The 115,343-nt window shown below is 56.3% G+C and carries 99 protein-coding genes and 3 tRNA genes (2 of these 102 cut by a window edge); 39 read left to right on the top strand and 63 right to left on the bottom strand.

Annotated elements, in window-relative coordinates; translation table 11 throughout:
- The 6 genes in view from hisA to K8R57_01590 are tightly spaced (at most 50 nt apart) and all read right to left on the bottom strand, a layout consistent with a single transcriptional unit that may run on beyond the window.
- Nucleotides 1–331, bottom strand: the 5' portion of a protein-coding gene (gene hisA / locus K8R57_01615; protein ID MCE9586995.1) for a 1-(5-phosphoribosyl)-5-[(5-phosphoribosylamino)methylideneamino]imidazole-4-carboxamide isomerase. It extends 383 nt beyond the left edge of the window; only the first 331 of its 714 coding nucleotides appear in the window; it begins with the start codon at nt 329–331; the stop codon falls past the left edge of the window.
- A 50-nt stretch (nt 332–381) separates the two neighbouring features.
- Nucleotides 382–1,008, bottom strand: coding sequence for an imidazole glycerol phosphate synthase subunit HisH (hisH, locus tag K8R57_01610; GenBank protein MCE9586994.1), 627 nt, complete (start codon nt 1,006–1,008; stop codon nt 382–384).
- Nucleotides 1,005–1,601, bottom strand: a complete 597-nt coding sequence (hisB, locus tag K8R57_01605) for an imidazoleglycerol-phosphate dehydratase HisB (protein MCE9586993.1) — start codon at nt 1,599–1,601, stop codon at nt 1,005–1,007. Before hisB ends, hisH begins: the two co-directional genes overlap by 4 nt.
- A gap of 26 nt (nt 1,602–1,627) precedes the next feature.
- The gene (locus tag K8R57_01600; GenBank protein ID MCE9586992.1) at nt 1,628–2,767 is read right to left on the bottom strand and encodes a hypothetical protein; all 1,140 of its coding nucleotides are present in this window, start codon (nt 2,765–2,767) and stop codon (nt 1,628–1,630) included.
- A gap of 27 nt (nt 2,768–2,794) precedes the next feature.
- Nucleotides 2,795–3,583: a M14 family metallocarboxypeptidase gene (locus K8R57_01595; GenBank protein MCE9586991.1), complete on the bottom strand. Its 789-nt coding sequence runs from the start codon at nt 3,581–3,583 to the stop codon at nt 2,795–2,797.
- A 5-nt stretch (nt 3,584–3,588) separates the two neighbouring features.
- Nucleotides 3,589–4,446, bottom strand: coding sequence for a carbon-nitrogen hydrolase (locus K8R57_01590; GenBank protein MCE9586990.1), 858 nt, complete (start codon nt 4,444–4,446; stop codon nt 3,589–3,591).
- A gap of 138 nt (nt 4,447–4,584) precedes the next feature.
- On the opposite strand from K8R57_01590, the gene K8R57_01585 reads away from it, so the two are divergent.
- A complete protein-coding gene (locus tag K8R57_01585; GenBank protein MCE9586989.1) occupies nt 4,585–5,172 on the top strand; it encodes a peptidylprolyl isomerase in 588 nt (195 codons plus the stop codon).
- 155 nt (nt 5,173–5,327) lie between these two features.
- On the opposite strand, the gene K8R57_01580 is transcribed toward K8R57_01585, so the two are convergent.
- Nucleotides 5,328–6,245 carry an MBL fold metallo-hydrolase gene (locus K8R57_01580; protein ID MCE9586988.1) on the bottom strand — a complete coding sequence of 306 codons (918 nt, stop codon included), beginning with the start codon at nt 6,243–6,245 and terminating at the stop codon, nt 5,328–5,330.
- A 121-nt stretch (nt 6,246–6,366) separates the two neighbouring features.
- On the opposite strand from K8R57_01580, the gene K8R57_01575 reads away from it, so the two are divergent.
- Nucleotides 6,367–6,933, top strand: coding sequence for a 5-formyltetrahydrofolate cyclo-ligase (locus tag K8R57_01575; GenBank protein MCE9586987.1), 567 nt, complete (start codon nt 6,367–6,369; stop codon nt 6,931–6,933).
- Nucleotides 6,934–6,946: 13 nt separating this feature from the next.
- A complete protein-coding gene (locus K8R57_01570) occupies nt 6,947–8,254 on the top strand; it encodes an AI-2E family transporter (protein MCE9586986.1) in 1,308 nt (435 codons plus the stop codon).
- Here the strand turns inward: K8R57_01570 and K8R57_01565 are convergent, their stop codons facing one another.
- Nucleotides 8,255–8,893 (bottom strand): rhomboid family intramembrane serine protease, encoded by a 639-nt coding sequence (locus tag K8R57_01565; GenBank protein MCE9586985.1) that lies wholly within the window; start codon nt 8,891–8,893, stop codon nt 8,255–8,257.
- Between the two features lie 19 nt (nt 8,894–8,912).
- A complete protein-coding gene (locus K8R57_01560) occupies nt 8,913–9,791 on the bottom strand; it encodes a diacylglycerol kinase family lipid kinase (GenBank protein ID MCE9586984.1) in 879 nt (292 codons plus the stop codon).
- Between the two features lie 54 nt (nt 9,792–9,845).
- On the opposite strand from K8R57_01560, the gene K8R57_01555 reads away from it, so the two are divergent.
- The 3 genes from K8R57_01555 to K8R57_01545 are packed head-to-tail and all read left to right on the top strand — an operon-like array spanning nt 9,846 to nt 13,189.
- The gene (locus K8R57_01555) at nt 9,846–11,309 is read left to right on the top strand and encodes an AsmA-like C-terminal region-containing protein (protein ID MCE9586983.1); all 1,464 of its coding nucleotides are present in this window, start codon (nt 9,846–9,848) and stop codon (nt 11,307–11,309) included.
- A 9-nt stretch (nt 11,310–11,318) separates the two neighbouring features.
- A complete protein-coding gene (locus tag K8R57_01550; protein ID MCE9586982.1) occupies nt 11,319–11,915 on the top strand; it encodes an RsmD family RNA methyltransferase in 597 nt (198 codons plus the stop codon).
- The gene (locus K8R57_01545) at nt 11,912–13,189 is read left to right on the top strand and encodes a hypothetical protein (protein ID MCE9586981.1); all 1,278 of its coding nucleotides are present in this window, start codon (nt 11,912–11,914) and stop codon (nt 13,187–13,189) included. Before K8R57_01550 ends, K8R57_01545 begins: the two co-directional genes overlap by 4 nt.
- A 15-nt stretch (nt 13,190–13,204) precedes the next feature.
- Here the strand turns inward: K8R57_01545 and K8R57_01540 are convergent, their stop codons facing one another.
- Together K8R57_01540 and K8R57_01535 are read right to left on the bottom strand one after the other, a co-directional pair.
- The gene (locus K8R57_01540; GenBank protein MCE9586980.1) at nt 13,205–15,601 is read right to left on the bottom strand and encodes a glycosyltransferase; all 2,397 of its coding nucleotides are present in this window, start codon (nt 15,599–15,601) and stop codon (nt 13,205–13,207) included.
- Nucleotides 15,602–15,622: 21 nt separating this feature from the next.
- Nucleotides 15,623–16,387: a polysaccharide deacetylase family protein gene (locus K8R57_01535; GenBank protein ID MCE9586979.1), complete on the bottom strand. Its 765-nt coding sequence runs from the start codon at nt 16,385–16,387 to the stop codon at nt 15,623–15,625.
- Nucleotides 16,388–16,488: 101 nt separating this feature from the next.
- Here K8R57_01535 and ftsH point away from each other — a divergent pair, with 101 nt between their 5' ends.
- The 8 genes from ftsH (at nt 16,489) to K8R57_01495 (ending at nt 23,754) form a co-directional block, all read left to right on the top strand.
- Nucleotides 16,489–18,552: an ATP-dependent zinc metalloprotease FtsH gene (gene ftsH / locus K8R57_01530; GenBank protein ID MCE9586978.1), complete on the top strand. Its 2,064-nt coding sequence runs from the start codon at nt 16,489–16,491 to the stop codon at nt 18,550–18,552.
- Nucleotides 18,553–18,584: 32 nt separating this feature from the next.
- The gene (locus tag K8R57_01525; GenBank protein ID MCE9586977.1) at nt 18,585–19,184 is read left to right on the top strand and encodes a HupE/UreJ family protein; all 600 of its coding nucleotides are present in this window, start codon (nt 18,585–18,587) and stop codon (nt 19,182–19,184) included.
- 87 nt (nt 19,185–19,271) lie between these two features.
- Nucleotides 19,272–19,760, top strand: coding sequence for a hypothetical protein (locus K8R57_01520; protein ID MCE9586976.1), 489 nt, complete (start codon nt 19,272–19,274; stop codon nt 19,758–19,760).
- Complete coding sequence (locus tag K8R57_01515; GenBank protein ID MCE9586975.1) at nt 19,757–20,515, top strand: metal ABC transporter ATP-binding protein; 759 nt, start codon at nt 19,757–19,759, stop codon at nt 20,513–20,515. Before K8R57_01520 ends, K8R57_01515 begins: the two co-directional genes overlap by 4 nt.
- Before the next feature lie 2 nt (nt 20,516–20,517).
- Nucleotides 20,518–21,480 (top strand): metal ABC transporter permease, encoded by a 963-nt coding sequence (locus K8R57_01510; GenBank protein ID MCE9586974.1) that lies wholly within the window; start codon nt 20,518–20,520, stop codon nt 21,478–21,480.
- Complete coding sequence (gene murI, locus K8R57_01505; GenBank protein MCE9586973.1) at nt 21,477–22,292, top strand: glutamate racemase; 816 nt, start codon at nt 21,477–21,479, stop codon at nt 22,290–22,292. The genes K8R57_01510 and murI overlap by 4 nt, the downstream gene beginning before the upstream one ends.
- 13 nt (nt 22,293–22,305) lie before the next feature.
- A complete protein-coding gene (nth, locus tag K8R57_01500; protein ID MCE9586972.1) occupies nt 22,306–22,959 on the top strand; it encodes an endonuclease III in 654 nt (217 codons plus the stop codon).
- Nucleotides 22,960–23,004: 45 nt separating this feature from the next.
- Nucleotides 23,005–23,754 carry a hypothetical protein gene (locus K8R57_01495; GenBank protein ID MCE9586971.1) on the top strand — a complete coding sequence of 250 codons (750 nt, stop codon included), beginning with the start codon at nt 23,005–23,007 and terminating at the stop codon, nt 23,752–23,754.
- Between the two features lie 15 nt (nt 23,755–23,769).
- Here the strand turns inward: K8R57_01495 and K8R57_01490 are convergent, their stop codons facing one another.
- Genes K8R57_01490 through K8R57_01480 form a run of 3 tightly spaced genes read right to left on the bottom strand, consistent with a single transcriptional unit; the run spans nt 23,770 to nt 26,530 of the window.
- Nucleotides 23,770–23,976, bottom strand: a complete 207-nt coding sequence (locus K8R57_01490) for a hypothetical protein (protein ID MCE9586970.1) — start codon at nt 23,974–23,976, stop codon at nt 23,770–23,772.
- Complete coding sequence (locus K8R57_01485; protein MCE9586969.1) at nt 23,976–24,308, bottom strand: alkylphosphonate utilization protein; 333 nt, start codon at nt 24,306–24,308, stop codon at nt 23,976–23,978. Before K8R57_01485 ends, K8R57_01490 begins: the two co-directional genes overlap by 1 nt.
- Entirely contained in the window at nt 24,308–26,530 is a 2,223-nt protein-coding gene (locus tag K8R57_01480; GenBank protein ID MCE9586968.1) for an NADP-dependent isocitrate dehydrogenase, read from the bottom strand. The genes K8R57_01485 and K8R57_01480 overlap by 1 nt, the downstream gene beginning before the upstream one ends.
- A gap of 120 nt (nt 26,531–26,650) precedes the next feature.
- Between K8R57_01480 and leuC the strand changes: the two genes are divergently transcribed.
- The 3 genes from leuC to K8R57_01465 all read left to right on the top strand — a co-directional run bounded on the left by leuC (nt 26,651) and on the right by K8R57_01465 (nt 29,877).
- A complete protein-coding gene (leuC, locus tag K8R57_01475; protein MCE9586967.1) occupies nt 26,651–28,060 on the top strand; it encodes a 3-isopropylmalate dehydratase large subunit in 1,410 nt (469 codons plus the stop codon).
- 211 nt (nt 28,061–28,271) lie between these two features.
- The gene (gene leuD / locus K8R57_01470; protein ID MCE9586966.1) at nt 28,272–28,883 is read left to right on the top strand and encodes a 3-isopropylmalate dehydratase small subunit; all 612 of its coding nucleotides are present in this window, start codon (nt 28,272–28,274) and stop codon (nt 28,881–28,883) included.
- 7 nt (nt 28,884–28,890) lie between these two features.
- Nucleotides 28,891–29,877, top strand: coding sequence for a metallophosphoesterase (locus tag K8R57_01465; GenBank protein MCE9586965.1), 987 nt, complete (start codon nt 28,891–28,893; stop codon nt 29,875–29,877).
- Nucleotides 29,878–29,949: 72 nt separating this feature from the next.
- On the opposite strand, the gene K8R57_01460 is transcribed toward K8R57_01465, so the two are convergent.
- From K8R57_01460 to K8R57_01440, 5 genes are all read right to left on the bottom strand, one after another.
- Nucleotides 29,950–30,225, bottom strand: a complete 276-nt coding sequence (locus K8R57_01460) for a DUF86 domain-containing protein (protein ID MCE9586964.1) — start codon at nt 30,223–30,225, stop codon at nt 29,950–29,952.
- Nucleotides 30,215–30,514 (bottom strand): nucleotidyltransferase domain-containing protein, encoded by a 300-nt coding sequence (locus K8R57_01455; GenBank protein ID MCE9586963.1) that lies wholly within the window; start codon nt 30,512–30,514, stop codon nt 30,215–30,217. Before K8R57_01455 ends, K8R57_01460 begins: the two co-directional genes overlap by 11 nt.
- A 233-nt stretch (nt 30,515–30,747) precedes the next feature.
- Nucleotides 30,748–31,506 carry a succinate dehydrogenase/fumarate reductase iron-sulfur subunit gene (locus K8R57_01450; GenBank protein ID MCE9586962.1) on the bottom strand — a complete coding sequence of 253 codons (759 nt, stop codon included), beginning with the start codon at nt 31,504–31,506 and terminating at the stop codon, nt 30,748–30,750.
- Nucleotides 31,507–31,541: 35 nt separating this feature from the next.
- Nucleotides 31,542–33,455 (bottom strand): fumarate reductase/succinate dehydrogenase flavoprotein subunit, encoded by a 1,914-nt coding sequence (locus K8R57_01445; GenBank protein MCE9586961.1) that lies wholly within the window; start codon nt 33,453–33,455, stop codon nt 31,542–31,544.
- Nucleotides 33,456–33,488: 33 nt separating this feature from the next.
- Complete coding sequence (locus K8R57_01440; GenBank protein ID MCE9586960.1) at nt 33,489–34,235, bottom strand: succinate dehydrogenase cytochrome b subunit; 747 nt, start codon at nt 34,233–34,235, stop codon at nt 33,489–33,491.
- Nucleotides 34,236–34,382: 147 nt separating this feature from the next.
- Between K8R57_01440 and K8R57_01435 the strand changes: the two genes are divergently transcribed.
- The 6 genes from K8R57_01435 to nuoD all read left to right on the top strand — a co-directional run bounded on the left by K8R57_01435 (nt 34,383) and on the right by nuoD (nt 39,184).
- Nucleotides 34,383–34,979: a sigma-70 family RNA polymerase sigma factor gene (locus K8R57_01435; protein MCE9586959.1), complete on the top strand. Its 597-nt coding sequence runs from the start codon at nt 34,383–34,385 to the stop codon at nt 34,977–34,979.
- Between the two features lie 30 nt (nt 34,980–35,009).
- On the top strand, nt 35,010–35,480 hold the full coding sequence (locus K8R57_01430) for a hypothetical protein (GenBank protein MCE9586958.1): 471 nt from the start codon (nt 35,010–35,012) through the stop codon (nt 35,478–35,480).
- A complete protein-coding gene (locus K8R57_01425) occupies nt 35,458–36,567 on the top strand; it encodes a S1C family serine protease (protein MCE9586957.1) in 1,110 nt (369 codons plus the stop codon). Before K8R57_01430 ends, K8R57_01425 begins: the two co-directional genes overlap by 23 nt.
- Before the next feature lie 111 nt (nt 36,568–36,678).
- Nucleotides 36,679–36,751: transfer RNA gene (locus K8R57_01420), tRNA-Ile, on the top strand.
- Nucleotides 36,752–36,792: 41 nt separating this feature from the next.
- Nucleotides 36,793–37,851, top strand: a complete 1,059-nt coding sequence (locus tag K8R57_01415; GenBank protein ID MCE9586956.1) for an alpha/beta hydrolase — start codon at nt 36,793–36,795, stop codon at nt 37,849–37,851.
- A 70-nt stretch (nt 37,852–37,921) separates the two neighbouring features.
- Nucleotides 37,922–39,184, top strand: coding sequence for an NADH dehydrogenase (quinone) subunit D (gene nuoD / locus K8R57_01410; GenBank protein ID MCE9586955.1), 1,263 nt, complete (start codon nt 37,922–37,924; stop codon nt 39,182–39,184).
- A gap of 207 nt (nt 39,185–39,391) precedes the next feature.
- Here nuoD and K8R57_01405 read toward each other — a convergent pair whose 3' ends face one another.
- The 12 genes from K8R57_01405 to K8R57_01350 all read right to left on the bottom strand — a co-directional run bounded on the left by K8R57_01405 (nt 39,392) and on the right by K8R57_01350 (nt 50,263).
- Nucleotides 39,392–39,985, bottom strand: a complete 594-nt coding sequence (locus K8R57_01405; GenBank protein MCE9586954.1) for an inorganic diphosphatase — start codon at nt 39,983–39,985, stop codon at nt 39,392–39,394.
- Between the two features lie 80 nt (nt 39,986–40,065).
- On the bottom strand, nt 40,066–40,839 hold the full coding sequence (locus K8R57_01400; protein ID MCE9586953.1) for a potassium channel family protein: 774 nt from the start codon (nt 40,837–40,839) through the stop codon (nt 40,066–40,068).
- Between the two features lie 2 nt (nt 40,840–40,841).
- The gene (locus tag K8R57_01395) at nt 40,842–41,633 is read right to left on the bottom strand and encodes a TPM domain-containing protein (protein ID MCE9586952.1); all 792 of its coding nucleotides are present in this window, start codon (nt 41,631–41,633) and stop codon (nt 40,842–40,844) included.
- 10 nt (nt 41,634–41,643) lie between these two features.
- Entirely contained in the window at nt 41,644–42,261 is a 618-nt protein-coding gene (locus K8R57_01390) for a LemA family protein (GenBank protein ID MCE9586951.1), read from the bottom strand.
- Between the two features lie 89 nt (nt 42,262–42,350).
- Nucleotides 42,351–43,904: a 2-isopropylmalate synthase gene (locus K8R57_01385; GenBank protein MCE9586950.1), complete on the bottom strand. Its 1,554-nt coding sequence runs from the start codon at nt 43,902–43,904 to the stop codon at nt 42,351–42,353.
- Between the two features lie 160 nt (nt 43,905–44,064).
- The gene (locus K8R57_01380) at nt 44,065–45,654 is read right to left on the bottom strand and encodes an MlaD family protein (protein MCE9586949.1); all 1,590 of its coding nucleotides are present in this window, start codon (nt 45,652–45,654) and stop codon (nt 44,065–44,067) included.
- Nucleotides 45,655–45,672: 18 nt separating this feature from the next.
- Complete coding sequence (locus tag K8R57_01375; GenBank protein MCE9586948.1) at nt 45,673–46,167, bottom strand: paraquat-inducible protein A; 495 nt, start codon at nt 46,165–46,167, stop codon at nt 45,673–45,675.
- The gene (locus K8R57_01370) at nt 46,164–46,679 is read right to left on the bottom strand and encodes a paraquat-inducible protein A (GenBank protein MCE9586947.1); all 516 of its coding nucleotides are present in this window, start codon (nt 46,677–46,679) and stop codon (nt 46,164–46,166) included. The genes K8R57_01375 and K8R57_01370 overlap by 4 nt, the downstream gene beginning before the upstream one ends.
- A 134-nt stretch (nt 46,680–46,813) precedes the next feature.
- On the bottom strand, nt 46,814–47,266 hold the full coding sequence (locus K8R57_01365) for an RpiB/LacA/LacB family sugar-phosphate isomerase (protein MCE9586946.1): 453 nt from the start codon (nt 47,264–47,266) through the stop codon (nt 46,814–46,816).
- Nucleotides 47,267–47,316: 50 nt separating this feature from the next.
- Complete coding sequence (locus tag K8R57_01360) at nt 47,317–48,912, bottom strand: FUSC family protein (protein MCE9586945.1); 1,596 nt, start codon at nt 48,910–48,912, stop codon at nt 47,317–47,319.
- A gap of 5 nt (nt 48,913–48,917) precedes the next feature.
- The gene (locus K8R57_01355; protein ID MCE9586944.1) at nt 48,918–49,997 is read right to left on the bottom strand and encodes an HlyD family efflux transporter periplasmic adaptor subunit; all 1,080 of its coding nucleotides are present in this window, start codon (nt 49,995–49,997) and stop codon (nt 48,918–48,920) included.
- A gap of 5 nt (nt 49,998–50,002) precedes the next feature.
- Nucleotides 50,003–50,263: a hypothetical protein gene (locus K8R57_01350; protein ID MCE9586943.1), complete on the bottom strand. Its 261-nt coding sequence runs from the start codon at nt 50,261–50,263 to the stop codon at nt 50,003–50,005.
- Nucleotides 50,264–50,415: 152 nt separating this feature from the next.
- Here K8R57_01350 and K8R57_01345 point away from each other — a divergent pair, with 152 nt between their 5' ends.
- The 5 genes from K8R57_01345 to K8R57_01325 all read left to right on the top strand — a co-directional run bounded on the left by K8R57_01345 (nt 50,416) and on the right by K8R57_01325 (nt 57,321).
- Complete coding sequence (locus tag K8R57_01345) at nt 50,416–51,849, top strand: TolC family protein (GenBank protein ID MCE9586942.1); 1,434 nt, start codon at nt 50,416–50,418, stop codon at nt 51,847–51,849.
- Between the two features lie 75 nt (nt 51,850–51,924).
- Nucleotides 51,925–53,628: a single-stranded-DNA-specific exonuclease RecJ gene (gene recJ / locus K8R57_01340; protein MCE9586941.1), complete on the top strand. Its 1,704-nt coding sequence runs from the start codon at nt 51,925–51,927 to the stop codon at nt 53,626–53,628.
- Nucleotides 53,629–53,742: 114 nt separating this feature from the next.
- A complete protein-coding gene (recG, locus tag K8R57_01335; GenBank protein ID MCE9586940.1) occupies nt 53,743–55,908 on the top strand; it encodes an ATP-dependent DNA helicase RecG in 2,166 nt (721 codons plus the stop codon).
- Nucleotides 55,909–56,019: 111 nt separating this feature from the next.
- Nucleotides 56,020–56,094 (top strand) — tRNA-Cys (locus K8R57_01330).
- A 174-nt stretch (nt 56,095–56,268) separates the two neighbouring features.
- Complete coding sequence (locus K8R57_01325; protein MCE9586939.1) at nt 56,269–57,321, top strand: tyrosine-type recombinase/integrase; 1,053 nt, start codon at nt 56,269–56,271, stop codon at nt 57,319–57,321.
- Nucleotides 57,322–57,328: 7 nt separating this feature from the next.
- Here the strand turns inward: K8R57_01325 and K8R57_01320 are convergent, their stop codons facing one another.
- Nucleotides 57,329–57,661 carry a hypothetical protein gene (locus K8R57_01320; GenBank protein MCE9586938.1) on the bottom strand — a complete coding sequence of 111 codons (333 nt, stop codon included), beginning with the start codon at nt 57,659–57,661 and terminating at the stop codon, nt 57,329–57,331.
- Nucleotides 57,662–57,820: 159 nt separating this feature from the next.
- Between K8R57_01320 and K8R57_01315 the strand changes: the two genes are divergently transcribed.
- Both K8R57_01315 and K8R57_01310 read left to right on the top strand, forming a co-directional pair.
- Nucleotides 57,821–58,075 carry a helix-turn-helix domain-containing protein gene (locus K8R57_01315; protein MCE9586937.1) on the top strand — a complete coding sequence of 85 codons (255 nt, stop codon included), beginning with the start codon at nt 57,821–57,823 and terminating at the stop codon, nt 58,073–58,075.
- Nucleotides 58,072–59,418: a type II toxin-antitoxin system HipA family toxin gene (locus K8R57_01310; protein ID MCE9586936.1), complete on the top strand. Its 1,347-nt coding sequence runs from the start codon at nt 58,072–58,074 to the stop codon at nt 59,416–59,418. The genes K8R57_01315 and K8R57_01310 overlap by 4 nt, the downstream gene beginning before the upstream one ends.
- A 61-nt stretch (nt 59,419–59,479) precedes the next feature.
- Here the strand turns inward: K8R57_01310 and K8R57_01305 are convergent, their stop codons facing one another.
- Together K8R57_01305 and K8R57_01300 are read right to left on the bottom strand one after the other, a co-directional pair.
- The gene (locus tag K8R57_01305) at nt 59,480–60,709 is read right to left on the bottom strand and encodes a type II toxin-antitoxin system HipA family toxin (GenBank protein ID MCE9586935.1); all 1,230 of its coding nucleotides are present in this window, start codon (nt 60,707–60,709) and stop codon (nt 59,480–59,482) included.
- Entirely contained in the window at nt 60,710–61,015 is a 306-nt protein-coding gene (locus K8R57_01300; GenBank protein ID MCE9586934.1) for a helix-turn-helix transcriptional regulator, read from the bottom strand. It lies immediately after the preceding gene.
- Nucleotides 61,016–61,276: 261 nt separating this feature from the next.
- Between K8R57_01300 and K8R57_01295 the strand changes: the two genes are divergently transcribed.
- A complete protein-coding gene (locus tag K8R57_01295) occupies nt 61,277–61,429 on the top strand; it encodes an entericidin A/B family lipoprotein (GenBank protein MCE9586933.1) in 153 nt (50 codons plus the stop codon).
- 160 nt (nt 61,430–61,589) lie between these two features.
- Nucleotides 61,590–62,609: a deoxyhypusine synthase family protein gene (locus K8R57_01290; protein ID MCE9586932.1), complete on the top strand. Its 1,020-nt coding sequence runs from the start codon at nt 61,590–61,592 to the stop codon at nt 62,607–62,609.
- 29 nt (nt 62,610–62,638) lie between these two features.
- Here K8R57_01290 and K8R57_01285 read toward each other — a convergent pair whose 3' ends face one another.
- The 4 genes from K8R57_01285 to K8R57_01270 form a co-directional block, all read right to left on the bottom strand.
- Nucleotides 62,639–64,198: an IMP dehydrogenase gene (locus K8R57_01285; protein ID MCE9586931.1), complete on the bottom strand. Its 1,560-nt coding sequence runs from the start codon at nt 64,196–64,198 to the stop codon at nt 62,639–62,641.
- A gap of 77 nt (nt 64,199–64,275) precedes the next feature.
- Nucleotides 64,276–65,382, bottom strand: coding sequence for a 3-isopropylmalate dehydrogenase (gene leuB, locus K8R57_01280; protein MCE9586930.1), 1,107 nt, complete (start codon nt 65,380–65,382; stop codon nt 64,276–64,278).
- A 118-nt stretch (nt 65,383–65,500) separates the two neighbouring features.
- Nucleotides 65,501–66,178: a phosphoribosylanthranilate isomerase gene (locus K8R57_01275; GenBank protein ID MCE9586929.1), complete on the bottom strand. Its 678-nt coding sequence runs from the start codon at nt 66,176–66,178 to the stop codon at nt 65,501–65,503.
- A gap of 65 nt (nt 66,179–66,243) precedes the next feature.
- On the bottom strand, nt 66,244–66,669 hold the full coding sequence (locus K8R57_01270; GenBank protein ID MCE9586928.1) for a phage holin family protein: 426 nt from the start codon (nt 66,667–66,669) through the stop codon (nt 66,244–66,246).
- 94 nt (nt 66,670–66,763) lie between these two features.
- Between K8R57_01270 and K8R57_01265 the strand changes: the two genes are divergently transcribed.
- The gene (locus K8R57_01265; protein MCE9586927.1) at nt 66,764–67,120 is read left to right on the top strand and encodes a hypothetical protein; all 357 of its coding nucleotides are present in this window, start codon (nt 66,764–66,766) and stop codon (nt 67,118–67,120) included.
- Between the two features lie 160 nt (nt 67,121–67,280).
- Here the strand turns inward: K8R57_01265 and K8R57_01260 are convergent, their stop codons facing one another.
- Entirely contained in the window at nt 67,281–68,204 is a 924-nt protein-coding gene (locus K8R57_01260) for a metalloregulator ArsR/SmtB family transcription factor (protein MCE9586926.1), read from the bottom strand.
- Nucleotides 68,205–68,297: 93 nt separating this feature from the next.
- Here K8R57_01260 and metK point away from each other — a divergent pair, with 93 nt between their 5' ends.
- Both metK and ahcY read left to right on the top strand, forming a co-directional pair.
- On the top strand, nt 68,298–69,512 hold the full coding sequence (metK, locus tag K8R57_01255; GenBank protein ID MCE9586925.1) for a methionine adenosyltransferase: 1,215 nt from the start codon (nt 68,298–68,300) through the stop codon (nt 69,510–69,512).
- Nucleotides 69,513–69,557: 45 nt separating this feature from the next.
- Entirely contained in the window at nt 69,558–70,970 is a 1,413-nt protein-coding gene (gene ahcY / locus K8R57_01250; protein MCE9586924.1) for an adenosylhomocysteinase, read from the top strand.
- Between the two features lie 605 nt (nt 70,971–71,575).
- Here ahcY and K8R57_01245 read toward each other — a convergent pair.
- From K8R57_01245 to typA, 4 genes are all read right to left on the bottom strand, one after another.
- Nucleotides 71,576–71,953 (bottom strand): type II toxin-antitoxin system VapC family toxin, encoded by a 378-nt coding sequence (locus K8R57_01245; GenBank protein ID MCE9586923.1) that lies wholly within the window; start codon nt 71,951–71,953, stop codon nt 71,576–71,578.
- Entirely contained in the window at nt 71,950–72,201 is a 252-nt protein-coding gene (locus K8R57_01240; GenBank protein ID MCE9586922.1) for a hypothetical protein, read from the bottom strand. The genes K8R57_01245 and K8R57_01240 overlap by 4 nt, the downstream gene beginning before the upstream one ends.
- 381 nt (nt 72,202–72,582) lie before the next feature.
- Nucleotides 72,583–73,314, bottom strand: coding sequence for a YebC/PmpR family DNA-binding transcriptional regulator (locus tag K8R57_01235; protein ID MCE9586921.1), 732 nt, complete (start codon nt 73,312–73,314; stop codon nt 72,583–72,585).
- A 202-nt stretch (nt 73,315–73,516) separates the two neighbouring features.
- Complete coding sequence (gene typA, locus K8R57_01230; GenBank protein ID MCE9586920.1) at nt 73,517–75,346, bottom strand: translational GTPase TypA; 1,830 nt, start codon at nt 75,344–75,346, stop codon at nt 73,517–73,519.
- Nucleotides 75,347–75,591: 245 nt separating this feature from the next.
- Here typA and K8R57_01225 point away from each other — a divergent pair, with 245 nt between their 5' ends.
- Nucleotides 75,592–76,290 (top strand): type 1 glutamine amidotransferase, encoded by a 699-nt coding sequence (locus K8R57_01225; protein MCE9586919.1) that lies wholly within the window; start codon nt 75,592–75,594, stop codon nt 76,288–76,290.
- 25 nt (nt 76,291–76,315) lie between these two features.
- Here K8R57_01225 and K8R57_01220 read toward each other — a convergent pair.
- From K8R57_01220 to K8R57_01140, 17 genes are all read right to left on the bottom strand, one after another.
- Nucleotides 76,316–76,392 (bottom strand) — tRNA-Arg (locus K8R57_01220).
- Nucleotides 76,393–76,532: 140 nt separating this feature from the next.
- Nucleotides 76,533–76,898 carry a hypothetical protein gene (locus K8R57_01215; protein ID MCE9586918.1) on the bottom strand — a complete coding sequence of 122 codons (366 nt, stop codon included), beginning with the start codon at nt 76,896–76,898 and terminating at the stop codon, nt 76,533–76,535.
- A gap of 100 nt (nt 76,899–76,998) precedes the next feature.
- Nucleotides 76,999–77,898, bottom strand: coding sequence for a peptidylprolyl isomerase (locus K8R57_01210; GenBank protein MCE9586917.1), 900 nt, complete (start codon nt 77,896–77,898; stop codon nt 76,999–77,001).
- Between the two features lie 59 nt (nt 77,899–77,957).
- Entirely contained in the window at nt 77,958–78,638 is a 681-nt protein-coding gene (locus K8R57_01205) for a hypothetical protein (protein ID MCE9586916.1), read from the bottom strand.
- A 169-nt stretch (nt 78,639–78,807) separates the two neighbouring features.
- Complete coding sequence (locus K8R57_01200) at nt 78,808–81,378, bottom strand: putative porin (protein ID MCE9586915.1); 2,571 nt, start codon at nt 81,376–81,378, stop codon at nt 78,808–78,810.
- 11 nt (nt 81,379–81,389) lie between these two features.
- Nucleotides 81,390–82,070, bottom strand: coding sequence for a TonB C-terminal domain-containing protein (locus tag K8R57_01195; GenBank protein MCE9586914.1), 681 nt, complete (start codon nt 82,068–82,070; stop codon nt 81,390–81,392).
- Between the two features lie 19 nt (nt 82,071–82,089).
- Nucleotides 82,090–82,491 carry a biopolymer transporter ExbD gene (locus K8R57_01190; protein ID MCE9586913.1) on the bottom strand — a complete coding sequence of 134 codons (402 nt, stop codon included), beginning with the start codon at nt 82,489–82,491 and terminating at the stop codon, nt 82,090–82,092.
- Between the two features lie 37 nt (nt 82,492–82,528).
- Nucleotides 82,529–84,394, bottom strand: coding sequence for a DUF2341 domain-containing protein (locus K8R57_01185; GenBank protein ID MCE9586912.1), 1,866 nt, complete (start codon nt 84,392–84,394; stop codon nt 82,529–82,531).
- A 29-nt stretch (nt 84,395–84,423) separates the two neighbouring features.
- A complete protein-coding gene (locus K8R57_01180; protein ID MCE9586911.1) occupies nt 84,424–86,256 on the bottom strand; it encodes a ShlB/FhaC/HecB family hemolysin secretion/activation protein in 1,833 nt (610 codons plus the stop codon).
- Between the two features lie 162 nt (nt 86,257–86,418).
- On the bottom strand, nt 86,419–86,613 hold the full coding sequence (locus K8R57_01175; protein ID MCE9586910.1) for a YezD family protein: 195 nt from the start codon (nt 86,611–86,613) through the stop codon (nt 86,419–86,421).
- A gap of 166 nt (nt 86,614–86,779) precedes the next feature.
- A complete protein-coding gene (locus K8R57_01170) occupies nt 86,780–87,331 on the bottom strand; it encodes a hypothetical protein (protein ID MCE9586909.1) in 552 nt (183 codons plus the stop codon).
- Between the two features lie 379 nt (nt 87,332–87,710).
- Nucleotides 87,711–89,024, bottom strand: a complete 1,314-nt coding sequence (locus K8R57_01165) for a hypothetical protein (protein ID MCE9586908.1) — start codon at nt 89,022–89,024, stop codon at nt 87,711–87,713.
- A 68-nt stretch (nt 89,025–89,092) separates the two neighbouring features.
- Nucleotides 89,093–89,887, bottom strand: coding sequence for a PEP-CTERM sorting domain-containing protein (locus tag K8R57_01160; GenBank protein ID MCE9586907.1), 795 nt, complete (start codon nt 89,885–89,887; stop codon nt 89,093–89,095).
- A 178-nt stretch (nt 89,888–90,065) separates the two neighbouring features.
- Entirely contained in the window at nt 90,066–101,654 is an 11,589-nt protein-coding gene (locus K8R57_01155) for a filamentous hemagglutinin family protein (GenBank protein ID MCE9586906.1), read from the bottom strand.
- 425 nt (nt 101,655–102,079) lie between these two features.
- Nucleotides 102,080–102,469 carry a hypothetical protein gene (locus K8R57_01150; protein ID MCE9586905.1) on the bottom strand — a complete coding sequence of 130 codons (390 nt, stop codon included), beginning with the start codon at nt 102,467–102,469 and terminating at the stop codon, nt 102,080–102,082.
- 321 nt (nt 102,470–102,790) lie between these two features.
- Complete coding sequence (locus K8R57_01145) at nt 102,791–103,225, bottom strand: VapC toxin family PIN domain ribonuclease (protein MCE9586904.1); 435 nt, start codon at nt 103,223–103,225, stop codon at nt 102,791–102,793.
- Nucleotides 103,226–103,229: 4 nt separating this feature from the next.
- Nucleotides 103,230–103,469 carry a hypothetical protein gene (locus tag K8R57_01140; GenBank protein ID MCE9586903.1) on the bottom strand — a complete coding sequence of 80 codons (240 nt, stop codon included), beginning with the start codon at nt 103,467–103,469 and terminating at the stop codon, nt 103,230–103,232.
- A 169-nt stretch (nt 103,470–103,638) separates the two neighbouring features.
- Here K8R57_01140 and K8R57_01135 point away from each other — a divergent pair, with 169 nt between their 5' ends.
- Entirely contained in the window at nt 103,639–103,926 is a 288-nt protein-coding gene (locus tag K8R57_01135; protein MCE9586902.1) for a nucleotidyltransferase domain-containing protein, read from the top strand.
- Nucleotides 103,919–104,248: a DUF86 domain-containing protein gene (locus tag K8R57_01130; GenBank protein MCE9586901.1), complete on the top strand. Its 330-nt coding sequence runs from the start codon at nt 103,919–103,921 to the stop codon at nt 104,246–104,248. Before K8R57_01135 ends, K8R57_01130 begins: the two co-directional genes overlap by 8 nt.
- 170 nt (nt 104,249–104,418) lie before the next feature.
- On the opposite strand, the gene K8R57_01125 is transcribed toward K8R57_01130, so the two are convergent.
- Together K8R57_01125 and K8R57_01120 are read right to left on the bottom strand one after the other, a co-directional pair.
- A complete protein-coding gene (locus tag K8R57_01125) occupies nt 104,419–104,685 on the bottom strand; it encodes a type II toxin-antitoxin system RelE/ParE family toxin (GenBank protein ID MCE9586900.1) in 267 nt (88 codons plus the stop codon).
- Nucleotides 104,669–104,875, bottom strand: coding sequence for a DUF6290 family protein (locus tag K8R57_01120; protein ID MCE9586899.1), 207 nt, complete (start codon nt 104,873–104,875; stop codon nt 104,669–104,671). The genes K8R57_01125 and K8R57_01120 overlap by 17 nt, the downstream gene beginning before the upstream one ends.
- A gap of 191 nt (nt 104,876–105,066) precedes the next feature.
- On the opposite strand from K8R57_01120, the gene K8R57_01115 reads away from it, so the two are divergent.
- On the top strand, nt 105,067–105,429 hold the full coding sequence (locus K8R57_01115; GenBank protein ID MCE9586898.1) for a four helix bundle protein: 363 nt from the start codon (nt 105,067–105,069) through the stop codon (nt 105,427–105,429).
- A 142-nt stretch (nt 105,430–105,571) separates the two neighbouring features.
- Here K8R57_01115 and K8R57_01110 read toward each other — a convergent pair whose 3' ends face one another.
- Nucleotides 105,572–115,343, bottom strand: partial view of a filamentous hemagglutinin family protein gene (locus K8R57_01110; GenBank protein MCE9586897.1) — the 3' portion only. Its footprint extends 1,883 nt past the window's final position; only the last 9,772 of its 11,655 coding nucleotides appear in the window; its start codon lies beyond the right edge, outside the window — the gene reads right to left on this strand; its stop codon occupies nt 105,572–105,574.

Genomic DNA, 115,343 nt, shown 5'->3' with positions numbered 1-115,343 from the left:
AACCAGGTTCGGCCGCTTTGGTTCCGATGATGACCCTGCGAACTCCGGTGGCTAGGCCCGCCTCGATCGATCCTGCATCACGCATCCCTCCACCGAGTTCGCAAGGCACAGTGACAGCCTGGGCAATCGCACGAATGACGTCCAGATTTCGGCTCTTTCCTTCAAAGGCGGCATCGAGATCCACCAAGTGAATCCAGTCGGCCCCGGCAGCCTCCCACTTTAATGCCATGGCGACAGGATCATCACTGTAGATTGTTTTTTTTGCGGCAAGGCCGCGTTCCAGACGGACAACCTGACCATCCATGAGATCAATGGCGGGATAAAGGAGCATTTTGTGAAGTGGAAAGTGAAAGGTAAAAGGTGGAAAAGTGAAGAGGTATCTTAGAGGGAGGAGATAAAATTCCTGAGCATGGACAATCCAAGCTCCTGACTCTTCTCCGGATGGAACTGAACAGCGCTCAGGTTGCCTTTAGAGACACTGGCTGCGAATTCCACTCCATAGGTACAGGTGGAAGTGATGACCTCATCATCCTCGGGAACCGGGTAGTAGGAATGGACGAAGTAGAAATCGGGATTCTCAACCAGACCCGTCATCAGGCGATCCGAGGGTTTGTGGATGTGCAGTTGATTCCATCCCATATGGGGAATCTTGAGTCCCGAGGACTTGGAAAAGTGGACAACTTTCCCACGAAGAGCGCCGAGGCCCTCCACACCTGGCGATTCCTCGCTCGAGTCGAAGAGAAGCTGGTAGCCCAGGCAGATGCCGAGATAGGGCTTGTTGGTACCGATCCAAGACTTGATCACTTCCCAGAGCCCCGTCTCCCGAAGCTGGCGTGCACAATCCCCGAAAGAGCCGACACCGGGAACCACCAGGGCGGCACAGTTCGTCGTGTCGGCCTCGCTCTGGACATGGATGCATTCACCACCGGCATGCTCGATAGCACGCTGGACGCTGCGGAGATTACCACTGCCGTAGTCGACGAGACCGAGAAGCGGCGGCTTACTCACAGCACGCCCTTGGTGCTGGGGATTCCCTTCACCCGGTCATCACGGGAAACCGCGACATCGAGGGCGCGTCCCAGCGCCTTGAAGATCGCCTCCGCCATGTGATGAGCATCACGTCCGGCCAAAATGGAAACATGGAGCGTCAGACCAGCCTGTACGCTGAATGCACGCAGGAACTCCTCGACGAGCTGGAAGGGAAAGAGTCCAATCGCCTCAACGCCGCGCGGCACCTCGTAGGCAAGGTAGGGTCGTCCGCTGCAATCCACCACAACACGGGCTAGGGCTTCATCCATCGGAACATAGGCACTGCCATAACGTCGGATCCCCGATTTGTCACCGAGAGCCTTCGTTAAAGCGGCTCCGAGTGCCAATCCGACATCCTCCACGGTGTGGTGATAGTCGACCTCGATGTCTCCTTTCGCCTCGATATCCAGATCAATGAGGGAGTGACGGGAAAACAGGGTCAGCATGTGGTCGAAGAACGGAATGCCGGTTCGGACGGAGGATCTCCCTTCGCCATCGAGTGAGATATGGAGGGTGATCTCTGTCTCAGTAGTCTTGCGATCGAGGGATGCGGAGCGGACTGTGTCGGTCATGGCTTAACGGGTGTGATAGGTGTCGGTTACGGAGTCGGTTTTTTAGGAGCTGCTGCTGCTGCTTGGGCTGCGACTGCAGCCGCAGCGGTGGAAGCAGCCAGGGATTTGGCAAGATCATCCAACCGGAGCTTGAGCCGGGTGTTCTCAATGTTTGCTGGCCAAAGGGTCTGAGATTTAGTCAACAGGTCCTGCGCCTCCTTGAGCTTTCCCTCGGAGACAAGTCTGGCGCATTGACTTGAGGCGGCCAACCCCTCCGTCATCGGGATCTTCTGGAGGGCTGTGAGGCGAGTTTTTTCGGCCGTGATCAGTGTCTGGAGAGCGTCCATGGACTCCTTGCTGTTCTGGAAGATAGGGAAGAACTTAGAACCGTCGGCGGTTGCAGTCGCCAGGGCATTAGTGGCCGCAAGTTTCTCGTTATTCAGAGCATCATTGATCTCCCTAGCCTGGTCCGCAGGGGCCAGAGCAATGGCTTTCTGGCGACGCTTATCGATGATTTCGAAGTTGGTCTTCGCAATGGCGAGTTTTTCCTGAAGTTGATCGATCTGAATCTGGGCCAGCTCGATGGCATCTGGCATGACCTCCGCCCCCGGGAATTCCTTCTCAAGCATTTCATAGGATTGTAGCGAAGACACACAATCGTTCGTCGCGGCCAATTCCTTAATCTCGGCAAACTTGATCTTCGCCCCCGATTGATAAGGATCCGCTGCGATCTGGGCAGCGGTGATCCAGAATCCGTTGATTCTGCGGTCTCCGCGGCGCACTCTGGAACGTTCCGCTTCAAGAGCACGGAGGTCCTCACGAAGCTCCGCGAGATGCTTCGAATAGCGGTAGCGCCCTAGATACTCCGGGATCTTTTTATCGATGAGTTGGTCGTAGAATACTGTGTCAAGGACCGTGTCGGGTGTGGCCAGATTCCCGATCGCCAGGAAGGCCTTCTCGTCAGCGGGAGTCACGACCATGCGATCAATATTATCGCGAGAATAGACCTTCTGATCCTTGATCGTCGGGGTGACGTAATACTCTATCAGAACGGCATCAGGTTTCTCGCTCAGGATCTCACCTTTGATTTTCCTTCCATCCTTGAGGGTGATGAGGTCGGCCCTCAAGGTCACCGCCACGGAGGTCACAACCAGAAGGCAAAGCAGGGAAGAATTAATGCGCTTCATCAAAAAATTTAACTTATCTGTTTTTTCTCAGGAAACCATACCCAGTTTCACTTTTTTGACCGTCGAGGCAAGGAAGCGCTCCTGAAGTCGAACACGCCGGCCGAGAGATTCCTCAGAAGGCGTCTCCAGAGTGAAGGTCCTCGCTGCATGCTGAAAATGCAGGCAAAAAGCCTCGGGATGCCCCTTCATCATATCTGGCTTGATTTTGCGCCTAATCAGACCGTTACGAGCGGAATGACCGTCTATCTTGCGGCGTGGATCAGCGTCCAACACGGAGATGAGTTCGGCGCAAAGCAATTCGCCCCAATGGGGACGCTTGGCAGCCACCTCGTAAAGATAAAAACCTCGTGCGTCGTAGTCCTCGTGCAGAGTGACAGCCACATCAAAGCGGCTCCCCTTCATTAAGGAAAGCTGGGCCACAATCTGGGGAACTTTCTTTGAATCATAGAACCGGTTGAGATCGCGGTTCTCGGCATCAAAGCGGATATTCCGCTCCAGCCCCCATGGGTTGAGACATGGAAAGATCATCCAGTTCCAGGATGCAACTTTCCCGAGAGAGGTCTCTGCCCAGCGGATCAATCCCTCAACTGCGGCTGGTTCATCCCCATGAATGCCGGCAGACAGATAGACAGAGGGCACCTTCGGGTCATGACGTTCCGAACGGACAACCATCAGGGGATAGCCCTCCGCCTCTGCATACACCGAGAGATCGAGTGAGGGAATCCGGTTCACGAGCGTAAGCCACCGCTCCATCAGGAGACGGTAATCCCGCACCTGATCAGGCAGCGGATCGGTATTGGCTATCGCTTTCTTCAATCGAATTAATCGATAAAGCGCTTTTCGATCCCCCCATAGGCATCGATCCGGCGGTCTCGTAGGAAAGGCCAGTGAGTTCGTTGAGTATCCATGAACTGGCGGTCGAGATCGACAACAAGGACCATCTCTTTGTCAGCCGGAGCCTCGGCGATGATCTGTCCGTTAGGCGCGGCGACAAAAGTCCCTCCCCAGAACTCCAACCCCTCCCCTCCTGCAGAAGCCACAGGGTTCTCGTGGCCGATGCGATTGATTCCGCAGACATAGCAGCCGTTGGCTAATGCATGGGCACGCTGGGCGAGTTGCCAGGCGGCTTTCTGATTCTCCCCATACTGCTCCTTTTCCGAGGGATGCCAGCCGATCGCGGTTGGATAGAAAATCACCTCCGAACCCTGCAGGGCCGTAAGGCGTGCCGCCTCGGGATACCACTGGTCCCAGCAGATGAGTACACCCAGATCACCCGCACTGGTCTTCCAGTTGCGAAAACCGAGATCACCCGGCGTGAAGTAAAACTTCTCGTAGAAAAGCGGATCATCGGGAATATGCATCTTCCGGTACTTACCGAGATACTTGCCGTCGGCCTCGATGACGGCCGTCGTGTTGTGATAGAGGCCCGGCGCCCGGCGCTCGAAGAGAGAGGCCATGATCACTACACCCAGCTCCTTTGCCACTTTGCCTAGCGACTTCGTGGTTGGTCCCGGGATCACTTCGGCCAGCTTGAAATAGTCGTGATCCTCGCTCTGGCAGAAGTACTCGCTCAGGAAAAGCTCCGGCAGGCAGACCACCTTAGCCCCTTTCTTGGCAGCTTCCCGAATCAGACGGATGGCGGTCTTAAGATTTTCCGAGACAGAACTGACGCAACGCATCTGGACCAAGCCCACGGTGATCGTGTCCTTGGGAACCGAGGACGCTCGGGAGTTTTTCCGCAAAACTTTAGAAGCTTTTGAAGATTTGGGTGTTTTGGCTTTCTTTGGCACCCCTCTCTGCTACCCAATAGAAGTCCAATGAAAAAGACACTTTTCGCCCTTTCCACCACTCTTTGCATGGCCCCCGGTATTGCCGGAGCCGCAAACCCCGCCGAACCCGTCAAGGACATCCGCATCACCCTCCACACATCCAAGGGAGATATCCATGCGACCATGTATGCCAGCAAGGCCCCGATCACTGTAGCGAACTATCTGAATCTCGCCCGCCGCGGCTTCTATGACGGCATCACCTTCCACCGCGTCATCCCTGACTTCATGATCCAGGGTGGCGATCCGACTGGTACCGGTATGGGTGGTCCCGGTTATAAATTCGCCGATGAGTTCGCTCCCGGTCTCAAGCACGACCGCGGCGGTCTCTTCTCAATGGCCAATTCCGGACCCGGCACCAACGGCAGTCAGTTCTTCATCACCCATGTCCCGACCCCATGGCTTGACGGCAAGCATGCCATCTTCGGCGCCGTCGATGGACCAAAGGACCAGGAGGTTGTAAATGCCATCAAACAGGGCGACAAGATTACCGGTATCGAGATCGTCGATTCACCCGAGTCTCTCTTCGCTGCGCAGTCCGCGCAGATCGCTGTTTGGAACAAGGCGCTCTCCAAGTAAGCCGGATAGACTGAAGACTGGAGTCTTTTAGACTTTTAGGAATTCATAAAAAAGGCGTTGGCTCAGAAATGAGTCCAACGCCTTTTTGTTTCGAGGAGAAAAGAAAACTCCTAGAGCTGATCACATCCCCTTTATCCCCTTTATCCCTGTGAGTTTTAAAAGACGGCAGGTTCGCCTTCCTTAAGAATCCGAATTTTTTCATCGATTCCCAGCGAGCGGGCATGACCTAGCAAGCGATCGGGAGGCTCTTCCATCGGTTCAAATCCTAGCCGGAAGGTGCCGTAGTGCATCGGGATCATGATCTCGGCTCCGAGAGCAGTGAAGGCACGCAGTGCCTCTTCGGGATTCATGTGAACATCCCGCCCGGTCGGAGCGTCGTAGGCTCCGATCGGGAGTAGTGCTATGTCTATCTTGGAACGCTCTCCAATCTGAGCAAATCCCTCAAACCAGGCACTGTCGCCGCAGTGAAAGATCGTGCGTCCGGCATACTCGATCAGGAATCCGCCGAACCCACGGTGCTTGTCATGCAGCATCCTGGCACCCCAGTGGTGGGCCGGGGTCAGGGTGATCTTCAGCGAACCGAGCTCCATGCTCTCCCAACGCTTCAGCTCCTGCACGCGGTTAAAGCCGAGACCACTGACAAGATCACCGACATGCTCGGGCACGATGATGGGCTGATCAGCCGCCACGGCCCGGAGGGATTTCTTGTCGAGATGATCGAAGTGGGCATGACTAACAAGAACCAGATCGATCGCAGGAAGTTCGTGGATCTCAAGCCCCGGCTCCTTAAGCCTCTTGATGACCTTCAGCCATTTGGCCCAGTTGGGATCGATCAGGATGGAATGTTCGGGAGTCTGGATAAGGAAGGAGGCATGACCGATCCACGTGATGGCAAGCTCTCCTGCTGAGAGATCCGGCAGTTTTGTCGTGAAGGAAACAACTTCCCTCGCCGAGAAGAGCGAAGGAATGATGACCTCGGTGAGGAAGTTGCGCTTATGCCATCCCTCCCCGAGCTTCATCGAGACATGGTGTTCAGGTTTCGACTTGGACTGCGGCTTTGGTTTGGTCTGCATAGCAACCCTCTTCCTGATATTCTCGGTTCCTTGCTTTAGAAGTTTTTTGACCATGGTCGCCTCGTTTATGTCATAGAAAGAGTGGATGAGAACTGCTGAAAAGCAAAGGCTACGTGAGCGGATGAAAAAGATCTCTGATGAGAGATCTTTGCTTTTGCCTTTACCGTTCGAAGCCGAGGCTTCGTTTGTGGAAAATATTCTCAAGCTGGATGTCTGGAAAACTTCCTCTTCCGTCCTCCTCTTCTCTCCTATCCAGTGGGAACCCGATCCCATGGAGCTCATCAGCGCCGCTCCGGAATATTCCTTTTTCTTTCCAAGGATTGAAGGGGATCATTTGGAAATCTACAGGATGAGCCCCAGAAGCCGCTGGACTACTGGGTCCTACGGCATTAACGAACCGGATCCCGAAAGCTGGGATCGAGCTGCACTCTCCGAGGTCGATCTGGCTTTGATACCGGGATTGGCATTTGATCCGAAGTGCGGACGACTCGGACGGGGGAAAGGATTCTACGACCGCCTGCTTGGACACCCAGAGTTTCGGGGTATCAAGGCAGGACTTGCCTGGGATTGGCAGATCGTGGCTGAGGTACCATGCGGCAGTGATGACATCCCGATGGACTTAGTTGTCACCCCTCGAAAGATCTATCGGGCCGGGAGCACATTGGACAAACTGGGAGAAAGAGGATAATTGCTAGTAACTTATGGCCTACCCCGAACTTCCCACATCTTTTCAGAAGAAAGTCTGCTGGGCAGCCTTGACGGCCGTGGCGGCCTTAGCATTCATCTCGGTCATTCTACTCGCAGGTTGGAGCATCGTTTCCGCATGTGGCTATTTGAAGCCGGTCCTCACACCGATCGCGATCGCAGCCGTGCTCGCGTATCTGTTGACTCCCGTCGTGGGTTTGCTCTGCAAATGGAGAATCCCGCGCACCTGGGCCGTCGTCATCGTCTTTGTTCTCTTCAGCGCAGGCCTGGTACTCATCGGCATCACAATCGCCCCTGCCCTCGAGCATCAGGGTAGCATCTTTGCCAGCCGCATCCCCGCCTACAGTGAAAGCATCAGCTCTCTGGCCAAACAATCAGCCGCTGAACTCCAGAAACTGGCGGCTCTGAAAGCCAGTACAGTAGCAATCAAGCCCGCCGGGGTTGCCACCCATATCCCAATCTTCCCGCTCGAGGATCTCACGCCTGACCGTATCAAACTCTACGGCATCGAGCTTGCCAGCAACGGCCTTGCCTGGATGCAGGAGAAACTGCCGACCATCGCCTCCGCTACCGGGACTTTTCTTCAAAAAAGCATCGGAGGTGTTTTCGGTATCCTTGGATTCCTGCTCAGCCTGATTCTGGTTCCTGTCTTTCTCTTCTTCTTCCTGCTAGAGTCACCGCAGATCGGAACCAATTGGAGCCGTTACCTGCCTCTCCGGGCCTCCCCTCTCAAGGAGGAGATCGTTTCGCTTTTCAACGAGATCAATGACTATTTGATCCACTTCTTCCGCGGTCAACTGCTGGTGAGTATGATCGATGGAGCTGTTGTTGGCACGGCACTGTTCCTGATCGTGCATCTCGACTTTGCCTTCCTCATAGGACTCATGGTAGGGATCCTCTGCCTGATTCCCTACCTCGGCATGGTCCTCTGCGTGGCCCCGGCACTACTGATTGCGTTGGCTCAGTACGGGGACCTATGGCATCCGACCCTTGTGTTGATTGTTTTTCTGGTGGCCCACAATCTGGACGGGATCTTTATCTCTCCGAAAATCATCGGCGAATCAGTCGGCCTCCATCCCATGACCGTGATCATCTCGGTCTTTGCCTGGACGATCGTCTTGGGAGGTCTGCTCGGCGCCTTACTTGCCGTCCCCCTCACTGCCACGATGAAAGTTCTCCTGCGTCGCTACTTCTGGGATCTTCCTCCCATCCAACCAGTCAAGCAATCCCTGAAGATCGAGGGAACCATCGAGAAGACAGTCGAAAAAAAGACCTCTACAATGATCGTGGAATTGCCTCTCTGATTAGTCAGGTAGCGGCGGCGGGAGCTCGGAGATCTGTCGCACCAGTCCCAGCTTCTTGTAGAACAAGCAGATCACAAATCCTGCGATACCTCCCCCAAGATGGGCGAGATGCCCGATCTGGCGCTCGACTCCCAAGAGCCAGAAAAGCAGGGATGCCACGATGACAAGCCAACCGAGTGTGGAGGCTTTCATTTTCACGGGAATGATGAAGAAAATAAGCGCGGTGATCTGCAAGTTTGGAAAGAGCGTTCCAAAGCCCACCAAGAGGGCACAGACCGATCCGGAAGCCCCCACCAGATCAATGCTGCCTGGTGTCACAAGGGTCTGCAGGATCCCTCCGAACACAGCCCCCGCGAGATAAAGCAGAAGGTAGCGGAGAGGTCCGAGTAGCTCCTCGAGGAGCGGACCCGTGAACCAGAGCGCCACCATGTTCACGACGAAATGCAGCAGGTTACCATGAAGAAACGCATGGGTTACCAACTGCCACCATCCCCCACCCGTCAACCCCTCTCGACTCAGCGCCAAATAAGGAAAGAGCGAACAATCAAAAAAGAATCGGAAGAGCTCTTCCGAAAGGAAAAGCGTCAGGTTGATCCCGAAGAGGATCGCGGTGACAGGAGAGCAGCGCAGGCGTTCCATTGTCCCGATTGATGTGGAGTCAACCTGCTATTGGCCCCGGCGCAAGAACAGAAAAAGCGCCCGCCCGTAGGGAAATAGTCAACGGGAGATAGCCGACCATCTCGCCATCGAGTTCGTAAGGGACCGGTTCTTCGGAAGAGAGTTCCAGGGACGATGTCTGAAAATACTCCACGTCCTTCAGTTCCGCATGCTGCCCCATCAGAATGGCATGCATGTATCGCAGAAGATCCCAGGGACCTTGACTCTGAAAAACGAGAACATCCAGCAGGCCGTCAACCTGAGAACCCTGACGGAACATCGTGAACGGGCCACCGTAGAAACGCCCGTTCCCCAGTAACACAAACGATCCATTCCTCAATGCCCCGTCATGGCTTTTCAACGTGATGGGAGGCGGTTTTTGTCCGGCCACCTGGGCAAGAGAAAGGAGATAACTCAGAGGACCCAAGGCTTTCTTTGATTCCCTCGTGGTTCGCCTGACGACCTCGGCATCGAGTCCCGCCCCGGCTAACTGGACAAAACAGCGCTCGACACCCCCGGCGGAACAGATTGGAAGATCGATGCAGCGCACCTCTCCGGTCATGATTATCTGCCAAGCCTTCTCCAGGGAATTCAGCGGGATTCCTAGTTCAACGGCAAAAACATTCATGGTGCCTACGGGGAGAATGCCCAACGTTACGTCTTGCCCGCCTGCGGAGATGATTCCGTTCATCACCTCGTTGATGGTCCCGTCACCTCCCGCTGCGACAATCGTCGAAAAACCCTCTTTCACAGCACTCCTCGCAATCAGTTCCGCATCTCCCGGCATGCTACTGAGGCGCATTTCCACATCACCGGAAACCTCACGGATCTGTTCGGGAAGACGCCCCGCCTTGTTGCTGTGGGCTGCCGGATTAAGGATAATGAGGAGATTCTTCACACTTCACAATTGCTGCAGGACACCTAAGTTGGTCGGGTGCGTTCGATTGCCAAGCCCTTTCTTTTCATGGGAACGATTCTTTTAGGGATTTTCCTGCTTCTGCTTTTTGCGGCGAATCTCACCCTGCAACTCCCAGGAATCCAGGATCGGATTCGATCGACCCTGTCGTCAGCCCTTGGCACTCCGATCTCCTTCAAGAGCGTGTTCCTTAATCCTGCGGGCGGCATCCGTCTTGGCAAAGTCATCGTGACCCCGACTGAACAGCTTGCCATGGCCTCCGCCGATTCATTTACGGTATATATCTCTTGGGCTGACCTGCTGAAGGGCGAGCTCGCGCCGGAAGCCATCTCGCTGAATCACCCGTCGGCCATCCTGAAACTAGGCTCAAGTAGCACAACAACTGCGCCGAAACTTCCTGCCCTCCTCAGCCAGACACTAACTGCCACACCTTCTGCGATGGGGGTCAACACACCTTCCTCTCCTGCAAAGCAACCCCAGGAATCTGAGAGTAAGAAATCATCGCTCCCTCTCGACCTTGCCTCCTGGCTCCCCCACCTCTCTATCCAGCACGGCGAGTGTTCCGTTCTGGATGAAGGTTCTCATCCGGTTTTGCGTCTCAACGATCTGAACGCACATGAGGAAAAAGGAGGCATGAAAATCATGGCGACATCGGCCGTCATCAGCGACTCCCTGATTGTCCACGATCTTGCAGCAAATGCAGAAGCCGAACCAGGACCGAAGGGAGCTACTCTTATGCTGCAAAATATCTCGGCAATAATGGGTGAAGGTCGCCTGACCGGTGCTCTCCGATGCGGCCTACCCCCAAGTTCACCCGACTATAACTGCTCACTCCAACTCTCCGCAGCCAGTCTGAGAAAATTACTTGGAGACGCCTCTCTTGGGTCATCCAATGCAGAAGGACAAATAGACGGGGATCTCATGTGTGCAGGCACAGCTGGAATCGGAGCCACCATGACAGGCAAGGGATCTCTTCGATGCAAAGAAGCCACGATAGAACCCGTGGCTTTTTTGAAACAAATCGGCCAGCTGCTCAATATCGATGAGCTAAAACTCCTGAATCTCGCCGAGGGCCGTTGTCTTTTTCGTATCGATCAGGGACATGTCGTGATCGACGAACTCTTCCTGCGCTCGGCAAACCTGATCCTTGCCGCCAAGGGCCCCCTCCAGCCCTCCGGAGAGCTCAATCTGGACTCTCGACTGCTCTTTAATGAAAAACTCACGGGACGCCTGCATGGCCTGCTGGGATCACAACTGACTCCGGCTCCCGAACCGGGTTACTCCCAAGTGACTTTCCATGTGTCAGGTCCAGCTTCCAATCCAAGGACGGATCTTATCGAGCGTCTCACCGGCATTCATCTCGGCGGGAATCTGGGAGGGCTGGGCGGCCTCCTTCAGGGTCTTTTCGGTAAGCCTGCTCCCCAGGCACCGGCACCTCAACCCCAGCAGCAGACTCCGGCGATGCCTCAGCCGGCACACTAAGAATCAGGAATGCGTGTGATTGCAGGCTCGGCCGGAGGACTCTCCCTTCAGCCACCGGATAAAAATACCAGACCCACGATGGACCGGGTGCGGGGAGCTATCTTCTCCTCTCTGGGTGAACGCGTTCCCGAGGCGCGTGTTCTGGATCTCTTTGCCGGAAGTGGCGCCCTTGGTATTGAGGCGCTGAGCAGGGGAGCTGCCTCAGCAACCTTCGTGGAACACCTAGGGCCAACGACGGGCGTTATCAGGAAGAATCTCCAATCGACCCGACTCGATCGACTTCCTACAACCGTTCAGCAGATGGATGCCTTTCGTTTCCTGGACCTCTATGTTGAGGAAGAAGGATTCGACCTCATCTTTGCCGACCCTCCTTACCTAAAGGATACAAGACCTTCGGTCGGAGATGTAACCAATCTGGCCGACAACTTGCTTAGTCATCCGAATATGCCAAAGGCACTCGGTGTCGAAGGACTCCTCATCCTCGAATGCGAACGCAGGCAGCCCCTTCCCTCACTCACCCCCTCCACCTCTTTAATCCCGTGGGAGATCCTTTCCGATCGGAATTACGGCGAGTCCCGCATCCTGATCCTTCGCCGAGCATCATGAGAAGGATATCGATCTTCCTCTATAATCTGCTCTTTGCACCGATCCTGCTGATCCTTCTGCCTAGTTATCTCGTGCGCATCCGGAAACGGGGCGGGTACGGGAACAAGGCGCTCCAGCGCTTTGGTATCTTCGATCGGGCAACTGCGGCACGGATCGGTCAGCAAAGAATCTGGATCCATGCCGTGAGCGTGGGAGAGGTCGGCATCGCGCTGAAATTCGCCTCAAAGTTTCACCACCGGAATCCGGAATCACGCTTCCTCATCAGCACCACGACATCCACAGGGCTCGCGATCCTTGAGCGATCGGCCTCCGACTGGCTGGAGCCGATTGCCAATCCAATCGACTTTCCTGTCATCACACGACGATTGATCAAGAGACTCCGCCCATCGGCTCTCCTCATGGTGGAGGCCGATCTCTGGCCCAACCGCATCTCGACTTGCAAAGAACTCGGCATACCAGTCGCCCTGCTCAATGCACGACTTTCTCCACGCTCTGAAAAACGATTCCGCATGGCTCGCACCTTCACGGCTCCTTTCTTCAATCAGCTCGACCTAATCACACTGACTGATCCTGCGGATGAAGCGCGATGGCTCTCGCTGGGGATAAAGCCAGCACTGCTCCACCTGACGGGAAACATCAAACATGACTCAATGCACGGCCCGACTACCTCCGGGAGCGCTGATCCCATCATTCATACGATCTTTCTAGCTGCGAGCACCCATGAGGGAGAGGAACTCGAAATCGCCACAGCGTGGCTAGATCTGAAAACGGAATTTCCGGACCTGCGTCTGATGATCACCCCTCGCCATGTCGAACGACGGAACGAGATCCGCAGCACGTTGAAAAAACTAGGAATCCCATGCCATCTTCGTTCCGAAGGCGCTGAACTTTCCGAGGAGCCACTCTTGCTCGATACCACCGGAGAACTGAACTCCTGGTATTCCAGAGCCACGATCGTGTTCGTAGGAAAAAGCCTTCCCTTCTCGGAAAATCACGGAGGACAGAACATGATCGAACCTCTGCAGGCCGGCGTCCCCGTGCTTATAGGCCCGCATACCGGCAACTTCGAACCCCTCGCAACGCAACTCTGCGAAGCGGGCGCCGCAATCCGCGTGAATGACCAAAAGGAGATAATCAACTCCGTCCGATCACTGCTCAGCAACGCAGAAAAAAGGACGAGCATGATCGCCGCCGCCAACAACGTCCTAAAACCACACCAAGGAGCCACGGTAAGGAACTGCGAACTCGTGGAAAAACTTCTCCCCCGCCTTTAGTCTTCAGCTTTTTTCCTACTCCTCGCTTCCTTCCCAGAAAAGTCGAGCCGCACCCGACCAATCTCTTTCCGCAACCCTTGCCCGCGAGGCTTCGCCCATCCGCTTGCGAAGCTCTTCATCTTCTACCAACTGCCTGACTGCGGAGGTAAGGGCGTCAAGATCGAGTCCCTTGGTGACCCTTCCATCGACCCCATCCTCGACAAGATCCTTCGGACCGCCGACATCGGAGACAATCACGGGCAATCCACTGGCCTGAGCCTCGATGACCACATTCCCGAAGGTGTCGGTCGTGCTGGGGAAAACAAAGAAGTCGGCCGAGGCATAGGCGCTTGCAAGCTCCTCCTTGTGGAGGCTTCCGGTGTAAATTCCTTCAGGCAGTAGCTCCTTCATCATCGCAGCGTACGGGCCATCGCCGACGATCAGCGGACGGACCTTCACCCCGGCAGCCAGCAGACGCCGGAACGCGGCGGCATAGAGATCGAGGTTTTTCTCACGCGATACCCGGCCTACATAGAGGGCACCAACCTCGCCGTCACGGAGGCCGCGCTTCTTCCAGAAATCCAGTTTTCTCTTCTCGGGATGGAAGAGGCCTGTATCGAGACCACGGGGTAGAATCTTGATCTTCTCAGGAGAAATTCCCCTGCCTATCCAGCACTGACGGTAATGGTCTGAATTCACATAGATGATGTCGAGCTGCGCATAGAACCAGTGCATGTAGTTCCAGGTCAGCGACTCCATCAGTCCATCCTCGGTCAGAATGCGGACATACTCGGGAAAGTCAGTGTGGTAGATGCCGGCCGTGGGAAGACCAAGCACGCGCGCCGCGCCAAGGGCCGCCAACCCCACGGGGCCGGGAGTGCTGATGATCACCTCGGTAAAATTGCCGGTCTGTAGATGATCGATGATCTGAAGTAGCGGCGGGAAGCTCAGCTTCTGAAGCTCATATTCCGGCAACTCGAACTCTCCGATCGGAGGGAAGTTCTTGAGCGGGATGCCGGGGACATCGACCTCGTGGCGGGAGACCATCACCTCGACCCCCTTTCCATTGGAGGCGATCGCGGCGCTCATTTTCTGGATCGTTGTGGAGACGCCATTCACATCGTCAAGCGTGTCGGTGAACCAGGCCCGGCGTTTATTGGCTAACTCCGGAGCGATGGCACCCTTCATCGCAAGGGAGGCTTCCCTCAGACGGTGACGCGGAGGTGTGCGGAATGCGTAAAGATAGGGACTGAGCAGAGCCACCAGCGGAATGACGGGCCCAACCATCTGTATACTCTCGAGGAAGCGTCCGTCCATCAACTGCTCGAGGAACTGCATCGTGAGGCGGTAAGCAAGACGGCTTGCCATCATGTTCGCCATAAGGAAGGCCCTGCGGCTAGTATCCTCGACCCCCTCGAGTTCTTTAGTCAGTTCCGCCCTCATTGCAGGCTCGTTCAAGGCACCGGAAAGCTCTTTCCAGAGCGAGCGTGGACCAGGATTGGCGAGTTCGAAGATCTTGCCGCTGGCTATCCCTTGGGCCAGGAATGCGAATTTCTCCCCAGCGGTAAAAGTTGTCGGATCCTTCCCCTCCATGAAGCGGGCGAAGGCCTTCTCGACAAGACGGATGGTTGGTGAGGCGGCGTGCCCGTCAAGACGCTTCTTAGCATAGGAGAAGGCAACCTGATAGGTGTCGAGGGCGGCACGGAGCGGATTGCCCGAGTCTCCACGCGGTTCGCAACGACCTTCCCTGATGTGGCGAAGCAGCTGGGTAACGTCCCGGGCTTCAGGGATTTCCGTGGAGGTTTTGCCGGGAATCGTCCCCCCATGATCGTCTGAGCCGCCGAACCAGACCTTACGCCAGGGCTCCTCATGGGTCGGCTGAAGACCGGTGATTATTGTGAACCGCTCAATGTCGGAGGGGGTGAGGCCGAAGAGATAGCGGGTCACGCTGGCAAGAAAGGCCCCTTCACTGCCATTGATCCCCTCGAAGTGTCGGAAAAGCAGTGCCAGCTTCATCAAGTGGACCGGCCTCAGCTTGTGGGAGAGTCCATGGAGGCATTGGGCAACACCATGAGCGAGGTCATGGTGAACGAGATACTGCTGAAGCTCGTAAATGTTAGCCTTGAGCCCCTGGATCTCAGCGTGCTGGCCCTCCGTGATCCCCCAAACCAGGATTGAAACACGGCACCCATCCTCTGGAAAAACGGCCGTCACCGACTCGCTGATAAAGACCCCGGGAAGATGGGCGATCTCGAGACAACCCTCGATCGAGTCATCATCCGTGAAGGTGAAAAAATCCATCCCGGCTCGGCGCAGCTGCTCAAGAAGGAGCTTCGGATCGGAAACGCTCGCCGGAACATTCAAGCGGCGCAGCAGCCACTCAGGGGAGCGGAGGCTGTGACGGGTATGGAGATGGAGGTCGACGAGCGCCATGGGATTTATTCAACGGATCCTTTAATGTCCGCTACCGCGCCATTGGTCGAGCCATCTTGCGTAAGTTGTGACCTGGCGTTTCTCGACAGCCCTCTTGATACAGGCAATCGCATGGTCGCGGATCGACTGATGATCCCAGTCGGGGGGATGAAGCCCTATCCGAAGCAGGGGTGCCGACTTTAGACGCTTAGCAAGCAACTCATTCCAGAGAAGACTGACTCCCCGGCGCCACGGAGCTCTCACACTATAGACCATGCTGCGGGCGCGGAATGATCGTCCTTCTTTGCAGTCATCCTTGCAGTCAATAACCTCACCAATCCGGGTCGTGTAGTCGAATCCCATATTTCTGACTGCTAACTCGGCTTCTTTTCCAAGTAGCCAGGCAGGGGCGATGAAGCCCACAGGCGTGATGCCACATGCCTCAAGCGCCTCTTTACCTTGAAGGAGCAGTGCGGTGGCCTCTTCCCTTGACAGGTCATGGAACTCCCCCTCCCCCGCGGTATAGGAACGGGTGATTATTTTAGTCGCCAGACCCTCGCCCTGTTTCGTCTGCCTCAGATGATAAAATCCATGCTGTACTGCTTCATGTCCCTGTCCAGCGACTTCACGAAGCCACTCCACGAACGTTGGATCCGCATTGATCCTGCCCTTGTGATGATGGTCCGGAATCACAAGTAGTGAAGTCACAGTCACCCCCACAGTCTTAAGATCCTTAAGCATCTCGACAACCCGTTCCCGGGTCACGGTAGAGACATCATGAATCGAAACCACCAGTGATGGATCCAAGTTTTCCTTCCCGGTTAAAGTAAGCCGATCGGCCGGTGTGAGGGGTGCAGTTTGCATTGGCCGCAGGGTGTGTTATCTGATGTAGTCAATAGCTTCACGCAATGCCAGACGAGACACCCGATTCCCAAAACAGCAACTCCTCCAAGCCAAAGCGCCCCCCCGGCGCTCCGGAGCCTCAATTCAACTGGCGCGGCCTGCTCCTATTCGCGATTGCCTTCGCCCTGATCGGCGGCGCCTTCCTGTTCCGGGGCTCCAGCATGGTCGCGACGGATGAGATCACCCTGCCGAAATTCGAAAGCCTGCTCAAGGAGGGCAAGATCATCTCTACCCAGGACAAGCCCATGGAACTGGTCATCGAGGAGGGGCGCAATACCCAGTACCTCTCCGGCTATTATCGGAAAAAAGCAGTTCCTCCAGCCACCGAGGAAATCCCGACCCCTTTCAAGACCTCCGTCTACATGCCCTTCAATGGCACGACCCTGGAAAAGGAACTCGCAGCAGCTGGCATCACTCCGAACGTCCGTCCTGAATCGAACATGCTGGCCTCGACCATCCTGAACATCCTGCCGATTGCCCTCTTTCTCGTCGTCCTCTACTTCTTCTTCCGCTCGCAGATCAAGATGGCGGGACGCGGCGCCATGAACTTCGGCAAAAGCAAGGCCAAGATGCTCGCCAAGGAGAAGAATAAGATCACCTTCAAGGACGTCGCCGGCGTCGAAGAGGCAAAGGACGAGGTCCAGGAGCTCGTGGAATTCCTCAAAGATCCCAAGAAATTCCAGAAACTGGGCGGCCGCATCCCCAAGGGCGTCCTCATGATCGGTGCACCCGGCACTGGCAAAACTCTGCTAGCCCGTGCCATTGCCGGCGAAGCCGATGTCCCCTTCTTCAACATCAGCGGTTCGGATTTTGTCGAAATGTTTGTCGGTGTCGGAGCCTCGCGCGTCCGCGACATGTTCGAACAGGGTCGTAAGAATGCCCCCTGCCTCATCTTCATCGACGAGATCGACGCCGTCGGCCGTCATCGCGGCCATGGAGTCGGCGGCGGACATGATGAACGCGAGCAAACCCTTAATCAACTCCTCGTGGAGATGGACGGATTCGACGCGCAGGACGGCGTCATCATCATCGCCGCCACCAACCGCCCCGATGTCCTTGATCCAGCGTTGCTGCGTCCGGGCCGCTTCGATCGTCAGGTCACCGTCAGCCTCCCTGATGTGAAGGGTCGTGAAGAAATCCTCCGGGTCCATGCCAAGAAGGTGAAACTCTCCGAATCGGTCGACCTGAGCCTGATTGCAAGAGGTACCCCCGGTTACTCCGGCGCGGAACTCGCGAATGTCCTCAATGAAGCAGCCCTCATGGCTGCCCGCAAGGGACAATCATCGATCGAACAGCCCGATCTCGAAGAGGCCCGTGACAAAGTTCGCTGGGGCAAGGAGCGCCGCAGTATGGCAATGAGTGAGCAGGAAAAAACCTCCACCGCCTGGCATGAGGCGGGCCATGCCCTGCTCAATGTGGTGATCGACCATACTCATCCGCTTCACAAGGTCACTATCATCCCGCGTGGCCAGTACCTGGGAGCCACCATGTACCTTCCCGAGGGCGACAAGTACGCCACCCAGCGCAAGGAGGCCCTCGCCATGTTGATCATGACCATGGGTGGACGCATCGCTGAGGAAATGTTCACAGGGGATGTCTCCAATGGTGCTTCCGGCGACATCGCCCAGGCTACAAAACTCGCCCGACGTATGGTCTGCGAGTGGGGTATGAGCAACCTTGGCATGATCCGCTTCAGCGATGAAAATGAACTTGTCTTCATGGGCCGTGACGCTGGCCGCTCGCGCGAATACAGCGAATCCACAGCTCAACAGATCGACAGCGAGGTCAAGCGCCTCATCGACGATGCCTACCGCCAAGCCACGGAGGTCCTTGAGGTGCAGAAAGAGAAGGTGAAACTTATCGCCCATGCCTTGTTGGAATTTGAAACCCTCGAGGGTTCACAAGTTGAGGATCTGATCAATCTCGGCTACATGCGTAATCCTCCCGTGATCGCCCAGAAGCCGCCTCCACTCCCGCCCCCACCTTCGAATACCCCTTCCGCCGAAGTGAGCAAACCGATTGAGCCGGACTACCCGACGGGTGGACTGCCGGCTCCGGTTCCGGCTTGAAATTACCTCTTCTCCTCAGCAGGTTCAGTCGCATGAAACGCCATCTTCCCCTCCTGCTGCTCATAGGTCTTTTCGGATCCGCAGTTGCCGCAACAGCCCACCCTTCCCAGTTCCACTCTCAGGATATGGCGGGAGTAGCTCGGGCGGGTTTCCTTCATCCTCTGACCGGAATTGATCATTTTCTTGTCATGGTGGCCGTGGGTCTCTGGGCCGTTCAGATAGGCGGTCGCGCCCTCTGGCTTCTCCCCTCCTCCTTCGTCGGCTCCATGATGATTGGAGGCGCCATGGGCCTGGACCTCTGCGGAGTCCATCAACCTTTTGTCGAGCATGGCATCCTCGCTTCGATTGTCCTGCTCGGTGCGGCCTTGGGTATGGCCTGGCGCCCTTCCCTGCTGATTTCCTCCCTCTGCGTCGGTGCAGCAGGACTCTGTCATGGTTATATCCATGGCTCGGAGATGCCATCAGGAGTTCTTCCTGTCATGTTCTTTGCTGGCATGATCATCGTCACCTCACTACTCCATGCCAGTGGTGTGGGCGCAGGATTGCTCCTTCGGGATCAAAAATTTGCCATGCTGATGCGGACCGCCGGACTCTGCCTCCTCGCTTTTGCGGTCTACGACTTCTATTTCTAGGTTTAATCACCGGACCAAGACCGAGTCATCACAAGACTCAACGGACTTTCCCTTTCGGGGAGGTATCCGTAAAGTGAAGCTTCACTCATGAAGGGAAAACCACTGCTTCGACTTGCTATCGTTCTGCTTGTGCTCGCGGCGGTTCTCTGGCCGGTTTGCCGCCTGACACTGCACAGGGCCACTCCGCAAGCAGTGATGCCGATAGCAAGCTCAACGGAGACCCACACATCCTCTACTCCGGATGCCTCTGATCTCTTGAACCTGGGAAAGAGGCCGACACTACGAGCCACACTGCTCCTCCATGCAGCCCCCTCACCACAGCATTGCCTGATCACTCAGGCAGGAAGGAAACTGCTCACCGAGAAAGATCAGATCTCCCGGGGCGAATACCGAACTGCTAGTGAGATAACCAAAGGTGAAGATCTGCTGATCTCCGCGGATTGGGGCGACGAAGAACCACATGCCCTCCGTCTCGAGGTGCTGGTTCATGGCTATCAGGCACCGCTTGAAAAAAGCTTCTGGGGCCAGAAAACCGTGGAGGATACCCTTTCCATTCCCGAGTCCTTCCTGCCATGAGCACACCGCACCATGAGAGAGAGCCGATGCTCCGCATCGAGGATCTGACGGTGAGTTATCACCGGGTTCCCGCGATCCATCACCTCTCGCTCTCACTTTCCTCGGGACACTGCGTGGGTCTTTTCGGTCCGAATGGTGCTGGTAAATCGACACTTCTTAAATCTGTTGCCGGATTGTTAAATCCGGAAACGGGTCGCATCCTCATTGAAGGAATCGCCCTTGATCAAGCGGCCTCCCTCATCGCCTACCTTCCCCAGCGAGAATCGGTGGACTGGGACTTTCCGGTGACAGTACGCGGACTTGTCGAGATGGGGCGCTATCATCAGGTTGGACTTATTGGATCATTTTCCCAACGCGATCAGACGGCCGTTGAGGAGGCTCTGGAACTCTTCAGCCTGACACCGCTGGCACGCCGCCAGATCAAGGAACTCTCCGGAGGCCAGCAGCAGAGGGCCTTCCTCGCGCGTGCCTGGGCCCAGGAGGCAGACCTCTACCTTCTCGACGAGCCGTTCGCTGGACTCGACCGTACCAGCGCAGCAGCCCTAGCATCCGCCCTAGGGACTCTTCGAGAGCGGGGGAAACTCCTGCTAGTCTCACACCATGCCCTGGCAGAAGCAGAGTCCCTCTTCGACACTGCTATCCTACTCAACGGAGAGCTAGTTGCCTGCGGTCCCACATCGGAAGCCCTCAGTCCTCAAAATCTAGAGTGCGCCTATGGCACGGCGATCTACTCCGGGACTCATTATCATTCCTGACGATGAACTGGTTTTCTCATTTTCTCTCCTTGCTGGTTGAGCCGTTCGGCTACTCGTTCATGCAACGAGCGCTTCTCTCCTGCGCACTGATAGGATTCACGAACGGATTTCTCGGGACTTTCATCATCCTGCGGCGCCAGGCCCTACTGGCAGATGCGCTCTCCCATTCCCTCCTGCCGGGCCTTGCTGTGGCAGCAATGATCGTCGGCCTTTCCCCTGGGGGACTGCTCCTGGGGGGATTGATTGCGGCCCTCTTCGTGGCGCTGGGAGCACAGGTCATGGCCAGAAACTCACGCCTGAAGGAAGAGACCGCCGTCGCCTCGCTCTACATCATCGCTTTCGCACTCGGAATCGTTTTGATCCGTTTTGCCAAGGTGAAGGTCGATCTAACCCATTTTCTTTTCGGTAATATCCTGGGTGTCGGTAATGGCGACCTCTGGATTGCCTACGGAGCAGCCTTCTTGACGCTCGGTACCCTAGTACTCTTCCAGCGTCCCCTGCTCCTGACCCTGTTCGACGTGGCGGTAGCTCAGGCCTCTGGTGTCAGAGTGCGATGGGTAGAGACGGGTCTGCTGGCGCTGACCGTTCTAGGTCTAGTTGCCTCATTACAAGCCGTGGGAGTCCTTCTCTCGCTGGGCCTTCTGATCATACCCGCAGCTACGGCCTACCTGTTGACCGATTCGTTCAACAGAATGCTCTGGGGCGGCGCTTTTCTCGGGATGATATGCGCTGTGGGAGGACTCTTTATCTCCTTCTTTGCCAATATTCCTTCGGGCCCCTGTATCGTGATGCTGATGGCCGTGTTTCTGGGGGCCGCGTATCTCTTCTCTCCTCGATACGGAGTGCTTTTCAAACTCATCAGAGGTCGCCACTACCATGAAGAATCTCTGGAACGCTGGGAAGGCCATCAGGGGCACGACCATCAGGTTCCGGAAAAGAGTTCGGATAAGGAATCCAAGCCATGACCGAATCATCACGCCCCTCGACCTCCGCACCCATTGGTGTCTTTGACTCCGGCATCGGCGGACTGACCGTTGTCTCGGAACTCCGCCGCGCCCTTCCGCAGGAGCGAATCCTCTATGTCGGGGATACGGCACGCGTTCCGTACGGAGGCAAGAGCGCCGAAACCGTGACGCGCTATAGTCGTGAGATCTCCGACCTGCTTATTGCCGAGGGTGCCAAGATGATCGTCGTTGCCTGCAATACAGCCTCCGCCCTGGCCGTTCCCTCAATTGCCCCTAATTATCCGATTCCCATGCTCGGCGTGCTGGAGCCCGGTGCCGCCGCCGCCGTCAAGGCGACACGGAGCGGCAGGATCGGGGTGATCGGAACCCGGGCCACCATTGCGAGCGAGGCCTATACGAAGGCGATTGCTCGACTCAATCCTGAGCTTACCATCAATGCCATCGCCTGCCCCCTCTTGGTTCCCCTGATCGAGGAAGGACTGCTTGATGACGAGATCACCGAGGCCGTCCTGCGCCGCTACCTTGTGCCGATGCTGGCGGAAGGCATCGATACATTGGTGCTCGGTTGCACCCATTACCCGCTGCTGAAAGGAGCGATCGCCAGAATTTGCGGGCCCGAGGTATCACTTGTTGATTCTGCGGAAAACTGCGCCCTTGCTGTCAAAGGACTGCTGGATTCCGATCCCGCTAGAGAATTATCTCCGAGACTTGATATCCTACTCACCGATTCCTCTGAGGGTTTCCTTCGGATCGCGGAAAGGTCCCTTGCTCTCACGATCGATTCTCTCTCGGTCAGACGGGTGGGCAATTAGAGCTCCAAATATCATGACACGGAAACAACGCGCGGAGGAACTGGCCCGGGAACTTCCTAAGATCTACCCGGATGCCCACTGCGAACTCGATTTTAAGAACCCACTGGAGCTCCTCGTCGCCACGATCCTCTCAGCCCAGTGCACCGATGTCCGGGTCAATATAGTGACCAAGGCACTCTTCAAACGCTGCAAGGTCGCAAAAGACTACGCTGTAATACCACAAGAAGAACTCGAGGAAATCGTCCGCTCCACAGGCTTCTACCGTAACAAGGCCAAGTCACTTCGCGGCATGGGAGCCGCCCTCGTGGAACGCCATGCTGGAAAAGTCCCCTCTACCATGGAAGAGCTCTCCGCCATTCCCGGGGCGGGGCGCAAGACGGCGAATGTCGTCCTTGGGAATGCATTCCATATCAATGAGGGCGTCGTCGTCGACACCCATGTCGGCAGACTTTCCCTGCGGCTCGGCCTGACAAAAAACACCAATCCTGTGAAGGTCGAGCAGGACCTCATGGAGCTGTTTTTACAAGATTCCTGGACCGACCTCAGCCACTGGCTGATCTGGCACGGACGCCGCCGCTGCAAGGCTCGTAATCCTGACTGCAAGGAATGTGAACTGCGTAGTCTTTGTCCGAGCATTGATAATCCGGACCGATTTCTGCAAAAATAGACATTCATCTGGAACCATCCTGTAAACCATAGACCAATCCTTCCCATGAAAAAAATCATCCTCTCATTCGTAGCCCTAATTCTGCTGATCCTGATCGGCGGAGTCGGCTATATCTACTTCTCTCTGAACACGCTGGTGAAAAAAGCGGTCGAAACCGTCGGCCCAACCATTACCAAGACCCATGTCGGCCTCGCCTCGGCCAATCTCTCTCCCTTCTCGGGAAGCGGCAGACTGAGCGGCTTCGTCATCGGTAATCCCGAGGGCTTCCAGGGACCCTACGCCCTGAAGCTCGGCAGTATCGCGGTAAGCGTCGATAAGTCGACTATCCTGAAGGATACCATCGTCGTGAACTCGATCATCATCCGTAATCCTGCGGTGGCCCTGATCGGAACTCCCTTTGGGAACAACCTCGGCAAACTGCTCCAGAACATCAAATCGGGATCCTCATCAAAATCAAAAGAGGAAAACAGCTCCTCATCAGGAGCATCCAAGAAATTCATCGTCAAGGAAGTCGTGATCTCGGGCGCCAAGGTTGATGTGGCAGCCAGTGCCTTGGATCAGAAGATCCAGCAAACCCTTCCCATTCCAGACATCACCCTCCGGAATATTGGCAGCGATGGGAGCGGAGTTTCGGCACGCGATGTCGCCATGCAAATCATTACCCCGCTACTCAACGCGGCCGCAAAGGAAGGAATCAACACTCTCTCCAAGCAGGGCCTCCGGCAACTTCAGCAAAAGGGCGCCCAAGAACTCGGTAAGGATCTCAACAAGGCTCTGCCGGGACTCTTCAAATAACGCATCAAAGTCTCATCAATCCTTCCAGAAAAAGAGGAGTAAAGTCAGTACCCCGCCTATCGCGTAGAGCATCCAGGTTTCGGAAACCACATAGGGGAAACCCATGATAGCAACCGCCAGTAGCATCGTTTTGAAAGAGGACTGCTTCTTCCCGTAAACGAACGCCCCCAATCCGATCGCCCCGAAGAGAACTTGTCCAAACAGATTAGCGGCGGTGAAAATCACGCCTTTTTAACAAAACAGGCTTTGAGGCCGACGGACATCCCATCGACCTTGCAGGAGATCTCATGATCGCCCTCACCTAGCTTGATGGGCTTGGACTTGGATCCCCCCTTGAGAACGGAGGTGCCCCCCAGTTTGAGATCCTTGATCAGGACGACACAGTCGCCGTCAGCCAACACAACCCCGTAGGCATCTTTGACGATGCGTGGACCATCAGGCACTTCCTCCTCTGGGGCTTTATTCCATTCAAAGCCACAGGTGACGCACTCCCATTTGTCGGGGTGGGCGATCACCTCCTCCATCGTGCACTCAGGGCAGGCGGGCTCGCCCATCAGAGCTTTGCGATGATCGCGTTCAGAGTTTGGCTAGGGCGAAGCGCTGCATTGGCCTTCGCATCGTCGGGTAGGTAGTAGCCGCCGACATCGACAGCCTTCCCCTGCACGGCATTAAGTTCGGCGACGATCTTCTCCTCATTGGCAGTCAGTTCCCCGGCAATCGGAATGAAGAGAGCATTCAATTCGGAATCCTGCGTCTGAGCAGCAAGGGCCTGAGCCCAATAGAGGGCGATGTAGAAGTGGCTGCCACGGTTATCGATGGTGCCAAGCTTGCGTCCGGGAGACTTGTCATTCTCAAGGAACTTGCCGGTCGCCGCATCGAGGGTCTCGGCCAAAACCTTGGCCTTGGCGTTACCGAAGGTTTCGGCGATATGCTCGAAGGAGGGGGCAAGCGCGAAGAACTCGCCTAGGGAATCCCAGCGGAGGTAGTTATCCTCCAGGAACTGCTGCACATGTTTTGGAGCAGATCCTCCGGCACCCGTCTCGAAGAGGCCACCACCGTTCATAAGCGGGACAATGGAGAGCATCTTGGCGCTGGTGCCGACCTCTAGGATCGGGAAGAGATCTGTTAGATAATCGCGCAGCACATTGCCTGTAACCGAGATGGTGTCCTTACCTAGGACGATCCGCTCGAGACTCAGCTTGCAGGCCTCGGCAGGAGGTAAGATGCGGATATCGAGACCCGTGGTATCGTGCTCGGCAAGATAGGTCTTCACCTTGGCAATGATCGCGGTGTCGTGAGCGCGCTTCTCGTCCAGCCAGAAGATGGCAGGATCCCCGGTGGCGCGGGCGCGGTTCACTGCGAGCTTCACCCAATCCTGGATCGGCGCATCCTTGGTCTGACAGGCGCGCCAGATATCCCCCTGCTCAACGGCGGTCTCAAGCAGCACCTTGCCGGAGGCATCCGTGACACGGACGACGCCATTTCCGGGAATCTCGAATGTCTTGTTGTGAGAGCCGTACTCCTCGGCGGCCTGGGCCATGAGACCGACATTCGGAACAGATCCCATGGTCTTCGGATCGAGAGCACCCTGCTTCTTGCAGAAATCAATGACTGCCTGATAGACGCCCGCATAGCAGCTGTCAGGAATGACTGCAAGGGTGTCCTGAGTCTTGCCTGCGGAATCCCACATCTTACCCCCGGCACGGATCATGGCTGGCATCGAGGCATCCACGATGACATCGCTAGGGACATGGAGATTGGTGATTCCCTTGTCGGAGTTGACCATGGCAATCGCCGGTCCATTGGCTAGAGCCTGCTGTATATCGGCCTCAATTGCGGCCTTCTGGTCAGCAGGCAGCGTCTGGATCTTGGCGACAAGATCCCCGAAGCCATTCTTGAAATCGACTCCGAGCTCCTGAATCACCGCAGCGTGTTTGGTGATCAGGTCCTTGAAGAAGACCTCGACCGCATGGCCGAAGATAATCGGGTCGGAGACTTTCATCATTGTCGCCTTCATGTGGAGGGAGAAGAGGACTCCATCCACTTTTGCTCTCGAGATCTGCTCGCCGAGGAAAGCGACAAGGGCCTTCTTGCTCATCACCGTGCTATCGATAATCTCACCGGCCTTAAGCGGGGTCTTCTCCTTGAGAATTTTTGTACTGCCGTCAGCTCCCACGAACTCGATCTTCACATCGGTCGCTGAGGGAACGGTCACTGACTTCTCATTCGAGAAGAAGTCGTTCTTCCCCATGGTAGCCACGCTGGTCTTGGAATCGGGGCTCCATTCACCCATGGAGTGGGGATGCTTGCGAGCGTACTCCTTGACGGCCTTCGGCGCACGACGGTCTGAGTTCCCCTCGCGAAGGACAGGGTTGACGGCGCTCCCCTTGATCTTGTCGTAGCAGGCACGGATCTCATTCTCCGCCTCTGTCTGCGGAGTGTCGGGATAGTCGGGCAGCTTGTAGCCCTTCGACTGCAGTTCGGCGATCGCAGCCTTCAGCTGGGGAATCGAGGCGCTGATGTTCGGAAGCTTGATAATGTTCGCCTCAGGGCGAAGTGTTAGGGCTCCCAATTCAGCAAGAGCGTCATCGATTTTCTGATCCTCAGTCAGGAAATCGGGGAAGGCCGCGATAATGCGACCAGCAAGGGAGATGTCGCGGAGTTCTACGGAGATCCCGGCATGCTTCGTGAAGGCCTGAACAATCGGCAGGAAGGAATAGGTGGCAAGGGCAGGGGCCTCGTCGGTCTTGGTGTAGAAAATGGTAGGCTTGGACATGATGGCGTAGAGAATAAGTGAAGCGTTGGAGTGTTGAAGAGTTAAAAGGCGAAAGAATACAAAAGTAATTCGCAACTTCCACTTTTCCCTAACCCCCTTTCACGCTAGCCTTGGCTGACTATGGGCAAAACGCTTCTTGATAAAGTCTGGGAGGAACACACCGTTCGCACGCTCCCCGACGGTAGGACTCAACTTCTGATCGGCACCCACCTCATCCACGAGGTCACCAGTCCCCAGGCCTTCGGCATGGTACGTGACCTTGGCCTGAAAGTTCTCTATCCGAACCGCACCTTCGCGACCGTCGATCACATCGTCCCGACCGATCAGCGCGCCGAACCCTTCTCCGATCCGCTTGCCGATGCGATGGTGAAGGAACTGCGCAAGAATTGTGCCGAGAGCGGAGTCACCTTCTTTGACCTTCCTTCGGGGAATCAAGGTATCGTCCATATCGTAGGTCCGGAACAGGGGATCACCCAGCCCGGCACCACGATCGCCTGCGGTGACTCCCACACCTCGACCCACGGAGCCTTCGGAGCGATCGCCTTCGGTATCGGCACGAGCCAGGTGCGCGACGTCCTCGCCACCCAGACCATGGCAATCGGGAAGCCCAAGGTCCGCCGCATCAATGTCGACGGAAAGCTCGCCCCCGGCGTCTATTCCAAGGATGTCATTCTCCATATCATCCGTCACCTCGGGGTGAACGGCGGCATCGGCTACGCCTACGAGTTCGCAGGCTCGACATTCGACGCTTTCACCCAGGAAGAACGTATGACCGTCTGCAACATGTCGATTGAGGGCGGGGCCCGCGTCGGCTATGTGAACCCGGACGAGACCACCTTCGAATATCTGCGCGGCCGCCCCTACTCCCCTAAGGGAGCCGAGTGGGATGCGGCAGTCGCACGCTGGAAGGCCGTGGCCTCGGACAAGGATGCCGTTTACGACGACATCGTGAATTTCAAGGCCGAGGAGATTCTCCCTACCATCACCTGGGGGATTACCCCCGGACAGGCGATCTTTATCGATGAGGCGATCCCCAATCCCGACGACCTCCCCGAGAAGGACCGCGCAACCGCCCATGAGGCTATCGAGCACATGAAGCTCACTGCCGGCACCCCTGCGATCGGTATCAAGATCGATGTCGCCTTCCTCGGCAGTTGCACTAACGGACGCCTCTCTGATCTCCAGGAAGTTGCCAAGCATATCCGCGGTCGCAAGGTCGCCTCGCATGTGAAGGCGATAGTCGTTCCCGGATCACAGGGAGTGGCCTCCGTTGCCGAGAAGATGGGACTGGCGGAGATCTTCCGTGAGGCTGGCTTTGAGTGGCGCGGTGCCGGTTGCTCCATGTGCCTTGGCATGAATCCCGACAAACTCGTCGGGGACCAACTCTGCGCCAGCTCCAGCAACCGCAACTTCAAGGGCCGCCAGGGTAGTCCGACCGGACGCACCATGCTCATGAGTCCGCTCATGGTCGCCGCCGCCGCTCTCACCGGCGAAGTAAGCGACGCCCGCAAGGTCTTCGGAATCAACTAAAGGCAAAGGATGAAGGATGAGGTATGAAGTATGAAAAACCTGATTTCCTAACCTTTAAACTTTGAGCAAAACACGCTGTATCCCGTAAGTCCGTACATTCCAATAAATCTAGAAAAATCGGCCCAAGAGCTGCCACCATCCCTCTCCACTCATCCCTCTCCACTCATCCCTTTTCATACTTCATCCTTCATAATTCTTACTTTCCCATTCCATGTCCCTCGAAAAAATCACTCAGATCTCCGGACGCGGCGTCTTCGTCCCCGGCGATGACATCGACACCGACCGTATCATTCCAGCCCGCTTCATGAAGTGCGTCACCTTCGACGGACTTGGAGAGTTCGCCTTTGCCGACGCCAAGCTTGCCGAGAAGGCTGCAGGCAGGCTCCATGCCCTTGATGATTCGCGATTCAACGGAGCCACCATCCTGATCTCCGGATCGAACTTCGGCTGTGGCAGCTCCCGGGAGCATGCCCCTCAGGCCCTCTACCGCTACGGCTTCCGCGCCATCATTGCAGAGAGCTTTGCCGAGATCTTTTTCGGCAACTCGACGACACTTGGCATCCCCTGTGTGAAGATGTCCAAGAATGATATCGCCGATCTCGCGGCGCTCATCGAAAAGAACCCCTCCATTCAAGTCACCATCGATCTCACCGAGAGCAAAGTGACCACCGATGATGTCGATTTCGCAGCCGAGTTCTCGCTCCCGGGACATGCCCGTGAGCCTCTCATGAACGGCCGCTGGGATTCCATCGCCGACCTCGTCGATGGCCTTGAGGATGTGAAGGCCCGCGTCGCGGCGATACCGTATCTCGCTACAAAATAAACCCTTCATGAAAGGAACAAAAAAACTGTTCCGGACGTTTGCAGGTGCTTTTGCTCTCTTGGTATTGGGTATCTCGGAGATGCCTGCAGCCACGTGGTCGTTTGCCGTGGCCGGAGACGACCGAACGGATGTGCGCGCGGACAAGGTCGATCCTACCGGCATTCACACCGAGGCACTAGCCAAGCTGATGCAGGCTCTCTCAACCGCCAAGCCGGCTTTCCTACTCTTCACGGGGGATCTCGTCTATGGAGACACTATGCGGATCCCTAAGAAGATCGCGGAACAGTTCGCTGACTGGAAGAAACTCGTCGCCACGAATGCTCCCGGCCTGACCATCCTTCCTGTAAGAGGTAATCACGAGACGCTTGGGGATATCGAGGGAACCGCCTGGCTGGCTGCCTTCGAACCCGATCTGACTTCCAACAGGGTCAGCTACTTCCCCGGACAAAAAGGCTTCAGCTACTCCTATATCGTCCCGGGCCATCCCGAGACGGCAGTGATTGCGCTCGACCAGTACAATCCAGCCGCTCCTCACAAGGTCGATCTTGTCGGCCTCGCAGCAGCCCTCAAGGAACTGAAGGCCAAGGGCGTGAAGAACATCTTTGTCTATGCCCACGAGGAGGCCTTCACCGCAGGATGTCATCCCGACGCAGACAACATGGCTGCGCACCCCACAGACCGTGACAAATTCCTAGAACTCCTACGCACCAACGGCTGCGAGTATTTCTTTGTCGGCCATGATCACTTCTATGACTGGATGGAGATCCGCAACTGGCGCTGGCCCGCTGACTATGCGCTGAACCAGATCGTGGCCGGGACGGCCGGAGCCCCCTTCTATCCCGACAAGACCTATTTCGGCGCTCATGACGGCTACGAACTGATACGACTCGACCACAGGCAGAACACCTACGGCTATCTCCAGGTCACCGTGAACGATGATCCGAAGCCGGGTGAAAAGCCAGTAAGCGTGAACTTCGTTCCGCTCGCGCTCTGATTCACAGGATCATACGAGCAGGATTTTATCCAAATCAGTCAGAAGTTGAGGCAGTGATTCCTCAATGATTCCCTACACAATCCTATCCTCCACGGTGTCATAGCAGTGAGCTAGAATGTTCCGGAAGGAGATGATCTGACGGTAGTTTGGGATGGCATCCACGAGTTCGGGATCCAGTTTGTAGGAGCGATTGAGAGCCTCCCCGATGATCTCAAAGGATCGCTCCACAGCCAAACGGGTCTTCTCGTCCTCGGAATACTGCTCAAGTTTCAGGCCTGAGACGAACTTCAAGATCTCGCGCCCATGTTTCAGCGCATCTTCCAGATTCTCGCGAAGCTCAGGCTTCATAGACACTGATACCCTGCTCGAGGATATTCCTCTGGAGGGAGGGCCGAGTCACACTGCCGGGAGTCAGCAAATCAACTTTGGAACCAACGGCATCCTGCAACTCATGGAGGAGTCCAAAATAATGATTGGCATATTCCGCAGGCGGCATCTCCTCGAACTGGACTAGTAAATCGAGATCACTTCCCGCACTGGACTCTCCCCGAGCCACAGAACCAAAGACCTTCAGGCTCTTTACCGGACGGCGACTGCACGGTCCTGCAAGGATCTCTTTGAGTTCGGCGAGGGACATGACCTTGCTATACCGCCAAAGAAACGCGAGCGAAAGGGCAAATGCCAGCTTCATTCTTCTGGCACCGCTTCAGAACGAATGAGTCCTTAAAAAAATGAGAATCTGGCAGGCAGGGTTATCCTTCCGCTGCAGGGCGATGGTATTTTAGATGCGGTGCTAGGCGCCCAAGCGCAGCTGTGTGAATCACACTGCAAGCGCAGGGCAACAACGCCCCGCGCTAAAAGACCCAGCCTTTAATCGATGGCGCCGACGGCTTCGCTCACCTCTCCCCGAATATACTCCCGATTGAGCATCGCAATCACGCTCGCCGGGACATTCGCAGGACAGACGGCCTCGCAGGCGTAGTAGTTGGAGCAGTTGCCGAATCCTTCCTCCTGAATGGTGCGGACCATGTTGCGGGCACGGCTCTTGCGCTCGGCCTGGCCCTGAGGCAGGAGTCCAAGATGTGTAACCTTGGCACCGACAAAGAGCATGGGGGAGCTGTTCGGGCAGGCGGCGGCACAGGCTCCGCATCCGATGCAGGCGGCGGCATCCATGGCGGCGTCGGCCACGGGTTTTGGAATCAATGAGGTCGAGGCATCGGGAGCACCACCGGTATGCTCGCTGATGAAGCCACCTGAGCGGATGATGCGATCATAGGCGCTGCGGTTCACCACGAGATCCTTCACGATCGGGAAGGCATCGACGCGGTAGGGCTCGACAGTGATGGTCTGGCCGTTCTGAAACTTGCGCATGTAGACCTGGCAGGCTGCTCCGCGGCCGGGTCCCTGAGGGACGCCGTTGATGACCATGCTGCAGGTACCGCAGATCCCCTCGCGGCAGTCGCTCTCGAAGGCGATCGGTTCCTGACCCTCGGCAATGAAACGGTTATTCACGATGTCGAGCATCTCGAGGAAGGAGCACTCGGAGGGAATCTCTTGGGCGTCGATTTCGACGAATCGGCCCTTACTTGCGATGGAGTCCTGCTTCCAGAGTCTGAGATGAAAATGCATGGTGCTCATAAGAATATGGGGATCGTACGGGCTGGTTACTTGTAGCTGCGGGTCGCTAGGTGGACGGCCTCGTAATGGAGAGGCTCCCTGACGAGTTCAGGTGCATTCCCCTCACCCTGGAACATCCAGGCAAAGACTTCGGCGAACTTGTCATCATGGCGAAGGGCCTCGCCATCCGCCGTCTGGTGCTCGACACGGAAGTGACCGCCGCACGATTCCTCACGGGTCAGGGCGTCGAGGCAGAGCAGCTCGCCGAACTCAAGGAAGTCGGCGACGCGACCGGCGCGCTCGAGGGACTGGTTCAGATCGGCTCCTGTGCCGGGAACGGCGATTTCTTTCCAGAAGCGCTCGCGCAGTGCGCGGATCTCGGCGATCGCCTTTTCCAGACTCTCCTTGCTGCGGGCCATGCCGCACTGATCCCACATGATCAGTCCGAGCAGGCGGTGGAACTCATCGGCAGGGACGCGGCCCTTCACGGCAAGCAGCTTCTCCACGTGCTCGCGGACTTCCTGCTCGGTTTTCTTAAACTCGGGCATGTCGGTCGAGATCTTCTTTCCAAATTGGGTGGAGAGATACTCGCCAAGGGTATTCGGAATGACGAAGTAGCCGTCGGCCAGTCCCTGCATGAGGGCCGAGGCACCAAGGCGGTTGGCGCCATGGTCTGAGAAGTTCGCCTCACCCAGCACATGGAGGCCTGGGATGGTGCTCATGAGGTTATAATCCACCCAGAGTCCACCCATCGTGTAGTGGAGGGCAGGATAGATGCGCATAGGGCGCTCATAGGCATTCTCACCCGTGATGTTCTGATACATCTCGAAGAGGTTGCCGTAGCGTTCCTGAATGGCGTGCTTGCCGAGGCGCTTGATGGCATCCGCAAAATCGAGATAGACGCCGAGTCCTCCGGGGCCGACACCTCGGCCCTCGTCGCAGGCTTCCTTGGCACTACGGGAGGCGATGTCGCGGGGAGCGAGGTTGCCGTAGCTGGGGTACTTCCTCTCAAGATAGTAATCGCGCTCTTCCTCGGGAATATCCTTCGGGGCGCGGGTATCGCCCTTGGCCTTAGGAACCCAGACGCGGCCGTCGTTGCGGAGGGACTCGGACATGAGGGTCAACTTCGACTGATAGTCGCCGGCGACCGGGATGCAGGTGGGATGGATCTGGGTGTAGCAGGGATTTGCGAAGGCGGCACCCCGCTTGTAGGCGCGCCAGGTGGCGGTGACGTTCGACCCGCGGGCGTTCGTCGAGAGGTAATAGACGTTGCTGTAGCCCCCGGTGCAGAGCAGGACGGTGTCGGCCGCATGGCTGGTGATCTCGCCGGTAATGAGGTCGCGGGTGACGATCCCCTTCGCGTGTCCATCAACAAGGACAAGATCGAGCATCTCGGAGTTCTCATGCATCTTGACCCGGCCAAGCCCGATCTGGGCACTCAGAGCGGAGTAGGCACCGAGGAGAAGCTGCTGGCCAGTCTGGCCCTTCGCATAGAATGTGCGTGAGACTTGGGCGCCGCCGAAGGAGCGGTTCGCAAGCTCGCCACCGTACTCACGGGCGAAGGGGACACCTTGGGAGACGCACTCGTCGATGATGGTGCCGCTGACCTCGGCAAGGCGGTAGACATTCGCCTCGCGTGCGCGGAAGTCCCCTCCCTTGATCGTGTCGTAGAACAGGCGCCAGACGCTGTCTCCGTCGTTTTGGTAATTCTTGGCGGCATTGATGCCACCCTGCGCTGCGATGGAGTGGGCGCGACGAGGGCTGTCGTGGAAGCAGAAGGTCTCCACCTCATAGCCGAGCTCGGCAAGTGTGGCGGATGCGGAGGAACCGGCGAGTCCGGTGCCGACGACGATAACCTTGAACTTCCGCTTGTTGGCCGGGCTGATGAGCTTGGCGTTGTTCTTGAACGAGGTCCATTTCTTCTCAATCGGACCTTCGGGGATTTTGGCATCAAGAATCATGGTCGTGAAAGGTCGTGGGGTTTAGGGAATTCCTTAGCGGCAGAGGGCGCAGGCGGGGATATAGCGGAGGATGCCGAAGAAGACGGCAAGAGGTATGGAGACGTATCCGGCGAAAATGATCCAGGCAATGGCGCGGCCCCCTTTCTCGAAGAGCGGGCGCATCGTCGCTGTGGTGATCCCGAGCGTCTGGAAGAGACTGGCGATGCCGTGACTCAGGTGCATGGCCAGGAGGCCGATCGCGAGGAGATAGAAGCCGGTCACGAAGGGGCTGGAGAACCCGGCGATAACCATGCGGTAGACGTCGTGTCGCCCCTGCTCATCGACCCAGGTCTTGTATTCGGGGGTGAAGGCCTGCCAGGTGAACTCGGCCAGATGGAAGAGGACAAAGGCGAGGACGACCAGGCCGGAGAGACGCATCAGACGGGCGTAGACCGTGGTCTGAAGGTCGTTCTTCACCGCATACTTCTGCGGCCGGGCGGCCAGATTCTCACGCCAGAGGGAAATCGTGAACCAGATGTGGAGAAAGACTGCGAGCAGAAGGCCGATCCGGGCCACCCAAAGGAGCGCGCCGAGGTCCTGAAGCTTCGCGGCGTAGGCATTGATGGCCTCGGGGCCGAGGAAGATGGAGAGATTCCCGAGCAGGTGGGCGATGACAAAAAGGATAAGGATGATGCCGGTGATTGCGACGATCCATTTGCGGCCGATCGAACTGGATAAAAGAGGGATGCAGCAGCCGCAGGATTTCTTCGCCGCTTTCGATGGGGTGGCCGGACTGGTCATGGAATAAGTGGTATAGGGAAAATCCATGTCAGGTTCAAAGCGGAAACATGCTAAAGAGAAAAAAACCGGAATGATCCTAAATATCCAAAATTTCCTCGGAAAGCGTTTCCACGATTTCCCGGCTCCTGTTAAGTGAAGAGTGCTCCCATGACCGCCGACTTGGATACTCCCCTCAATAATGACAAGGAATTGGTCGCGCGCACCCAGGGGGGTGACCCGGGAGCTTTCGACGAACTGATCGTCAAATACACGCCACGGCTCTACGGGCTCGTCTATCACATGACCTCCAATCACGAGGACACGAACGATCTGCTGCAGGATATTTTTTCAAAGGCCTACCGCTCGATGGCGAACTTCCGGGGCAACTCGAGCTTCTATACCTGGATGCACTCGATCGCCGTAAACATGACGATCAACTTCCTCAAGAAGCGCAACCGCCGACAGCATCCCAGCCTGAACGATCCAGACAGCAACATCGAAAACGACCCGGACTTCATCGCGGCAACAAGCAATGGAGACCCGACCAAGGAGGTTTCAATCCATGAACTGCAAAAAAAATTGAACACCGCCATGCAAAAGCTGTCTCATGACCATAGAATCGTCGTGACCATGTTCGATATCCAAGGAGTACCCCATGCAGAAATCGCCAAAATCCTCAAGATCTCAGAGGGAACAGTCCGTTCCCGACTCTTTTACGCACACCGCCAGTTGCAAAACTTCCTGCATGAGTTTAAGAGGAACTAGTAACGAATCACTGACCCGAAAAGATACGCCATGAGTCACGAACCAATGCACAAGGTCATCAAGCTCAAGCGCTACGAACAGCCTCCCGAAGGGTACTATGAGGATTTTCTGCGTGAGTTTCACAGACGTCAACGGGCCGAGCTCCTCAATCCCTCCCTCTCCACGCTCCTTCTGGAGCGACTCTCCGGCCTGTTTTCCGAGTTGAGGGTGCCCGCAATGGCCTTTGCCGGGGCAGCAGTGATCGCTGTAATAGCCAGTATTGCCATCATACGCGAAACACCAAGGCAGGCGACTCCCCGCGCCTATTCCGTTTCCTACAATCCAACCGTGCCCTATTCTCAAGTGCCGGTGACTATTCAGAACGTTCAGAATATGCAGCCCGTCTCGCTAAGGGTGGAGATGCCCACCTCCAGCAAGCCTCAGGGGGGTTCCATGCTCTTCCCTCCCTCTTACCTCTTGCAAGCCCGACCGGCGAACCATGAATCGCCGCTCAGTTTCTGATCTGGCCTCTGATCGCGCCTTAGCGTCAGCGCACCTGAAGAGGCTGCTGATGCTGCCCCTCTTCCTTCTCGCGTTTTCCCTTTCCTCCTCATCCACCTCATCCGCCTCATCAGTCATTGCCTCCACACCCGGCGCAACGGGAGAGTTAAAACGGACGTCAACCGGAACGCCTTCTCTCTCATCCAGGGCTGCCTCGGCGATCAGCAGCGCAAGCATTCAACGCACAGGAGCAGTCGTCAGAGTGCGCGGCACTGATGCCCGTGGTGAACTCAATGGAACCGGCTTCTTCGTCGATCCAACCGGCACGATCTGCACAGTGGCCGATCTGGTCAAGGGATCGGACTCCATCGTGATCGTGAAGGGTGGAAAGGCATATCCCTGCAAAATCCTGGCCCTCGATGAAGGAAGCGGAACCGCTTTTCTCAAACTGATCGGGGAGATGCCTCACTCCGGCGAAAACTTCCTTTCTCCCCGAGCCCTCCCCACGCCGTATCCCTTCACCCCGGCCATCGCAATCGGGTATCCTAGGGAGGAAGATCCATCCATCTCGGTCGGCATGATCACAGGAACAAAAAGCCACGAGGGGGACTACTTCTTTCGTGTGCCTCAACACATGGCCAAAATCCTTCTCACGGAGGGTGAGGCTGGATCCCCCGTCTTTGATCTCGACGGACACCTGATCGGAATGGTCCTTGCCGGCAACTCACAGGCCGGCGATTGCCGAATCCTGCCTTCGGGAGCAATCGAAAAACTCCATATGGATCTTCTCCGCTTCGGCCAACTCCACCAAGGATGGGTTGGCGCGGTGGTGGAGGAAGCCGCCGTTCCGGAGGGCAGCTCCAGCACACGGATCGCTGCCGTGGAACCGGGCAGCCCCGCCGAAGCTGCCGGATTGCAATCCGGAGACATGATTCTAGCACTTGGCACCAGGCGGATCACGCAACCGGACACATTGCTTGAAGCCTCATTCTATCTGACGGCCGGAGAGAGCGTCCCCATGACTATCTGGCGCGGCGGAAAAATCAGTCATGTCGCAATCCACTGCGTTACTCCCCCGGAGGCGAAAAACTATTCCACGGCACCCTGATCCCAAGACGGCGCTTCCTTAACAGAGCGGGAGCGAGGTATTTTGAGGATGACCTGCGACGATGATCGGGGATAGATTGTAGATTCTCTTTCCAATCTTTCACTTTCACAGGGGGGTATAGCTCAGCGGTTAGAGCAGCCGGCTCATAACTGGTTGGTCCCTGGTTCAAATCCAGGTGCCCCTACTTCTCACGAGAATCACGCTCCCACAGTTCCCCAGCTGCCCATGCATTCCCGTCACCGTCGGAGGAAAAGATCAGGCTTCCAGCTGATCATCACATGGTTGGTGATCTCTCTACTGCTTCTGGGCACGGCAGGATTCTTCACTCAGTGGAAGAAGACGCGTCTCGCTGACCTCGAAGCTGGCAGCGGCCTAATGCTCCTACCCCAGGGCGAAATGGAGTTTGCCGATCGGGGTGATGGCCCGGCGGCGCTCGTGATCCACGGATCTCCCGGGGGCTATGATCAGGGTTTGGCCTTTGGCAAGGAACTTGCCAAACGCAGCTTCCGCATCATTTCGATCTCTCGGCCCGGTTACCTTCGCACGCCCTTGCTCACGGGTCTGACTGCGGCGGATCAGGCGGATGCCATTGACGCACTCCTGCAAGGTCTCAATGTCCGCCGTTGTGCCGTACTTGGGGTCTCGGAAGGCTCACCTTGCGCCCTCCAACTGGCGGCCCGTCACCCAGAGAGGGTAGGCTCCCTGGTCTTGCTATCACCCATCGCGGAGAGTCTCACCGGTCCTCCGATTGCCTCCATCGGGTACCACCTCTTCCATGATCTCACCGGGGACTTCGGATGCTGGCTCCTGATGCTCCATCTCAAGATCAATCCCTCGCAGGTCTTTGCCGAAATGATGAAGATCGGATCATCACTCAAGCCCAGTGGATGTGACGCTCTTGCCTCCGAGGCCATGGCCTCCCCGGACCAACGATCCTTCCTCAGCGCACTGGCCCGGAGCATTACTCCCCTCTCGCCACGGGAACCTGGGATTATCAACGACAATGCCCAACTCAAGGACATCCCGTTAATCGCCAAGGATTCCATCCGGGTTCCCACTCTCCTGCTTATAGGAGAGCATGACAGTGGTTCTCCCTATGCGGCTCAGCTCAGGCTGGCCTCGCAGATAACTGACTCCAGAATACTGTTCAGTGAGCAGGCAGGACACATCCTGCCAATCGGCGCGAAATACGCTCGGAATTGGGATTCCATCGCCAACTTCATGAAGTCTCCCGCTTTTTCCTCAATCCCGCGAACTCCGATCCCTGCCGAGAAATCGAGATAATCAACGGAGTCCCAAAAATCGCCCAAAGAGAGCTGGAAAGCAGTCCCTGGATCGTCTTTAATCCAGTTCCGTGAGCACGAGCACCATCTACGAAGCACCAGACGCACTGGGTCGAACCCAACAAGCCATCCAGGAGCATGGAGCTCATCTCCCTGCCAGCGAGCTGCTGGGAGAAACGATGTCACTGAACTTCGGTCCCTCACACCCCTCCACGCATGGAGTGTTCCGAATCGTTCTTGATCTTGACGGCGAGTTGATCACCAAGGCGAAGCCTGAGGTCGGCTATTTGCACCGCGGCGACGAAAAGATCGCTGAGAACATGCAGTACAACCAGTTCGTTCCCTATACGGACCGGCTTGATTATCTCGCCCCCCTTGCCAATAACGTCGCTTACGCCCTAGCGGTTGAGAAGCTCATGGGCTGGGAGCTGCCTCCTCGCGGCAAGGCCATCCGCGTCATCTGCTGCGAGCTTGCCCGCATTTCCGCCCATCTGCTCGGACTGGGCGCAAGCTCCATGGACATTGGGGCGATCACCGTCTTCATCTACACCTTCACGGAGCGGGAAAAGATCTACAATCTCTGCGAGCTTCTCACAGGCGCCCGATTTACCACCAGCTACACCCGTGTCGGAGGCCAGGTGCGCGATCTGCCCGAGAAGTTCCCGGCGCTTCTCAGGGAATTTCTTGACTCCTTCCCGATCGCACTTAACGAGATCTCCAATCTCCTGACACGCAATCCGATCTTCATCGACCGCACGCGCAACATTGGCATCATCTCCAAGGAGGATGCCATCGCTTACGGCCTCACGGGACCCATGCTCCGCGGTTCCGGCGTCGACTATGATGTCCGCAAGGCCCATCCTTATCTCGACTACGAGAAGTATGACTTCGACATCCCCGTTGGCACAGTAGGCGATTGCTACGACCGCTACCTAGTCCGCATCGAGGAGATGCGCCAGAGCTTGAGCATCCTCCGTCAGGCGATCGATACGATTCCTGAGGGCCCCATCAATGTGGTGGACGGCAAGAGCACCCTTCCTCCCAAGGAAGAGGTCCTCAAGGAAATGGAACAGCTCATCCATCACTTCATTATCACCACAGAGGGAATCGACGCGCCCGCTGGCGAGATCTACTCAAGCTGTGAGAACCCCAAGGGAGAACTTGGATTCTATATTCACAGCCTGGGTGGAGGCGTCCCCAACCGTCTGCATATCCGCGCACCGTCGTTCGTGAACCTCAGTATCGTTCCGAAGCTGCTACCCGGACATATGGTCGGCGATGTCGTCACGATCCTAGGATCGATCGACATGGTCTTCGGCGAGTGCGACCGGTAGGCGCCCGAAAGGCGCTAGGAAATAGGTGATGGGGTTAAATCCCCGACGATGGGGATAACTGACACTAGGCGATCTTCCTTAATAGGTCCTATGATGCAGCATACAGGAGGTAGAGAGCCGTCTTCGCTCTCGGCAAGAATCCCGATCACCTGTTACCCATCACCAATTCCCTGAAAATGTGGCTGGCTCAGACCAGCCCTCATTTTACTACTGCTGGTTGAGAATCACTTGCTCCCCCGATCTCCACTTTGCATAGGTAGCGAGCGATTCGGCAATAACGGGAATGGCTGCTGATGCAGACAGGATATCGTCGACGACGACGCTCTTGTTCTCGAGGATCTTGTAATCCTCGAAGAAGCGCTTAAGAACAGCCATGCGGTGAGGAGGAAGGTCATGGACATCCTTGCACGTCTTATACTCGGGATCCCCCACGGGAACAGCGATGACCTTATGATCAAGTTCATCCTGATCCTTCATGACCATGAGCCCGATGGCACGTGCCTTTACAAGTGTCAGTGGATAAACGGGAGTAGCTCCTAGGACAAGAATGTCGAGTGGATCGCCATCATCGGCCAGGGTCTGGGGAATGAACCCGTAGTTGGCGGGGTAATAGACGGCCGAGTGGAGAACCCGATCCAGACAGAGCATCCCGCTCTCCTTGTCCATTTCATACTTATTGGAGCTGCCCATCGGGATTTCGATAATGCACTGAATGATGCCCTCCGAGGATTTTTCTCCAGCAGAAACATCGTGCCAAGGATTCGGTCCGGTCTGCTCGTAAGGTGCGGGTATTTTGATCATGAATTTTTATTAATGGAGAGGGGTTGGATAATTACAGAAGAGAAGGCCGCATTCCAAGTCTTCTTGGAGAAAACAGGAGGTCAATCTATCCCTGTCTGCTCATCATGAACCGCGGATAGGGTCTCGGATTGGGTGATCTTCTTGGCCGGCTGATGTGCCAAGTCACGAATCCAGAGATTGAGGATATAGGTCAGGACAACTGCCACATAGAACTGGCCGATGATCGCCTGGGAGATAGCAAACGCTCGGGCCGGATGAGAGAACGGGACAACGTCCCCGTAACCGAGGGTCGTCTGGGTGACGAAGCTGAAATAGTATAGCTCGTTGAAAGTCTGTTTAAAGGGGGGGGCATTGAGCCCCTTAGCCAACTGAGTCTGAAGATCCTGAAGATGAAAAGCCGATGGATCCATTCTGGAAATCAAGGTGTAAAAGCAAGCGTAGATGGTGGCGATCCAGACATAGAGATTGCAGGCTCCGATCACCTCGTCGAATCCAGCCCTCTTCGATCTGAGAATCTTGAGGACCCAGACTATGGCACCATAGACCATCATACAGAGAGCGCTCCCCTGCAGAGCAATCTCGATTGATTCACCCCAAGGCAGCATGGCTATTCCCCTGACATTGCGGATCGAGAGAATGATCATCGGGATCAGAAAACTGATCAGAAAAAGGGACGCGGTTCGCGTCCAGCCGACGAAAGAGATCAACGCCATCCAGGCCACGGCGATCATCAGGAGCATGGTGACACTCACCGGTAGGTAATAACCGAAAAAGAGGAGGCCCAGCAGGATCATCCCACCAATGAGATGGCGGCGCTCCTCCCATTTTCGTTGATGCAGGGAGTTTGACATCATGGTTACCAGTCCCCCCCGCCGCCGCCCCCGCCACTTTCACCTCCACCGCCGGAAAATCCACCGCCATCTCCCCCGCCCCCACCTTGACCCTGTCCCCCTCCAAAACCACTTCCCAAGCCTCCAAGTAAGAAGCCCGTAGCAGCAGCGGAACCGAGACCCATTCCAGCGCCGGAGCCCGGACCACCCCCACGGCGGTTCCGTCCAGTGATGATCAGCACAATCATCACCAGCAGGAAGAACCCTAGCGGAGAAAAGAGAAAATCCTTGAGCGTCGTGGGCTTCCCATTGGCGTGCCCTGTCCCCTTGTACTCACCCTTGGTTGCCTGCATCACCGCCGTGATCCCCGAGGCAAGGCCGGCACCGTAGTTCCCGGCACGGAAAGCAGGTGCCATTGTCTCCCTTACTATTCTAGTACACAGCACATCGGGCATCGCGCCCTCCAAGCCATACCCGGTCTGGATCCAGGCCTTGTGGTCTTGGACACAGATGATTATCAGCACTCCGTTGGAGGTTTTTTTCTGGCCAATATGCCAGGCCGAGTAGAGCTGCTGCGCGTATTCTTCAATGGATTGCCCATCAGCTAGCTTGGGGTAAACCACCGCCACTATCTGGTTCGAGGTCTGCTTCTCGAATGCTGCGAGCCGCTGATTAAGCTGCGCAATAAGTCCGGGCGTGATTACCCCGGCCTCATCCGTCACATACTGCGTCGGCGCCGGAGGAAGCGCCTCAGCCGACACCTTCCCTAATCCGATCCCAAGCAGGAGCAGCAGACCAAGGAGAAGGTTTCTCAGCATGAGGATCAAATTACTTTGCCGGTGTCGGAGCAGCGCCAAAATCGAATTTCACTGCAGGAGTAGTCTCGGCGCCGGCGGTTGCCTGGAAGTAAGGCTTCTGCTGAAAGCCGAGCATTCCGGCAAAGAGAACCGTCGGGAACGTGCGGATCTTCGTGTCGTAGGCCTGCACGGCGCTGTTGAAGCGACCGCGTTCGACCGAGATGCGGTTCTCCGTCCCCTCTAGCTGGGCCTGGAGGTCGCGGAAGTTGGCAGTAGCCTTCAGATCGGGATAATTCTCCGCCACTACAAGCAGGCGAGAGAGGGCGGAACCGAGCTGACCCTGGGCTTGCTGGAACTGGGCCAATTGGGCCGGATCGGTGGGCGCCTGGTTCTGGTTGATCTGGACTTTACCGACAGAGGCGCGCGCCTCGGTGACCTGAACAATCGTCGACTTCTCGAAGTTGGCGGCGCCCTGCACGGTCTGAACAAGATTCGGAATCAGGTCGGCCCGGCGCTGGTAGACATTCTGAACCTGGGCCCACGAGGCATCGACAGCCTGCGAGTTTCCGACAAGGCCATTGTATGTGCCCACGGCACTTAGAACCAGGAGGACAAGGACACCGAGGATGATGAGGAGTGTTTTATTCATGGGATTTTAGGTGATGGGTAATAGGGATTTGGTGATGGGGTTTTGGTGTTGCTAAAATTACTCAGGTTTCAAGTTTCAGACTTCATGTTTCAAACTCTAGGCATGTCGACGCCTGTCGCGGTCTGCTGCATCACGAGTACGCGATTGATGGCGTTCACGTAGGCTCGGGCAGAGGCCTCGATCACGTCGGTGGAGGCTCCCTTGCCGGTGATGAGTCGTCCATCCCCAAAATCGACTTTCAATGTGACCTCTCCAAGGGCGTCCTGGCCCTCGGTGACAGCCTCGACAAGATAGACGGCGAGGTGGCCGGTCTTCTTCACGATCCGATCGATCGCCTTCATGGCCGCATCGACGGCACCGTTGCCAGGGCTGGTTTCCTCAAGAGTCTCCCCGTTATGCCGCAGCTTGACCGTGGCCGTTGGAACAATGCTTCCACCGCAGACAACATGGAGGGATTCGAGGTTGTAGGCCCCCGTCTCTCCAGCAACAGCATCGCCCGCCAGGGCGACCAGATCATCGTCATAGACAAACTTTTTCTTGTCCCCAAGCTCCTTGAAGCGCGTGAAAATCGGGCCGATCTCGGCCTCCGTGAGTGTCAGTCCCAGCTGCTCGAGACGGGCCGCCATGGCGTGCCGACCGCTGTGCTTCGTGAGCGGCAGATCGGTACCCCCCCAGCCGACATCACGAGGATCCATGATCTCGTAGGTTTCGCGCATTTTAAGGATGCCGTCCTGATGGATTCCCGATCCGTGGGCAAAGGCATTCTCACCGATGATCGCCTTGCTACGAGCGACCTGAAGGCCGCTAAGTCGGCTGATCAGACGTGAAGTCTTGAGAATCTCCTTGGTAGCAATGCCCGTGGAAAGACCGGCGAAGACATCGGGGCGGGTCTTGATCGCCATGACAACTTCCTCGAGGGCTGCATTGCCTGCGCGCTCGCCGATGCCGTTGAAGGTCCCCTCGACTTGACGTGCTCCGGCTTGGACCGCTGCCAGGGAGTTGGCCACCGCCATACCGAGATCATCGTGGCAATGGACACTGATGACTGCTTTCTCAATGTCGCGGACATGCTTGCGCAGATAGGTGATCAGATCGGCGTATTGGCCCGGCATGGCGTAGCCGACCGTATCGGGAATGTTCACCGTGGTCGCTCCGGCCTCGATAGCAGCCTGAACAACCTCAGCCAGGAACTCCGGCTTGGTGCGCGAGGCATCTTCGGGTGAGAACTCCACATCGGAGACCATCGATTTGGCCTGGGTCACTCCCTCGACGGCCAAGCGGATAATTTCCTCATTGGCCTTCTTGAGCTTGTGCTCGCGATGGATCTTGGAAGTGGCAAGGAAGACATTGATGCGGGCGCGATCACCTGCCGGCAGCAAGGCGCGGCCGGCAGCCTCGATATCCTTGGGAACGCAGCGCGCAAGTCCGGCGATCACGGGGCCCTGAATCTCGCTCGCAATAATCTTCACGGCCTCGAAGTCGCCGTCGCTGATGATGGGGAATCCCGCCTCGATGATGTCTACCTGCAGGCGCGCAAGCTGGCGCGCGATCTCCAGCTTCTCGCGGAGGTTCATGGAGGCCCCTGGGCACTGCTCGCCGTCGCGGAGTGTCGTGTCGAAAATGAGGACTCGATCGTTATTCATGTAAAAAAGGATCCGAAACGACCGGATCTCAGGCCGCTCCGGAAAAATTAGAGAGCAAGAAGAAGCAGAGCGCCAGCGCGGACTGCGCAAGTGATGGGATGGGCCCTATTCATGGTGCTGATGATGCCACACTGCAGCTGCCTTTGCAAATCGTCGCTGATCATTTGGTAAGAGGGATGTCGGGCATCCATTGAAGCCAATCCTTCTTGGGAGAGTTAAAGAGAGTGTAGACATGGCCGGGTTTCACCGGATCCCCCATAGCCACCCCCTCGGGAGTTGCAAAATCGATGCAGGTCAGTGCGCTCGACTCGAGTGCCGGCGCACGCACATTGAGAGAAATCAGACCACCCGAGATATTCACTCCGCTGGAATCCCAGAACCGGGTGTACACATGGAGCAAGGGAGCATACTGATTATCAATCGTGAGTGTCAGGCTGATGTTCTGACCATCTGGGGAAAGGGCTTTTTTGATGACTCTTCCCACGGATATTCCCCTGTAGCGGACTTCCGAACCCACGCCGATCTTCGTAGAGGGAGAGTTCAATACAACCCTGAATCCGGGATCTCCCGGCTGGATGAGGGCTGCCTGCTCCTGTGTCACTCCTTTGAAACGATCCACAGCAGGGCCCTTTGCCCCGGGGATACAATCAATGTAGATGCCGCTCACGAGAGTTTCTAAGCCGGATACTTTCTGAAGTGAGATGACAGGCCGAGTCACGGAGAAGACCGATCCTCTACTCCTGAGGTTTTCGTATCCCGGCACCAATCTTGCAGTCACAAGCGCCTTGCCATCAGCGGGTTCAACCTTATCCACAATTCCAACAGGGACTCCCAAGTAGCGCAACTGAGTTTCACCCGGCAGAATTCCTTGGGCGTTGTTAAATTCCAAAATGATTGGTTCGGAGTTGGCACGTGCTGCCGATGGATTGGCATAAAGCTGAAACTCAGCTCCCGCGCTGACCCGATTCCCAATATCTCCGAAAAAGTCAAAATTGATGGCACCGAAGAGCAGCGTCTTAAGTCCCGAAAAATTGATTTTAAAAACACCCGACCCTATTTTTACATCTGTTGGCGACGTAATCCAGAATCTCGCATTGCCCCGAAGGAGATCCTCGTACTGATCGTCGATCAGGACGTCGAGATAGGGCTGGTTGTGATCGTCTAAAGCCTTTGTCCTAACAACACCCACAACAACTCCGCGGAAGTAGACCTGCGAACCCGCCTCTAGATAAGGAGCTATCGCCCCCCGTAGCCTGATCAGGTCATGAATCTTGTTCAGCGAGACGACCGGGGCATTTTCGGCCCCAGTGAAGCGGGCGGAAAATGCGCCAGTGCCCATCGATGCCTGGATGGAATTTCCGTTGATGAGAGAATCGATCCCGGAAGCACCGCTCAGGCTGATTACCGGTTGATCGATCCAGAAAGTAGATCCTTCGCGCGCGATACCCTCTGCGAATTTCTGCAACCGTACGTGTACCTTAACCTTTTCCAGTTTTGCATCAAGTTCCACCTTGTCCACGATGCCGGCCTCCACCCCACGGTAAATCAACTTCGTCTTGTCGGCACGTATCCCTGGGGCGTTTGCGAACTCAATCAGGATTTCGGGCCCGCGACTGAGCCAGTTATGAGCAAACATGTATCCTGCGGCCGATGCGGCCATAACGGGAAAAAGCCAAACCCAGGAGATTTGCAAGCGCTTCTTCGGCACGACAATCCCGTGGTCCTGCTGTGGGTTTGATGGAGTGCTCATGGGTTCAATGATTTGGGACTACGCATCCTCCCAGATCAGGCGGGGTTTGTAAATTTCAGCGGCGACAAGACTGCATAGAAGCACAATGGCAAAAACAATGCATCCCGGTTCGGCTCGAACCGAGGCAAGTGCCCCCAACTGGCCCACAGCGGCAAGGACAGCTAGAAGAAAGATATCGATCATCGACCAGCTTCCAATCCGGTGAACAATCTTAAAAACTTTGCTCCGTTCTCGCCTCAGGGATGGTGAACCATGCAGGAAGAGAACCCAGGCCAACGCCGCCAGTTTCGCAAAGGGCAGGACAAAACTGGCCAGAAAAACTACCCCGGCAATCAAGGGAAGGCCGGAGTCGTAGAGTTCAATAACCCCTCCCATAACTGTCAAAGGATCCACCTTGCCGACAAGAGACATCGTCATCACCGGCATGATGTTGGAGGGAATATAGAGGATCAAACCCGTCACAACGAGTGCTCGGGAGAGATTGAGGCGGGTTTGGTCTGAAAGGTTCATCATGTGATCTCCACACCCATCTCCTCAAGACGTTCCAAGGCAATCTGCTTGTCCGAGATCTGATGGCAGAGGATCGACATGACAGCCACAGCCAGCACAAACCGCGCGCCCGGTTCCCAATGCACCTCTCCTAGCATCTTTAACTTAACCACCGAAACAACCGTCGCGATCGAATAGACTGGGATGAGGTTCCAAGGATTAACAGCGCGTCCAAGAGAAAAAACCCTGCGCAGCCCGGGCAGCTTGATTCGGAAAACAGTAGCGAGCGAGATGTAGAAGACAGAGGAAAGATAAAGCGCCGGAGCAATGATCCCGGCGAAACAAACAAGCAAGGCGATCAGAAAATATCCCTGATTCCATAATTCAATCACACCCGTGATCATGTAGTCGGCCTGCGACCTCCCGACGACCTCAAAGGTCAGGATCGGCGTCGTATTGGCAAGCAGGAGAAGAAAAAGCCCCGTCATCGAGAGAGCCAGGGGTGGCTGAAGGGTCCGTTTTCCGAAGGGAACCATGACTGTCGAATCGCACCGCGCACAGGAGAGTTCCTGCCCCGGAAGAAGCTCTCTCTTCAGGCAGGGGGCCTCGCAATAGGGACAGGCTACCCATTTCCCAACAGGGCCTTCCTCAGTCTTTGTAACTACCTGATTCAAGCCTTCCGAGAATCAAGCAGCGCCACCTTGCCCAGACGCCGCAAGTGACGTGGTTCCTGACTGTACTCTGCTTTGAGAAACGACTCCACGAGATCCCAGGCGACGCAGGGGCCCACGGTACGACCGCCCATACAGAGGATGTTCATATGATCGTCTTCGACTCCCTGCTTGGCGGAGAAATGATCATGGATCAGGCAGGCATGTACTCCCTCGATCTTATTGGCACAGACAGAAGCTCCGACCCCGCTGCCGCAGATCGCAATACCGCGCTCCACCTCACCGGCCACTACAGCATGAGCCAGAGGAACAACGTAGTCGGGATAGTCATCGTCATGGCTAAGCTGATGGGCCCCGAAGTCTACAACCTCATGCCCGGCAGCTTTAAGCTGGGCTACCAGCTCTTCCTTGAGCTCAAATCCCCCATGGTCGGTTGCAAGTCCTACGAGCATGAATGAAGTCTATTTCTTGTTACCATCAAGGCAAGGGAGAAGCTACTCCATCAGATGGGAATAAGCCGGTTTGTGGGCACCTTGGGTTCTTCGCCCCGGATGTATTTGGGCGTCCACCAGATGAAGGCGTAGCGCATGGCGAAAAGGCCCACCAAAATCCCGACCAGACGGTCCCTGATCACGGTGAACTCGGTGGTGGCGTGAGGGTCTTGGGCGACAAGCATCACAAAGGCCAGCCCCATCTGCACGCCGATGTAGGAATACTTCACCCGCCCCATGCAGACCCAGGCGCTGATCCCGGTTCCGAGAGCCATCACGAGCAGGACTCCCATGAGATTGTCCATGTGGGGGATCAGGAACATGGCAAGGAATCCCATCATCCCTCCGATCGAGGCGCCGATGATGCGAAGGCGCTGCTTGAAGACCTGTGAATCGACATTGTTCATGGCTGAGACCGCGCAGGTGATCATGCAGGTATGAATGCCGCTCCAGTCGGTCATGCTGGCAAACATGTAACAGGCCATGGTCGCAATAGTCGCCCTGGTGGCGAATTCCGCGTCGGTGAAATCTTTCCTTTCAACCGGGGCAGGCTCCTCGGGCATTTTTTTTGACGGAACTCCGCGACCCTCTCCCTTGGAATCGAGGCATGCCTCGGCATCCATCAACTCCTTCATGGCTTCGGCCAGTCGTGCATTACCGAAGGAATGGGCGTTGGGAATTTCACCATCCGCATTTTGCGCGCGATGCCACTCCTCCCCTTGCAAAAGACGCTTCCTGAGCCAATCCAGGTGCCTTGAAACGTGATGCCAATCAGCCCGATCGGAGGCACTGGGTGGAACGGAGAGATCCCCCTCGAAGGCAACCCGGTCGATCTCACCGAGTGCCGAGACGATCCGGGTGCAATTTTCCCTCTGCAGAGGGGTCAGGCCTCCGAACTTCTGGATCATTTTGGCCTGATCCAAAGCAACACCCGTGTTCACCCCGAGCTCGAGCGGGGAGAGTTGTCCCACGGCTCTTTTCAGGCAATGGATCTCGATGCGGTCGAGGCCCCTCCGTACTTCTGCCCTGAGCAGATCCAGAGCGCTGGGTGCGCCGAAAAAATACTCGACCAGGAACGATCCCATGATGGTTAGTCCTATGGCGCACCAGAGCCATCCCAGTTGGCTGATGAGATAATTGGGATTGGGATCCTGATCGAAGCTGAAACAGAAGACCGCCGCGAAGATGATCGGTAGCATGAAGATGAGGTTCACCTTCGGGAGCCTGCTCATGAAATAAAAGTTGATCCAGAACATGCCCCCCCAGAGGAGAACCCTGAGCCAGTTGATATTCCACGAGAGGTAGGCGATCCCGAAAATCCAGAGGGACGAAATGATCAGGGCAACAATCGCAAGGACGGCGACATAACGGGTCATCATTTTGTTTCTCTGGAGAAAGACGAAGACCATCAAAACGGCCAGATCCGCCATGGGATTCCGGAATGTCAGGACAACGATCCAAATGAGAAGGCAGGCGCTGACTATTCTCATCGTCCCGCCTAACCGATCAGGCGTTGGCCTCAGCTCCTCCAGGACTTGCCGGAAAAAACCGGCGAGGGTGAAGCCCCCCCTCCCCGGCTGGGGCATCGTGCCGGATGGGGATCCCATGCGAGTCAGCGACCCGTGTGAACCGTTGCGGTCGCCGTGGTTCCGACGCGCAAGATCTCAGGCGGGACGTCATCGGCAAGTTTGATCCTGACCGGGAAGCGCTGTTCCAACTGGACCCAATCCAGCGCCTGGGGGATGACCGGAAGGATGCTCTTCTGCAGTGCCTGGGGGGTGGCTCCCCATCCAATGCTCTCCACCGTTCCCTTGAAGAATTTCCCCGCGGCGGTTTTTAACTCTACGGTCGCGGGATCGCCCGTCTTCATCTTCTGGATCTGGCCCTCGCGGTACGGCTCGCAGACCCACCAGGAATGGATGTCGATCAGCGTGAAGACCTGCTGCCCCTCGGAGGCAAACGCTCCCCGGGAAATCGACATCTGCGAGATCAGGGCATCGAAGGGGGCCTTCACGGTGCAATACTTCAGGTTCAATTCTGCCTGGGCGAGATTCGCGGCGGCGGCGTCACGCTTGGCCTGCGCCTCGGCGATGCTGAGCACGGAGGATTGGGCCGAGAGCAACTGCGCCTGCGAGGCGGCGACTCCAGCTTGGGCAGACTGCATCGTGTTCTTGGCATCGCTCACGTCCTGCGCGCTGGCATAGTGCTTCGCGAGCAGCGGGGCGATGCGGTCGTAGTTGTCCTTGGCCGTGGCCAGTTTGGCCTGCGCCTGATCGAGCGAGGCCTGCGCCGCCTTCGCCTGATCCTCCTGCGCGGCGATCTGCAATCCGGCGTTCTTCAGAGCGCCCTCGGCCATGGCGAGGTTGGCTTTTGACGACTGCACGGCGATCTCGTAGGGAGCGGGATTGATCTCAAAGAGAATGTCCCCCTTGTGAACCAGCTGGTTGTCCTTGATGGGGAGTTCCTTGATTGGCCCCGACACCCGTGGGGCGATCCCGATCATGTCGGCCACGAGCACGCCGTTATTGCAGCGGGGATTGCGGGAGTTCCATGCGTAGGTGATGACCGAGGCTAAGATCGCCAGGATCACGAAGCTCCAACCAATCGCGGCCCCCAGGATGGCCTTGCTGGAATGGCGATCCGCTGGGTTTTCAGCAAGTCCGGTGGGATTCTTTTGCTCTTCGGTAGTCATTTCATTCAGTGGGTGAAAAAGATCAGGTAGATCAACAAAGTGAAGAAAACCCCCAGACAGGGGTAGCCGATTGATCGGGGACGAATCCATCCGTCGATGCCAACCTTAATTAAGATGAAGCGAGAGATCAGGGAGAGCGCCCAACCAATCAGAATCGAGAGAAGCCAGGCTGGAAAATAAGCCCCGCCAATTTCCTGAATACAGGAACATCCCGAGAGGAGGCCGGCCACGCCTACGGAGGCGGTAGCAAGGAGAAGCCGTTTCATCGGCACGAACATTAGGGACGGCGGGAAATCGGAAGCAAGGCAAATGGGGGCTCGACAGGAAATCGCAGTCACCGTTACCTACCCCACTGATGAAGCAGTATTTACGTTTCTCCGTATCTTTTGCAGTCCTAACGTGCCTGCTGGTTCATCCCATGTCATTGACATCGGCAAGAGCTTCCAGCGACTCGGTCTCCATTCCTGCATCCAAGGACAAACAGGCCCCCATTCCCTCCTCGGCGGAAATGACTCGCCAGATGGAGCTCATGGCCAAGCTCCATGATTACAGCTTCGTCGATCCCAAGAAGAGCTACACTCTGCCTGAACTGGTGAACCTGGCCCAGCGTCACAACCCCTCGACCAGAATCTCTTGGGAGACTGCTGTCCAAGCCGCTGCTTCCACAGGCATGACCGAGGCTCAGTTTTATCCCACCCTCACAGTGACGAGTAGTTACGGCGGAGGGTACTGGAGCCAGGACCTCACTGGAGCAAGAAGTCAGTCCGGTATCGTGGTACCCGTAAACTTCAACGATAAGGCCAGTGGTAACTACAGCAACCTGAGCGCCGGGGTGAACCTTCGATACACCCTCTTTGACTTCGGCCAGAGGATCGCAAACACAAAGGCCGCCAAGCGCACCCAAACTGCAGCCAATCTTTCCTTCAACGCCACGCACCAGCAGATCACTTTCCTAGTCACCAAGGCTTACTACACGCTCGAGACCGATCGTCGACTGATCGAGACTGCCGAGGTCTCCGCGAAGTCGGCGGAAGATGTTCTTGGTTCCACACAAGCCAAGTATGATCAGGGCCTTCTGACAGAACCGATCTTGCTTCAAGCCAAACAAGCCAAGGCACAGGCTGCCTTTGATCTGGTCAATGCCCGCTCCAACTGGGAGGTAGCCAGGCTGAATCTGATCCAGGTGATCGGTGCAGAACCGGAATGCGGATTACAGGTTGCAAACTACGATTTCTCGCGTCTCGACAGTCGTCTTCAGGCACCCCTTGACCAATTTGTGCAAGCAGCCTTGAAGCAGAAACCAGACTTACTGGCCAAGGTCGCCAAGGCTCAGTCCGCCGAGCAATCCCTTCGCGCTACGAAAGCAGGTACACTCCCTCAATTCTCCATTAAGGGAGTGCAAAGTTACCAAAATTTCAACACCACGATCAACGGGGGAGAAATTCACGATGTCGGGTTGAGTTTCCAAAACTACGGGGGATCGGTGAATGTCGAATGGCCCTTCTTCGACGGCGGTCTCAACCGAAGCAAGGTGAAGCAGGCGGCCTCATCGTGGAGGGAGGCCAACGAGGCTGTCCTCCAAGCACGAGAGGAGGCCCTTGCCACAGTCTGGCGCTCCTACACGACGGCAAAGGCGTCGATTGAGAGGAAGCAATCTGCGGACGATCTCCTCAAGGCAAGCCAGTCTTCTTATGATGCACTCTTGGCCAGTTTCGACTTGGGCAGGACATCCATTCAGGACGTCCTCTCGGCTCGCACCTCTTTGGCTAAAGCGATGGCGACGAAGGCTGAGTGCGACCAATCAATTGCCGCGAGTTTGGCGACCCTTGCCTACGCGAGCGGGCAGCTCTGAAAGCCATCGGCTTCAAAAGCCATTTCCCGAAAACACAAAATTGCCATCCGGCGACTCCAGGGATAGTTTCAAACGATGCAACGCCGCTGGATCCTGCCGACCATTCCCGATGCGATCCTGACGCGTCGCCTGGCAGTGGAACTCGGGATTCCCGATGTGGTGGCAACACTCCTGAGCGCCAGGGGATTCTCAACGCCCGATAAAGCCACACTCTTCCTGGATCCACGACTTGCCGGCCTGCGTCCACCCGAGGAAATCCCCGGCATTACCGAGGCTGTTGCCCGGTTGATCGAAGCGATCCATTCCAAAGAACGGATCACCCTCTACGGAGACTACGATGTCGACGGGGTCTCCTCGTTGACCATTCTCTGCCGCTATCTCCGCGCGGCCGGAGGAAGCGTGGAATGCTTTATTCCCGACCGCTCTGCCGAGGGATATGGACTCAGCACGGCAGGCGTCGCCCGCTGCCTCCGAGAAACAATCCCCAGCCTCGTTGTGGCGGTCGATTGCGGAACCAACTCTCGCACCGAGGCGGAACAGCTCCGTAAAGCAGGCTGCGAACTCGTCGTACTCGATCACCACGAGCCCGATCCGGAAACCGTAAAATCTCTCTCCGCCGCCCTGGTGAATCCCAAATTGGGAGATGACTTTCATTATCTCTGCAGCGCTGGGATCGTCTTCAAGCTCTGCCATGCCATGCAGAAGGCATTTCCTGTCGAAAGACTCGACCTTCGGGACTTCCTCGATCTTGTGGCCGTGGGGACCGTCGCCGACATCGTCCCCTTGACGGGCGAAAACCGGATTTTTGTAAAGGCCGGCCTCCTCCAACTGGCCCGTTCCCGCTGGGCAGGCCTTCATGCCTTGCTCCATGTGTCGGGTGCCGTCGCCCCTTATGATCCCTCGGATATAGGTTTCAAACTCGGACCCCGGATCAATGCTGCAGGACGCCTCGGAAGCGCCACTGAAGCTCTCCGCCTTCTACTCACAGATGATGCGAATGAGGCGACGCGAATCGCTTCCGGATTGGAACATCAGAACAGGGAGCGCCAGGCCGTCGAGAGGTATGTCACCCTGCAGGCCGAGGAGTGGGTCGCAGCACACTTTGATCCGAACCGCCACGCAACCATCGTGGCGGGAAAGCAGGACTGGCATCAAGGAGTGGTCGGCATCGTCGCCTCGCGTATTTCCCGTCGCTGGCATCGACCAACACTGATCATCGGGTTTGACGGCACCGGTTCCGGCAAGGGAAGCGGACGCAGCATCGAAGGGCTGCCGCTCGTCGAGGCCCTCGGCCGATGCTCTGAACTGCTGGATGCCTATGGAGGCCATGATATGGCAGCCGGCCTGAGTCTTAAGGAGTCGCGGTTAGAGGAATTGAGAAATCGCTTCGAGACTGCGACCAGAGAAATTATCAGCGAAGAGGATCTGATTCCGAGGCTCCGTCTGGATGCCGAACTAGACATGGGACTTGCTGATGAGGACTGGCTCGAGACCCAGGACCGACTTGCCCCCTTCGGCACATCGAACTCTCAACCCCTGCTGTTTTCCCGAGGAGTCACACCCTCCTCGACTCCCCGTGTCCTTAAGGAGAAGCACCTGAGACTGGAACTCAGTAGCAGCGGAAAAAAACGGACAGCCATCTGGTTCAATGCCTCTCTGGATGAATTACCCCGCCCCCCTTGGGATGTCGCCTACACCGTCAACCGCAACACCTGGCAGGGACGCGATGAGGCGCAGGTACAGATCGTGGCTATCAGGAGTGCCTCGGGTAACGCCTAAACATCGATTCTCAAATCCACAGAATGAAAATAATTTGGAACTCAGGAACTCAGAAATAGTAACAGCTATTACCAAACTTTATTTCCACTCCTTTCCTGAATTCCTGAGTTTCCTATGAATACTTCCCCGGTTGATGTTACGGAGGAAAAAAGTAAGAAGGTCCTTAAAAAGAAACCTAGAACCAAGAAGGAGAAGAAGTCGGTGTCACTTCCTCCCCATGATCCGCAAATCAGCCTTGAGGAGCTCGGCTGGATCAGAAGGCCACAACTCACGGCGCTTGGCAAACTGGGTATCATCAGCCTGCGCGACCTGCTCGAACACTATCCCCGTCGCCACGAGGATAGGAAGCGCTTCGACTACTTCCCGGATGGGGAGAGCGAGCGGGCTTTCTGCCTGAGCGGCATTGTGGGGAAGACAATCTTCCGTCGCTTCGGACGAATGCGGAGCTTCGAGGCCGAGATCGAGGAGACATCTGGATCACCTCTCACAGCACGCATCATTCTCCGTTGGTTTAATCTCTTCCATGTGCAGAAAACCGTCACGACTGGCGTACGGGTGATTGTTTATGGCAAGGTCCGCCTTCGCGGGAAGCGCCTCTGCATGGAGCATCCCGAGTTTGAGGTGGTAACTGATGAGGATCGCCAGAGCATTCATCTAGACCGGATTGTGCCCATCCACCCCGCAGGTGAGGGCATCAGCGTGAGAGTCATCAGGGGACTGATTCACCGGGCGCTATCAGAGACCGATTGGGAGAAGTGGAGTGACCCTCTTCCGGAGCGAAACTGTCGCTGGGACAAGGCCCTCCGGGATATTCATTTTCCCGAGGATTCCGAGCATCTCGAACCATCACGCAGGGAGCTCGCTCTGCGTGAACTGCTGGGAGTCCAAACGCTTGTCACCCTCCGACGAAACGAGGCCCGCAAACCCCGTGGCGCGGCTAAAAGACCCGAGGGAAAACTTCTCGAGACATTCCTTCGACATCTTCCCTTTACGATGACAGAAGCACAGCAGCGCTCCTTGGCAGCAATTCGGCACGATATGGCTCAGGACCACAGGATGCAGCGACTCCTGCAAGGAGATGTCGGCTCAGGAAAGACCGTTGTCGCGGCCTCGGCAATGCTGCTTGCGCTCGAGGCGGGCCATCGCGCCATTCTCATGGCACCGACACAGATCCTGGCAGAGCAACATTACCGGAATTTCCTGGCATGGCTTACTCCCCTCGGTATCCCGGTGCACCTACTGACCGGCGCCAGGAAGAGCAAGTCCTCCCCCTTACCTGCTGCAGATAACAGACCCACGGCCGTGATCGGCACCCATGCACTCCTGCATGATGACAAGACATTGGCCGGGGCCGGATTGGTCGTGATCGACGAACAGCACAAGTTCGGTGTCCTCCAGCGAACGCACCTTGCAGCCTTGTCCTCAGCCCCCGATGTGCTTGTGATGACTGCCACTCCGATTCCCAGAACACTCGCTCAGACTCTCTATGGTGACCTTGATCTCTCGATCATCAACGAGTTGCCGACCGGCAGAGGAACCCTACGCACAGCAGCCCGTGACCCCGGAAAACTCCCCGAGATCACAGCTTACCTCAAAGGGCAACTGGAGAAAGGTCGTCAGGCCTTCATCGTCTATCCCTTGATTGAGGAATCGGAAAAACTCACAGCCAAAGCCGCGGAGGCGGAAGTTGCCGCATGGCAGAAACGAGTTGCCCCCTACAACTGTGCGCTGCTTCATGGTCGCATGAAAAAGGAAGAAAAGACTTCCCTCATGGAAGACTTCCGCTCGGGAAAGACTCATGTCTTGGTGACCACATCGGTCATTGAAGTGGGAGTCGATATTCCCAACGCCACCTTCCTTCTTGTCGAGAATGCCGAACGCTTCGGCCTTGCTCAACTTCATCAGCTCCGCGGACGCATCGGACGCGGCCCCTACACCTCCACCTGCGTCCTCATTGAGGGAAGCGGCAATCCCGAGGCTATGGAACGGTTGCGGATTCTGGAACAGAGCACCGATGGGTTCGTCATTGCGGAGGAGGATCTACGACTGCGAGGTTCGGGTGATATTCTCGGGACAACACAGAGCGGCCTTCCTCCACTCCGGATTGCAGATCTCTACCAGGATGCCGACCTGATTTCTCTGGCAGGCAAAGAGGCCTCGAGAATTCTCGAGCAGGATCCCGCCCTCTCAATACCCCGACATCACACACTTCGTCTTCTCAGAGAAAATCATGCGCTTCGTTTAGAGTCTTTAGGAGCCCTCGCGTTTACGAATGGTTAAGGAAAACATCCGCCTACTCCCCTACCCCTTCTGCTCAGCTTCTCCATTACCAACCGATCAAGCTCCTCATTGTGCCCGGTCCGGTTTGTGTCTAATCTGAAAGTAGTTCAAGGCGGGGTAGCCAAGTGGTAAGGCCGGGCTCTGCAAAAGCCCCATGCGACGGTTCGATTCCGTCCCCCGCCTCCACCTCCTAGAGCCATATAAATAAACGCTCTAGAGGTAGCGGACACCAAACGGACACCAAAACGGACACCAAAAAAACCGTTTTGGGGCTAGTCACCGAGTGCGGGTGGTGACTCACCCACTACTCGGTAACTACCCGGGAATCGGCTCGTTCAACATCGCGGCTGCGCCAACCGCATGAAAAAACGCTACCGACTCATCCGCCGTGGAACCCGCGGAGGAACCTACTACTGCGTCGCCTCGCAGACCGGCTCAAGAACCAGCTTGGGCAAGATCTCAGCCGATGAGGCAGAGCAGATCGTTCAACACAAGAACACGGCCCTGCGACAGCCGATGCTCAACCTGCAGATTGCCAGGGCTTATCTGGCAGGCAGCGATTCCGGTGTTACAACCCGCACATGGGGAATTGCCCTTCAGACCCACCTCGAAATGAAGACAGGTGCCAACCTCAAACGCTGGACCACCTTTTCCAAGGACAAGGCGATCAAGCCTCTGCTGCCCAAGATCCTCATCGAGACTCATGCCGAGGAGCTTCTCAACTGCGTTAAAAACGGAACGGTTTCCACCAACATCTTCCTGCGGCGACTTCACAACTTCTGCATCGATATGGGATGGATCGCTTGGCCGATCATGCCGAAACGCCAATGGCCGGTTATCCGCTTCAAGGAAAAGCGCGGCATCACCCTTGAGGAACACACCCGTATCGTCGAGCGGGAGCACAATCCCGAACGCAAAGCCTTTTACAAAATGGCCTGGCATCTCGGGGCATCCCAGTCAGACCTGGCCAGCCTGAAGGCCGAAGATGTCGACTGGGATAACCAAGTCATCACCTTCTTCCGCATGAAGACCAAGTGGCGGAGCGTAGAGCCCACTCAGATCCGATTCGGCAAAGAGGTCGAGGCCATCCTCAAGGACCGCCCGATAACGGGACTCCTCTTCCCCTACCTTTTCACCGTGAGGGCAGGTGACAGGGCAACCGAGTTCAAGCAGCGTTGCGACGGGCTTGGAACCAAAGGGATATCCCTACACTCCTACCGCTACGCCTGGGCGGAACGCGCTCAGGTTGCCGGTTACCCTGAGCGCTTCGCCCAGAAGGCACTCGGCCATAACAGCAAGGCTGTCCACCGTGCCTATGCACGCAGGGCGCAGGTAACACTACCCCCTTTGGAGGAATACGAGGCGAAGATCATCCCCTTCAACTCACCCAAAAACGAATCTGCCTCCGGATAAAGATGAGCTATTGCCCCGACTCATCACCCTCCGCCCCTGCGGTGCGTTTGCGGGAGTTCTTGTCCCTCCAGTACTTGGTCAGCACCCGAGTGGCTTGCGCAAGCCACTCTCGGTCCTGTCCCGCAGCCAACACATCGACCAAGGCAAAATACTTCGGGGCATTAGTCGCTGGCTTACCCAGCGGTATCAATAACCGCGCAATAACCAGTACCGGGATATCGTGGTCTTGGAATCCAAGCATCCCAGCCACTTCGCTGGAATGGAGGCGGGCTGGTACGCGACGGCTATTGAGCAGAGTTACAGCATCCACTGGGGCATTGTTTTTTTTGGCAATGTACATGCCAAGGACTCTGACCCTCCCTATCGCTTCTCGTGCTCCTGCTTGGGAGCAAGCGCCCCTCCACTCCCATAAAAATTACAGGCCATACGGAATCAATATATTGATTTATTTGTCATCTTTTACCTTGAATGGTCATATTTTTGATTTATTTATCACTTTATGAAGACTACAGCAGAGTTCGGCCAACTTCTTGCAAGCCGCAGGAAAGAGCTAAGCCTCAAACAAAAGGAACTCGCCGCGTCCGCAGGGGTCCCCAGTGCTTCCCTCTCCCGGCTGGAGAACGGACACCTACCCGAATTTGGCCTCCGGAAGCTCATCTCATTACTGACAGTCCTAGGTCTCGAACTCGATGTCCGTCCAACCGGCTCGGCAGGTAATCTGGATGAACTCCGCAAAGAGCTAGGAGGCTCATGAAACTTTCTGTCCACGTTCTCGGTCGCGAGGTTGGCACCCTGGAGCCAGTCGGTTCCTTCAAATCTGTGATGACCTACCACCCGGAGGTCGATCCGGCAGACTTTGTTTCTCTCACCATGCCAGTGAGAACAGAATCCTACGGCTGGGATGCTCCCCTCCATCCAATTTTTCAGATGAACCTTCCGGAAGGTTACCTACTCAAGGTCCTTCAGGAAAAATTCGGACCCCATATTGGATCTGAACCTACAGCTCTTCTCTCCGTGGTGGGACGTCACATGATCGGACGCATCCAAGTTTCCGCTCCAGGGGCAGATCTAGCAACACCCCCACAACCATTTGAAGTCGCTGAAGTCCTTGAAGGTGATAACTCCGAAGAAGCCTTTGCGGAACTTGTACGCCAGCACGCCACGAGCGGTGTCTCAGGAGTCATCCCAAAATTCCTTGATGGCACCGATACCACCTTCGGCATCGAGGCTTTTAACAAAACCACCCTCTTCACTGGAAAACATATCATCAAGGGTTCCTCGCGTAATCTCCCCTATGCAGCCCTCAATGAACACCTCTGCATGCAGGTGGCCGCTAAAGTCCTCCCTGCTACCAAAACCGAGATCTCCATGGATGGCAAAGCTCTCATCGCACACCGCTTTGATGTCGATGAGGAAGGGCGCCCCCATCTGGGTATGGAGGACTTCTGTTGCCTTCTGGGACTTTCACCGGAAAAGAAATACGATACCACATGGGAACGCATCGCGAAGGGGGTCCGCAACCATGTTCCCGGTCCAACTCAGCGAGAGGCCTTCCGTCAGCTCAGCCTCATGCTTCTGCTGACCTATGCCCTCCGTAATGCCGACTGCCATGCCAAGAATCTGGCGCTGATCTACTCCAGCAAAACAGATGCCCGCGTTTCACCGGCCTACGATCTCCTAACTACCGTGGTCTACCCTGGCTACCAGAACCAGCCACCCGGCATTGCCTTCATGGGCAAGAAAACCTGGGCTCCAGGAAAGAATCTACAAACCTTCATTGCTCGGGAATTCGGCATCCCCCTCCGTGAACAATCTCTCATGATCGAATCAATCTGCGAGGCGATCACCGACACAGCTCCAAAAGTCCGTGAAGCGATCAGCGAACATCCGGATTTTCGAGATCTTGGGAAACACATGCTTCTGGCATGGGAGGAAGGCATCCAGACACTTCGTGACAGACGTCACTACTCCTTACCCCAACCGGAAACTGAAAACCTTCTTGGAGGAATTTCTGATCCTCCGAAATTGGCTAATCCTAAAACCATTGTTGGCCAATCAGAGGGGCTAGGAACCCGTCGCTCGAGATCCAAAAAATAATTCCAAGGCTACCATGAGTCTCAGAAGCCGCGCTTTGAGAGAGAGATGGATCGGTGGCTTTCTAACCAGTTTGTAGTACTTTCTCCCGGATTCTGGAGAACCGCTCGCTGATCTCACGGACCTTGACCTCGGGTATTTCATGCTCCTTCGCCAACTCCGGCCACTTTTGGAGCGAAGACTCCACAGCCTCGAAGATCTCGCGGTATTCCTCACGACTCAGGCCGGCGTCGAGACAGAGCGCCTCCATGGTCGTTGATAACGGCCATGTTTCATCCGACACTGTCATTCCTCGGGAAAGAAGCCCGGGAGAGAATGTCATGTCATAGGCAGGAGTGAGGCTCCAGAGCCCAAATTCTTCGTCCAATTGAAAGGCATGGTTCTTGGCATGATCATCCATATTAGATGCCATCACATTGAAGATCATCCTCCGCGCGATTTCGCGGAGCTGCGAAGAAGCTGAATGAAGTCGCAGGGCTAGACGGAATAGGTCCCGATAGTCGAGGTCGGTTGGTTCCTTGTGGAGCAAACCACTGACCGTATGAAAATGCCTCCTCAATGTCTTAGGCGAAGGACTTGTCTGATCGGGAATATCAAAGCGCTTCACCAGGAGATGCCTTCTAGAAGAATCCACCGACTCTTCCAGGAGCCTCGTCTCCACCGCATCAATGCCAGCTCCTCGGGCCATCTGGGCAAAGACATGCTCGCAGCGGGCATGAACACCATCTTCGGTTGCATCAAACTTCAGCAGGCTTGGTGTTCCCTCCCCATCAGGTTCTCCCACTCGGAGAGTCCCATCTGGGTAAGAGAGAACGATGGACTTTGGCAGAGCTCCTCCCGCTGTTCCTCCTCGGACCAACTGGGGTAAAACCTCCGAGGGGCTTCCTCGGTCAATTTCAGCGGCTCCCTTGGCCAAAGCTTTCGCACTGACCTGTTCCAGTTTGGAATCGCCCGTTTCCGTTGCCGGTTCGAATCCAAGTGCTCCGAGCCCCCGCCTCCCCCTCCAAGCGAGAAGCGACATGATACTTGGTTCCCCCCATATTCGGGCCGCGAATTCGGCACGAGCCACTTTCCGCCCCCAGGCATCAGGCAAGCAGTCCGCGATAAGGCCGGGAAGTCCGTCGACCCCCTTGCTTCCATTAAATGCCAGATCGGTGAATGGCAGGCTGATAGGCGAGAGATTCAGACCGCGCCGCAGCCAGTCTTCATCATAAACGAAATAAACGGCTCCCCGATGGACCAGATGCCCCACGACGGATCCATCCCACCAATGGACTTGAAGCTTCTTCTCCATTTATTTGGAAGTTCTTGGGGATGCCTTCAATCGTTCCGGCGCGAGAAGATCCTTCAGCTTAAGAGTAGTTTCAGGTTCCGGAATCAGGTTGTGCAGAGCCTCGCTGAATCCTAGGACCCCAAGGGCCCTCGCGACATGTCGGAATTCCACACTCCCCACCCCAGCCTCAATTTTGCGGTAAGTAGGCATACTGATCCCCACCAGATCAGCAACATGTTGCTGGGGGAGATTTTGCTTTAGGCGATGGAGCCTGAGCCTCCTGCCCAGTTCTTTCATTGCCTCTCGTTCTCCAAGGATGGAAATCATAGTTTATATTAATGGTATATATATTAATATAATGCAAACTATATTTGCCATTATTTTAATTAAGAAGAGAATCAAAGATACCGCCTGAAACATGGTTTGCGGATCGAAAGTGGGAGTAGCAAAAAAGCCCCTGCCCTTTTACAGGCATGGGCTTTATCGATTCCGCCCCCCCGCCCCCCTCACAGTTACTCACAACTTTTACAGAGACAGAACGTTCTTCGGATCGACAGATGAGAGGATTTTTGGCATTCGTAGAAATCTATGAAACACCTATTCTCATTAGCCCTCGTTGCCATCGCCGCCTTTTCGCTCTCCGCTTGCCATACCGTCAGTGGTGTTGGTCAGGATGTCAGCGCTGCAGGTCGCGACGTGACCAAGGCCGCCAACAAGGTCGAGCAGAAGATCAATAACTGATTTCTCCAGTAGTATTGTTAATTTTAGAGGCCGCGCCGGGCAACCGGTGCGGCCTTTTGATTTAGTCGCCTGTCTTCGGGGATCGATCATTGCGTAATTTACGGCTTCTTCAGGTTTCAAGTTTCAGGTTTCATCATTCTTCACCAATTCTTTCAGCACCATGTCCACTTCCGGCCCCATCTCCAACTTCATCGAGCATCACTACCGTCACTTCAATGCCGCCGCACTGAAGGATGCGGCCCACAGCTACACCGCCCACCTCGACAAGGGTGGTTCCATGTTCATGACGATCGCCGGAGCAATGAGCACTGCGGAGCTGGGACTCTCACTTGCGGAGATGATCCGCCAGGACAAGGTCCACGCCATCTGCTGCACGGGGGCGAATCTGGAGGAAGATGTGTTTAATCTCGTCGCCCACGATTTCTACGAGCGCGTGCCGAACTACCGTGATCTTACAGGCGCTGACGAGGTGGCCCTTCTGGAGCGTCACATGAACCGCGTCACCGACACCTGCATCCCCGAGATGGAGGCAATGCGCCGGATCGAATCGGCCGTCCTTCAGGAGTGGGAAGCCGCTGACAAGAAGGGTGAGCGCCTCTTCCCACACGAGTTCATGTACCGCATCCTACTGAGCGGGAAGCTCGAGTATCAGATCGACCCGAAAAATAGCTGGCTGATGGAGGCCGCCAAGAAAAACCTCCCGATGTTCGTCCCGGGCTGGGAGGACTCCACGCTAGGCAATATGTTTGCCGGACACGTCATCAGCGGCGATGTGAAGAATGTCCATACCGTCCGCACAGGCATCGAGTACATGATTGCGCTCGCTGACTGGTACACGAAGAACTCGAAGCCACTCACGGCAAGTGCGGGAACTGGCCGGCATGCCGGCTCCCCGGACGGCTCCATCGGATTTTTCCAGATCGGTGGCGGCATCGCCGGTGATTTCCCGATTTGCGTGGTCCCGATGCTCCATCAGGATCTCCAGCGTCCCGAGATTCCGCTCTGGGGCTATTTCTGCCAGATCAGCGATTCCACCACAAGCTACGGCAGCTACTCCGGCGCCGTCCCGAATGAGAAGATCACTTGGGGCAAGCTCGGCATCAATACACCCAAGCACATCATCGAGTCGGACGCCTCGATCGTCGCACCTCTGGTTTTCGCATTGATTCTAGGCTGGTAATCCGCCGCAGGGCGGCTGCTAGAAGACAATTAGTTCCGGGTCTTCAACTCCACCACGTCATGGGGGGAGGCCTCTCGCTGGCCGGCCGGGCTGACGCGAATGTAGCGGGCTTTCTCGCGGAGTTGCTCCAGATTGGCGGCACCGAGATATCCCATGCCACTCTGGATACCGCCAATGAGACTCGCGAGCACTCGGTCCACGGGCCCACAGGCCTCCTTGAGTGCCTCGACCCCTTCGGCAGCCACCTTGCGGGTGGTGTCCTTCTTGTCATGACCATACCGGGCGGCACTGCCAGCATTCATCGCTGAGAGACTCCCCATGCCGCGGTACTGCTTGTAGGGTTTCCCTCCAATTTCGACGACTTCACCCGGAGCCTCGTTGCAGCCTGCGAACATACCACCGCAGATGACCCCTTGCGCCATGGTTAGCGCCTTCACGATGTCGCCGGATTTGGTGATGCCGCCGTCGGCCAGAATGGATACCTTCTTTTTTTCTGCGGCCTTCGAGCAGACATAGAGGGCTGTCATCTGTGGAATACCGACTCCTGCCACGATGCGAGTGGTGCAGATGGATCCGGGCCCCTGCCCTATCTTTATGATATTCGCGCCGCAGTCGGCCAGATACTCGACGCCAGATGCACTGGTGACATTCCCAGCGATGATCGGCAGTTTGGGGAACGCATCGCGCAGCACCTTGACGGTGTCTCCCACCCCCTTGCTATGGCCGTGGGCCGTGGAGACAGCGACAACATCGACGCCTCGTTCGATGAGCGCCCCGACATGATTCAGGATTCGCTCCCTATCAAGCTCCCCAAAAGCATTGCGCGTTGCGGAGACGGCCGCACCACAGATCAGGCGGAACTGGGAGTCGCGGGCGGGCTTGAACTGAGCCTTGCGTTCCTGGGTGATTTTCTCGACATCGCTCATGGTGATCAGGCCGTGGAGACGATCCTCATCATCCACGACCAGCAGTTTGTGGATCCCTACATGCTCGGTGAAGAACTTGTCAGCTACGGCTATCGGATCCTTCCCGAGTTCCTTCCGAGAGAGTGTGCGGACCTGACTGCGCGGTGTTAGCGCCTCGGAGACCTTTTTAGAAGCATAGCGTGGCTTGACCACATGACCGGAGAGCAGTCCGACGAGTCTGTCGCTCTCATCGACAACAGGAAACGTGCTGAAGCCGAAGTTCTTCTCTTCGATGAGCTGGAGGACGTCCCCGATGGATTGATCGGGCGATACCTTGATAGGGTCCTGGATCAGTCCCTGCACATGGTATTTCACACGGCTGACATGCCAGAGCTGGTCCTTCTCGGGCATATTGTAATGAATGAGTCCGAGACCCCCGTTCAGTGCCATGGCGATCGCGAGGCGTGATTCGGTGACTGTGTCCATGTCGGCTGAGACGACAGGGATATTCAGATGCAGGGCCTCGGTCAGCCGGGAATCAAGCTGAGTCTGGCTCGGCAGAATATCCGAATAAAGTGTCGCCAGCGTGACGTCATCAAAAGTCAGCCCGATATCTGCATGGGCGTTAAAAAAGGAGTCAGTCCCCCGGTAGAAAATCTCGTCAGGAGTGCGTGTCGCTGCCATGAAGGAAATTGCCTTCCATGCGGTCTCTTTGGCAAGAAATTTCCGGCCGACTGAAGGCACTCTCTCTCAGATCTGCTTCAAATCGCCTTCGCGATGGCATCACCCATCTCAGCCGTGCCGACTCTGGTTGTTCCCTCGGACCAGATATCCCCGGTACGAAGACCGGATGCGATCACGCTGCGGACGGCGGCATCGATGGCTTCGGCGGCAGCCGCCTCATTGAGCGAGTGCCGAAGCATCATTCCGACACTCAGGATCTGGGCGATTGGGTTAGCGATTCCCTTGCCAGCGATGTCGGGAGCGGTGCCTCCACTCGGTTCGTACATGCCGAAACGGCAGGACCTACCCTTGGATTTGCCAAGACTCGCACTGGGGAGCATGCCGAGCGATCCGGCGATCATGGCCATCTCGTCGCTCAGGATATCGCCGAAGAGGTTTTCGGCCAAGACCACATCGAACTGCTTCGGGTTCTTGATGAGTTGCATCGCTGCGTTATCGACATAGAGATGGGAGAGTTGGACATCGGGGTATTCCTTTGCAATCTCGCTCACAGTCCGGCGCCAGAGAATGCCATTCTGGAGCACATTAGCCTTATCAATGGATGTGAGCTTCTTGCCGCGACCACGGGCAGCTTCGAAAGCGACGCGGGCGATTCGCTCGATCTCGCTTTTTTTATAGACCATCGTGTCGACTGCGATCGGATCGACTTCATTCTCTCCGGTATCTTTGAGAAACTTAGGCTCTCCAAAGTAGAGACCGCCGGTGAGTTCGCGCACACAGAGGACATCGACACCGCCGGCCACCGACTCAGGGCGGAGAGGGGAAGCATGGGCCAGCTCCGGCAGGCAGATGCAGGGGCGTAGATTGGCAAAGAGTCCGAAATGCTTACGTAATGGCAGCAGAGCCGCTCGCTCGGGCTGCTCGTTCGGGGGAAGGTTCTCCCACTTGGGACCGCCGACGGAGCCAAAGAGGATCGCATCACTCTCCTCGCAGACCTTCAGGGTCTCCGCAGGTAGGGCTTTGCCGGTTTGGTCGATTCCGGCACCTCCTACGGGCATTGCGGTTTCCTGAAGAATGAATCCAAACTTTTTCTCTACGGCACGCAGGACTTTGGCGGCCTCTGCCATGACTTCGGGTCCGATGCCGTCTCCGGCTAGTACTGCGATACGGTAGGTTTTGCTCATGGGATTAGGGTGATTAGTTGAACAGTTGGTGAGTTTCAAAGGAAAACAAGCATGAGACACAAGAATTGCTCAAAGGTAGAGCCTCTTCTTTGTGTAACTATTTTAACACTTTCACGCTTCAACCATTCATGGCATTCGCTATGAACGCACTCACCTTTTCTGGGTCCTTGGCGCGGGGAGCTGATTCGACACCACTGGCGACATCGACGGCATGGGGATGCACTTGTGCGATGGCGCCGTTCACATTGTCGGGAGTGAGCCCTCCGGCAAGGATCACTTGCTTCTCGGGATGGTCCCCAACAAAGCGGCAGGCCAGTCTCCAATCAATGGTATGACCGCTCCCTCCGTAGGTTCCTGGAACAGCGGCATCGAGAAGGAGCCAAGGGGTTTCAAAAGCGGTCGCCTCCTCAAGGTCCGCTTCCGAGCGAATCCGCAGAGCCTTGATCCAGTAAGGAAATCGGGCTCCCTCAGTAGCGCAGAACTCAGGGGACTCGTCCCCGTGAAACTGAATGGCATCGAAGCAGAGGGCCTCGCGGAGGCGTGCAAGTAGGCTCTCCTCGGGATTCACAACCACCGCCACAAGAGCAATATCGGGATAGTCTTTCTTGAGCTTTGCGATCCAAGATAGATCAGCCTCCTCGGGAATGGAGCGAGGAGAGGGTGGATAGAAATTGAATCCCAAGGCTCCAGCTCCTGACTCAATCGTCCGAATGGCATCCTCAGAAGAGGTAATTCCGCAGATCTTCGGCGCCGCAGGCTTCTGGTCGAAGAAGGGAATAACTCGGGAATGGCTCACAGGGATAAAGGGGATGAATAAGATAAGTAAATGTCCAAGGAATCATCCCATCCCTTTTATCCCCTTTATCCCTGTGAATCTTCCGAGACAACCCGCCCCTCCACCTTCTTCATCTGCTGATGGTGAGTGACGGGATAGACGCGCCCATCACTTGCACGGAAGAAGCAGCTCAGGATCCAGCTGATCATTCCGATGATGATTCCCGCAAAAAGAGCACTCCAGAAGCCTTCAACATGGAATCCGGGAACCACAGCGGAGACAAAGAGGAGTAAGAGCGCATTGATCACTAGGATAAAGAATCCCATGGTGACGATAATGAAGGGGAGGCTCAGCAGAAGTAGAACGGGCCTCACCAACGCATTGATAATCCCAAGAAGCAACGCTGCCCCTATAAGAGTCTCCGTGGAGCTGTAGGAGATCCCTGGTACGATATGGGAGGCCCCCATGACGGCGAGAGTCGTTATGAACCAACGAATAAGAAATTCCTTCATAGGTGCATGGTACATCCCAATGTGACGAAATTGGCAGAAAAAATCCTTCGACGCCTCCCTACATCGGCATACTCTTTGCTTTCAGGGAGTAACTATGGCTACTAAAAAATCCTCATCCGCCAATTCAGCACCGACCGCATCGGTTAAAAAACTCACTCCTACAACGGCTGCTTTGTCCAAGGGTGCCGCAGCTGTGAAATCAAAGGCAACTACTCGAAACAAGCGTACGGCGGGGAAAATCACTTCCAAGCTGGCCCCATCATTCACAGTGGATCACAAAACATCCGCCAAGGAACCGGTGATCTCCCACGACGATATCGCCCTACGCGCCTACTTCATTGCGGAACGCCGTCAGAAAATGGACTGGGCCGGTGATTCTCATACGGATTGGGCAGATGCCTTGAGCCAACTCCGCGCCGAGGCACTCGAGAAGCCGCTGAAGAAGCGTTGAAGCTGGCTCAACAAGCCAGCAAGTCTGTTAGCAGTTTAGTCTGTAGGTCTGATAGACCTCGCAAAGAAACGAGCATTTGTGCGAGGGGAGCTGTAACCAACATGTCTCTGTACCTCCACGGGATATTTTGGCATCCCCTTTATCCCTGTGAGTTTTCCTGTTAATTCTTGCTACCCGTCGCCAGAATCGTCTGGAAGTTCGGGGCCTGCTGTTCGCGGGCCACAATGCTCACCTCGAGGTCGGTGAAGCCGACTTTCTCTAGCATGGAGTGAAGCTCCACGCCGGAGAAGCCAAGCCAGACATGAGCATAGAGTTCCTTGGCCTGCTCATAGGTATGGCTGGCCAGATCAAGGATGAGGATTCGCCCTCCCGGCTTGAGGATCCTGAAAGCACTTTCCACAGCACGCTGCGGACGCGCGGCATGATGGAGGGCCTGGCTGAAGAGGACCACATCGACCGAGCCTGATTCGACCGGTGGCTCCTCGAGATCCCCGAGCCGGTATTCCAGATTGGCATAGCCATTTTCCGTCGCGATGCGTGCACCGTATTCGACCATCTTGGGTGAGTTATCGATCGCAATGACTTGCTTGGCAGTGCGGGCCAGAAGCTGTGAGAGCGTTCCCTCCCCTGCCCCCATGTCGGCGATGACCATGGGCGGCATGAGGCGCAGAAGACCATGGGCAAGCGCCTGCCAGGAGCGGCCGGGAACGTAGGTGCGACCGAACTTTCCGGCGAGCTTGTCAAAGTAATCGGCCGCGCGGTCCCGTCGTTTGTTAAGCACGAGTTGGAGCGCGTGACGATCGCGTTCACCCTCGGGAAGCTCGGAAACCGCAGCAGTGACGGCATCTCGGAGCGGGGCGATCGCCGAAACTACGGCGGTGTAATAGATATTCTTCCCGACACGACGATCGAGGACGAGACCCTGACGGCGAAGCATTCCCAGACTGGCCGAGATACGTGATTGCCCCATCCCGAGAGCCTCCTGCAGCTCTGCCACCGAGAGCTCCTCCTCAAGCAGAAGTGCCAGCAGACGCAGACGGGTCGGCTCGGAGAGAGCGCGGAGGGATTGGAGGATTGACGCCACACCCATAGACATATACATATATCTTCATAAGTAAAGCCGGCAGCTCTCTGCCTGCTCTGCTTGGAAAACAAGAAACTCCAACCCCACGATCCCATGTCACGCAGCTACATCTTCTCCTCTGAATCCGTCGGCGAAGGCCATCCCGACAAAGTTTGCGACACCATTTCTGATGCCATCCTCGATGCCTGCCTGGCGCTGGATCCCAGCAGCAGAGTCGCCTGCGAGACCTATGCCAAGAGCAACATCGTCGTGATCGGTGGGGAGATCACGGTTCCCAAACTCAAGAATAAGCCCCTCGAATCCGCTCTCAATCTTGGAAAGATCGTCCGCGATGCGATCCGAGAGATCGGATATCACCATGACGATGATGTCTTCCATGCCGACACCGTCTTCATCAACAACATCATCACGTCGCAGAGCCCCGACATCGCCCAGGGTGTCGATGCGAAGAAGGCCACGGGCAAGAAGACCGCCGAGCAGGGTGCCGGCGACCAGGGTCTCATGTTCGGCTATGCGTGCGACGAGACTCCAGAGCTGATGCCCGCTCCGATCATGTATGCCCACCGCCTTGGTAGTGAACTCACACGCCTCCGCAAGAGCGGCGCGGCCAAGTGGCTCCGCCCCGACGCGAAGAGTCAGGTCTCCGTCGAGTATGTCGACGGGAAGCCGACCCGCATCGTGAACGTGGTCATTTCAACCCAACACGCCGAGGGAATCTCACACAAGGAGATCGAGAAGTTCTGCATCGAGAAAGTCATCCGCAAGGTCCTGCCCGCCAAGATGCTCACCAAGAAGACCGAGTTCCTGATCAACCCGACCGGCCGATTTGTTATCGGCGGTCCTCAGGGGGACACCGGCCTCACCGGCCGCAAGATCATCGTCGACACCTATGGCGGAATGGGACGGCATGGGGGTGGAGCCTTCTCTGGGAAAGATCCCACGAAGGTCGACCGCTCGGCCGCCTACATGGGCCGCTATGTTGCCAAGAACGTAGTTGCCGCCGGCCTTGCCGCGCGCTGCGAGGTGCAGTTCGCCTACGCGATCGGTCATCCTGATCCCGTCTCGATCCACATCGACACCTTCGGAACTGCCACTGTTCCCGAGGAGGCCATCGAGGTAGCCGTGAAGAAGACCTTCGGCTTCAAGCCCTCCGAAATCATCAGCCAGCTCAAGCTGCGCCGCCCGATCTACTCCAAGACCACGAACTACGGTCACTTCGGCAAGAGTGACTCCGACATCACCTGGGAGAAGACCGACAAAGCCGTTGCTCTCAAGAAGGCTGCTCTTTCAGCCGCCAAACTCAAATAACCCAATCACCCATTACCTAGATCCGATCACCAAATTCCTAAAATCATGACCAACACCACCGATTACAAAGTAGCCGACATCACACTAGCCGAATGGGGCCGCAAGGAGATCATCATCGCCGAGCAGGAGATGCCCGGTCTCATGTCGATAAGAAAAAAGTACGCACAGGAGAAGCCACTTAAGGGCGTCCGCATCACCGGTTCGCTCCACATGACTATCCAGACGGCGGTCTTGATCGAGACTCTCACCGAGCTCGGAGCCGATGTACGCTGGGCCAGCTGTAACATCTTCTCGACCCAAGATCAGGCCGCAGCGGCGATCGCCGTCACCGGCGTTCCTGTCTTCGCATGGAAGGGCGAGAGCCTCGAGGAATATTGGTGGTGCACCTACAAAGCCATCTCCTTCGATGGCGGCAAGGGCCCCCAGATGGTTGTCGATGACGGCGGTGACGTAACACTCCTGCTTCACAAGGGCTACGAGCTCGAGGATGGTGATGACTGGGTCAATACCCCCTCTGGCAATCACGAAGAGCAGGTCATCAAGGACCTCCTCAAACAGGTCTACAAAGAGAACCCGACCCGCTGGCACGATATGGTCAAGGAATGGCGCGGCGTCTCCGAGGAGACTACCACCGGTGTCCATCGTCTCTACAAGCTCCACGAGAAGGGCAAACTACTCGTTCCTGCCTTCAACGTGAACGACTCCGTCACCAAGTCGAAGTTCGACAACCTCTATGGTTGCCGCCACTCGCTGGTCGACGGACTGAACCGCGCCATCGACGTCATGATCTCCGGCAAAGTCGCCGTCATCTGTGGCTACGGCGATGTCGGCAAGGGTAGTGCCCAATCGCTCCGCGGACAGGGAGCACGCGTTATTATCACTGAGATCGATCCGATCAATGCCCTCCAGGCTGCGATGGAAGGCTACGAGGTCACAACGCTTGAGGATACCCTCGGTCGTGCCGACATCTATGTCACTACCACGGGTAACGTTGGCGTCATCAGCTTCGAGCACATGAAGCACATGAAGGACCAAGCGATCATCTGCAACATCGGTCACTTCGATAATGAGATCGAGGTCGACAAACTCCAGGCAGACAAAACAGTCAAGCACACCAACATCAAGCCCCAGGTCGATAAGTACACCTTCCCGAGCGGCAACGAGATCTTCCTTCTTGCGGAGGGACGCCTTGTGAATCTTGGCTGTGCCACGGGTCATCCCAGCTTCGTCATGAGCGCCAGCTTCAGCAATCAGACCCTGGCTCAGCTTGAGCTCTGGAAGAACCGCGAGACCTACAAACCCGGCGTCTATGTCCTACCCAAGAAGCTCGACGAGGAAGTTGCCCGCCTCCACCTCGATAAGATCGGAGTGAAGCTCACACAGCTCACCAAGGAGCAGGCCGAGTACCTCGACGTCTCCGCCGAGGGACCCTACAAGCCAGCGCATTACCGCTACTAGTCGCAAAGCGACTAGTGGTGAACAGTGAAAGGTTCAAGGGTTAGAAAGTTCAACAAATGAGCCCCGGTCAGAAATGGCCGGGGCTTTTTTATGGGTTGAATCAGGATAGAGGCGCGACCGGCCGCTCTAGAGCATCTTGCGTTTAATCTGTCGTTCTTTGGGCGATCATCTGGACCGTCGATAAATACAAGGACTCGCGCAGAGGCGCAGAGACGCAGAGGAAAAGACAAAGGATTGGTTGCGGAGAGAATCGTCATCGGCACTCCCCTCAAATCAGAGAATCACTTGATTGAAGCTTTTCGTCATACCATCTTTGCGTCTTTGCGCGAGATTTCTTCCCATGTACATGCGTCAAATAAAACCGAAACCGCTCTAGCGAAAGAGTCTTCCCCATCGCAAACCCATCTTCATTCCATGAAACGCTTTACGGAATGAAACCGCTACTTATACCATTTACGCGATTAGTCTGGTGGAATTTGCGAAGGAATTTTGGTGATGGGCTAGGCGGAAGACCGAGGGCTATCTGAAGATAACCCGAGGGATGACAACAACGCCCATCGCCGAAAGACCCAGCTGATTCTACCGGAATAAGAGTGGAGATGGTATTACCACCCGATGCGGGTAATGCCCTTGACCTGATCGAAGTGTACATCACGGGAAAGGATTGGCAGCAGGTGCTGGCGGCACTGGGCAGCGATCCAGAGATCGTGCCATGGAATGGGAGATCCTGCTGATTTCAGGTCTTGGCGGATCTCGGCGTAGTGACTTGCCGTGACCTCGTCCAGAGGCAACGCGGGAACTTCCATCTCCATCCGAGCGAGCTCTTGCTCATATTGCGACCGGTACCGCGAGGCAAGGATGCCGAAGCGATATTCTCCAAGCACAACCGGGGAGAGATAAATCATCCCAGCTTGCTCAAGCACGCCCCTGATAGCCGGATCCCCGTCCAGGAGAGCGGATAGGGCGTTTGTATCCAGAATCACTTCCATTCCTTGGAATCGACAGAATCGAACTCCTCGGCGATCCGCCGCTCGATTTTCTTCCTCTCACTCCCCAGATGCCTGAGCGCTCCGAAATGCCTGATCCATGGTTTAAGCTGGCCGGGAGATTGCGCACGGAGCTTCATTTCAAGGGCCTCGGTAACGAATATCTTCAGCGATATTCCTCCAGCCGAGGCGTGTGCCTTCGCCTGCCGAAACAGCTCATCCGGGAGTTCAAGGGTTGTCTTCATGAACCCATATTCCCATATTTACGGGTTTCGTCAAGAGGGTGCATCATCCCTTTCTCGCGAAGAGCAAAGGTCGGCTGTTATACCAAATTACAATAGGCATCGAACTTAAGCGGCGGCGGAGTTTTGGTGAATGGATAGGCGGCCAAGCGTAGCCTACTTAGCTCAGTTAGCCGTCAGACGTTTTTTCTGACAAGGTTCGCAAGCTTGGATGGAAAGCTAGGCGCGCGAGAACCAAGCCTCTGGAAAGAGGCGCGGAAGACTGCCGCAGGCAGCCCTGCAAAGGGCGGCACTGCTTGCCGGGAGGTAAGTGCTAACAAAAGCCGTAGCAGTTCTACGCCGAGTGAGCGGCAACGACGCTCTACGTCAAGATCGCGAGCCTACCTACTTGATGGCTGTCCAGACCCGATGCACATCATCGTGCTCTTCGAGTGACTGGAGAAATTCCCCAACCTCGGCACGCTGTTCGTCGGTTAGCGTGGGGAAGGTTTTCGCCACATAACCGATCTCACTGGTGACAATTTTCCAGCCGTTCTCCTTGAGCCAGTTGGTGACGGCCGCGGTGGCAGTGCGGTCGGTAATGAAGCGAGCTCCTTTCTTTTCGGCAGGGATGTCGTCGTTCTGCTCATGGTTCAGAGACTCCACCTCATTAGCACCAGCCTCAATAGCCGCCTCTTCGGGATCAACAGAAACATTATCTGTGTAGGCTTCCACAAGACCGACATGGTCGAAGAGGAACTTGTTACTTCCCGGAGCGCCGAGTTGCGCGTCGCGGAAGAGTACCCGGATCTCGGGGGTCGTGCGGTTTGTATTATCGGTGTAGACCTCGACGATCACTGGCACCTTGTGCGGGGTATATCCCTCGAAGGCGATATGATCGATGACGATCTTGTCCTCACCAATCCCTGCCCCCTTGTTAATGGCCCGGTCAATGACATCCTTGGAGACGCTCTCGGCACGGGCCTTTTCCAACGCGGCGAAGAGTCGGGAGTTCGTTGCGGGATCGGCACCACCCTGTTTGGCAGCGATGGTGATTTCCCGGACGAACTTCCCCGTCGACTTCGACTTCTTGAGGGATGTGACCTCGCGTTTTGCGAGGAGCCATTGGCGACCCATAGGAGGAGAAAGGTTAAGGTTTTAGCGGTTTAGTCTTTTAGACTGTTAGGAGAAATTCCGGACATCGATTCAAAATATTAAAGCGCTTTTCCGACTTCATATTTCAGATATCCGGATTAAACGCCAACTTTTTGGGTATGGAGCCTCTGTTTCTCTGACCTAATAGTCTAACAGCCTACAGTCTAGTAGCCTCTTTGCAGTTTTACTCGTCAGCAATAACTGGCGTCGAGCTGGCGCGCTTGCGGGCCGTGGCGTCGAGCAGCTTCTTGCGCAGACGGATGCTGAGCGGAGTCACCTCGACATACTCGTCGGGGGCGATGTACTCGAGCGAACGCTCGAGGCTCATCTTGAGCGGCGGGGAGAGGGAGACTCCCTTGCCGTCTCCCGAGCTACGCATGTTGTTCAAGGTTTTGGCCTTGCAGACATTGACCGGCATATCGTCGGCGCGTGAATTCTCACCAACGATCATTCCGACATAAACGTCATCCTGAGGAGAGACGAAGAGACGGCCTCGCTCCTGGATCTTCTCCATGGAGTAGGCCATGGCAACGCCGGCTTCCATGGAGATCAGAACTCCATTGTTGCGGGTGGGGATGTCGCCCTTGAATTCGGCATACTCCTTGAAGATATGCGACATGATGCCGGCTCCCTTGGTCAGGTTGACCAGATCGGTTTCGAATCCGATGAGTCCGCGGGTCGGAGCCTCAGCCTGGACGGTGACGCTCTTGGGCTTGTGATCCATGTTCACGATCTCGGACTTCCGACCGGCGAGACTCTGAAGGATGTCGCCCAGATTATCAGGCGGGACATCGATGTAGACGGTCTCGATAGGCTCCAGAAGCTTTCCACCCTCACCCCGCTTGTAGATGACCTCGGGACGCGAAACGAGAAGCTCGAAGCCCTCGCGGCGCATCTGCTCCACAATAACGGCGATCTGCATCTCTCCGCGCGCCTTGATCTGGAAGTGACCGGCAAGCTCCGTCTCCTTCACCTCGATGGAGACGTTGGTACGGGTTTCACGGGTGAGGCGTTCCTTGATCTGGCGTGCGGTGACAAGCTTGCCCTCCTTGCCGACGAGCGGTCCGTCGTTGATACAGATCTTCATCGTGATGGTCGGGGGATCGATATCGACGAAAGCGAGAGGCTCACGAGTTTCGTTATCAGTGATGGTCTCACCGATGTAGACCTCTTCGAAACCGCAGAGACCGACGATGTCGCCGGCACTGGCTTCCTGAAGCTCGATCTTCTGAAGTCCCTTGTGGCCGAAGATCGCCGTCACGGCCTTCTTTTCTTTCGTACCGTTCTTGTGGATGGCAACGATCTGCTCGCCCAGCTTGACCGTGCCGCTGATGATGCGGCCGAAGGCGATACGACCGAGGTAGTCGCTGTAATCGAGGTTGGAAACAAGCATCTGGAAGTAGTCGACATCCGACTTCTTCGGAGCCGGGATGTGCTTGATGATGGCCTCGTAGAGAGGCTCCATCGTGGTGCTCTCCTGATCGATCTCGTTCTTGGCAAATCCTTGCTTGGCGCTGGCGTAAACGACGGGGAAGTCGAGTTGCGTGTCGTTGGCACCGAGTTCGAGGAAGAGCTCGAAGACCATGTCCAGAACCTTGTGCGGGTCGGCATTGTCGCGGTCGATCTTGTTGATGACAACGATCGGCTTGAGGCCGTTCTCCAGAGCCTTCTTGAGCACGAACTTGGTTTGGGCCTGGGGACCACCAAAGGCGTCCACGACAAGAAGCACTCCGTCCACCATCTTCATGATGCGCTCCACCTCGCCGCCGAAGTCGGCGTGGCCAGGGGTGTCGACGATATTGACATGGTATTCATGCCACTGGAAGGCGGCGTTCTTAGCCTTGATGGTGATGCCCTTCTCACGCTCCAGATCCATGGAATCCATAATGCAGATCTCGGTGGCCTTGGCCTCGTTGGCGCGGAAAGTGCCCGACTGCTTGAGAAGCTGATCGACGAGTGTGGTCTTCCCGTGGTCGACGTGGGCGATGATGGCGATGTTGCGAATATTATCCATGGTCTTTTTAAGTAGCCGGCTACTATCTATGCACAATGTGCGCATGTCAACGGGGCATGGAGGCAAGCGGGTTAAAAATGTGAAAAAGTAAAAGGTTACAATGTGGCAGAATGAGAAAACACGGCTTGGATGGAAACCGCCCCGCTAATCTTCCATTTTTGTAACGTATCGAATTGGCCATAATTTTAATGCAAATAGACGATCAACCGTTTTAACAATTCAACGTTTTAACACTCCAACCAGCCATGCGACTGCTCTTCCTCCAACACGATCCTCTGGATGGACCTGGCGCCTTGCTGGAGTGGGCAAAGTCCCGGGGACATTCGATAGCGTTTTGCCTGATCAGCGGAGGGGCACCCCTCCCCTCTCTGGAAAGCGTGGACTTTCTAGTGAGTCTCGGAGGACCCATGGGTGCGTATGAAGAGGAGAAACACCCTTGGATCGCCGCTGAAAAGCAATACCTCCGGCAGGCCGTCATGGCGGGAAAGAAAATCCTGGGGCTCTGTTTGGGCTGTCAACTCCTAGCGGATGCCCTTGGAGGAAAGGCATTCCGCCACACTTGCAAGGAATTCGGATGGCAGCCCATCGAGCCGACAGAACTCGGAGGAGAATGGTTCGGTACGGAGGATACTTTTAAAGCTTTTCAGTGGCATGGTGACACTTACACCCTCCCACCAGGAGCAGTTCAACTAGCACGTAACGAAGCTGCCGAGCAGCAGGCTTTCCTCATGGAGGGCCCGGCTAGAAATCAGGTCCTTGGACTCCAGTTTCATTTGGAATGGACCGAAAAGATGGCCCGCGAGATAGCCGTAGAGCCCGACATCGCTCCTCCAGTCTCAGCTTTTGTCCAGTCACCGAAAGAAATCCTCAGCGACCTCTCCCTATTCGAATCAGCCAAGAACCGCTTTTTTCTACTCTTGGACCGCTTCACCCTCACCCAATAGGCCTTTCGCCTTTCGCCTTTTTATCTGGTGCACCCGGCGAGGGTCGAACTCACAACCTCTTCCTTCGGAGGGAAGCGCTCTATCCAGTTGAGCTACGGGTGCCGTAAGGATGAAATTTGCGACGAAGTCCTGCTGGGGTCAATCCTCGTTTAAGAAGAATAATCTCGGAACGCGCCCTTCGGGCACAAAAAAACGGCCGGATTGCTCCGGCCGTTTTTCGAAAAGTAGACTTTAAACCAAGATTAGTCGTTCTTTGGCTTGATCGGCGTGGAAGTAGGAACTGCGTTGGTTCCCTTCGCGGCCTGCTGGGCCTGGATCTGGGCTGCCAGATTCTGGACGGCCTGCTGGAGATCAACAAGAGGGACCCATCCGATCAGGTTACCCTGCTGTCCGGTGGACTTATCCGCAAAGGAGGCGGCATTCAGGAGGCGAGCCTCACCGGTCTTGGTATTCCACTGAACCACGGAGTCCACCTGCTTATCGGCGATTGTGATCTTGGCTGAGATGCACTGGAAGGTAGATTGCTCAACGGCAGTGGTGCTCTTTTGGTTGCAGGCGACCAACGCTAGGGAGGCAGCTGCAAGAAGGGTGATGGAGGTTAACTTCATAAGAGGTCAAACCTAGGAGAGGATCTTTAGGAATGCAAATGCAAAGGAAGGATCCCAGGCAGAACTCAGGGGGCTCTTTTCCGTACTTCCCCTACTTCCCTTACTTCCCTTTGGTATCGATCAACTTGGCAACTTCGATCTCGTTCAAGGTTACGGGATTCTGTTGGAGCAGCTTGGCTAGATAGGCCTTGGCAAGGAGTTGAGCCTTCTCTTTGCGGAGCTCATTGGTCAGAGATACTTTCACTTCATCTAGAGAGGCTGTGTAGGGATCCTTGACCTCAAGAACCCGAATGATGTGCCAGCCGTCATTCATGCGGATCGGATCGGTTGTTCCATTCTTCGAGAGTGATGAGACAGCTGTACGAATCTCAGGCTGGATCTGCGTCTCACCAAGGGATCCGAGATCCCCGCCACGCTGCGCGCTGGCAGTGTCGTCGCTCTGGGTCTTGGCCACAGAGCCGAAATCACCGCTCTTAAGAGCCTTCTGCACGGAGTCGAGCTTGGACTGAGCCCTCTCCTCAGAGGCCTTGTCGGCTCCCTTGGGGCAAGCGATGTAAATCTGCGCCAGATGATATTGTTTCGGGACCTGAAGGGCGTTGTTTTTCTTCAGGGCATCGTAGGCGGCTTCCAAGTCCGACTGCGAAGGGAACTCTGCAGGAGGAATCGCCAGGGACTGCAGGTAGGACTGACTGATGGCCTGCTGACGAATACGCTCGAGCTGGGCAGCGATCTGGGGTTGCTGCTCCCATTTCTTGGCAAGAGCCTCCTTGAAGACAAGTTGTTGGACAATGAGTTCGCGGACCAGGTTATTCAGCGCCGCGGGATCCTTGGAGAGCGTTAACTGATCACGAAGCGGGAGTTTCTCGATGAGTGGCTTGATGTCGTCGGCCTTCACCTCACTATCGCCTACTTTCGCGATGACCGTGGTGTCCGCCTGGGCGGGTGAGGTGAAACCGAGGAGGCCGAAAGCGATAAGGGGGATAATCTTGAGGAAGTTCATAATGGAGAGGTGGTGTATTGTTGGAGTATGGTTGAGAGGTTTTTGTTCAAAAAATCGGGTTAATCTTGTTTTTTTGCGGTGGAAGAATCCCCGGACTTTGAGTCAGCAGGGCTCTCTTTTTTGATGGTCTGATCGGTGAGCTTGTTCTGGTAGTCCTGAAGCAGGGTTTGTAGTTTCACTTTGGTAATCCCAACAAAGGGTTCCCTGGCAGAGATGGCCGTCCCCAGTCCGAACTGGGCATAGCGGTCGAGCACCTCATTAGCCAGGCGATACATTTCGGCGTTCTTGACCTGCTGTTCGGCGATGCGGCGATCAAGCAGGATGATTTTGGAGGCGAGTTCGGCACGCTTTCCCTCGGTTGCCTTGGCGTATTCGGCCAACTTCGCATAGCCGAGCTTCCACTTGGCAAGTGACTCGGTGAGGTGATTGATCTGGAGGTCGTCAGTAGCAAGCTTGGTCTTCAGATCATCGATCGCCTGGTCAGCCGTTCTCTTCTCGGCGGTCGATTTCTTGCTCAATGCTTCCAGATCTGCCTGAAGCCCCTTGATCTTCTCCTCATCGTCGGCGACAGCAGCCTGAGCCGTGGCAAGCTTCGCGTTGGCATCGCGGAGCTGGATCATGCTATTGCGCACCATCTCGCGCATCTTCTGCTGGGCGGGGTCGACCTTGTCGGCGGCAGGCAAGGAAGCTGTCAGGAATAGCACCGTGGCCAAGAGGGTAAGAAGTGAGGCTTTTCTCATGAGGATGGAAAATCGGGAATGGGTGATAGGGGATGGGGAATACCGAGCCGTGGGAACGAGCGGGTCAATGGGCGATTAGGGATCGGGGTGAGGGGCTGAAGGCGGAGGCGGCGTGAGTGGAAAGTGGGAAAGTGAACCAAGACTGAGGGGGCAACGGGGGATGAGGGCCTTAGAAGCGGGCGTTGAGATCGAGTTGGAGGATGTCTGCCTTGTACGTTGGGCCGGCGATGCCGGTTGCGCTCAGCCAGCGGGCGCCTATGAAGACATTCTTGGAGAGGGCGAGGTTGCCGCCCACGGCATATCCCTTGAGGTTCGTGCCGCCGCCTCCGAAGTCGGAATCACAGAATCCGTCGATCACTGCATCAGACTCCACATAGCGGTAGCTAACTCCCAAATCCCAGTCCCAACGCTTCTGGAGTGCTCCGGAGCCGATCTTCGCCTGTATAATCCAAGCGGTGTTGCCACCGTTGTAATTATATACGCCTCCGGAATTTTGAGCTAAGTTATTAACAGGACCCGTAACCAACGTCTGGTTGTAATTGTTATCAGGTCCAGGAACAGGGCCGTTGTTCACGATGTTTTGAGCGTTCCATGCAAGGTTGCGATCCCATTCTCCCGAGACGGAGACCACGAATGGTTCCCAGTGGCGGTATTCCAAGCGGGCGTTTGCTGAAAGAATGTTGTAAGGCGTTGCTAATCCAAAATACTGGAATTGATTAATATAATACGGGTCGACTCCTTGGGTTGGATCATTAATGTAATTCGCCTGTGGATTTCCTGTGGGAAGACCATTTTGATCGTAAGCATCCACTTTTTGGATATTTCGAAGCATCGTGTAGGTGTTTCCACGCTGGGCAAATCCCGGCCTTGAATCATCGGTACTCATCTGGGCCTCCTGATTTGGGGTCAGACCCGGCGCGGAGACTTTTCCCTCAATATTTTGGAAATAGTAGTATCCTGCGGAACTCTTGAAGTTGAGATCCTTCGTGATCTTCCAGTCGATGCCGACCTGACTGGCATAGAGATACTTGTCGTTGCTAGGTTGCTTGGTCTGCTGGGTGGCAGGAAAGTTCAGATCTGTATTGTAGATGGGAAAGATTCCCGCACTCGCAAAAGGAGTAAAGCCCTTGAAGATCTTGTATCGGGCCTGGGCTGCAACTCCGTCGAAACCGATATCATTCGCCCACATAATCGTGGACGGGGTGTAAAAGGGGTTGTCAAAACGGCCCACAGTAATTGCCGCGAGACGGTCCGGATCGGATCCGATTTCATACTTCAGGAAAGCCCTATCCAACCAGATCGCGTAGGAACTGAAATTACCTCCCTGGGCCATGCCGTTGTTACCAACGAATCCGAAGGTCTGGTTTTCGGAGACAGGCGAACCATTTTGACCTGTGCCAATCCGAAAACCGGAGGTGAAGTTCTCTCCCAGATCCATGTCGGCTCCGAATCGGAAACGTACCCGCGTTTGGTTGCGCTGTTGGGTCGTGTTGTACGTCGGGGGACCGATCGGGTTTTGGGCCTGATAATATCCAAAATAGTTATAGAGAGGTGACGATCCGGGAATAGCCATGAGATTGATGGGCCACTGGGAGTTCACCGCGTTGAAATTCATGGTATCAAAGATTTCGGTCCCGTTATTCGTTGAAAAATTGTTACCCTGATAACGAGTCCTCAAGTCCATGAAGGGTCGAAATTTTTTCAGCCACTCGGGCACGTTGGATTGAGCCCATCCCTCGGACTGGGCGGCAGCCATCACATCGCGCTTAATCTCATCACGCATCTCCGACTTTACGATCTCGGGGACGTAGGAGACGCTGACCGCCTCGTCGGAGGAGGGAGGTGCTGCTGCTTCCATGGCCATCTGCTGGGCGGTTGCGGCTTGTGTGGCGGCCTGCTGTGCAACCTGTGACTGCTGGGAAGCACGCTGTGCATCTTCCTTCGCCTGTCGGATCAAGTCGCCAGCATCTTCCTTTGTGAGAATGCCCCGCTGGACGAGGCGATTAATCAGGTTTAGGGTGACGTTCTCGGACGGTGTAACCGGAGGTGGCGCCGATGCGGCCATCACATCGGGAGGTTGTTCCAGATTCGGAGGGGCATCCACGGGGATCGATGGAAGTTTCTTGGTTGCAATGACGGACTCGGAGCTGACCGGAGCTTTGCTTAAGGGTGATTCGTTGGGTTGCAAGACATCAGCAGTGGCGTTCGTATTCGTATTCGTATTAGCGGAATTCGTTGGGACGGCGTTTGTCACTCCATTGTTCGTTCCACCATCGCTTGCCGTACTGGAATTCTTTGAAGTTAATTCAGCGGAGGGAGCTAGGACGGAATTCGTCTCAGAAATTTGAGCCGAGGCTTGTGGAGCAAGTGATGACGGCGCCTCGCCTGAAGGTAATGTGGGAGCCGGATTCTCCAGACCCGATGAGGGTGATGGAACTGGTGTCGGAGTCACAGTGGAAGAGATCTCACCTACCGGAGCCGCCCCCCCGACTGTTTCCGTTGCGGCACTTGGAGTCGCTGGAGCCGGAGACGGGGTTCCCTGCGCGATGGGAGGAGCTGTCGAAACGGATGCAGCTGCATCAGCCATTATGGAAAGATCCGCGCTCAAAGACGAGGGCGCAGGGCTCGGCGCCGGGTTTGTATCAAACAGCGAATCGGCCGCGTCAACAGGCACGGAACCACTGCCCAATAGGAGCAGTCCCAAGGCTATCGCCGCTTTGGTGAGAAGGTTAACTTTCATGAGAAAAGGGATCAATTGGGTCGCCTTGCGTTGAATTTCATCACGATCGGCATCGGCATGCCCGGGGGGGGCGGTTCGCTCAGCACGACATCGGCCAGCACCTCGTTCTTGATCGCGGCATCCAGTTCCGGGTTTCCGGTGGATTGCGCGAGGGATACCTTGCTGATGCGACCCGTGTTATCCGCCCAGACGCGCACCTGGACGCACATGACGGCGCTTCGTGTCTTCTTGTGTGATCGGAGGGCCTCGGCCACGCGGGTCTGCACCTTGCCGGCATACCAGCCGTATTTGCTGCCACCTCCTCCACCCTTGCCCCCGAAGCCGTTGCCACCCATGCCACCGCCGTTGCCGGCGGCAAGACCCGAGGCATCGTTGCCCTGGATGCTGGTGCTCAAGGGAGCGGCTTCCGGTTCGGGAGCCTTGTCGGGCGGCTTCTCCTCGCTCGGGGCCTCCTCTTTCTGGAATTTCGGCTCCTCCGGCTTAGGAGGTTCCTGCTTCGGTGGTGGCGGGGGTGGCGGTGGTGGAGGTGGGAGACTCACCATCCGGACCTCGTTCTTGGGGGCGGGTGCACTCCCCTCATCATCGGAACGGAAGAGGAAGAAGGCGGCAACACCTGCAACAAGCACGGCACCGCCGATGATCAGCGACAGGGGCGCCTTCTTCTTCTCCGGTGATGCAGGTTTGGTGGACATGATTGCTCCTCTTCTCCCCTTATTGACGCTTCTGGGTGGCCAGACCGACCTTCTCCATGCCGATGCGCCCGATCACATCGAGAACATCCATGACCCCCTGATACTGGGTGGCACTGTCTCCACGTACCACGACCGGGGTGTCAGGATTGGCCGATTTGGCCTCCTGAAGCTTCTGCTCCAGTTCGGGAAGGGTGACCGGAAGGGTGTTCAGAAAGATCGCCCCCTCGTTGTTCACGGTCACGGCCTGAGTCTTGGGACCACCCATGCTGGGCGCGGAACTTCCCTTGGGAAGGTTCACCTTCACTCCCTGGATCCCGGCGCTGGTCATGATGATGAAGATCAGCAGGAGAACTAGGTAGAGATCGACCATCGGCGTGACATTAATGTCGGCGATGGCTTCTCCTCCGGAATCAGATTGCATGGTGGGTTTCGGTTACGGGTTGAGCTTTATTGCGGTCTTAGTGAGAAGAAGACGAATCTCCCTTTTCAGGATAATATTCGGCCATCTTCGTCAGGAACTCCTCGGTGAAGAGATGCATATCCGTGACGATGTCCTTCACCTGAACGCTCAGATAGTTGTACCCGAAGAGCGCTGGGATCGCGACGATCAGACCGCAGACCGTGGCGAGCAACGCGGCGGCGATACCGGGAGCGATGGCATTGATATCGACCTCTCCTAGCATCGCGATCTCACCGAAGGTTATCATGACACCGATAATCGTACCGAGCAGTCCGACATAGGGACCGCCGGCGATACAAATAGTGAGGAGCACCATCATGCTCTGGAGCTTGGCATTTTCACGGGTCACCTGAGCTTCCATGCTCGATTCGATCGACTCAATCGCACGGTGGGAGATCCCGCCACCTTTGCTCACACGTTGGCGGATCTCCTGGCATCCGACATGGTAGACACGGTAAATCGGCGTGGAGTGGATGAACTTGATGTGATTGGCCTCGGCACGGCCACCTAGCGTTTCGATCACTTCTGCGTCATCGGTGTCGATCGCTGTGAGATCACCGGCGAGATGATGCCACTGGTTCAGGAACTCCTTGGAGCCACGTGCCAGGCTGGTGATGTACTTGTTCTTGGCGTACATCACGATCCAGCTGATGGCGGACATGATCCCCAGAATGCCGATCACGACCCAGGCATCGACGGTCACTGACTTGATCAGGAAACCGAAGATTCCAAGATTCTCGAGGAAGCTAACCTTGGCAGGCTCGGGCTTGCCGGCTACGAGAAGCTTCGCATTCTGCTGGCCCTGACCGAGCGCCGCGAGCTTGATCAAGGCGGCACTTCTCGCGCTCTTGGAGATCTCCATTTCGTCGATCTCACCGCCGAAGGAGCCCTTCCCCTCCTCCCCACCGATGAAGGCGGGACCATTCAGGGCTGGCATGGCCACCGGCAGGTTGCCTACGGCATTGCCGTCCACGTAGAGCGTCGTGCGGGTGCCGTCTGAGACCATGGCAAGATGCCTCCAAGTCCCGGCGGCCAGAGGCGCAGCGGGCGCGGAGCGCTGGGTACCGGCGGGCCCCGTGATCTCGATGAAAGGAGCCCCGTTATCCAGACCGATCTTCAGAGCGGCGGCGCCATCCTTACGGCTGTAGATGATCGATTCCGGAGCAAGCACGGTCGGCTTGACCCAGGACATCCATGTGAAGGGTGCAGCCTCGAGAACAGCGGCCTTCGGATTGGCCGGGATGCTGATCGGCTTCTTCCCATCGAGCTTCACGCCGCCGCCGATCATCGAACCCTCGACGGGAATCCCCGGTGTCTCCGCCCTGATGCCTTCGCCGGAGGAGTCGCCGGGAGGAGTCCCATGCTCGTTGAAGTGATAGACGGTGATCGTGTCGGCATCGAAGGCCGTCTTGGGCAGGTCGGTCTTCTCACCCTTGGCCGGCTTCTTCTTCTCATTGCGCGCCGAGTAGAGGTAGATCTCACGCGTGGCCCCGGCCTTGACGTCGGGGATCTTCACCCAGACGAATCCCTCGTTCATCACCGGGTCGAATTTCTCGATCTGGGAGGCGAGCATGGTCTTATCGTCGCTGTCGACGAAGCGCAGATCGCTTCCATCCTCCTTCGCGGAGGCGAAGTCGAAGTTCCCGTCATGAAGCCTCACGACGACCGTGGCAGTGCCAGCTGCATCGGGAAGAGGGACGCCATTGTCGGAAGTGTCGACGGTGAACTTGGTACGGGTACTCCATGCCTCGTTCCACCAAGTGCGGGCCTGAAGGGATCCGGGGATCAGAAACAGGATGACTGCGAGCGGAAGGAGGAGCGCTTGGAGATCGGAATATCGACGCATGCTGGGGATTGGTTTCATGGGTGTACGGAAAGGATGTATGAAATCGTTTAGAATTCGCCGAAGAGCCTGAAGGTGATCAGCATGGAGTTGGCCATATTGAAGTAGTTTCCGGTGGTGCCGTTGACCGTGTTGCCAACGGTTTTTCCCCAGGCACCGGAGGAGGGAGTGGGCGGAAGGACAGGGCTCTGCGTGATAAGCGGAAAACCGGCATCGATCGAGGCATTCAGATACTTGGCGATCTTGCAACGCGTCCCGAAGCCGTAACTTGCCAGCTTGTACTGGTTGTCGGAGCTGAAGATGTTTCCGTCATTGGAATACTCCGATCCCGGTGTGCCATCGAGAACGGTTCCCCCGTCGAAGAAGGCATAGACCCGCCACTCACTGATCCCAAGATGTCCCGCGATGATCTGGGGGGAGCGGAGTTCGATGCTCCCCATGAGGGCACTGTCACCGAGAACCGTGGCCTCGGTGTATCCACGGCAGGAATCGAGGCCTCCGGCCACAAACTGCTCGGTGAAAATCAAGGGCGTCGGCGACCATTGCCCCTGCACCTTGCCAAAGATCTGGAAGCCCCCGGGCAAGTCGTGCGTGTGGGAGAGGTCGCCGCGCGTCGTGAAGAAGCCGCCGCCGACCGTCGGATCATCGAACTGGCCGTCATTATATGTTCCGAGGCCGTAGATCGGGATGGTCTGCCCGCGGATCCCGAACGAAAACCCCGCGTCCAGGATGGTGACGGAATCCTTCGGCGCCCAGACCGCCGAGTAGTTGAAACGAACCGGCGCATAGTTGTAATCGTTGAGAGGGACGTTTGCCCCGGTTGTCGCGTCATTGTTGACATTAAGCACCTGCTTGAAATCCATGCCGGCGGAGATGGAGTGGCTGAAATCCTTTTCCGGCGGCAGGTTGAAGAGAAACCTGAACGCCGCGGTGCTGCCGTTTCCCGCCACGGAGCCGCCGCCGAGCGTGGAAAGACTGTTCTGCTTTCCGTAGGAAACGTTCAGCCTCAGCCAATCCACCCGTGGAAAGCGCGATGTGTAAAAGAGGTTCCAGTTCTGGACGGCGGAAGGTTGCTGGGGAGCGGTCTGATAGGAACCGCCGATGGAATGACCCAACTGCCAGAGGTTGTCGTAACTTCCCGCGAAGTTGAGCCTGAGAGCTGGGGAACCCGTGTTCCATCGGTTGTTTAACTCGGTGCTGCCGTGCAAGGGGAAGGTATCCTTCACCTTCAGGTTGACGTCCACCGTGCCGGGTTCAAATCCGGGCGTGAGCGTCGGGATCACCTGCCGGTCGCTCCATTGGTTGAGGGCCAAGATCTCGCTGGAGACCTTGTTGAAATTCGGAACACTGCCGGACTGGAGCGAAGGCACCCCTTTCTTGATAGCCTTGAGCGAGAAGAATCGTGACCCCTCCACGGTCAGGCGGCCGATCTTGGCCTCCGTCACCTCGAGGAAAACGATGCCCCGCTTTCCCGTCTGCTGGGGTATCTGAACATTCACAGTCTGGAATCCCTTGTCCTGAAAAGCCTTTTCCAGCGCGGCCCTTGCCTGCTCCACATCCTCAGGAGTCCGCTCCGGACCCATGAAGGGATAGACCGCCTTCTCGATTTCAGCCCTGTCGAGCTGGTGGGAACCGATCACCCTGAACTCCCGGATGTAGAGCATCTGGCTCCTGTCGACCGCATTCGTGCCGACTCCGGCGGGTGATACCGCGACGGCAGGTACGGGAGGAGGCCCGTCATCCGATGCGGATTGACGGGTAAGACTTGCTTGAACCTGAGAGAGCCCCTGAAGCAGAGAGATCATCAGCATGCAGAACATCATGGCAGTCAGCCTGCCGGCTGCATGCCTGATCGCTTTCTGTTGATGAAGTGGGTTTTTCAAGGGTTTGGGATCGTACCACGCTCCTCCACAAAAGAGAGAAAAATGGGTCATAGCTTTATCAGAAAGGGGCAATCTAGAGAAACGACCAAATGTTACGTTTTCGTGACAGTGGCCAATGATCTGCGGGCACTCCACCCAGGCGACTGAGATCTTCTTGATCCATCATTGATTGTCTTGATAACCGGGTATGTCCAACGGCGCTTTCCTGTCAAAGCGAACCTTGGAACTGGTCTCTATCTGAACTACCCGCCCATCGTGGATCGTTATAACAATTGATCCGAACTTTAGTCCCCTCGCCTGCTCCTCAATCACATGAAGCCAGCCCTTTGCATGTCGAGGCCGACGATCGTCCTCCATAGACACAATATCGGCTTGGTTATGCAGGTTTTTTTGAGCCATGAAGGATAAGGATTTTATACGACCATAATGATCGTTATTGTTGACTATGCAATCTTTTTTTTGTTTCCGATTAAAAATGGATTGCCCCACGGACCGCACGGATAGCGTGATTAATCCACTGCAATTACTGCCCCGCCTCAGCCACGAACTTCAACGCCTGATCATAGGCTTCCCATCCCCACTTGGCTCTGAATAACTCCTCTTCACGGGTGAACCCACTCCTCAAGCGGGACCTGACCACGGGTGCAGTAGAGGGGGCAGGCAAGGTTGCCACTGACCCACCGGCAGATGAAGGACTAAGGACAAGTTCCAAGGACTCCGGGCCATTGTCATCCAAGCCGATCGGGGCAGAGGGGATGATGCTCACCGTGGCCCCATTCACAACAAATTGATCACCGAAAGAAACTCCTGCTGTTTCAACGGATCCAGACTTTCCCTGGGGAGTATCTCCCACCTGACTCTGCCGCGTTGTAATCATCGCCGGGGATACCATTGCATATGGAACGCCTCGTGGAGTGATATCCGCAGGCGCCGTAACCCTCGGCACTGCGCCGAGAGACTGGACTCCGGCAACGCTACTGGGAATACCCCCGTGATCGCTCTCATCGGAGGGAAGTCGATACGGCAAGGAATCCACCGACTTCGCATCCACGGATCCGGCGGATCCGGGTTTCAAGCGTGATGCCGGCCCCACTTGAGAGCGGCTACCCTCTGAGATAACTGATCTCTGGGGAAGATCCGATGCCGAAGAGACCCTCAACATCTCTTCTGAGTCCCGCCTGATGGATCCCAAGCGCTCTCCCCCTTGGGAATTTAGAGATAAAAAATCCCTTTTAGGAACACTTTGACGGCTCAAATCGGAACTAAGAACCCCTGATATTTGAACCAAAAGGAACGCAAGAGTAAGGCCGCTGACCATGCCAAGAAGGATGAGACGTGTTTTCATTGGTTGATCCTTTTGGAAGAAACTGGAAAAACCGGCGCAGTTGATGCGCCGGTTTTCCATGCATGCACCCGAACCGAATCGGTCGGATGCATGAAGTGATGCACTTCGACTACTTCTTGATCACGAAGCCGCCATCGGTGAAGCGCTGAACATTCAGGGACGATTCCAAGATTCCACCTCCTTGGGTGGCCGATGTGTTCTTAATTCGGGTCACCAAGGCATTGGCAAAAGCCAACTTGAATCCAGTCAGATCGCTCGGCTTGATGATACGGTTATAAAGCCACGCCGTGTAGCGCCCGCTCTGCACATTAGCCGTGGTGAGCTCCACGCCATTGTAGGAGAGAGCCTTGCCGCGGGATGCCGGTGGAATGGTGTTGTCGGATCCAAGAACCCTCGTACTGGCGTCTCCCGGCGTTAGATAGCCGATGTAGTATCCGTTGGTTGCATTAGGATAAAGCTGTCCGGTGACAACTTCACCCTCAACATCTTCTGAGTAAGATCCTTTGTAGGCATATTCAGCCAGCGTGGTGGTCAGCACGGGTGCCAGATTGGCACCGCTGTTGTAGCCCCCTGAGCCAACGACCACGGGAATATCGCCTGGTTGCACACTCTCAGGCCAGAGCACATGATTCGTGGAGGTGCCGCCGTAGGTGATGCCGTTGGTCGTGGTCTGTCCGGTGATGCTGGGAAACCACACCCTCACATTCGCCGTTGTTCCCAAGCCGATCTCCGCATAGGCGCCGAAGCGCTGGCCGGCATCGGTATTCCTGCCGATCGCCCAGACCGTGGAGTTGGCATCATTGGTATTTCCTGTGAAGACATCCGCCGTCAGGTTGCCTATGTTATATAACTGCTGGGCCAACTGGGTCGTGATGTTGGTTCCGGGAAAGCCGGGGCTTGCGTAGAATCCAAGGGGTGATACACCCACGATGTCGGCAGCCAGCGAGTCATAACGAACCCCCTGATAGGTTCCATTAAAAGGAGTGGTGGCCTGGAAGACCGTCGAGAGACCGAAGTCGGCCTTAGCAAGCTCATTCGCACCTGTCAAGGGACTGGGGACGCTTCCGCTACCCGTCCCATCGGTTACCACGAATTTGGTATTGCTCCTCGGATTGCTGGCAACCCCCTCAATCGCACCTGCTGCTCCAATGAAGGAGACCTTGATCACGACGTTGGAGCCGCCATAAGAACCATTCCAAGCACCGAAATTGGCACCTGTCGCGGTCGACAAGGAACCCGAGGAGGTGGTGTTGCCGTTGACCCCTTGGAATTTCCATCCCGTAGCCAATAGCTGGGAGATTGCGTGCTGGGTGGCCTGACGATCTCCATTGGATCCGACGATGCGGATTGTCGTCTGCGCCGAGGCGGTTGCGGCGGTTATGAGGGCCAGCGATGCGAAGCTGAGGAGTTCGATGAGTTTCATATTGTACTAATAATTGGTTATCGATTTCTATGTATTTTTCTATGCTGCTGTTATTTGCGCATTCGTTGTTAAAAGAGGAATCCTGAGGATTCTTTGGGGTTTGCCTTGCGTCGATAGGCCGCACCGAGAAGGACCGCTCCAATACCCAACAATGCATAGGTCGAGGGTTCGGGAACAATCGTCGGGTTGAAAGCGATCAACCCCGCATTATTGAGTGAGAAGCCACCGCGCCAGGAGGGTGCGTTAGTGCTCTGCCTGTAGAGGTCGAGAATCTGGTTGAGATTTCCCTGAATATCATTCCATTGGCTGACCGAGCCGAAATCAGTGCCACTCTGGGTCACCTGATAATTATAGCTTGAGGGACTGGCTGTATTGGGCTGGAAAGCCGCATTGGTGCTGTTGGCCGTGGCAGAGAGCAAGTTGAAAGCAGACGTCACGGAAGTGATCTGCGTAGCGGTGCCAGCGGTAGATGTCACATTTGGAGGAGGCGTGCTCTGGACATTTGAGTTGGTCCTAGCCACCGAACTGTAGAGGATGGGGACGGTGTTGGTTGAGGTTCCGAAAATTCCCCAGAAGAGGTCACTTCGGGAATACCAGTCGTTACCATACTTAGCGGCCAAGTCTGAGCCAACGTTACCTAGACTGAGTGGGAAGCTTCCTTTGTTGGTATCGTAAAGAGATCCCTGCCCGATGTTGATCAGGTAGGAATCGCTGGATCCGGTTCCTCCGCTTGCGCGGAAGCCGATCAAGAGGTCACTGGAGACCCAGTCGTTAAGGACTTGGGCCTGTGAGGTGATTCCACCCAAGGCGAACGCCGTCACGGCGATTGCGACCCTCAGAGGGTTTTTTAAGTTTGGTTTCATGATGTTTGCGTGGTGTTGATGTTGCGTTGTGCCAACTCCCGATGTCGGGTCATGGAAAATTTTTTGTCGTTTCTATATGCGATACGATTGATCGTTGTTTATGATTTACTGAGTATTCAGCGACCTGTCTAGTCGTTTTTTAATTTTTGTTGGATATCCTCCAGTGGCTCTTCGCATATCACAGAGCGGCCTGTTTCGTCCCTTGTTCCGATTCCTGCTGCTTGACGGATTTTTCGATCTTCTCATCGTCACCATCCCCATCTCCTCCACCATAGCCGAGCACCTCGACCGAAATGATGGATGGGGCCGAATCAGCCTGATCGTTGCGGGCATTCCTGCCTACGGAATTCTCTGCGGCATTATTCGCAACTGCAGCCGCAGTAACGGCACCCGCGGGAGGAGCGGCGGGAGGAACGGATGCCGGAGGCGCTGCTGCCGGAGCAGCAGGTGGAGGAGCCCCAACCGTCACGCCTCCCGCAAGGATATTGTCAGCATTGAGGATTTTCCGGGCCGCAAGATTCAGATTGCCGGTCGATCTTATACCCGCATCTCCAGCGTCGATGACACCCGTCGGTGCGATCAGGTCGACATTACTCGGCGCCACCCCGGCCACCGTGGCCAGAACGCCGATTCCACCGCCCGTGGCAATACCCGCAAGGTCCGTCTCCACGGCACCGCTCTGAGGATCAATCAGAACCCGCGTCGGGGGAGCCGACTGGACCGTCTTGGCGGAGGATCCGGCCGCAATGTCCCCCTTGTCGGACCAGATCATGACATCTCCCCCACGGAGAGTGAAGATGCGGCCGATACCAAGCGAGACATCATCCCTGGAAAAGATATTCACTCCTCCCCCGCTCTCGGTGACGATGCCGGGAGGAGTGAGGCTTTCACTGATGGAGTAGTTTGCGAGCGAGATCCCCCCTCGCGGCGCAACCAGATCAATTCCGCCACCGCTCTTGGTCCGTATGTCACGGGCATTCAGGATGATGTCTCCATGACCGCTTCCGGCGGGAAGAAAACGGTCAATCGCCGCAAGCCCGTTCCTGTAAGTGCCGTAGTCAGGGGAAGCGGGATCGTTCCGATCACGCCCCGAGTCCCTCAGAACGACATGGAACAGGGAAAGCGCGATCCGCGCCATGGACTCATCGTCCATCCCAAGACGGAGGATTCCACCAAGAGATCCGGCGTCTTCGACCCGTGCGGCAAGGAGAGAATCACCTTGAGAGTTCAACATGGGGATGAGTTGACTGAAATAGCTCCCGGCGGCATCCACAGGAGCGAAGTATTCCAGGAGATCGACGCTACGGAGATCCCCGCTTCCAAGTCCTGAGGGAAGACTCATCCCCGCGACTGCGATGATCGAGGCACCATCAAAGGGCAGGGCAGGATTTCTGGCATTGCCTATACTGGTGATGCCCACCCCCGTGCCGTCTGAGTTGACGTCGCCCGTCCCGAGATCGATGTCCCCGCCGGCAAGAACCTGCAACATTCCGGGGCCGCTGATCTGGATGTCACCGCTGCGGGGTTGGGCCCTGTAAGCCCAGTCCGCAGGTTGGTTGAACCGGTCAAGTTCCTTCGAGGCTTCCTCCAAGCGAGGGGTGTTCTCATCGAAGGGACGCAAGTCCCCTCCAGCCGAAACGACACTGAGATCAGCAGAAGAGAGATGCTGAATGGAAAGAGAGAGGTCGGCAATGTCACCGCCGGCAAGAACCCTCGTCGCCTTGGGGGAGAAAACCCCAAGCCCCGAAAGGTCGCCTCCGAGGGCATAGATCCTCACCGGATCTGGATCCCCGGCATGCAGGAGGCCCTGATCATGCCGGGCGATCTTCCCCTGAAGGGCTGCATTGGCGCCGGTATAGGAGGCCGTTTCCTGAAGCGAATAAGAGAACTCCCTCAGAAAAACAGACGGAGAAGTCAGGTAGTTGTACGTGGGGTCGTTCCTCAGGAGAGCGGCGGAGAGGGGCGCCCTGACCGAGGGAAGCAGGGCTGGGGAGGAATCGGAGATATTGATCACGGAGGTGGACCACCGGACACCCTCCTGCTGACGAGAGACGCCATTGATCGTGGAGGCCGAAAGCAGAGAGAGACCACCTCTCGCCGCGGGGGAGAGTGTCAGATTCCCCTGCAGATCGATGCTACCCGAGACGGCGGCCAGATTGATGGAGGCAGGAAGAAGAGATGCGGCACTCCCAAGATCGGGAGCTTCGGCCACAAACTCTGCGATTCTAAGCCATGGCTGATAGTCCCCTGGCTTGCCGGGATTGGAAGGACTCACGCTGTCACTTGTCCGATCGGCAACCATCCACTTCTGAAAGGCAGGCAGATCGAGCAACTGGGTCCGGAAGGTGATGTTGCCACCTAGAGACACGGCACTCATATGGCTCTCAGGCGCATAGGTGGAAAAATAGTTCCTGAAATAGACTTGGATGCCTCCTTGGGTGAAAAGACCGTCGTTGATCCCCTGTGGCAACAGAAAAACATTTCCGACGGGACCTAAAAGCGCATCCCCCCCGGCAGTAACCTTGATGCTTCCCTTGCCAAGGAAGAAAGAGGTGGGAAGCCAACTCTCTGGAGCGGGATTTGCCCTGTCGGCAAAGCTAGTCTCGATCAAGGAGGAGAGGTACCGCCCCTCCACATCCCTAGTCCTGTTGCTGATGATGTCACCACCAGCCTTGATTGTGGCATCACCCCTCTCCACGTAATAGACCCCCGCATCGATGTTCCCGCCGGCTTCGATCGTGAGATCGCCGCCTCCTGTCTCCACAAGCACTCCATCGGATGGTGCAAGCAGTTTTCCGAACAGATCCCTTGCCGTCACGCGTCCCTGGGTCGGGATCACGGCGTCGACGTTGCTGACATTCCCGCCGGCCAGCATCGAGACATTCCCTCCACCGAGGGCGCCCACTCCTTGGAAGAAGTTCGCGAAATTCACCCACCAGGTCGTCGTGGCGACTTCACCGTTGTAAAGGGTCATCCAGTTGCCATCTCCGTCCGTCTGACCCCGACGCGAGAGCCAGTTGACAGGCATCTGGCGCGATGAATCGGGAATATAGGAATCATCAGAAGCCAACTGGACATGCTCGATATCGCCGCCGGCCGAGAGACTGACATTGCCGCCGCCAAGCGAGTATTGCGGGGCATAATTGGCGGGTTGCTGGTATCTCCCGAACGGTCCCGTCTGCCCCCTGCTGGTATCAATACTCCTAGGATCGAAAGTGCCGCCCAGCCTCGGATCGGCGGTGCGGGCACCGGCCGTGTAGATCGTGGCGAACTGATTCTGCAGCCGAATGTCACCTCCTGCGGCAACGGAGATGTCCCCTGTGCCGGTGCGGATTACCTGATAGTTTCCGGCCAGCGCGTCGGGAGTGTAGGAGTTGAGCGCATTGCCGTCGGATGTCGACGGCCTGATCGCATTGGAGCTCTTCGTCGGTTTGCCAACATTGACGGAACCGGTACCGTTTCCGTTTACGGCAAGCGGATCGGCGGAATTGAAATCCCCGCCTGCGGCAATCCGGTACGACCAGGAGGACTGGCTCAAGGTCACCCCCTGCCCGTCTCTCACCAAAGGCAGAAGCTGTGCAAAATAGAGTCCTGAGACACTCGTGCCAAAACCATCGGAAAGGCTTCCATTGAAGGTGATGTCATCCTTGGCCCTCAGTGTCAGGAATCCCGCGTTCCTGCGGGTGGTCGCGCCTGTCGGGTTGCCCTGATTGTTGAGCACACTGAGGCTCTCCCCGTAGCGCGCCGTCGAGAGATTCCAATCATTGTTGAGCAGGAGACCTCCCTTGGAATTGATGATCTCCTCTCCGGGATTGATCTGGAAGAGAGATTTCTTATCAGCAGGAATGGCGGAAAGAATCCGTGCGCTCGCGCCGCCCGCATTCGCCATGAACGCGGAGGCATTATTGAGTGCCTTCTGCTTGAAACTCGTGTCCGTGGAGGGACTCCAAAAGGTCGTGTTGGGAGGAGTATTGTTCCTCGTGGAAACCTTGGCAGTGTACAGTAACCCGTTGAAAAGAACTGTAGTCCCCGCAGTGTAGCTCGTCGTGTTGTTCCACGACGGCGCGCTGGAATCAATCGAAGCGATCCCTGCGAGAGCGGCATCCTGACGGAACACACCCTCGACCTCGATGGCCGAAGCCCCCTTGATCTCCCCGCCGATGGGGTTCACCTGAACATCGGAAGCGTTGGCAGTCTGGGGCGCTCTCAGGTGAAGTCGTCCCGCCGACTGCCCCAGCCCCGGGACCTCATCCACGGAGAGGTCGATCAAGGATCCCCCGGCAAGATCCACGACCCAGGCATTACCGGCAAAGGATCCGGAAGTGCCCGTCGCGGCAATGCCCGCAGAACCCAGCGAGGCATTGTTCCCCGCTTCCAAGGTGACATATCCCCCCTTCCCGGCCGAGTCGAATTCATCCCCGCTGGCATCCAATGTCGCGCCTTCCTTGATCAAGACGCTCTTTCCGGCGAAGAGGCCGATTTTCCCACCAGTCTCGCCCGATGCGTCGATGAGGCCCGTCACGGTGATGCTGCCGGAGTCCGCGGTGAGGGAATAGGAGTGTGCCTTGGCACCCGCGACAGTGACATCCCCATTCCGGATCCTCACATCCCGGGAACGGGTGAATCCTGATGCAGTGAGGCGGGTTTCGAGCGGATCGAGTCCCCCGGAGGGCGGGCCACTAAGGTCAGCGACAAAAGCTCCGCCCTTTCCCTCCGAAGAAGCTGAAGCGGAGAGGGCGGCCGTGGGGGAGAGTTCCAGATTACCTGATGGAAGGGAGAGGGAGAGGGTGCCGGCGGATCCACCTCCTGAAGATGCCTTAATGTCTAAAAGAGCACCCTGCGAGAGTATCAAGTCACCACCCGAGGCGATACTGATTTTGCCCGCATCGAGGCTCCGTGATGTGTCGAAGAATCTCTTGGTGGTCCCAGCCGCATCGATAGTCGAGGAGATGGTGAGCCCCCCGGCACCGGCATCCATGGAGATCAAGCCGGCGGGTGCGATCACCGGGGCGGCGATCGCAAGACTCTCTCCGCGCAGTCTGACGGAGGCTCCCGCACCCTCTCTCTGCACCGAAACCAGACCCGCAGCCCGGGAAATTACAAACCTTCCGGAAGCACCCAGTGAGAAGTCGGAACCTGAGGAGGCGGTCAGGAACGGAGTTTCGATGTCCAGGTTACCCCCAATCCGGACATCAGCCGCGCCATCAGCGGCGACACCTCCGGCCGCTTTGAACGACACTTTACCAAAGGAGGTGAAATCTATCTTCCCCGATCCGAATTCCAGATCGGTGACCGAAACGTCAAGCTGACCGGATCCCGTGCCGAGGGGTGGCACCACTCCGATCATTCCCGTGGAGTTCCGCATCACCAGATGCGCTGCCTGGATCCCGACCCGGGCCGCACCATCCCCCCTGATAAGAGGGGTATCCAGGACAAGGGATTTCAAGTCCAGGGAACCAAGGGTGCCGTTGCCGGAAAACAACAACTGCGAATAACCGGCAAGGCCGAGTTCACTCGCCGCATAGAGCCCGGTCAAGAGATCACCCGTGAGATTCATGGCATCGGAATCCGTCTTCCCGTCGAACGAAACGGCGATTCTTCCCGCAGACAAAGCCAGGGAATCTCCATCCAGTTGAGCCCTTGAAGAGACTGAAGCCTTTCCTGAGGAATCCAGAATGACAGAGGCACCGCACAACACGACGTCATCGTCAACCCTGTATCCGGTGATGACGTTTGGGGTTACTCCGGTGCGGGTGACAATGGAACCCGTACCGGCACTGAGACGTAGCAGGGTTCCGTCGCCCTGGACTGAAACCGGATCTGTCGGACTCGTCCCGACAGCCCTGATCTCGGCCCCTTTGCCAAGGAAGATGCCATCGCGTGAGGCAAGGATGAGATCTGAAGCCGTGAGAGCGGATCCGGCATTATCCACGCTGATGGAGGCGGTGGAAACCTTCAGCAAGGTTCCCACCTGGGAAATCTGGCGCGTCCCGCCGACAAGGAGACTGCCCGCGCTCCAGGAACTCAGCACGGAAGGATCCAACGAAATGTCGGTTGGGTTCGCGCCCCTGCCGATTGAGAAATTCCGGGAACTGGCAAGATCGATGATAGCGCCGGATCCGCCGGGGCCAGCAGCACCTCTCACACCCCCCCTGAGGTCCATCACCGAGGTCGCGTTGATCACCAGTTGTGCGGCATCCTTGACAGGGGATGCCGCGCGTTCCTTGGGTAGGAATGATGAAGAGGTGCTGACAAGGTACTCGGCCATTTGCGCAAGGGATGATGCGGGGGTCACCTTGTAGAGGGATTCGATGACGGGTGCTTGGGAAGCCGATCCGAGTGTGTTGAAACGATAACCGGCCACAAGGGATTCACCGCCCGGAAGCTTCATGCTCGCGGGACGCAGTTCGCGGGCATCGCCCGTAGGGCTGACAAGGAACGCTCCTGGAAGCAAGGCGTAACGGGCCGGCAGGAGCGTGTATGTTCCGGCTGACAACCCCGAACCTCCGGAAAGAGAAATCCGGTCTCCGGTCCCCAGATCGAATGTGTAACCGGAATCCCCTCCCGTCTTGCCGGCATCTGCAAACGCTAGAACAGGAGCCAATGCTGATTCATAACCGGGAAGGATCGCATAGCTTCCGCTTTTTGAAGAGGTGATATCGACGTTTCCGCCGAGCCCTTTGATCCATTGGTAGGCCGTAACCTCACCGCCTCCGCGAAGATCGATCACACTTCCTGGAGCCGTGACGACGGAAGCCGCGGAAAGGTTGACCCCCTTGGCCGGAAGGCCCGAGGAGGAGATGTCATTGCCAGAGGGATCGATCCACTGCGTCCCGTTCATGATTAGGCCGTAGGGAATGACGGCTCCCTTTCCCGTGTCCGGATCGACGGCGGAGACAGAGGTGCGTCCCGATTCGAGCGTCACCAAGGAGGCCTTGGGCAGTGATGCCGCCGCAGGTGTTTTCGGATCAGAGGTTCCTGCTCCCGTGATTGGATCGATGGGAGAGGAACCCGTGCCGTCCCACCCGAGGTTGATCGTTCCGAACGGGGCAAGAAGCGTCCCGTTCTGGGTGATGGAGGAGGCGTGGAGCGAAAGGGTGCCTCCGGCAGAGAGGGGAAGACCCGCAACCGAACCGGACTGCTGCACCGTGATCGAACCCGGCACGACCCCGTCATAGACAGAGATCCACAATCGCGATGCGGTCGCGGGATAAATCCGTGCGGCTTTCATCACAAGGGTGCCGCGAAGAGAAAGCGCCCCTGCCCCACGAATTTCCCCGTTACCTGCGGAAATCGTTGCCGTCCCGATGTTCCTGAAGAGGAGATTTCCGACATCCACGGAGTCAGCCTCGACCACGATCGATCCAGCACCCCCGGAGGGGGCCTCGTAGACATTGCCCAATCCGAAGACGTTGTTGATCCGGGGATCCCCGGAGGCCATCGGTCCCTGCATTGGCATGCCGATCGCGACATGGTTTGCCCGAAGGACAACCGCACCGTCTGCGGAGATCACCCCCCCCGTGGCGGCCCTGAGAATTCCGTCGATCCCGATCGAGACATCACCGTTGAAGCGGACATTCCCATCGAGTTCCAACCCGTCGAAGCCACCCTGCATCGCGGTTTCCGCCGCGAAATATCCGAGCGACTTTGCCGCATCACGATCAGACTCCACCCTCCTCGCCATGGCTTCCCTCGTCTGAAACATCTCGAGGCTGATGTCCCTGGGATCGGCCAGGATGCCATCGGGATAAAATCTACCAGAAGAGACTTCGAGATAACCACCGGCGGCGGAATTTCCGCCGCTCTTGCCAAGGAGAGTTCCATCCACCACAAGATACTCGGAAGCTTTTAGTTCGATCCTCCCTCCCGCACTCTCGATCCGTGAATCTAAATAGAGGGAACGGTTTGCTCCTCTTGGAGTCGGAACCGTGAGAACGGCCGATGTTCCGGAGACATCGACTCGCGATCCCTCGGCTATATCGATATTACCCGACAACACGACATGACCACCCGAGAGTACTGCCCCAAGATTTCTTCCCAGTCCCCTCGGATCGGCAATCCTTGCGGCAATCCCGGAGGTCGAGACCACGGCCTTGCTTCCAAGCCGGAGGGTGGGCAATGCAAAGGGAGCAACTCCTCCGGGATAGTTGTCGGGATAACTTGCGGCACCGCTTATCGAGATATCCCCACCCGGAGCCGTCAAAAATCCGTTGACCATCGAATTTCTTCCGGAAATGACCAGTGATCCGGCCTTAACGGTGGGCACCGATGCGCCTGCATACGGCAACTGGAGAAATGGATCAAGGAAGACAGAGGCTCTCTCCTCGATGACGACTTTCCCCTGAACGACGACGGTTTTTTCCAACTTCAGTCCCTTTGATAACAACTCAAGGGAGACAGCTTCCCTCTGAAAGCGTGGAAGGGTTATCAGGCGACTGGTGCCGGTGTAGTTGTAAATCCTGTTACTGATCACCGGTTGGATCAGCGTTCCATCAACCACCCTCACTCCCGCGATTTCCTTATCAAAGCCTTCCCCATCCTGACCGATGCCAAGACCACCGAGCGAAAATTCGGAGATTCCTCCGTTGTTAAAGAATGAGCTATCCAAGAGAAGCGTCCTTTCCCCGACTGAAGTTCCACCGATCTGAATCGCAGGGGCATTGATCTCCAGACTTCCACCACGAGAGCCCACACCGGCATAAGCTGTGAGTTGAGCCCCCAACCGGAGATCGCCGTCATGGATCGTGGGGTGGTCGGCATCCTGACCACCCGAAATCGAAATGCTCCCGGCACTCCCGTAGGCAATGCCCGTGAATCCGTTCATTCCAATCAACGCTCCCCCCGAGGCTCCAAGCAATGATCCTCTCTCCAAAAACACATTGTATCCCTGGATCGTGATATCCCCTGCATCAGCTACATAGGCCTGCCCCATCGGGGAATAACCCATCACCGCGCTACCATCCGTTGAAAGACGAGAGGATGAACCGACCGTGACGGTACCCTTGCCGGGCTCGCCTTGGAAAAGAAACCGCTCCTCAACCAGCAAGCGGTTCAACATGGAGTATCCAAGATTAGACGATTTGAGGCTGATGTCGCCGCCCGGAACAACGATCGACCCGAGGATATCGATGTTGCCGGCAGATAGGGTCACCGATCCACCCGTCCCCATTGAAAGGGTCGAACCCGAAGCAAGCACAATGTGACCATCATGGTTATTGATTTCCAGAGACCCGATTCCGCCGCTTCCAAGCAGGGAAGAATCCAGCCTGATTCGACTGCGGGAAACCTGATCTTCCGATATCCTCGGGGCAATCGTGACAAGGGGAGCATCGGGGGAATTTCTTATGGCATAACCCTGATCTGCGGCTTCTTTCCTGAACCAGGCGGAGTTCCAGACCTGGAGATTGAGTAGCGTCGGGGTCGGTGCCGCTTTTCCAAAGATATCCGGCCTGAGTTGACGGGCACCTGTCACCACGGTGCCCCTGAGAACCGAGGAGATATTCATGGCGGGGGCCTGAATCGTGATACTGCCTCCCGCCCCTCCCTCGAGATATCCACTCTCATGCACCGGGGCACCCTTGACGATACCTTCATAGGAAATGTCGTTCCGTGCCTGGGAAACGTCCGTGATTGTATTCCCAAAAAGTAGTTTTGATGTGGCTCTGGTGCCATCCTTGAACCGAATCCACCCACCGGAGGCATCGACAACCGATCCCACCTGAAGATCCACCATGTCTCCCGCCCTGATTTCAACACTTCCTCCCGCCGCAGTCAGTTCTCCAACCTCCCTCTCGATCAAGGCGGCGTATCCCGTCGCATCCGCGACGGGTGAACCCACCCAATCCTTGCCGCCGGAGGATCCCGAGACGCGGATATCAACAGTGATTTCTCGTCCCCGAAGCGGTCCGTTTCGCAGAAGGGGGGAGTCTGCCAACTCTGGCCCCCTCAAATCGAAAGTCACATAGTTCCTCTCGACGGGAACCTCGGTACCCGTCGAGCCAGCCGCGCTGATGACAGCGCCATTCGCCATGGTGATGCGTCCCCCCGACTGATCACCAAATGGCCCTAGCAGGAAATGACTTCCATCCTGATCGGCGACGGGACGATACCAGTTTCCAGCCCTCAGGCTGATGCCGGCCTCAAGGGACGATTTCAAGGTCGATTGATCCGCATCCAACCTCGCCGCCTTTGTCATGTCATATACCGTGCTTCCGCCAGGAATCACCGCTCCCGGTGCCAGAACCGAGGTATCGGCCCCAAACTCGATGCTTTGGCCCGTCACTGACACCAGAGATGGTAACGCGAGACTGCGAGTTGCCACCTTTTCCTGAGTCCACCATTCCGGCAAGATCCGAAGCACGCTTCCGTTGCGCATTCCCAACCCGTCCGTAAAGCCCCCGAACACAATGGACCCCGTGGTTCCCTCTTCCACAAGGCTATTGTAGAAATAGGGGGAGTGCAGGCCTGAAGGCTTGTTTGCAGAGACCTCGGCATTGAAAGCCGCCTGTATGTCAATGCGTCCGTTGAGCGTCACCGAGGTAGAGCTGTCGATGATGCCATTCTGGGTCAGATCCCGTCCGACCATCGCTGCATGACCTCGCGGCATTTCAATCAGGCCATTATTATCAACCATCCCGACCCGGTTTCCCGATCGGTCGGTGGAAAATGATCTGCCCGCGGTTCTGTCCGCATCGTCCACAACTCGACCTATATACACATCCAACCCGCGAAGACTCGGATCCGAAGAGGGATGCGCATTCACACCCACTTGGAGCCCGGCCGCAAGAATGGTCTGACCTTCGGGTGTGGAGATCGTGCCGTCGTTTCGCACACTCGGTCCCACCAGCATCACGCGCCCTCCAGTTCCCCCGTTAGGCTTCGCGGTGGAGATCGAAGCGCCCTTTTCCACCTTCAGGCCCCCGATTGCAGAAGCGGCAATCGGAGTGCCGTTTCCAGGATCCCAGATCTCCTCATAACTCGGTGTCTTCTTCAGTTTTAGAGCCGAGAAGAGGAACTGGTAGTCGGTGTTGTTGAGCAGGCCACGCCCCTCGATCCCTTGCATGGGATCACCGGCGAAGTAGGGATTGATCGGAAGGGTGGAGGCGACCAAGGCGTGGACATTCACCTCGGAGCCGTTGTGGAACATGATCCCGTTCTGGTTCAGGATATAGACCTGACCCTGGGCGTTGATCTTGCCATAGATGCTGGAGGGAGAGGCGTTGCCGGTGATCTTGTTGAAGGCGATCCACTTGCCGGCATCCACACCGCCCTTGCTCTGGTCAAAGTTGATGGTCGTCCGAGGCCCGACATTGAAATTCTTCCAGTAGAGGTAGGCATTCTGCTCCGACTGGGTGATCTCGACATGGTGATCTGCGGAGGAACCCGCTGGTGTTGTCTTGGCCATGTTGATGGATGCCCCCCTCCAGGAGGTGGTGAGAGGCTTGCCATTCCCATCGAATCCGTCGTGGGGATGGAGCCAGTTGGCAGCCAGACCATTCGGGATCACAGACGACCCGTTGACTGTTTGACCGTTGGGAAGGGTGGGATTACCGGAACGCGCTGCCGCTCTGGCTGCGGCCGCCGCATTCTGCTGCATGGCCCTCATCGCCCCCACCGCCGTGTCACTCCTCTGGATCGACTGCCGCGCCAAAGTCGCCGTCATGGCGGCAGAGGCGGCTCCCGCGTTCTGGAGATTGGATGCCGACCCGCGTCCCCCAGACTGACCCGGCACAACCCCGGCACGAACCTCTCCCATCGTGATGGCCATGGATTTGCTCGGTTCTATCAGAAATAGAGCAGAAAAATATATAACGACCAGAAAGGTGGTTTTATTGTGTAAAAAAAGTTCGAGATGCCGATTTCCCCTATTCTGAAACAATGAAATCAAAGATTTGATGCCCATTGACAAATTCTCCAAGGAGAGAAGTTGATGGAGCCTGGAATTCATAGACGACATATATGATCGTTATTCAACGCCATCACAATTAAAAAGTTAAACGATTCCAATACTGGATCCCTCCCCCCGCCGATGAGTTCATCCGCCGACACAGGTTTCAGGTGATGCCCATGTCCTGACCTACGCCCTTTCCGTTTTAAGATTTCAAGATTTCAAGTTTCAGGTTTGACGGCACTTGCCGCCCGGCAAGCATTGCCGCCCTTAGGGGTCGCACATTCGCGTGATCTTCCGCACCGCTACCCTGCGGCTTGGTTCGTCCTTTCCCCTCCCATTCCACTGGATCGCGTACCGGCCCGAAGCGTCACACCCTCGATGAGATTGAGGAAACTTCCATGACGTGATTCGATTTCAGCCCTAAGCTTTTTCCCATCAGGTTCCCTGATCGGCACCGCACGCTTCGCAACAGGGTCGAGGGAAAAGATCCAGAGCTGATCACCCCCGCTTCCAGGACTATCGTTGACGGCAAGGAACTTGGAATCAGGACTCCATAATGCCGAGGAAGTTCTGATGGATGAAATCCATCGGAAGAGGGTTTTTCCCTCACGGTCCGAGATTTCAAGCGCCTTGCGGGCCTCCCCTCGCTCCCCCGGGATCGGCCTGCATCCGGCGCAATTGGAAAACCCCATCGGGTGACTGGGAGAGAGTCATCGCGGTGGTTTCAGCAAACGACACCGGGATTGCCAGAACCAGAGAACATATCGTGACACCCTTCTTCATCAGGGAAGCAGTACGCATCACAAGAGATTGGGGGATTGACAGATAAAATCCAACCAACAAGAGGACAGAAGGGGGGAATGCTTATTTGTGACAATTCCGTGACAATTGGCGGGCCAAACACACTGACATTCCAATAAGGCTCTTGGGCTGAAGACTGTTAGGCTGTTAGACAAACGAGCCCAAGGGTGGCCTATCATGAGATAGCCTAGTAATGGAGAGCCTTTACCCGATCAGATCAAACAGAGATTCTTTTCTTTGGCATGGCATACTGCGGACAGAGGGATTTTTTCGTCGAAAGTCGCGAGCCGCCCTTTGTGGTCAACTGCCAGGGCCAGCAAATAAAGATCCGTAAGTTGTCGTGAGCTGTGGATGAGATCCTCGGCAAAGATCGCTCCGTTCCGAAGAGAGATGGAGTCCTCCCAGAATTCATGATCTGTCTGTGTGGAGAACTGACGGATTCGGGCGATTAATTCCCCTGGGGTAAACTGGATTTCGCGGCTGTAGCCGGTACTGCTCATGATACGAACTGTGCCGTTTTCCGTGAGTGGGCAACTGGCCCAGCCGTAGTGGTGATTATCCTCCCACCAAGTGTGTGCTCTTTCGTGAAACGCATGGTCTGGATCGAGAAGTGCGATCATCACATTGATGTCCAGCAACGCACGCATCGTCTCAGATCCCTTCTTGATCCATCAGTTTTCGGATCCGGTCAGTCGTCACCACTTCCCCCCTCGAGCGTACAAGCGGGACCCCCCCCCGGATCACCGGGGTTTTTTTGAGTTTTGACTTCGGATTGCTCAGTCCCCGGCGCGCAAGCAGCGAGATGATGCGACCCGCCGTGCTCCCTTCCCTCTCGGCAAGTTCCTTGGCCGCCATTAGCACATCCTCTTCGATATCAAGCGTGGTTCTCATGCATCTGATGATAGTGCATCAACCATCCATCGTCAACAAGGTAAGGGTGACAAGCTGACACGCCAGCTAGAGACGAAGGGTCGAGAGTCTAGCGACCAGGGCTTGGGAAGAGCACGCCATAATCGTCAGAGTCATGGACGAAGGGTCCGGATCATGATAATTATCTTTCATGCGTCGCGACGAAGCACTGCGTGTCCTATCAAGCATCAAGCTGGATCTCCAAAAACGTTATCCCGTCTCTAGGATTGCACTCTTTGGATCCACGGCCAGGGATGAGGCAACCGAGGAAAGCGATGTCGATGTCCTCGTGGAGGTTGATTCATCCGTAGGATTGAATTTTGTGAGCTTGGCGGGCGAAATCGAAAAAGCCTTGGGGCATCCGTCCGACGTGGTCTCCAGGCGCGCCATTGACCCCAAGCGCTGGCGCTTCATCGAGCCGGATCTTGCGGATGCCTAAACGCGATCAACTCCTGCTGGTGACAGATATCCGTACCGCGTTGGGCAGGGTAATGGAATATACTCGGGGAAAGACAATCGACTCCTTTCTGGAAGATCAGAAAACCATGGATGCCGTCACACGCAATCTTGAGATTATAGGGGAGGCGGCACGACAACTCGACGCGGAACAGCACGCCGCGTACCCGGATGTGCCTTGGCAACAGATCATTGGCCTGCGGCATCGGATCGTGCATGACTACTTCGGAATCGACACCCAGCTGATTTGGGAAATCGCGTCGAGGGATGCTCCCGAGCTTCTTAGAAAACTAGGCCAGGAGTAGGAAAAGAATTGCTGACTGCATTGTTCCACCAAGGAAGCAGCCAAGGACTGGCGAAGAAAATGTAAGGACGAGGGAGATAGAAGTCTGAAGATGGGATACAGGATATAGGGGGCCGTTGCTTCCGTTACGGCTTCTCGCAACGGCCTCTATGCGATTTAATCAGCGATTTCCTAACGGTAGATGTTTTTTCGATCACCAACGGCAACAAGTAGAACGATAAGCTTTTCATCCTCAATCTTGCAGATGATCCTGTAGGAACCCACACGGTATCTCCACAAACCAGCTAGATCACCTACAAGGGGTTTGCCAAAACGTCTCGGGTTTTCTTTACCTTGGAGACGCTTTTCAAGGTATGAAATGATCTCTATCTGAGCAGTATGCCCAAGTTTTTTAAGCTGTTTTCTGGCTCTCTCTGAGATTTCACACTCCCAGTTCATCTTTGATTTCTTGCAAGGAATAGGTTCGTCCGCCTTCTGCCAGAACCTTCTTAGCCATATAGATGTCTTCTAGATCTTCTAGGTGCTCCAAGATCGCTTCCCGGGCATAGAAGGTCTTGGTGCGGCCTGTTCTTTCAGCTAGAACAGCTAGCCGATTTTCAATTTCGGGATCTAGTCGTATAGCAAGCATAGTCGTATAATAATCCGCTATACAAATATTTCAAGGGCTATTCAGCCTACACACGAACTAAAATGCTGACATACAGATATACTGACATGCTGACATGCAGGCATGCTGACATACAGACAAGATGACAAGATGACATACTAAAAAGGGAGTAGTTCCATTGACAAAGTGCAAAGCAGGTTTGATAGAGATTAATGAGTCGTTTATCCGAAGATTTAAGGGTCAGGACGAAAGCTGTCGCCTCTAAAGTGATCAGAATCTATGTCGATCTCCCAAAGAATCGCCGAGAGGTTGAAGTCATCGGTCATCAGCTTCTGAGATCCGGAACTTCCATAGCCGCTCATGCCAGGGAGGCATCCAGATCCCGATCAGATGCTGAATTCTGCTCCAAATTGGATGGTCTATTACAAGAGGCCGACGAGTCGCTGGTTTGGTTGGAGCTACTTCGAGAAGATTGTCACATCGAAAGGAATATTATTTTAGAAACTCACCGGGAGATATCCCAGTTGATAGCCATCTTCGTCACCATGACCTCAAAAACTCGACGAACACTGTAAGATCAGGCTCCCTTTTCAAGATGTCCTCATGCCAGCACTTAGTAATGTCAGCCTGTCAGCTTTTTAGTTTTTCAGCATCTCTCCCTGTCAGCATGTCAACTTCTCACCATTTCAGCATTTCAGCTTTTTAGAGTGTCAGCTTTTAAAGAGACGCCTGCACCGGTGCCACGGCGGCATTGGCGGCCTTCTTCTCCTCGTCACCATCCCCATCTCCTCCGCCGTAGCCGAGCACCTCTACCGAAATGATCGATGGGGCTCCCTCGGCCTGATCATTACGGGAATTCTTATCGCCCGCATTCTCGGCTGCGCTGTTGCCGGCAGCGGCTGCTGCCGTAGCTCCCGCCGGAGGCGCGGCTGGAGGCGGTGCTGCTGCTGGCGGTGCTGAGGGAGCGGCAGGTGGAGGAGCGCCCACGGTCACGCCTCCCGCAAGGATGTTATCCGCATTGAGGATCTTCTCTGCGGCGAGGTTCAGATTTCCTAGCGAGCGGATACCGGCATCACCGGCGTCGATGTATCCGGTCGGAGCGATCAGGTCGACATCACCCGCACGCACACCGGCCACCGCTGCGAGCACGCCGATTCCACCGCCAGTCGCCAATCCGGCGAGATCAGTCTGTACATCGCCGCTCTGGGGATCCAGAAGAACTCGGGTGGGCGGTGCCGTGGCCACGGTCTTGGCCGACGAACCTGCGGCGATATTTCCGAGATTCGACCAGATCATGATATCACCTCCACGGAGGGTAAAGATGCGGCCGATGCCGATATCCACATTCTCCTTCGTATAGATGTTCACCGTGCCGCCGCTTTCCGTGACGATACCAGGCGGAGTGAGGCTCTGGCTGACGGCAAAGGGAGAGAGAGTGATTCCTCCACCCGGAGCCAGCATGCTGATTGCCCCGCCGCTTTTCGTCCTGATATCGCGTGAATTGAGCACGATGGATCCCTCCTGTCCCGCAGGCAGGTAGGCCGCGATGGCATCCTGACCATTCTTGTAGGTACGGTATGTGGGGGAATCGACATCATTGAAATCACGCCCTGATTCGCGAAGCACGATATAGAAAAGGGAGAGCGCGAGCCGGCTCTTCTCATCCGCAGTCAGCGAAGGATCATCTTTCAGTTCCTGGACGGACTGAATACCTGAGAGCTTGGAGGAGATCGAACTTTCCCAGTTCCCGAGAACCATACTCTTCAACTCCTTGAAATAGTCACCCGCGCTGCTCATCCCCGAAACCTTGCCAAAGAGCCCATCAGCAGTGAGACCCGCGGCGGCGAGCGACCCCGGCAGGGAGGCTCCTGCGATGGTAATCAGCGATGCACCCTCAAAGGGGAGTGCGGGATTTCTGGCATTTCCGATGCTGGTGACGCCAACGCCCGTTCCATCGCTTCTGACATCACCTGTGCCGAGATCGATATTCCCGCCTGCGATCACCTGGAGCGTTCCCGGTCCACTGATCTGGATATCGCCACTGCGTGGCTGTGGGCGTGCATACTCAGGCGGAAGGCTTTTTAGATCCAGAATTGCAGCAAGCAGATCGGGATTATTGGCATCGTAGAGACGCATCTCCCCGCCTGCCGAGATGATGCTCACATCGGATCGCGTTAGATGCTGAATGGCGATGGCGACATCGTAGAGATCCCCACCCACCTTGATCTCCGTCTTTTTCGGGGCAAAGAGCTCCACACCCGAGAGGCTTCCAGTGCCCGCAATGATGCGGATTGGCTCAGGATCGTTGCGATGGAGCAATGTCTGGTCATGCCGTGCCACCTTGCCTTGGAGGATGGCATTGATGCCTGTATAGGATGCGGTCTCGCTAAGCGCTGCACCGACAGCCCCGAGGTAGGTGGTGTCCGTCTGGAGATTGGCAAGTCCGCTGGGTGATACCGGCTGTGATCGTGGCGCCACGACTGACGGGAGTGATTCAGGCGATGCGTCGGAGACATTGATAACCGAACCGGACCACACGGTTCCGGGAATCTGACGGGAAACCCCTCTGATGGAAGCGGCGGCAAGCATGTTCAGTGTTCCTTGAGCCGCAGGAGCGAGGGTCAGATCTCCTTGGAGATTGATATCGCCTGATAGCGACGCAAGATTCATCGTGCCCGGGAGCAGGGAGGCCATCTGAGGCAGTATTCGAAATTGAGCATCCAAAGGATCTTTTTCGGCTATAAGCAACCAGGGTTGATAGACACCGGGTTTGGGATGAGCGGTTTCCGCATTTCCCATGCCGCTATGATAGAGCCAGGTTGAGTAGGCCGAATCGTTCAGGATCTTTGTTCGCAGGGTCAGATTGCCCGCCAAAGCGGTGGCAGCGAAGGAAGCATCCTGCCCATAACTGGAGAAATACGTTTTGTAGCGCAGATCGTTATTGATGCCCGGGGGTAGTAGAAAGACATTGCCGACCGGCCCAAGTAGAGCGTCACCGCCAGCAGTCACCGAGAGGGATCCTTTGCCAAGGAAGAATGAGGTGGGGAGGATGGCCTCCTTGAGGGATTCTTGGCGTTGGGGTGAACGGAATGAGGGGTCCTTTTTGACAATGGAGTGAAGGTAATCCCCGTACACATCCCTTGTCGGGTTGGATACGATATCGCCGGAGGCCATGATCACACCGTTCCCCCGCTCCGTGTAGTAGACGCCCGCATCCAGATTTCCTCCGGCACGCAGCAGCAGGTCACCGCCGCCCGTTTCAACGAGGGTGCTTTCACCCGGAGCCAGCAGGCGCATCCCATCTCGTCCAGTCATGCGCCCTTGGGTGGGGAGTGATGCATCAACATTGCTGATATTCCCTCCTGCCAACATTGTGATGTTCCCACCTCCAAGTGTGCCGATTCCTTGGAAGAAACTTGGATAATTCACCCACCAGGTTGTGGATAATGCCTCGGTCTCTCCTTTCAGATTGATTGAGTTCCATGTCCCTTCCGGAGCGATTTCGGATCTTCTGGAGAGCCAATTCACTGGCAATTGACGCGAAGAATCGGCCGCAAATCTACCGGGAGAGTCGGGATCCGGTTGAAGGTGCTCGATATTCTCACCTGCCTTTAAGAAGATATTTCCTCCGCCAAAGGAGTAAAGAGGCACGAACTGACTCTGTTGGGAACTGCCGAGAACCGTGCTGTTTGCATTGAGTCGGCCTGAAGAATTAGCCAAACGGGGAGCGTCAAAGGAACCATTCAAATTCTGATCGGCATCAGGAGCACCAGCAGTATAAATCGTGGCAAACTGATTCATCAGACGAATGCTGTCCGCCGAACTTACCCTGATGTCTCCAGTGCCGGTCCTGATAACTTGGAAGAACCCCTGGCCCGCCTGGACCGCTTCAGCAGTTTGGGCTTTTCCCTGCTCATTTGCTGGAATGACCACATTCCCGGTCAGTGATGTCTTCCCTATCCAGACGCTTCCAGCACCACCCCTCGATGAGGTTTCAGAAGATGCCGACCCAAGATCGGACCCAGCGCCGATCCCATAGGCCCATGATTGGAAGTTTTGTGGTAGGGCATTGTTGAGTGCGATAAGATTCGCCGTGTAGGTGGCGTTTTGGAATCCATCACTGAGCGCTCCCTCAAAACGGATATCCCCGGACGTTCTGAGCGTCAGGAAACCCGGCGCACCATTCTCCCCTGTCCTGAAACTTGATAGATCCCAGTCAGTCGTAAGCGTTAGATTTCCAGATCGGTTGATGATTTCGACGCCGGGAGCAAGGTTCAGGATATCACTGACTGCCGTTTCCTGATTGGCGATCAGGCGCGATAGGATCGCAGTCGCCGTGCCAGAATTCCCTCCGGGCGCACCAAAGAAAGCGGAGGCATCGGCGGCAATGGTGGAACGCAAGTCACCTGTGATCTCCCCTGAGGCCCCGGTTCGGTCATATGTCCTGTAAACCTCGACCGCAATGCTGGATGCTCCCGTGATGGTGGCATCGAAGGATCCGATCTGAATGTTTGAGAGATCTGCAGTGATCGGGGCTCTCAGGTGAAGAGTTCCCCCAAACTGATCACGCCGAGTTTGAGGGGCCGTGACTCCGAGGTCGATGGAGGAAGCCGTCTGGAGATCCAGAACAGCATCCCTGTTAATGTCCAGGTAGGTGGTGCCATCCTCCTCATTCCGTTCCACTGCGGCTCCCGCGCTAAGGAAGACCGCCCCTCCCTTACCGGCATTATCATAGGTCTCGCCACGAACCGTCAGGGCTGAATTGGGCATCAGGATCACACTGCCCGATGCCTGCAGGGCGATCCTTCCTCCCGTCTTCCCCGAGGCATCGATGACTCCGTCAGGAGTTACGGTGATTGATCCATGATCCGCCGTGATGGCAACGTTTCGGTTCACAAGGTAGTTGTCGATCGCCAAATCCCCGGTGCGAACCCTCAGGTCAATCGATTTGGTGAATCCCGCGTCGGACATACCAATCACTTCTCCTTCCTCAGTCCTTCCAAAACCAAGCTCCGAGGTTGAGGCAAGTTCACCGAGATCCAGCTTCAGCGATCCTCCTTCACCGCCAGAGCCAGCAAGAGCTTGAATAACAGCTCCATCCTCTAAAACAAGACGCCCTTCCTCCCTGCCTGATACGGCATCGGCAAGCGAAGGTGTCAGGATCGCCAATGACCCGGACGACCCTTTCGCCGCTGCATTCAGCATGAGTTTCGCCTGCTGACCAATGATCACATCCCCGCCAGCAGAGGAGAATTCCATGCTGCCGGCATCCGTGAACTGCGTCACGGAGTTGATCGTCTTGGAGGCGCCGCCTACATTGAGCGAGGCCACTCCTGCGGTTCCGATGATGAGGTCACCTGCCGTTGCCCGCGCGGCAAGTTCCCCGCTCGGCAGCATGATCGATGTGTTGATGGAGAGGGATGAACCCTGAAGCGTCAACTTGGATCCCAGACCCAGCGTCACGGATGATTGAGTCATATATTCGGGATCCGGTGCCATCAAACGCATCCCACCCGACGAGGCAATCATTGTTTTGGCACCCTGAATACCCGTGACAAAGGGAGTGGTGATAAAAAGGTCGGTCGTTTGGGATATCAGGATAGGAAGCCCTCCCGACAAGGCTTGGAGATCCTGTCCCGAAAGAACATCCCGATTCAGAGCGACCATCACCTCGGTCGTCACCCCGTAGGTTTCCGCTAGTGTTTCCAGACTATCCCCGGCCATTGTCGTGTAATTCATCGGCGTTGTGCCGGCATGGAGTCCACCTTTTCCGCTTGCCGCCAGAACTCCGGAAGCGTTCAACGAGACATAAGAAAAACGATCCAGGGAAAGATCGTTTTCCCCGATCCGAATCGTCCGGGCGTTAAGTTCAAGGGTACCTGACGGCGTGAGTGGGGATCCATCTTCGGCTTTTGCCATCAAGGGTGCGCGCAAAGCCCCCGCAATGTTCCCCAGAAGTATGGTCCCGGCATTCAGTGAGACGATGCCGTTGCCAATCCCGGTTCCCAAGATAGCCCCGGCATTCAGTGAGATCGATTCCGTGGCGTCGGATCCGAACACGCCCCCACCCAGAAACTCCATCGACCCGTAACTTGTGAGGTCGACTTTTTTTGCTGAGGATAACTTTTCGAGCGTCGTCCCAACGAGGTTTAGAGCCCCTTCACGTTTCGTTCCATCAAATCCCACCACGATACTTCCCGCGGCAATGCCATAGGTATCCGCGGAAAGCACGGCACTATCGGAGATGAATCCACGCGCGGAGGAATCAAGGATGATCGATCCACCATTGATGCGCGCCCCATTGCCGATCTCGTAACCGGTAACGGTTGCCCCCTTGTCAGATTCCGTTCTGGTCACCGTGGCCGAGCGATCGGAACTGATTCTCACCACCGCCCCGTTCCCCTTGACGTCAATTCTGGAGGCGGCGCCGGAACCAGTGGAGGAAATAACAGCGTTTCCCTTGAAAATAATGCCGTCCTTCGCGGCCAGAATGAGGTCTGTTGCCGTGAGGGGAGTCCCTGCATTGTCAACAATGATCCTAGAGGTGCCCGGGGTGATTGAGATTCCGGTCGATGTGATGCTCCTGATTCCTCCGATCAGCAGGCTGCCCGCATTCCAAGAACTCAAGGCCGCCGCATTCAGGGCGATCGTTCCAGCAGAGGCATTGCCTCCGATCTGGAAATCTTTGGAACTGCTGATGTCGATGGAGGATCCCCGACCTCCCGCCCCCCCCGCGCCTTGAACCCCACCTAGAAGATTCATCGCCCCCGTGGATTTGATTACCAGTCGACCGGCATCAATCACGGGTTTTGCCGAGGGCGTCTTGGGGAGTGATTCCGAAGCTTTTAGGAGTCGATAGTCCGCACTCTGGGCGAGGAGCGAAGGGGAAGTGATCTCGTAAAGCTCGGTCACATCCTGGACAGGGCGTCCACCCCGCGTGTCGTTGTAGCGGATACCCGCCACCATGCCGGTGCCGTCCGGCATCTGCCAGCTTGCAGGATTCCTCTCCTGGGCCATGCCGGTCGGTGTGATCAGGAAGCCTCCGGGATAGAGCGCATAACGAGCGGGAAGGAGCGTGTAGGTGCCGGCAGGGAGGCCGGATCCCCCCGCCAGGGTGATCCGGTCTCCGATTGCAAGCGAAGTCGAGAGATATCCGGGATCGCCGCCCGTGCGCGAGCGGTCCGCAAAGTTGGCCACGGGGATAAATTCCGATCCGAACGAAGGAAGAATTGCGTAGCTTCCCGAGGAGGGGCCCGCGATGTCCCGTGTGCCCTTCAGGCCACTGATCCACTGGAAGGCCGCAAGTTCCCCGCCTCCGCGCAGATCGATCGAGGAACCACCGAGAGTGTTCACCGAGAGGGCGGAGAGATTCACTCCCTTGGAGGGCAACCCCACGGAGGCGATATCGACGCCTGTCGGGTCGATCCACTGGGTTCCGTTGATGATGATGCCGTAGGGTATAGTAACGCCGGCTCCGCTGAGCGGATCGATGGCGGAGATGCTAGTCTTGCCTGAAGACCCCATCGTGAGGGTTTCCGTGACTGGGACAGAAACGCCGACACGGATCCCCGCTCCACTCACAGGATCCCTTGGTGAAGTACCCGTCCCGTCCCACCCGAGATTGATGGTTCCGAAGGGGGAGAGAAGCGTCCCGTTCTGGGTGATGGTGGAAGCATACAGACTCAACTCTCCTCCTGCGGAGAGGGGTAGTGAGAGCGGTCCACCTGATTGTTCCACCAGAATCGATCCTTTTCCTTGGGAGGGATCATAGGCGGCAAAGGTCATGCGTGATGCGGTCACGGGGTGAATCTGGGCGGCACGAAGAATCAGGTTTCCCGCAATGTTGACCATACCATCACCCCGGATGATTCCTCCCGACGCCAGGAAGGAAGCCGAGGAGAGATTTGCCAGGAGCAGATTGCCGATCTCGATCAGGCGCGCCTCGACTTGCAGGGAGCCATTCCCACCGGAGGGACCAACATACGGGTCACTGTCACCACCGAATGCCTTGCTTAGCTTCGTGTCACCCGGTGTTCTGGCTCCAACCATGGAACTTCCAAGCGCCGCATGGCCGGCTTTGAGCGTCACGGGCGAATCGGCGCTTATTGTTCCCCCTGAAGCCACTCGGAGACTCCCGGGAAGAGTGATCGAGACGGGACCTGAGAATTCCACATTACCGCCGAGTGTCAGGTTCTCGAATCCTCCGGTATTTGCTGAATCAGCGGCCAAGTATCCCTTGGACGAGATCTTCGCATTCCGATCGGCCACGATCCTTGCGCCAAGACCCTGGAGGCCTTGGGTGATGATCAGGTTCACATCCCGGGGGTCGGCAATCTGCTCGGCGGGGTTGTTGAGGTTATAGAATCTCCCGGAACTGACCGAGAGAGTCCCTCCGAGGGCTGATGCGCCACCCGCCCTCCCGAGCAAGGTTCCCTGACTCTCCAACAACTGGCCGCCGGTGAGAGTGATGCTGCCACCGGAACTCTGAACCGTCAGGTCTCCGCCACGGGCACGGGACAACCCCGAGGCGACAAATCGGTTAGCCGACGTACCCGAGACATCAAGCACTGATCCATTCTTGAGTTGGAGATTTCCCTCCAAGTAAACATCCCCGCCTTCGAGGACCGCTCCCAGCCTACGCCCCAGTCCGAGCGGGTCGGGCATGAAGAGTGCGGTTCCTGCGGCACTGATTCGCGCCCCACTTCCGATCTGCACCGTCGCGTAGGCCATGTCGGGATCAGAGCTGAGATTCTCCGGGAAGCGTACGTCACCCTTGATTGAGATCGCCCCACCCGGGACGGAAAGGGTTCCTGCCAGATTGATCAATTTCCCTTCCACAGAAAGCGAACCTGTGGTGGCGACCGGCGTTGTCGATGTCCTTGCAGGGAGAGCAATCGATGGGGAGAGATTGATGACAGCACCCTCGTCGATGGCGACCTTACCCCTCACCACATATCCGGGAGAAACGGTCGCCTTGGGATCCACCAAACCTTGGGCGATTAGCTTCAGGTTAACAGCGGGTGATATCCCGGAGGGCATCTGCATCTCGCTGAAGCCGGTGGTGGAGCGGTAGAGAACGTTTCTTACCACCGGATTCACCACCGCTCCGGAAGCGACGCGGATACCGGGGATCTCCTCATCGGCACTTCCCGATCCCGCCTCAAAGCCGATACCCTTGAGGTTGAAAAGAGAGAACCCACCGGCGCTGAAAAAGGAGGGGTTTAGCATCAGGATTCGACCGTCACCCGTAATACCACCGATCTGGATGGCCGGTGCCTTGATGGAGAGTTCTCCTGATCGGGAGCCAACCCCGCCAAAACCGCGAAGTTGCCCGGCCAGCATGAGGGAGCCATCGCGGATGGTCTTGACTTCAAGATCCTGACCACCCTCGATCAAGATACTTCCCCCTGAACCGACCTTAACCGAGGCATCCGACCCAACCCATGCACCCGCCGAGACATCGATCAGGCTCCCCCTCTCGATACCGACATCAAGCGCGGAGATGGAGACACTTCCACCGTCCAGCATCACCGTACCGGCCAGCGATCGATCCGTGAAATCATTGGCCACCAACCCCCTAGTGCTGAGAATCGAGGAACTGCCAATTCTAATGATTCCCGTTGAGTCATATGCCTTAAAGCGGGACGAGTTGGCCCCGTCCAAGAGGATCAGATCGTCATAACTGACATTGTAGGCGCTCAGGGAGATCCTGCCGCCGGGAGCCGATACCGTGCCATCGATGGCAAGGGAGGAAGCTAACAGATTCACGGATCCCGCAGGTCCAAGATCGAGGCTGACACCCCGGGGGAGCAGGATTGATCCATCGTGATTGAGAACCGAGAGGTGGCCGAATCCACCACTCCCGAAGATTCCGGAATCGAGCCTGATCTGATTGATGACGCCGGAAGCGGATGACCCGGCTGATCCAATGACCAACTGCGGTGCATAGGGGGAGTCGGGAACAAGCGATGCACCTGAGTAAATCCTGCTTTGAAGGATCGCGAGATTCAGGGAAGCGGGATCGGGAAGATGCATATCCCCGGAGACAGAACGGAGTTGGCGGGCACCGGTCACGACTCCACCCCTCATCGTTCCCTCCAGACTCATCCTCGGTGCTTGGATCGTGAGACTTCCTCCACTTCCCCCCTCATAGTAGGGGATTTCCGTCATGCTTCCCGCATTTTCAACAACCCTTTCGTAAACCATGTCCGGCGTGGCCTTGGAGATATCGATGGGCAATCCATTGAAGAGCAATTTCGTGGTGGCGTATGTGGTTTCGCTAAACCTGACCCAGCCTCCCGAGACATCCAGAACGGCACCCCTTCCTACATCCACGCGATCACCAGCCCGCAGGGCGATGCTTCCTCCATCCGCCGTCAACTCCCCTGCAGTCTTGCCGATGAGGCTCACGTAGCCTGCTGCGTTGCCCAACGGAGTTCCCACCCAATCCCTCCCTTCGAAGGTTCCAGTAATTCTAGTATCGATCGTG

The sequence above is a fragment of the Verrucomicrobiota bacterium genome, assembly GCA_021413925.1.
Lineage (GTDB): Bacteria > Verrucomicrobiota > Verrucomicrobiia > Chthoniobacterales > UBA6821 > UBA6821.
Note: the sequence above shows the minus strand (reverse complement) of the source record. Positions and strands in the feature narration are given on the sequence as shown.

Excerpts from the sequence above, each read along its gene's own strand:
- hisB (MCE9586993.1), bottom strand. The coding sequence starts at position 1,601 with ATGACCGACACAGTCCGCTCCGCATCCCTCGATCGCAAGACTACTGAG.
- K8R57_01600 (MCE9586992.1), bottom strand. The coding sequence starts at position 2,767 with ATGAAGCGCATTAATTCTTCCCTGCTTTGCCTTCTGGTTGTGACCTCC.
- K8R57_01590 (MCE9586990.1), bottom strand. The coding sequence starts at position 4,446 with ATGCGTTGCGTCAGTTCTGTCTCGGAAAATCTTAAGACCGCCATCCGT.
- K8R57_01585 (MCE9586989.1), top strand. The coding sequence starts at position 4,585 with ATGAAAAAGACACTTTTCGCCCTTTCCACCACTCTTTGCATGGCCCCC.
- K8R57_01580 (MCE9586988.1), bottom strand. The coding sequence starts at position 6,245 with ATGCAGACCAAACCAAAGCCGCAGTCCAAGTCGAAACCTGAACACCAT.
- K8R57_01575 (MCE9586987.1), top strand. The coding sequence starts at position 6,367 with ATGAAAAAGATCTCTGATGAGAGATCTTTGCTTTTGCCTTTACCGTTC.
- K8R57_01570 (MCE9586986.1), top strand. The coding sequence starts at position 6,947 with ATGGCCTACCCCGAACTTCCCACATCTTTTCAGAAGAAAGTCTGCTGG.
- K8R57_01565 (MCE9586985.1), bottom strand. The coding sequence starts at position 8,893 with ATGGAACGCCTGCGCTGCTCTCCTGTCACCGCGATCCTCTTCGGGATC.
- K8R57_01550 (MCE9586982.1), top strand. The coding sequence starts at position 11,319 with ATGCGTGTGATTGCAGGCTCGGCCGGAGGACTCTCCCTTCAGCCACCG.
- K8R57_01545 (MCE9586981.1), top strand. The coding sequence starts at position 11,912 with ATGAGAAGGATATCGATCTTCCTCTATAATCTGCTCTTTGCACCGATC.
- K8R57_01540 (MCE9586980.1), bottom strand. The coding sequence starts at position 15,601 with ATGGCGCTCGTCGACCTCCATCTCCATACCCGTCACAGCCTCCGCTCC.
- ftsH (MCE9586978.1), top strand. The coding sequence starts at position 16,489 with ATGCCAGACGAGACACCCGATTCCCAAAACAGCAACTCCTCCAAGCCA.
- K8R57_01525 (MCE9586977.1), top strand. The coding sequence starts at position 18,585 with ATGAAACGCCATCTTCCCCTCCTGCTGCTCATAGGTCTTTTCGGATCC.
- K8R57_01520 (MCE9586976.1), top strand. The coding sequence starts at position 19,272 with ATGAAGGGAAAACCACTGCTTCGACTTGCTATCGTTCTGCTTGTGCTC.
- K8R57_01515 (MCE9586975.1), top strand. The coding sequence starts at position 19,757 with ATGAGCACACCGCACCATGAGAGAGAGCCGATGCTCCGCATCGAGGAT.
- K8R57_01510 (MCE9586974.1), top strand. The coding sequence starts at position 20,518 with ATGAACTGGTTTTCTCATTTTCTCTCCTTGCTGGTTGAGCCGTTCGGC.
- murI (MCE9586973.1), top strand. The coding sequence starts at position 21,477 with ATGACCGAATCATCACGCCCCTCGACCTCCGCACCCATTGGTGTCTTT.
- nth (MCE9586972.1), top strand. The coding sequence starts at position 22,306 with ATGACACGGAAACAACGCGCGGAGGAACTGGCCCGGGAACTTCCTAAG.
- K8R57_01495 (MCE9586971.1), top strand. The coding sequence starts at position 23,005 with ATGAAAAAAATCATCCTCTCATTCGTAGCCCTAATTCTGCTGATCCTG.
- K8R57_01485 (MCE9586969.1), bottom strand. The coding sequence starts at position 24,308 with ATGGGCGAGCCCGCCTGCCCTGAGTGCACGATGGAGGAGGTGATCGCC.
- K8R57_01480 (MCE9586968.1), bottom strand. The coding sequence starts at position 26,530 with ATGTCCAAGCCTACCATTTTCTACACCAAGACCGACGAGGCCCCTGCC.
- leuC (MCE9586967.1), top strand. The coding sequence starts at position 26,651 with ATGGGCAAAACGCTTCTTGATAAAGTCTGGGAGGAACACACCGTTCGC.
- leuD (MCE9586966.1), top strand. The coding sequence starts at position 28,272 with ATGTCCCTCGAAAAAATCACTCAGATCTCCGGACGCGGCGTCTTCGTC.
- K8R57_01465 (MCE9586965.1), top strand. The coding sequence starts at position 28,891 with ATGAAAGGAACAAAAAAACTGTTCCGGACGTTTGCAGGTGCTTTTGCT.
- K8R57_01460 (MCE9586964.1), bottom strand. The coding sequence starts at position 30,225 with ATGAAGCCTGAGCTTCGCGAGAATCTGGAAGATGCGCTGAAACATGGG.
- K8R57_01455 (MCE9586963.1), bottom strand. The coding sequence starts at position 30,514 with ATGTCCCTCGCCGAACTCAAAGAGATCCTTGCAGGACCGTGCAGTCGC.
- K8R57_01450 (MCE9586962.1), bottom strand. The coding sequence starts at position 31,506 with ATGCATTTTCATCTCAGACTCTGGAAGCAGGACTCCATCGCAAGTAAG.
- K8R57_01445 (MCE9586961.1), bottom strand. The coding sequence starts at position 33,455 with ATGATTCTTGATGCCAAAATCCCCGAAGGTCCGATTGAGAAGAAATGG.
- K8R57_01440 (MCE9586960.1), bottom strand. The coding sequence starts at position 34,235 with ATGACCAGTCCGGCCACCCCATCGAAAGCGGCGAAGAAATCCTGCGGC.
- K8R57_01435 (MCE9586959.1), top strand. The coding sequence starts at position 34,383 with ATGACCGCCGACTTGGATACTCCCCTCAATAATGACAAGGAATTGGTC.
- K8R57_01430 (MCE9586958.1), top strand. The coding sequence starts at position 35,010 with ATGAGTCACGAACCAATGCACAAGGTCATCAAGCTCAAGCGCTACGAA.
- K8R57_01425 (MCE9586957.1), top strand. The coding sequence starts at position 35,458 with ATGAATCGCCGCTCAGTTTCTGATCTGGCCTCTGATCGCGCCTTAGCG.
- K8R57_01415 (MCE9586956.1), top strand. The coding sequence starts at position 36,793 with ATGCATTCCCGTCACCGTCGGAGGAAAAGATCAGGCTTCCAGCTGATC.
- K8R57_01405 (MCE9586954.1), bottom strand. The coding sequence starts at position 39,985 with ATGATCAAAATACCCGCACCTTACGAGCAGACCGGACCGAATCCTTGG.
- K8R57_01400 (MCE9586953.1), bottom strand. The coding sequence starts at position 40,839 with ATGATGTCAAACTCCCTGCATCAACGAAAATGGGAGGAGCGCCGCCAT.
- K8R57_01395 (MCE9586952.1), bottom strand. The coding sequence starts at position 41,633 with ATGCTGAGAAACCTTCTCCTTGGTCTGCTGCTCCTGCTTGGGATCGGA.
- K8R57_01390 (MCE9586951.1), bottom strand. The coding sequence starts at position 42,261 with ATGAATAAAACACTCCTCATCATCCTCGGTGTCCTTGTCCTCCTGGTT.
- K8R57_01385 (MCE9586950.1), bottom strand. The coding sequence starts at position 43,904 with ATGAATAACGATCGAGTCCTCATTTTCGACACGACACTCCGCGACGGC.
- K8R57_01380 (MCE9586949.1), bottom strand. The coding sequence starts at position 45,654 with ATGAGCACTCCATCAAACCCACAGCAGGACCACGGGATTGTCGTGCCG.
- K8R57_01375 (MCE9586948.1), bottom strand. The coding sequence starts at position 46,167 with ATGATGAACCTTTCAGACCAAACCCGCCTCAATCTCTCCCGAGCACTC.
- K8R57_01370 (MCE9586947.1), bottom strand. The coding sequence starts at position 46,679 with ATGGTTCCCTTCGGAAAACGGACCCTTCAGCCACCCCTGGCTCTCTCG.
- K8R57_01365 (MCE9586946.1), bottom strand. The coding sequence starts at position 47,266 with ATGCTCGTAGGACTTGCAACCGACCATGGGGGATTTGAGCTCAAGGAA.
- K8R57_01360 (MCE9586945.1), bottom strand. The coding sequence starts at position 48,912 with ATGGGATCCCCATCCGGCACGATGCCCCAGCCGGGGAGGGGGGGCTTC.
- K8R57_01355 (MCE9586944.1), bottom strand. The coding sequence starts at position 49,997 with ATGACTACCGAAGAGCAAAAGAATCCCACCGGACTTGCTGAAAACCCA.
- K8R57_01350 (MCE9586943.1), bottom strand. The coding sequence starts at position 50,263 with ATGAAACGGCTTCTCCTTGCTACCGCCTCCGTAGGCGTGGCCGGCCTC.
- K8R57_01345 (MCE9586942.1), top strand. The coding sequence starts at position 50,416 with ATGTCATTGACATCGGCAAGAGCTTCCAGCGACTCGGTCTCCATTCCT.
- recJ (MCE9586941.1), top strand. The coding sequence starts at position 51,925 with ATGCAACGCCGCTGGATCCTGCCGACCATTCCCGATGCGATCCTGACG.
- recG (MCE9586940.1), top strand. The coding sequence starts at position 53,743 with ATGAATACTTCCCCGGTTGATGTTACGGAGGAAAAAAGTAAGAAGGTC.
- K8R57_01325 (MCE9586939.1), top strand. The coding sequence starts at position 56,269 with ATGAAAAAACGCTACCGACTCATCCGCCGTGGAACCCGCGGAGGAACC.
- K8R57_01320 (MCE9586938.1), bottom strand. The coding sequence starts at position 57,661 with ATGTACATTGCCAAAAAAAACAATGCCCCAGTGGATGCTGTAACTCTG.
- K8R57_01315 (MCE9586937.1), top strand. The coding sequence starts at position 57,821 with ATGAAGACTACAGCAGAGTTCGGCCAACTTCTTGCAAGCCGCAGGAAA.
- K8R57_01310 (MCE9586936.1), top strand. The coding sequence starts at position 58,072 with ATGAAACTTTCTGTCCACGTTCTCGGTCGCGAGGTTGGCACCCTGGAG.
- K8R57_01305 (MCE9586935.1), bottom strand. The coding sequence starts at position 60,709 with ATGGAGAAGAAGCTTCAAGTCCATTGGTGGGATGGATCCGTCGTGGGG.
- K8R57_01300 (MCE9586934.1), bottom strand. The coding sequence starts at position 61,015 with ATGATTTCCATCCTTGGAGAACGAGAGGCAATGAAAGAACTGGGCAGG.
- K8R57_01295 (MCE9586933.1), top strand. The coding sequence starts at position 61,277 with ATGAAACACCTATTCTCATTAGCCCTCGTTGCCATCGCCGCCTTTTCG.
- K8R57_01290 (MCE9586932.1), top strand. The coding sequence starts at position 61,590 with ATGTCCACTTCCGGCCCCATCTCCAACTTCATCGAGCATCACTACCGT.
- K8R57_01285 (MCE9586931.1), bottom strand. The coding sequence starts at position 64,198 with ATGGCAGCGACACGCACTCCTGACGAGATTTTCTACCGGGGGACTGAC.
- leuB (MCE9586930.1), bottom strand. The coding sequence starts at position 65,382 with ATGAGCAAAACCTACCGTATCGCAGTACTAGCCGGAGACGGCATCGGA.
- K8R57_01270 (MCE9586928.1), bottom strand. The coding sequence starts at position 66,669 with ATGAAGGAATTTCTTATTCGTTGGTTCATAACGACTCTCGCCGTCATG.
- K8R57_01265 (MCE9586927.1), top strand. The coding sequence starts at position 66,764 with ATGGCTACTAAAAAATCCTCATCCGCCAATTCAGCACCGACCGCATCG.
- metK (MCE9586925.1), top strand. The coding sequence starts at position 68,298 with ATGTCACGCAGCTACATCTTCTCCTCTGAATCCGTCGGCGAAGGCCAT.
- ahcY (MCE9586924.1), top strand. The coding sequence starts at position 69,558 with ATGACCAACACCACCGATTACAAAGTAGCCGACATCACACTAGCCGAA.
- K8R57_01240 (MCE9586922.1), bottom strand. The coding sequence starts at position 72,201 with ATGAAGACAACCCTTGAACTCCCGGATGAGCTGTTTCGGCAGGCGAAG.
- K8R57_01235 (MCE9586921.1), bottom strand. The coding sequence starts at position 73,314 with ATGGGTCGCCAATGGCTCCTCGCAAAACGCGAGGTCACATCCCTCAAG.
- typA (MCE9586920.1), bottom strand. The coding sequence starts at position 75,346 with ATGGATAATATTCGCAACATCGCCATCATCGCCCACGTCGACCACGGG.
- K8R57_01225 (MCE9586919.1), top strand. The coding sequence starts at position 75,592 with ATGCGACTGCTCTTCCTCCAACACGATCCTCTGGATGGACCTGGCGCC.
- K8R57_01215 (MCE9586918.1), bottom strand. The coding sequence starts at position 76,898 with ATGAAGTTAACCTCCATCACCCTTCTTGCAGCTGCCTCCCTAGCGTTG.
- K8R57_01210 (MCE9586917.1), bottom strand. The coding sequence starts at position 77,898 with ATGAACTTCCTCAAGATTATCCCCCTTATCGCTTTCGGCCTCCTCGGT.
- K8R57_01205 (MCE9586916.1), bottom strand. The coding sequence starts at position 78,638 with ATGAGAAAAGCCTCACTTCTTACCCTCTTGGCCACGGTGCTATTCCTG.
- K8R57_01200 (MCE9586915.1), bottom strand. The coding sequence starts at position 81,378 with ATGAAAGTTAACCTTCTCACCAAAGCGGCGATAGCCTTGGGACTGCTC.
- K8R57_01195 (MCE9586914.1), bottom strand. The coding sequence starts at position 82,070 with ATGTCCACCAAACCTGCATCACCGGAGAAGAAGAAGGCGCCCCTGTCG.
- K8R57_01190 (MCE9586913.1), bottom strand. The coding sequence starts at position 82,491 with ATGCAATCTGATTCCGGAGGAGAAGCCATCGCCGACATTAATGTCACG.
- K8R57_01185 (MCE9586912.1), bottom strand. The coding sequence starts at position 84,394 with ATGAAACCAATCCCCAGCATGCGTCGATATTCCGATCTCCAAGCGCTC.
- K8R57_01175 (MCE9586910.1), bottom strand. The coding sequence starts at position 86,613 with ATGGAGGACGATCGTCGGCCTCGACATGCAAAGGGCTGGCTTCATGTG.
- K8R57_01165 (MCE9586908.1), bottom strand. The coding sequence starts at position 89,024 with ATGAAACTCATCGAACTCCTCAGCTTCGCATCGCTGGCCCTCATAACC.
- K8R57_01160 (MCE9586907.1), bottom strand. The coding sequence starts at position 89,887 with ATGAAACCAAACTTAAAAAACCCTCTGAGGGTCGCAATCGCCGTGACG.
- K8R57_01155 (MCE9586906.1), bottom strand. The coding sequence starts at position 101,654 with ATGGCCATCACGATGGGAGAGGTTCGTGCCGGGGTTGTGCCGGGTCAG.
- K8R57_01150 (MCE9586905.1), bottom strand. The coding sequence starts at position 102,469 with ATGGGGTTTTCCAATTGCGCCGGATGCAGGCCGATCCCGGGGGAGCGA.
- K8R57_01145 (MCE9586904.1), bottom strand. The coding sequence starts at position 103,225 with ATGCGTGCGTTGCTGGACATCAATGTGATGATCGCACTTCTCGATCCA.
- K8R57_01140 (MCE9586903.1), bottom strand. The coding sequence starts at position 103,469 with ATGAGAACCACGCTTGATATCGAAGAGGATGTGCTAATGGCGGCCAAG.
- K8R57_01135 (MCE9586902.1), top strand. The coding sequence starts at position 103,639 with ATGCGTCGCGACGAAGCACTGCGTGTCCTATCAAGCATCAAGCTGGAT.
- K8R57_01130 (MCE9586901.1), top strand. The coding sequence starts at position 103,919 with ATGCCTAAACGCGATCAACTCCTGCTGGTGACAGATATCCGTACCGCG.
- K8R57_01125 (MCE9586900.1), bottom strand. The coding sequence starts at position 104,685 with ATGAACTGGGAGTGTGAAATCTCAGAGAGAGCCAGAAAACAGCTTAAA.
- K8R57_01120 (MCE9586899.1), bottom strand. The coding sequence starts at position 104,875 with ATGCTTGCTATACGACTAGATCCCGAAATTGAAAATCGGCTAGCTGTT.
- K8R57_01115 (MCE9586898.1), top strand. The coding sequence starts at position 105,067 with ATGAGTCGTTTATCCGAAGATTTAAGGGTCAGGACGAAAGCTGTCGCC.